The organism is Actinomadura sp. DC4, assembly GCF_030406325.1.
Classification (GTDB): domain Bacteria; phylum Actinomycetota; class Actinomycetes; order Streptosporangiales; family Streptosporangiaceae; genus Actinoallomurus.
Window position 1 is genome coordinate 1 of sequence record NZ_JAUEQY010000029.1, and the last position, 115,343, is coordinate 115,343.

Below are 115,343 nucleotides of genomic sequence, written 5' to 3' on the forward strand. Positions count from 1 at the left end.
GACATCCGCGACTGGATCGCGGCCTGGAACACCGACCCCAGGCCCTACGTATGGACCAAGACCGCTGATGAGATCCTCGAACGCCTCGCCGGATATCTGAACAGAATTCCCAACTCAGGACACTAGCCCTTGCCCGAGAACGCCACGTGGGCGCTGATCGCGAGGAGCGCGCAGCCGGCGGCCGTGTCGAGCAGGCGACGGGAGCGCTGGCCGCGCAGGGCGCGGGAGATCGGGCCGATGGCCAGGGAGAACGTCCGCCACCACAGCACGGCGACGCCGAGGAAGATGAGGGCGAGCGTCGCGGTGGTGCGCAGGCGCGGCTCGTCGTCCGCGACGAACTGCGGCAGCAGCGTGAGGAACAGCAGCGCGATCTTCGGGTTGAGCAGGTTGGTCACCAGCCCCTGGCGGAACGCCGGCCCGTACCCGCGTACCGCGGGCGGGGCCTCCGCGGGCTCCTCGGGCGGCTGGTCGCCGGACATGATGGCCGAGATCAGCAGGCGTACGCCGAGATAGGCGAGGTAGGCCGCGCCGGCGAGCTTCACCGCCGCGTACGCGTCGGCCGAGGCCGCCAGGATCGCGGACAGGCCGAGGACGGCCGCCGTCGCGTGCACCGAGATGCCCGCGCAGCAGCCCAGTCCGGTGAGCCAGGCGCCGCGAACGCCGGCGCTCAGCCCGTTGCGGACGACCAGCAGCATGTCGGGACCAGGGGTGATTGTCAGGACCGCGACCACGCCGAGAAACGGCAGCAGCAGCTCAGGCACGCAGTCATATTAGTCATAAAGCAGGTCAGAGCCGGCCGAAATTACAAAACCAGCCCGGAAAACGGACACGGCCGCCGATATGCGGCGGCCGTGGCCGGAAGCGGAGCAGCGAACGCTGTGTCTAGTGGCGGGCCACCACGACGACCTGGAAGGAGGTCTCCGGCCCGGGGACGCTGAGCCTGCCGACGGACCCGGCGGCCCAGGCGCGCAGCTGCACGGCACCGAGCGGCCGGTGCACGACCATCGGGATGTCGACGCTGACCCGACGGCCGGCGTCCAGCCCGCCCAGCTCGCAGCGGAGGTTCGCGCCGGCATGGGTGCAACCCGGGCCGTCCTTGACGGTCCACCCGTTCGGGATCGATGAGACCAGCCGTACGCGGTCGAGGTGCCCGTCGCCGACGTTGGTGACCGTCCAGCGGACGTTCTCGACCTCGCCGACGGCCGGACGCAGGTGGCTGGCCTGCCCGGAGACGGTGAGGTGGTTGGCGTGGGTCGCGGCCCCGGCACCGGGAGCCAGACTCAGCAGCCCCGCGGCGGCGAGCGTGGTGACGGTGAGTGTGCGCATGACGTTCCCCCTTGGAAAGCAGTGATCGCGTCAGACGCTTTCAGCAGGCGGGCCCGCCCGCCGTGACCACGCGCGGGTTTCAACGACTCATTGCCCGATCGCGGCGAGCGGTTGGGCCTCGGAGGGGGTGTTCGAGCCACGAGATCGCACATCGAGTCAGAAAACGGTCAAGGCGCGGGCGGGAACGATTTTCGCCGTCCCTTTCGGCGGTCTTCGGGCCGCACGCGCGCCGACCGGCCGCCGCCATGGCCGATACAGGTCAACAGAACGCTCAACGGCCTGTGAGGGCTGTCCTCGGGCGGGGTTCCGTGCTCACAATCCGGGATGCGTTCACGAGTTCTCATCACCGCGGCCGCCGCCGCGCTGGCGGCCTGCCTCGGCGGGCCGGTGTCCTCGGCCGGCGCGTCCCCTCACGCCTCCGCCGCGCCGAGGCTGGCCGACCCGCATCCCTGCCCGGACCAACCCGGCTACACCTGCTCGACCCTCACCGTGCCGCTCGACCATCGCGGCCGGGTGCCGGGAACGCTCGACCTTCAGGTGGCCACCGCGGACAACGCGGGCGCGCCCAAGGGAACCCTGCTGTTCCTCACCGGCGGACCGGGCCAGCCGGGCGTGCCGTTCATCGGCCGGATCGCCGGTCAGCGCCTGCCCGACGTGGGCCGGCAGTACCGCTTCGTCACGCTGGACCAGCGCGGCACCGGCGAGTTCGGCGCGCTCGACTGCCCGGGGCTGCAGGCCCAGGTGGGCAGCTCCGACATCGCCGCGCCCACCCCCGCGGCGATCAAGGAGTGCTCCGGCATCCTCGGCGACCGCAAGGGCCTGTACGGCACCGAGCAGACCGTCGCGGACTACGAGACCCTGCGCCAGGCGCTCGGCGTGAACAAGATGGTCGTCGACGGCGTCTCGTACGGGAGCTTCACCGCCGCGCGGTACGCCGCCGCGCACCCGTCCCACGTGCGCAAGGTCGTGCTCGACTCGGTCTTGCCGCACGTCGACCCGCAGGCCGACGACGGCCTCTACCTCGTCGGCCTGCACGCCGAGGCCCGCGTACTGCGCGACGCGTGCACGACGGCGCCGGCCTGCGGGTTCGACCCCGCCGACGACCTCGCGTGGGTGGTCCGGCACCGGAGCGACGCCGACGGCGTACGGATCTTCGACACGATGGTCTCGTACGAGTTCGCGGACCCGACCTACCGCGACGCCGACGCCCTTCCCGGCGGGCAGGGCGACATCGTCGGCGCGCTGCACGCCGCCCGGCACGGCGACCCCGCCCGGCTCGACGCGATCATCGCCCTCTTCAAGCCCGGCGGCGACGACCTGGCGAGCTACAGCTCCGGCCTGCACATCGACGCGTTCTGCTCCGACGGCGCGTTCCCCTGGGGCACGTCCGCCGCCCCGCTCGCGGGCCGCCCGGCCAGGCTGGACCGCGCGCTCCGCCGCATCGACGCCAGCCGGTTCTGGCCCTACACCCGTGCGACCTCTGCGGGCAGCGGCTTCGTCCAGGAGTGCCTGCGCTGGCGTTCCCGGCCCTCCGCCGAGCCGCCGGCCCGGCTGCCGGGCGTCCCGGTGCTGCTCGTCAACGGCGACCACGACCTGTCCACGCCGATGGAGTGGGCCTTTGAGGAGGCGCGGCACGCGCCGGACGCCAAGGTCGTCATCGTCAAGGGCGCCTCGCACTCGATCCAGAACCGCGAGCTCGGGCACGCCGGCCGCGACGCCGTGACCGCCTTCCTGGACGGCTGATCGCCCGTGCGGGCCCGCATCCGGCCGACCGGATGCGGGCCCGCGGGTGATCGTGATCGGGTCTTCTGGCATCCTTGCGGCATCTGTGCACTCCGCGCGCCCCGGATCGGTGGCAACGCGGCCGGAATTTCCCTCGCCGGCCGGGCATCCTTGTCGTGCGGATCATGACAGGGTGGACGCCCCCATCGGCATTCGGAGCGTGGTCGTGTGGCCGTGATGGTCTGGATCAACCCCGCCGCCGCGTGGGAGAGCGCGGTCGACGCGGCGGCCGGCCTCACCTGTGACGAGGTAGTCCTCCTCCTGGTCACCGAGGAGGAGGCCGAGCACGACGCCTTCACCGGCCTGCTCGGCCCGGCCGGCCACGAACCCGGAGAGGCGTTCGCCGGCGTGGAGGAGGAGCAGGCCGCAGCCCTGTTCGACGAGGCCGAGGCCCGGATCGGGCGCCCGGTACGGCGGCTGTGGGAGCGCGGCGTCGCCGAGCACGAGGTCGTCGCGGCGGCGAGCGGCGCCGACCTGCTCGTCTGCGTACGCGACGGCGCGCGCGAGCTGCCCGGCCCCGACAGCCTCGGACCGGTGACGCGGTTCGTCGTCGACCACGCGCCGTGCGGGGTGTTCCTGGTCTGGCCGGGGGACCGGGCCGCGCGCTGACGCTCGTCCGTCACCCGCCGGTCACGCCGGGCAAAAGCGAGCGGCGGGCGCGTGGGCGCCCGCCGCTGGTACCACCGCCTGACGTCAGCGGCTGAGGATGCGCTCGATCAGTGAGCCGTAGCCGCGCAGCGCCACGCGCAGGCGCTCGGTGTCGGCCTCCTCGCCGGCGTGGCCGCCGAGCTGGTCCCGGAGCCGCCCGAGGGCCGCGGTGAGCTCGTCCACGGCTTCGCCGGTCAGGTCACCGGCCTGCCGTACCGCGTCGGCCGGGTCGTCCACGAAGACGGCCTTGACGTCGCGCCAGCGGTCGCGGAGCCGCCCGGCGGCCTCCGCGTCGACGAGCTGCTCGACGTCGAAGTCGTCGCCCGCCGTCGGGCGGGCACCCGTCGAGGCCGCCTCGGTCTCGGTCTCCGTCGCCGTCTCGGTGGCGGACCCGTCCGCGACCGGCAGGATCACCGGCTCCTCCACACCCGTGTCGGCCGCCTCGTCGACGGCCTCCGGCGGGTCGGTGACGGCGACCGGCTCGGCCTCGTCGTCCGCGGCCTCCTCAGCCGTGTCGGAGGTCTCGTCGGCGGTCTCGTCCTCCACGATGATCGGCTCTTCGGTGCCGAAGGGCTCGGAGACGTGGTCCCGCTCGCCCTCGGTGCCGTCGTCCTCGGCGGCGTCCTCGGCGGGCCGGCCGTGCTCGCCGTCCGCCTCGGCCGGGGTGTCGTCGTTCCACACCTCGCCGACGAGGGGCTCGTCTTCGTCGCGGGTCTCGTCGGTCTGCTCGTCGGTACGGTCGTCCACGTGCTCACCGGTCTGCTCGTCGGTGTGCTCGTTCGCCGTGTGGCCGGGCCAGCCGGCCACGGGCCGGTCGTCGTCTTGGTGCGGCTCGTCCACGGGACGGTCGTTGAAGTCGTTCATGCCTCATGCTCCCTTGTCGTCGCTGTCACGCCGTGTGGTCCGCCGGGCCGTCCTGGTCCGGGTGGCAGGCTTGGCCTCGGTACGCTCGGCGGCCGCCTCTTCCGGCGTCTCCTCCGGCGTCCCAGCGGCCGCACCGGTGTCGGCGCGCGCCGCGTCCCGCTCGACCGGCTCATTCACGGGCTCGCTCACCGGCTCGCTCGCGACGGGCTCGGCGGCGACGGGCTCACGCGTGGCGGCGTCGGCCCTGGTCTCCGCGGGCTCGGCGACGGGCTCGGCGGTCTCGGCCTCGACGGCGTCCGTCTCGGTCGCGGTGCCGGCGTCCGTACCGGTACGGACGGGGGAGTGCCCGTTGGTGATCGACTCGCCGTCGGTGTCGAGCAGCTCGGCGAACAGGGTGCGGTAGTGCACCATCGCCTGCCGCAGGTCCTCGGTGGAGGCCTTCTTCGCCTCGGCCTGCGTGCTGATGTCGTGCGCCTGGCGGTACCGGTCGATGGTGCTCGCGTGCTCGACCGACAGGTCGGAGACCTGCTGCTCGTACCCCTCGGTGGGGTAGCCGCGCTCGCCCATCACGAGGACGAGAAGACGGTCGGCCTCGGTGACGGCGCTCTCGGGCTCGTCCACGAAACGCTCCTGGACCTGACGCCATTCGGCGATGTGACGCTCGCGCGTCTCCGGGTCCAGCGGGTGAATCTCCAGCTCGTCATGGCGCTTCTGGCGGGCGAGCAGCTCCTGCTCGGCCTCCTTCGTGCTCTCGTGGCTCTCGACGGTGCGGTCGTACTCGGGGCCGAAGCGCTGCTGCAGGCCGCGTCGCCGCGCCTGTCCCCGCGCGAAATACCCGACTACGCCGATCACGGCGAGCACGACTATGACGATGACGACCACTGCGACGGTCGACATGGTTGCCTCCTGGGTTGCAGTTGCGAGCCTTCTCTGCCCCCGCAAAACGTCCTAAAACAACCGAGTAGAGGTGCTATGCCGGAATGTTTGCACCGCCCTGGAGGGCTCGCGGCGGTGATGCGAAAACGTGATGATGGGACCGTTCCACAACCGTTTCGGCGCTACAGTCCCACCTGTTGTTTCCTGTCCGCTCTGTCCCGGCCGTACCGGCGATCAAAGCCGCCGGCGGTCGCGGACCCGATGAGCGGCGCTCGTCACCGCGGCGAAGCGTCGGCGGCGACCGCCAGGTCCGCCCGCTCCACGGTCACGGCGAGGAGGGCGACGGCCCGGTCGAAGCTGCGGGCCAGCCACTGCCGGCCGCCGATCGTGAGCAGCAGCCGGTCGAGCGCCCCGGCGCGCAGGATGGTCGCGGTCAGCGTGACGAACGAGCCGGCGTCGGCGCGCTCGATCGCCCAGTGCACGTAGGCCACGGTGCGCCGGCCGACCGCCGCCGTACCCCCGAACGCCCATGGCCGGTGGCGTGTCGTGACGCGCGTGCGGGCCGTACGGCGGACGCCCAGCGGCCCGCGCATCGAGATCAGCGCGCTCATCCCATCGGGCGCCACGCCCTCCAGCCGCAGGTCGTCGCCGGTGATCAGCGCGTGGTTGGGCAGCCGTTCGAGGAAGTCGTAGACGGCGTTCGCGGTCGCGCGTACCGGAAGGGCCGATGACACCGTCGCCACGCCATGCGCATCGGGGACCACAGCGGACCGGAGGTCGAACGAAGGCGTGCTGCGAAGGGCCATGTGTTGGACAACGCGCCAGACACGCCAGACGTTCATTTCAACGACCAAACGCGACATTTCTCGGTAAATCAAGTTCTTGGCCTCGTCATGTCGGTGTTCGCGGGAATGATGGCCTGGGCCGGGTTTCGGCACCTGGCCTCGGATGGGAGCTGAGCGATGCGGATGACGGTGCTCGGGAGCTGCGGAGCCTGGCCCACGGCGGGCCGGGCGTGCAGCGGCTATCTGGTCGAGGAGGACGGCTTCCGCCTGCTCATCGACCCCGGGTACGCCACGCTGCCGCGTCTGCTCCGCCACGTGAGCGCCGCCGGCGTCGACGCGGTCCTGGTCAGCCACGGCCACCCGGACCACTGCGCCGACCTGAACCCCCTGCTGCGCGCCCGCGCCCTCGACGCGGACCCGCCGCCGAGGCTGCCGGTCCACGCGCTGCCCGGCGCGCTCGACCGGGTCCTGGCCCTGGACCGGCCGGGCATGCTCGACGACGCGCTGGTGCTGCGCGCCTTCAAGGCGGGCGGCCGGTTCGAGATCGGCCCGTTCACGGTCGACACGTGGGTGCTGCCGCACTGGGTGCCGAACGCGGGCCTGCGCCTGACGGCCGGCGGGCGGGTGCTCGCCTACACCGGCGACTCGGGCCCGTGCCGGGAACTGGCCGAACTCGCCCGCGACGCCGACCTGTTCCTCGCCGAGGCGACCCACCCGGAACAGGTGCCGGCCGGGGACGCCCGCTATCTGTCGAGCGCCCGCCAGGCGGGCGAGCACGCGACCGCCGCGGGCGCCGGTCGCCTGATGCTCACCCACCTGTGGCCCGGCACCCTCCCGGTCCAGGCCCTGGAGGCGGCCCGCCGCACGTACGACGGCGACGTGGACGTCGCCCGCGAGGACGAGACCGTCCGCCTCGGCTGAGGCGGACGCCCTCGCTCAAAGCCCCGGTCGCGTCACTGCTTCGGCGCCTTGCTCGCGAACTCGGTGGTGTAGGTCTTGGACAGGTCGATGCTGTCCTTCTTGCCCTTGACGTTCGGTGAGAACTGGGCGAGGACGTTGAGCACGTTGTTCGCCCCGTCGGCCGGCATCAGGCCGTCTCCGTTGAACATGCCGATGCTGTCCGCGACCGCCTTCTCGTACAGCGTGGGGCTGCCGCCCGCGTAGTCGGCCGGCATCTTGGCGGCGATCTCGGCCGGCTTGTGCGCCTTGATCCAGGCGAGCGTCCTCACCAGCGCGTTCGCCAGCTTCTGCACGACCTGTGCGTGCGACCGGACGTAGTCACAGTTCATGTACAGCGAGCTGGAGGGGTAAAGGCCGCCGAGTGCCGCGCGTGCGCCCGCCTCCGTGCGCATGTCGAGCAGGACCTTGCCCTTGCCGGTGTCGGTGAGCTGGGCGATGGTCGGGTCGGTGGTCATGCCCGCGTCGATGCCGCCGTTGTTCAGCGCGGCGATGAACGTCTGGCCCGCGCCCGCCTTCACCGTCGTGTACTCCGAGGTCTTCACGCCGTTCTTGGTGGCGAGGTACTGCGTGAGGAAGTCGGTGGACGAGCCGGGGCTCGTGACGCCGAGCTTCCTGCCCTTGAACCCGGCCGGCGAGGTGATCCGCCCGGCCTTGGCGGCCGATACGACCTCGGCCTCGCCCGGCACGTCGGCGAGCTGCACGACGCTCTCGATGCATTTGTCCTTGGTCTGCAGGTCGATGGTGTGGTCATAGAAGCCGACCACGCCGTTGACGTCCCCGGAGATCAGGACGTTCTCCGCCTGCGCGCCGGCGGGCTCGGTGAGGAGCTGAACGGTCACGCCCTCGGCCTTGAAGTAGCCGAGCTGCTCGGTGAGCTTGGCCGGAAGGTAGATGACCTTGTCGATGCCGCCGACCATGATCTTGACGGTGTCGCCCTTCCCGCCGCCGGTCGACGCGGACGTACGAGAGTCGCGGCACGCGCTCAGCGACAGGGCGGTGACGGCGGCGAGGGCGGCCGCGGTGACGCGGGTGGCCGTGTGCATGGGAGGACTCCTTAGATCTGTGCTTCGACGCCGGAGGCGGGCGGACGCCAGCGCAGCAGGCGGCGTTCGAGGAGGGTGAGCAGCCACTCGGCCAGCAGCGCGATCACCGTGATGATGATCATTCCGGCGTAGATGCCGGCCGAGTCGAAGGTGCCCTGCGCGTGGTTGATGAGCAGGCCGAGGCCCTTGTCGGCGCCGCTGTACTCGCCGACGACCGCGCCGATGATCGCGAAGCCGAACGCCGAGTGCAGCGAGGCGAGGATCCAGGAGGTCGCGCTGGGCACGACGATCGTGCTCAGCACCTGCATCCGGCCGGCGCCGAGGATCCGGGCGTTGTTCACCAGGTTGCGGTCGACCTCGCGGGCGCCCTGGAAGGCGTTGAAGAAGACCGCGAAGAACACCAGGACGAACGCGGTCGCGACCTTGGAGGACATGCCGAGGCCGAACCAGATGACGAACAGCGAGGCCAGGATGATGCGGGGGATCGCGTTGGCGGCCTTGATGAACGGCGCGCACACGTCGGACAGGAAGCGGCTGCGGCCCAGCACGATGCCGAGCACGACGCCGCCCGCGCTGCCGAGCGCGAAGCCGATCAGGGCCTCCTCCAGCGTGTACGCGATCTGCTGCCAGATCGAGCCCTGGGAGGTGCCGTCCGTGAACCAGTCCACCAGCCGGTGCCAGATCGCGCTCGGCTTGGAGTAGTAGAACGGATCGATCCAGTGGGTCGCGGCCAGCTCCCACGAGCCGAGCACGGCGACGACCAGCAGCACCCGTACGGCGTTGATCACGACCACACGGCTGCGCCGCGCGGCCCGTGCCTGGGCGACCGCCCTCGCCTGGTCGTCGGCCGCGACGTCGTCCCGGACCCGGGTGTCAGGCTGCACGCCTCGCACCCCTCTCGCGGGTGATCTGCACCTCTTCGCGCAGGGAGTCCCACACCTCGCGGTAGATCTCCAGGAACTCCGCGGTGAGCCGGACCTCCTCCGCGTCGCGCGGCCGTTCGAGCGGGACGGCGAAGGAGCCCTTGACGGTGGCGGGCCCGGCGGTCATCACGACCACGCGGTCGCCGAGGACGATCGCCTCCTCCAGGTCGTGGGTGACGAAGACGACGGCGGCGGCGCCGCCCGCGCCGCCCGACCACAGCCGCAGCAGCTCGTCCTGCATCAGGCCGCGCGTCTGCACGTCCAGCGCGGAGAACGGCTCGTCCATCAGCAGGATCGACGGCTCGTTGACGAGCGTCTGGGCGAGCGCGACGCGTTTGCGCATGCCGCCGGAGAGCTGGTGCGGGTAGTAGGACTCGAACCCGCCGAGGCCGACCCGCTCCACCCATTCGCGGGCCTTGTCCCGCGCCGCGCGCCGGCCGGCGCCCCGGTAGCGCGGGCCGGTCGCGACGTTGTCGAGGACCGAACGCCAGGGGAGTACGGCATCGTTTTGGAACATGTAGCCGACACCGTCCGGGATGCCGGTGACGGGCCGGCCGTGCACGAGCGTCTCGCCGGCGGAGGCGGGTTCGAGGCCGGAGATGAGGGAGAGCGTGGTGGACTTGCCGCAGCCGGTGGGACCGACCACGGTGACGAACTCCCCGGAGCTCACGGTGAGATCGAGGTCGCGGATGGCCGTGTGCACGCCACCCGACGAGCGGAAACGCTTGGTGGCGCCGCGGAGTTCGATCGCGGGGCCATCAGGGGCTGCTTGCGTGGGCATGCCGCCAGACGCTACGAGCGTGTGTCCTGCGCGTTAAGCCTTGCCCGCGATGTACTCACAAGCCGTGTTATTGGCCGTTCAGCGGATAAATCGAGGTTTTGCGCGTTCTGCTCGCCGCCCGCGGGACACCCCCGTTCGGTTACGGTTTGCACGTCATGCCCCGGCGTCCACGCGTCCGCTTCGCGCACCAGGTGCTGATTCTGCAGATCGGTGTCGTGGTGCTCGTCGCCGTGACGGGGTACGGTCTCGCCGCCTGGGTCCAGCGCGACGAGCTGCGGCACCAGTTCGCCTGGCGGGCCCTCACCCTCGCCCGCTCCGTCGCGTCCGACCCGGTGATCGGTGACGCGGTGGCGAGCGGCGACCCGCAGGGCGTCGTGGAGGAGCGCGCGGAACGCGTGCGGCACGCCACCGGCGCGCTGTTCGTCGTCGTCACCGACCGGCGCGGCATCCGGCTGGCCCACCCGAACCGCGCCGAGATCGGCCGGCGGGTCAGCACCGACCCGTCCGCCGCGCTGTCCGGGCACGAGGTGACCGTCATCGAACGCGGCACCCTCGGCCTGTCCGCCCGCGGCAAGGTCCCGCTGTACGACCACGTCGGGACGCTGGTCGGCGAGGTCAGCGTCGGCTTCGACGCCGACGCGATCGACCGGCGCGTGCACCGTACGCTCGCGATCGCCGCCGGGCTCGCCTCCGGCACCGTCGCGCTCGGCGTCCTCGCCTCGGTGGCCATCGGCCGGAGGCTGAAGCGCCAGACCCTGGGCCTGGAGCCGCACGAGCTGGCCGAGCTCGTCCAGGAGCGCGAGGCGGTGCTGCACGGCATCAGCGAGGGCGTGCTCGCGTTCGACACGGCCGGCCGCGTGACGATCTGCAACGAGGAGGCGGCCCGGCTGCTCGGCACCACGCCCGCCCGCCGGACCCCCGTCGCCGAGCTGCGCGTGGACGGCCGCCTGCGCGCGGTGCTCGCGGGCGAGTCCGTGCCGGCCAACCTGTTCGTCGTCTCGGGGGACCGGGTGCTCGTCGTCAACCGGCGGGAGGTCAGCCACGACGGCCGCCGTCTCGGCGCGGTGGTCAGCCTGCGCGACCGCACGGACGTGGAGTCGCTCGCCCGGGAACTCGACGCGGTGCGCACGCTGTTCGACGCGCTGCGCGCGCAGCGGCACGAGTACGCCAACCGCCTGCACACCCTGTCGGGGCTGCTCCAGCTCGGCCACTTCGAGGAGGCGGCCGGCTACATCCGTACGCTGGCCGAGGTCCCCTCCGCGAACGGGGAGCCGCCGGGCAGCGTGCCGGACCCCTATCTCGGGGCGTTCCTGTCGGCCAAGGCGGCCGTCGCGGCCGAGAAGGGCGTCGAACTCCGGATCGCCGAGACCACGTGGGTGCCCGGACGGGTCGCCGAGCCGCTCGACGTGACCACCGTGCTCGGCAACCTGGTGGAGAACGCCCTGGAGGCCGCCCGGCTCGGCAGCCGCCGGCCCGCCCGCGTCGAGATCGAGCTGCTCGGCGACGGCGCCGACCTGCACGTCACCGTCACCGACTCCGGAGAGGGCGTCCCGGAGGACCTGCAGGAGGAGATCTTCCTGGACGGCGTCTCCACCCGCGGCGGTGACGGCGGCCGGCCGCGGGGCCTCGGCCTCGCGCTCGCCCGTACGGCGGCGCGCGCCCGCGGTGGCGACGTCACCCTCGCCGAGCCCGTCGAGGAGAACGCCGGAGCCGTCTTCGTGGCCCGGCTGCCGGAGGTGCTGAATTGATCGACGTGCTGGTGGTCGACGACGACTTCCGCGTGGCGCAGGTCCACGCCGGCTTCGTGGATCTCGTGCCCGGTTTCCGCGTGGCGGGCCGGGCCCGTACGGCGGCCGACGCGCGGGCCAAGGCCTCCGCCGCCGACCTCGTGCTGCTCGACGTCTACCTGCCGGACCAGTCGGGCCTGGACCTGCTGCCGCGCCTGGCCACGGACGTGATCATGGCCACCGCCGCGACCGACCCCCAGTCGGTGCGCACCGCGATCTCACGCGGCGCGCTGCACTACCTGATCAAGCCGTTCACCGCCGCGGAGCTGGGCGAGCGCCTGCGCGCGTACGCGAGGTACCGCGAGTGCCTCACGACCGGCGGCCAGCTCGGCCAGGCCGACGTCGACCGCGCCGTCCACGTGCTGCACGACGTGCCGCGGGCCCGGCAGCGTACGGTCAAGGGGCAGTCGCCGGTGACCTCGCGCCTTGTCGCCGACGCGCTCCGGCGGGCCGGCGCGCCGCGCTCGGCGGCCGAGATCTCCGAGGCGGTCGGCATCTCGCGGGCCACCGCCCAGCGCTACCTCGCCTCGCTCGCGCAGGGCGGCCGGGTGCTGGTGACGCTGAGGTACGGCAGCACGGGACGTCCCGAGCACGAGTACCTCTGGCGGCCGGGCTCCTCCGGACCGGTCGCCATGTGATGTCACATCCGGCTCCGGTCCCTCGTCTCCCGGGTTGTAGAGACGAAGGAGATCGAAGCCATGAAGGTTCTCATCGCGGGCGCAACGGGCGCTGTAGGACGTCCCCTGGTGCGGATGCTGGCCGAGGGCGGGCACGAGGTGTTCGCGCTCACCCGGTCCCGGCGGCCGGTGCCCGGAGCGACGGCGGTCGTCGCCGACGCCATGGACCGTACGAACCTGCTCGGAGCGGTGGAGGGACTGCGGCTCGACGCCGTGGTGCACCAGCTGACCGCGCTGAAGAAGGTGCCGACGCGCGAGGGGCTGATGGCCGCGACCAACGCGCTGCGCGCCGAGGGCACCACGAACCTGCTGGCCGTCGCCGGGGCCACCGGCGCGTGCCGGTTCGTCAGCCAGTCCTTCTACGGCGGCTACGGCTTCCGCGACCACGGCGCGGAGCCGCTCACCGAGGACGTGCCCTTCGCCGAGCCGGGCGGCCCGTTCGCGCGTACGGTCGCGGCGATGCGCTCGGCGGAGGAGCAGATCTTCACCGCCGAGGGCGTGGAGGGCGTCTCCCTGCGCTACGGGGGGTTCTACGGCCCGGGTTCGGTGGAGGGGATGCTGGACGCGCTGCGCAAGCGGCGGCTGCCGGTCGCGCGGGGCGGCGTCGCCCCGTGGACCCACGTCGACGACGCGGCCGCCGCGACGGTCGCCGCGCTCGAACACGGCCGGGGCGGCCGGGCGTACAACATCGCCGACGACGAGGCGGCGACCTGGCTCGACCTCATCACCGAGATCGCCCGGGTCTTCGAACTGCCGAAACCGCTGGTCGCGCCCGGCGTGCTGGTACGCCTCATGGCCCCGTACGCCGGTGCGCTCATGACCCGTACGTCGATGCGGCTCTCCACGGCCAGGGCGCGGGACGAGCTGGGCTGGAGGCCGTCGGTGACCGGCTACCGCGACGGCCTCGCCCGTACGCGGAAGGTCCTGGGCGTCTGACGCGCGGAGGGGCCGGGCCGGAGCCCGGCCCCTCGATCACGGGCGGATCAGTGGACGCAGCCCGAAATGGTGTTCGGCGGTGAACAGTTGTCCGGCGTGTTGTTGCGGACGCTCGACACGCTCAGCGTCACGACGCCGGGCGCGACGTTGCGGATCCCCCCGCCGCCGCCGACGTTCACGGCGCGGTTCAGCTCCACCAGCGTGCGGCTCAGCGTCGTCGTCGCGACGTTGTAGATGCCACCCCCTGTGCCCGTGGCGACGTTGCGGTCGATCGTGCTCTGGATGAGATGCGTCGCGCCGCTCACCGTCGCGATGCCGCCGCCGTCGATCCCGGAGGTGTTTCCGGTCAGGCGGCTCCCGGAGACGGTCAGGCTCCCGAGGTTGATGACGCCGCCGCCGGAGCCGGTCGTGGAGTTGGAACTGATGACCGTCCTGGAGATCAGGGCGTTCGCGGTGGCTCCATTGGAGACCGCTCCGCCGTTGGGCCCGGTGTTGCCGCTCAGGGTGTCCTGCCGCAACACCAGCGAGCCGTTGTTGAGAATGCCCCCGCCGCCGGCGCCGTCCGCGATCCCGTTCAGGACGAAGACGCCCTCCAGGTCGAGCCTGCCGCCCGCGTTGACCTGGAGAATGCGCGCGACCGCGATGTTCGGATCACGTCGCAGCGCCGTGGACGGGCCACCGATCATGGTGACGTTGCCGGTGATCGGCGGTAGCGCCGTGCTGCCGATGACCGCCGGCGTCGTGATGTCGTACGTGCAGTCGGCCGAGAGCCGGATCGTGGTCGGCGTCACGTTCGCGGCGGTGATCGCCGCGGCCAGCGCCGGTGCGCTGCAGGGTACGAACACGACCTTCTTCGCCGCGGCCCGGGCCGGCGCCTGCGCCATGGTCAGCGCGGCGCCGGCGAGCACCGCCGCGCCGATCCCACCGGCCGCCCTTAGGGATGAACTCATGTGAATTCCCCTCGAAAGCCATTTTGGGATCAGTTGCGGCAACCCGGAATGGCGTTCAGCGGGAAGCAGTTGTTCGGCGTGTTGAGACGGATGGCCGAGACCCTGACGGTCACGGCACCCGGCGGTTGATTGAAGATTCCGCCGCCGCTGACCGAGGCGGTGTTCCGCTCGACGAGCGTGTGGTCGACCAGCGTCAAGCCGAGGTTGCGGACCGCGCCGCCGCTGCCCGTGGTCGTGTTGTGGTGGAAAGTGCTTTGAATGAGGCGGGAGGTGGCGCCGGCCGAGGTGTTGAGGCCTCCGCCCCCGGCGCCGCCCGCGTTGTTCGCCGAGACCCGGCTGTCCTGGAACGTCACGACCCCGGCGTTGTTGACGCCGCCCCCGACGCCGCCCGTGGACGTGTTGCCGCTGACGATCGAGCGGCTGATCAGCACGTTTCCGGTGGTGTTGTTGTGCACGCCGCCGCCGTCGCTGGCGGCCGTGTTGCCGCTGAGCGTCACGTGCTTCAGGACCACCCGGCCCGAGTTCTCGATGCCGCCGCCCGTCGCGGGGGTGTCGCCGTTGATAAGGAAGATCCCATAGACGTGGAGCGTGCCCGAGATGGCGACATGGAGGAGGCGGACGTTGCCCGCGGAGACGTTGCGCCTGATCGTGGTTGACGGCCCGCCGACCAGGTAGACGGTGCCGGTGATGAGCGGGAGGGCATCGTCGACCGACGCCGCCGTGGTGATGTCGTAGGTGCAGTTCGCGGCGAGCCGGAGCAAGGCCGGCGTCGTGTTGGCCGCGGTGATCGCGGTGGCGAGCGCCGGTGAGCTGCACGGCACGATGACGGTCTTCTTCGCCGCGGCCTGGGCCTGGGCCGGGGCCATCGTCAAGGCGGTGCTCGCGAGCACCGCGGCGCCGATCCCACCGGCCGTTTTCGCGAATGAAGCCATTGAAGCCATTGAAGCCATACGAATCCCCCGAAAGTCATGGTTGTTGCTTATGTGCAGTCGGCTCAGGCGGTGTCGTTCGCAATCGTGTGGTTGCCGGGAAAACGTCGGCCGATCTGGACATCTATCGTGACGGTGATGTAATGCCTGCACGGGTGGCAATCACCTCAGGGAGTGATCGCTCTCCGGGTGCGAATCGTCTATATCCAATTCCTGGGAAAGCATGCGTCGCCATTTCGTACGGGCGTGTCTTTTGCCGACGGAATACGAAGCGACGTGAAGCATTTAGCGCACCGGGCACCTACGGCGGTGTGTCACTTACGCGTGCGGTACAACCGCGTGATGAGTTCCTCGATGCCGGGCTCGCGGAGGGCGATGTCCTCCACCTCGTGGTGCGCGGCGACGGCCGCGACGACGGCGGCGGCGTTCGCGGCGGGCGGGACGGCAAGCCACTGGCGCGGTCCCTCGGTACGGATGACGCGGGCGCCCTCCACCGCGATCGGGGGAGCCGCACGGGCCAGGTCCACGATGAGGGTCCGGTCGGCCGCGATCGTGTCCCGCAGCGCGGCCAGCGACCCGTCGTAGGCCAGCCGTCCGTGGTCGATGACCATCACCCGGCGGCAGAGGCGCTCGATGTCGCCGAGGTCGTGCGTCGTCAGCAGGATCGTCGTTCCCCGCTCGGCGTTGAGCCGGACGAGGAAGTCGCGCACGGTCCCCTTGCTGACCACGTCGAGGCCGATGGTCGGCTCGTCCAGCACGAGCAGCTCCGGGTCGTGCACCAGCGCCGCCGCCAGGTCGCCGCGCATGCGCTGCCCGAGGCTGAGCTGCCGCACCGGGGTGTCGAGGAAGGACTCGAGGTCGAGGAGTCCGGTCAGCTCGGCGAGCCGCGCCCGGTGCGCCGGCCGCTCGACCCGGTACAGGTGCCGGACGAGCGTCAGGCTGTCGCGCAGCGGCAGGTCCCACCACAGGGTGGTCCGCTGGCCGAACACCACACCGAGCCGCCGCGCCAGGGCCGTACGCTGCCGCGACGGGTCCAGGCCCGCCACGCGCACCCGCCCGGAGGACGGCGTGAGGATGCCGGTGAGCATCTTGATCGTGGTCGACTTGCCGGCGCCGTTGGGCCCCAGGTAGCCGACGAACTCACCGGCGGCGACGGTGAAGGAGATCCCGTCGACCGCGGGGACGCGGACGCCGCTCCGGCGCAGCCGCCCGGTGCGCCGCCGTACGGTGAAGGACTTGGCGACCTCGTCGACCTCGATCAAGGTCAGCTCCCCGTGGATCGGTAGTGCCGCAGCCCGGTGCGCCAGGCGAGGGCGGCGAGGACGGACAGCACCGCGGCGACGAGCGGCGCGGCGAACCGGAAGAACACCGGCAGGCCCAGCGGGTCGCGACGCCTGAGGACGTACAGCGCCGGCTCCCAGTTGACGAACGCCAGCGGCAGCACCCAGGTCAGCCCGCGCAGCGCGTCGCGGCCGAACAGGCTCAGCGGGTACTGCGTGAGGAAACCCCCGCCGTAGGTGATCGAGTCGCCCGCGTGCCGCCCGTCCACGACGGCGAACTGCCAGGAGGCGGTGAGCACCCAGAGCGCTGCGAAGATCCACGCGCCGCACACGAGCATCAGGGGGACGGCCGCGACGCGGCCGGGCGTCCAGGCGACCGGCAGGCGTACGAGCGACAACACGAACACGGTCGCGGTCGGGACCAGCTTGCCCATGCGGCGCGGGGAGAAGTCCTCGGTGGCGATCTGCACGAGGGGGCCGACCGGGCGGACCAGCAGCGTGTCGAGGGTGCCCCGGCGGATGTGCTCGCCGAGGCGTTCGGCGGTGCCGAGGGCGATGTCGGCGACGGCGAAGGACACGCCCGCCGTGCCGTACAGGAACATCACCTCGGGCAGCGAGAACCCGCCGAGCCGGGGCGTGTGCGCGAAGATGATGAGGATGGCGACGACGTCGAGGGAGGCCGAGACGGCCGCCGTCGCGACCAGCATGGCCATCGACACCGGATACTGCGCCGCCGAGCGCATCCACGCGCCGGCCAGCAGCAGGTAGACGCGTACCGTCTCAGCCACCGTTGACCACCAGATTGCGGTGCGCTCGCGCCGTGAGCAGCCGCCCGGCCGCGAGCAGGACCGCGGCCCAGGCCGCCTGGAAGGCGTACACACCGAGCACGTCGGTGCGCTTGCCGAGGTAGACGTCGGCCGGGAGCTGGACCAGCGCCGCCCACGGCAGCGCGCGGGAGACCGTGCCGAGCGTGCTCGGGAAGATCGTCAGCGGGACGATCATGCCGGAGAAGAACATCGAGACGATCAGCGAGATCCCGTTGACGCCGCGGTCGTCGTGCAGCCAGAACACCGCCAGCGAGATGAGGTAGCGCAGGGCGAAGCTCACCAGCACGCCGAGCAGGACCGCGCCGGCGAAGGCGGGCCAGGCCGCGGCCGAGGGCCAGTGCAGGGAGAAGAAGAGCGTCCCGCCGAGCATCGGCGGCAGCCCGCGGCTGAGCACCGCGAACCCGGCCCGGCCCAGGTCATCGGCCAGCCACCAGCCCTGCAGGTCGGCGGGGCGGTGCAGGTCGATCGCGATGTCGCCGCTGCGGATCCGCTCGGTGAGGTCCAGGCTGCCGCCGAAGACGCGCACCGGCTCGAGGAGCGCCTGGGTGAGGAAGCTGAACGTCACCGCGTCCGTGACGTCGTACCCGCCGAGGCCGGGCCGGGCGTGCCAGAGCGCGATCAGCACGCTCGCCCGCAGGAAACCGAAGATCGTGTTGGTGAAGGTCGCGGAGAGGGCCGCGACGCGGTAGGTGCCGTAACGGCGGAACGCGTAGGCCGCGATCAAGGCGTACAACCGCATCCCGCCGCTCTCTCCTCACGTGGGCCGGCACCCACCGTACGGACCACGCGCCGCCGCCCGCCACACCTTTTCGGCGTGACGGGCGGCGGTGCGCTCCGGAGGATCAGCCCTTGATGTCGCCCCCCGGCAGGGCGGGCTTGCCGGTGGAGTAGAGCCACGTGTGGAAGAACGGCGTGAGGTTCTGGTGGGTGACCCGGTTCGCCAGCGCGGTGAACTGCTCGGTGCTCCCGTTGGAGTACTTGTGCTGTTCGAACCAGGTGTGCAGGAGCTTGTAGAAGGCGTCGTCGCCGACCTTCTCCCGCAGGAACTCCAGCACCATGCCGCCGCCGCTGTAGACGCGGTCGTGGAACATCGTGTCGCGCTGCGGGTTGGCGATCACGACGTTCCACCAGGTGTCGGTGTCGCCGTGCCGGTTGTAGACGAGACGGGCCTGGTCGTGCACGGTCGTCCCGGCGTGCTTCTCGTTCCAGAGCCACTGCGCGTACGTCGCGAAGCTCTCGTTCAGCCAGATGTCGTCCCAGTCACGGACCGAGACCGCGTCGCCGAACCACTGGTGGGCGAGCTCGTGCGCGATCGTCGCCGTGTTGCGCACGTCGGAGTAGAGCGGCCGGGTCTGGGTCTCCAGGGAGAAGCCGATCGTCTGCCCGTTGTACGTCGCCAGGTCGCCGATGGCCCCGGTGGAGTCGAAGGCGAACTTGCCGAAGGTCTTCGACCACAGGTCGGTCGCCTCGGCGGTGGTGTCCCAGAAGAACGCCATCGGGTCCGGGTGGGCCGGGTCGCGGCCGACCAGCTTCGGGTCCACCGCGACCGTCTCGGGGATCCCGCCGGGGGTCTTGCCGTTCTTGAACTGCCACTGCCCGATGTCGGCGGTGGCCAGGTAGGTCGCCATCGGGTACTTCTCGTCCCAGACCCAGGTTGACTTGTCGCCCTTGGTCCGCTGGGAGACGAGCCGGCCGTTCGCGATCACCGACCGGTCCTTCGGCACCGTCACACGGAAGGTGTAGGAGGCCTTGTCGCTCGGGTGGTCGTTGCTGGGGAACCAGGTGGAGGAGGCGTTCGGCTCGTCGCCCATGAACGCGCCGTCGTCGGTGTGCACGAAGCCGTACGGCGAGCCGAACACGACCGGCGAGCCGATGATCGTCTGGGGCACGCCGCCGTACGTCACCGCGACGACGAAGCGGCTGTTCTTGCGGATCCCGTGCCGCGGGGTGATGGTCAGCTCCTGGCCCGTACGGGTGAACGACGCGTGCCTCCCGTCGACCGTGACCTTGCTGACGTCGAGCTGCTGCAGGTCCAGGTCGAACCGGGACAGGTTCTGCGTCGCCCGCGCGGTCATGGAGGTCGTGCCGTCCAGGCGCTTGCTCGCCGGGTCGTAGGCGAAGGCCACGTCGTAGTGCTGGGCGTCGTAGCCCCCGTTGCCCTCCAGCGGGAAGTACGGGTCTCCGATGCCGGTGGCGCCGGGCGTGTACTGGGAACGCGACTGCGCGACGGCGGCCGGGGTCAGCGCGGCGAGGCACGCGGCCGTCGTGGTGATGGCCAGCAGCCTGCGGCGGGTTCTGCGCATGTGGGTCCCTACTGCTGAAGATCGACAGGGGCGGTAACTCGGTGACGATACTGCCCTACGTGACGGCATATAGGTACAAGAGAAATTGGCCGGAAAGCGCCGTAAACGAGAAGGTCCCCCAAGACGTGCCGGGGGACCTTCTCGCGTACGGACAGATGTCAGTGCGTGGCGGCGAACTGCTCCTCCTCGGTGGAGCCCTTCAGCGCCACGGTCGAGGAGTCCGGCGAGATCGCCGTGCTGACCAGGTCGAAGTAGCCGGTGCCGACCTCGCGCTGGTGCTTGGTCGCGGTGTATCCGGCCGCCTCGTCGGCGAACTCCGCCTCCTGCAGCTCCACATAGGACGTCATGCCGTCCTCGGCGTAGCCCTTGGCGAGGTGGAACATCGAGTGGTTGAGCGAGTGGAAGCCGGCCAGCGTGATGAACTGGAACTTGTACCCCATGTGCCCCAGCTCGCGCTGGAACTTGGCGATCGTGGCGTCGTCGAGGTGTTTCTTCCAGTTGAACGACGGCGAGCAGTTGTAGGCGAGCATCTGGTTCGGGTACTCCGCCTTGATCGCCTCGGCGAACTGCTGGGCGACGTCCAGGTCCGGCGTGCCGGTCTCCATCCAGAGAAGGTCGGAGTACGGCGCGTACGCGAGGCCGCGGGCGATGCACGAGGAGATGCCGTTGCGCACCCGGTAGAAGCCCTCGGCGGTGCGCTCGCCGGTGACGAACTCCCGGTCGCGCTCGTCGACGTCGCTCGTGATCAGGGTCGCGGCCTGTGCGTCGGTCCGCGCGACGATCAGCGATCGCACGCCGGACACGTCCGCTGCGAGGCGGGCCGCGTTCAGCGTCTTGATGTGCTGGCCGGTCGGGATGAGCACCTTTCCGCCGAGGTGGCCGCACTTCTTCTCCGAGGCGAGCTGGTCCTCCCAGTGCACGCCCGCCGCACCCGCGGCGATCATGCCCTTCATCAGCTCGAACGCGTTGAGCACGCCACCGAAGCCGGCCTCGGCGTCGGCGACGATCGGCGCGAGCCAGTGCGGCGCGTCCTCGTCACCCTCCGACCAGGTGATCTGGTCGGCGCGCATGAGCGCGTTGTTGATGCGGCGGACGACGGCCGGCACGGAGTTGGCCGGGTAGAGGCTCTGGTCGGGGTAGGTCTGCGCGCCGAGGTTCGCGTCGGCCGCCACCTGCCAGCCGGACAGGTAGATCGCCTTCAAACCCGCACGAATCTGCTGAACCGCCTGATTTCCCGTCAACGCCCCGAGCGCGTTGATGTAATCATCGTCGTGCAGAAGCTTCCAGAGGCGCTCGGCGCCCAGCCGGGCCAGGGTGTGCTCCTCCTGCACCGACCCGCGGAGCCGCACGACGTCCTCGGCGGTGTACTCCCGTCGGATGTCGGCCCAGCGCTCGTCGGTCTTCCACTGGTGCTGCAGCTCCTCGGCTGCGCCCTTGAGGCGACGGTCACTCATTGCCATTGCCCTCCTATGTCGTCCCCGTGGGTGCGTATGCCCTCAGTCTCCGTTCGTACAGGCCGTTAGTGAACTGTCCAGTAACAAGAAGAACGTACGAAATTCTGGTATTGTGAAGCTGTGACGGGCTTTCAAAAAGAAGAATCGCTGAACTTGACGAATGGTCTAGACCTTGTGACCTTTGGTCAGCGACTGCGCCACCTCCGTCGTGTACGCGGCTACACCCTGTCCGACCTGGGAGAACGCGTCGGAAGGGCACCCTCGCAGCTCTCGCTGCTGGAGAACGGCCGGCGCGAGCCGAAGCTGTCCCTGCTCCAGGGACTCGCCACCGCGCTCGAGGTGCCGATTGAGGAACTTCTTCGCAAACAGCCCCCCAACCGCCGCGCCCAGCTCGAGATCGGGCTCGAGGAGGCCCAGCGCGACCCGCTGTACCAGAGCATGGGACTGCCGCATCTCAAGATCGGCAAGCGGGTGCCCAACGACGTGCTCGAACACCTCCTCGCCCTGTACGAAGAGGTCAAGCGGAGCCGTACGAAGCCGACGGCGAGCCCCGAGGACGCGCGGAAGGCCAACGCGGAGCTGCGCCAGCAGATGCACGACCGCGGCAACTACTTCGGCGAGATCGAGGCGAGCGTCGCCAAGACGCTCGAGTCCGTCGGCTACCGGGCCGGCGCGCTCTCGCAGGGCATGCTGCTCTCGCTCGTCACCTACTTCGGCTTCACTCTCCGCTACGTGCAGGACCTGCCGCGTTCGGTGCGGTCCGTCACCGACCTGCGCAACCGGCGCATCTACCTCGAACGCCAGCAGCTCGGCATGCACACCCCGCGGACGATCCTGCTGCAGACGCTGGGCCACATCGCGCTGGGGCACGCGGTGCCCAAGGACTTCGCCGACTTCCTCCGGCAGCGGGTCGAGGCCAACTACTACGCCGCGGCCGCGCTCCTGCCCGAACGCACCGTCGTGCCCTACCTCCAGGAGGCCAAGGCCGACCGCGAGCTGTCCATCGAGGACCTGTGCGACGTCTTCTCGGTCTCCTACGAGATGGCCGCCCACCGGTTCACCAACCTGGCGACGCACCATCTCGACCTGCCGGTGCACTTCACCAAGAACGACGAGAGCGGCACGATCTACAAGGCGTACGCGAACGACGGGCTGATCTTCCCCTCCGACGAACACGGCGCCATCGAGGGGCAGCGGATGTGCCGCGAGTGGGCCGGCCGGCACGTCTTCTCCGCCGACGACCGCTTCTCGATCTACTACCAGTACACCGACACTCCCACCGGCACGTACTGGTGCCTGTCCCACATCGACCCCAGCCACGAGCGGGAGTTCGCGATCACGCTCGGTGTCCCCTTCGAGCACTCGCGCTGGTTCCGCGGCCGTGAGACGCACCGGCGGGTCAAGTCGGCCTGCCCGGACGGCGACTGCTGCCAGCTTCCCCCGGCCGAGCTCGCCCAGCGCTGGCAGGGCTACGCCTGGCCCTCGGCGCGGGCGCACTCTCACGTGCTCGCGGTGCTGCCCCGCGGCGCGTTCCCTGGGGTGGATGAGGCGGATGTGTACGAATTTCTTGATCAGCACGCGTCGGGATGACGTTCCCTGAGTGTGACGTTGTCGAAACGACGGTGAAACGGCGGCGGGAGTCAATGGGCCGAGTCGTCGCCTAGAGGAGGGGGACCCCGTTGCTGCCCCAGGTCGAGGATTGGTTGCGCCGCCGCATGAGCTCCACAGCGGACTGGCCGGTCGACAAGTTGGTCGCGGCGAAGGGCGAAACGACGGTCAGCGTCGTGCTGCCCGCACGAAACGAAAGTGAGACCGTCGGCGGCATCGTCGCCGAGATCCGCCGTGACCTCGTCGACGGAGCGCCGCTCGTCGACGAGGTGATCGTCATCGACTCCCGTTCCGTCGATGACACCGCCGAGGTCGCCGCCGCCGCGGGCGCCCGGGTGGTCGCCCAGGACGCGGTCCTGCCCGAGCTGCCGCGGATGTCCGGCAAGGGCGAGGCGCTGTGGAAGTCGATGCACGTCGCGCGCGGCGACGTGATCGTCTTCGTGGACGCCGATCTGCGCAACTTCTCGTCGTCGTTCGTCACCGGGCTGCTCGGCCCGCTGCTGACCGACCCGTCCATCTGTTACGTGAAGGCGTGTTACGACCGCCCGTACGTCAACGGCGGCACGACCGTCGCACACGGCGGCGGCCGGGTCACCGAGCTCGTCGCGCGGCCGCTGATCAACATGCACTGGCCGCTGCTGGCGGGCGTCCTGCAGCCGCTGTCGGGGGAGTACGCCGGCCGGCGCGAGGTGCTGGAACGCCTGCCCTTCGTCACCGGGTACGGCGTCGAGCTCGGCATGCTGGTCGACGTGCTGGAGGTCGCCGGCCTCGACGCGATCGCCCAGGTCGACCTCGGCGTCCGCGTGCACAGCCACCAGTCCGCCGAGGCGCTCGGCGGCATGTCCGGGCAGATCATGCAGACCGCGTGGTCCCGGCTGGAGCGGCAGGGCAGGGTCGTACGCCTGGAGCCGCCGTCGACCACGCTGACGCAGTTCCGCCGGGACGGCGACGGCCACGAGATCCGGATCAGCGACGTCGCCGTCGGCGAGCGTCCTCCCGCGATCGAGGTCCCGGACTACCTGGGCTCAACCGTTTGACGGTGGGGACAGCAGCCCGCCGAACGTCGGATCCGGGTTGGTTCCGCCGTTCTTAGGAGCGCTGCTGTTCTGCGCGGGCGGGTTGCTCCCGTACGCGTCCGGCGGCGGCGGCACCACGTCGTAGTGGGTCGTCGCCGTCGTCAGCCCGGAGGCGTCCAGGCTGAGCTTGCTGAGCGGGACGCCGAGGGCGTTGAGCGGCTTGAGCAGCGTCTCGCACTGCTTGGGCGGCGCGCCGAGGGAGTAGGCCAGCGAGCAGAGCCACATCGCGATGTTCTGCGACTGCTGGAGGTTGAGCCGGGCGTGCAGGGAGCCGTCCTGGGCGTCGTACACGCCGAGGGCGTTGGAGGCGGCCACCGGCGCCTTGTCCAGGAACTGCTGCAGCGCGCTCTTCTCCTTGACCAGGACGCCGGTGATCTGGGCGAGGCCCTGGACGTTCGAGGCGATCTCGGCCTTGTTCTGCTTGACGAAGTTGGAGACCTCGCGCAGCGCCACGGACAGGCTCTTCACCGCCGCCCGCAGCTCGGCCCGCTCGGCGCTGAGCGTGCTCGACACCGAGGCGAGGTTCTGGGAGAACGAGCGGATCTGCCGGTCGCTCGCGGCCATCGCCTGGGTGATCTTGGCGAGGTTCTGCACCGTCTGGGTCGCGTTGCCGCGGTTGTCGGACAGGATCCGGCTCACGTCGGACAGGTCCTGCAGGGTCTGCTTGAAGTTCTCGCCCTGGCCGTCGACGGTCTGCGCGCTCGTGGAGAGCAGCTTGGACAGCGAGCCGTTGGCGTTCGCGCCCTTCGGGCCCAGGGCCTTGGTCAGGTCGTTGACGGCCGAGTTGGCGTCGTCGAGCTCGACCGGCACGGCCGTGCTGGACAGGGACAGCGTCGCGCCGTCCTTCAGCGCCGCGCCGCCGCGGTAGACCGGGGTGAACTGGATGTACCGGTCGGCGACCAGGGACGGCACGATGATCACGGCCTGGGCGTTGGCCGGCACCTTGTGCTCGGCGGTCCAGGCCATCCTGACCTCGACCATGTTGCCCTTGGGCGTGACCTTGGTGACCTTGCCGACCTTGACGCCCAGGATGCGGACCTCGGTGCCGGGGTAGACGCCCGTGGCACGCTCGAAGTAGGCGGTGACGTGGGTCTGCGGGCCGCCGGGCCAGAAGATGGTGACGAGTGCGGCGACCAGGACGACGGCGAGGACGAGGGAGCCGTACGTCAGTGCGCGAGGTTTCCGGCTCGCGCGGGCTGTTCGGCTCGCGCGGGGCTTTCGGCTGCGGAGCAGACCCACTCAAGCTCCCATTCTCTGGAGTGACCTGGGCCACGGGGGGCGGAGCGCGAAATAAGTTACCTCTTACGTCACGCTGAGGGTACCGGTTGTTACAGCCTCGTGACTCCTAAGACAGGCATCCCGGCCATCTGTGACTCTTGCCACGTATGTTACCGCCGGTAACGTCACGGGGTCTACGCTTAAGAGACTCGAAGTCCAATAGCCTGCCTGCGCTTTCGCGGGCCGTCGCGAGACGGAGGAACCATGTCGGAAGACTCGCCCTTCTCCCTCGAACTGCCCGAGGAGATCCAGCAGGTCAAGGAGTGGGTGCACGAGTTCGCCAAGGACGTCATCCGCCCCGCGGGCGAGGAGTGGGACGAGCGCGAGGAGACGCCGTGGCCGATCCTCCAGGAGGCCGCCAAGATCGGCCTCTACTCGCTGGACTTCTTCGCCCAGCAGTGGTTCGAGTCGTCCGGCCTGGGCATCCCGGTGGCCTTCGAGGAGATCTTCTGGGGCGATGCGGGCATCGGCCTGTCGCTGGTGGGTTCCGGCCTGGCCGCCGTCTCGGTCGCCGCCACCGGCACGCCCGAGCAGACGGGGGAGTGGGTGCCGCAGATGTTCGGCACCCCCGACGACGTGAAGCTCGGTGCCTTCTGCGCCTCCGAGCCGGATGCCGGCTCGGACGTCTCCGCGATCCGTACGCGCGCGGTGTATGACGAGGCCAAGGACGAGTGGGTCATCAACGGGACCAAGACCTGGGTCACCAACGGCGGCATCGCGAACGTGCACGTCGTCGTCGCGTCGGTGGACCCGGAGCTCGGCTCACGGGGGCAGGCGAGCTTCATCGTGCCGCCCGGCACGCCCGGCCTGTCGCAGGGCCAGAAGTTCAAAAAGCATGGAATCCGCGCGTCCCACACCGCCGAGGTCGTCCTCGACGACGTCCGCGTGCCGGGCGCCTGCCTGGTCGGCGGCAAGGAGAAACTGGACGAGCGCCTGGCCCGGGTGCGCGAGGGCAAACGGGCGGCGGGCCAAGCGGCGATGCGCACGTTCGAGGCGTCCAGGCCGACGGTCGGCGCGATGGCCGTGGGCATCGCCCGCGCGGCGTACGAGTACGCCCTGGACTACGCGCGTGACCGTGAGCAGTTCGGCCGCAAGATCGGCGACTTCCAGGCGGTGGCGTTCAAGCTGGCGGACATGAAGACGTCGGTCGACGCGGCTCGCCTGCTGGTGTGGCGGGCGGCGTGGATGGCGCGAAACGGGAAGGACTTCACCAGCGCGGAGGGCTCGATGGCCAAGCTCTACGCGGGGGAGACGGCGGTGCGGGTGACGGAGGAGGCCATCCAGATCTTGGGCGGCAATGGCTATACGCGCGACTACCCGGTCGAGCGCTGGCACCGCGACAGCAAGATCTTCACCATCTTCGAGGGCACGTCGGAGATCCAGCGCCTGGTCATCGGCCGTACGGTCACGGGACTGCCGGTACGGTAGCGTTTCCGCAGGTCGTGGCCATCGCCCGGTGATCGTCGCCAGGGTTGGAGGCGTGCCGTCCAGCCCTCAGCGAATGCCCGTAGGCCCCGGTCATTTCCCGTTGATTCCCGACGCCGTGCTGACTTGGTGCTGACGGTCTAACCGTTAGCCATTTCTTGCGAGCTGAACAGCGGTGCGGACATTCGAGACGCCTACCGGGTGGTGCTTAGCCACCGTGGGACGACATCGGGGGCTCGCGCTGCTGAGGTCGGACGGCGCTGGCTCGGTGGTCCACTCCTCAGCGACGGGACGCGTAGGTGGCCAGGCGGTGGGCCTGCACGTGTAAGGGAACGGGTGTCGGATCCGCTCGTGTCCGCGGCCGGATGATCCGAGCTGGCGTGGACCGAGATCGGTCTGCGCCGGCTCGGGCGCCGTGTTGCCTGCATAGGTCACCCTCGGGGCGAGGGATGAGCGCCGCCTTCACCTGCCAGGCGAACATCGCCGCCACCAACTTTGCCGCGATCCGTGCGGTGCTTGCCCGGTCCGGGACGACGACGTTCACTCCCGCGCAGGTCGTCACCGAGATGAGCCGGCCCGGTACTGGGTATGCCGAGTCGACGATCCGCACGATGATCATCGCTGACATGTGCCGCAACGCGCCGGACAATGCCAGCACGACCTATGGCGATCTCAAGCGAATTGACCGAGGCGTCTACCGGCTGACGTCGACGGACTGATCAAGCCCCACGGCCCAACCGTCTTGGTCACACCGAATACACCCGGGCCGCATGACGGGACAAGTTTCGTAACGGCACCGGCCCAAAGATCCTAGACGGGGTTTTGCTTGGGGACTGTCGGGGCGCACCTCGACAGGTGCGTGACCTGCAGTTTCTATGTGCTCCGATTTGCGTGGGCGTCGTCACCTGGAGATTCGGAGCTGCGGATTAAAGTCCACAGCCATGGAGGAATTACCTAATTGAATCTGGAGAAGGGCGTGCCGGACGATGACGCTTGATGCCGCTACATGCCAATTGGTCCGTGCCCATTGCTCTATCCCCGCTCAACCACTCTACTGCGGTGTCGCGTGCTACCGGGTTATACCGCGGCGTACGAGCAAACACCGAGCAAACATGCCTCGTTCGTTCGTCGTTCCTCGTCCTGGGCTGTAACGAGGCAGGGGTGGTTGGCTCGACCTACGCACGGGCCGTCGTGGATCCACATCAGGAGCCTTGGGCCGCTCCGCTGTTCCTCGCTCCAGGCGCACAACGCCACTGGCGCGACCATCGATTCCACCGGGATGACCGCCGTGATCGTGATAGCGCCGCGGCGTATGAACCTGCAGGTCACGAGTCGAACCCCTATTTTCGAGTGGTACACCCTGAAGAAGATCAGCGATACAGTTCGTGGCTGGCGGCTTCACAAGCGGATTAACCGCTCCTTCCTGGAGCTCGCCAAGATCGTCAGTCCGATGGTGGCGGGCTGGATGCAGTACTACGGCCGGTTCTACCGGTCAGCGCTGTATCCACTCCTGGGACGCATCAACGCCTGCTTGGTGGGCTGGATCCGTAAGAAGTACAAACGACTGAAGGGATCAAAGAAAGCCCACCGGAAGCTGCACGAGATCACCACACGGTATCCCCGCATGATCGCGCACTGGAGATGGGTCCCATCGCCCCTGGCGATCAGGATGACAAGAGCCGTACGAACCGAGAGGTTCACGGACGGATCTGTGGGAGCCGGGGATGAGAGTTCCCCGGCTATACGACCAGAGAGCTGCATAGACGATCTTGCGATCCACCAGGTCAGCCCACCGCGGCGAGTTTGGAGCTCTACCGGGGGCACTGACAGCCCCGCTCAGAACGCGTGCCCGACACCTGATGTCGTTATCGTTCGCCTGTACCGAGCATCGTTGCGTACAGGAGGATCTGGACGGTGAGCCCGGCGATCGCCAGCGCCTCGATCACGGACAGACCCATCAGCAGTACTCCGCCGCCTCCATGCACCCAGTACGCGACGAGTGTTGCCAGCGGTACGGCGCAGAACGCCCCCCTGATCGACCGCACACTGGATGAGTTTGCGCGAGCGGCGCCGCGCGGCGCTGCGGTGGGCGGTCTCCCACTTGAAGACGACCTCGGCCGTGCCGGAGCTTCCGGCCGCCGCCGCGAGACGCGGTCCCAGCTCGGTTCGCACATAGTCGCCGATCGCTGAGATCTTCTCGTCGTTGACGAGGTAGGTCCATCCCAGGACCACGCAGACTGGCGGCAGCGCGAGCAGCATCCCTGGCTGCTTAGCCTGCGCGGCAGCGACGATGACGGCGGCTACAGCCGCCAGTGTCACGTACAGCAGATTGTCGCGGAAGCCGATACGGGCCTTCTGCTCGTCCTTGATCGTCTGATACTCCGTGAGCAGCAGTTGCCCGACCGTGATCTCCGATTTTCTTCCATCCCCCTGCGTCAGCTGCTCCGACGACATGCTTTCCCCGCCTTCCGCCTTCACCTTGTTCTGCCCCGAGCATCCCAGAGCTGGACAGACCCCATAGGGCTACCGAGGCTGAGCGCGGCTTCCCCAGCGCCTCTTGCACCTTGCTGCGCGGGTCGCCCAGAGCCGTACTCGTTGGGGTTGCGTCCGCGGAGGTGGTGTATGAGTTTCCGCTGGTGACAGGCCGTGCCTTCGGACGGCCATAGGAGCAAGCCAAACGGACCGTCAGCCCGCCCGACCGTGACCGGCTCCACACGCGGGAACGAAAACCGTCGTCTCCGAAGAAACGGCAGCCTGATCTAACAGCAGCCACGCGCTTCCGGCGCCGCGCACAAGCAAAATGATCAGGAGAAGTACGAAGATGAAGAGTCCACCCGATCCACAGACGACAAGATCGAAACAGACGACGGCAAGCGCGTGGTCATCCTCGCGACGATTTCTGGCTCCCGGAGGTCTTCGAGCACATCCAGGCGGGAAGGATCGTCGTCGTCTCCGCCCAGCACAACGAGAAACAGCAACCACACCCCCGACTGAACCTCACAGAGGACCGTGAGACCAAGCACCGAGCCCATTGTCCAAGTCTCGCGGATTAATCAAGAGAGCGGCGTTGTCCACGTACTCGGACTGCCTGTTCAGCGGCGGTGCCATTGTCCAGCTGGATGCGGACCCTACGGGAGGTGTAGGTTCAGCGACTGAGTGAGCAATTCCGCGGATCTTGGAAACTGGCTTGGACAATTTTCCGCGATCTGTGGACAACCCAGGTTTACGTGCTCATCGTCGAGTCGTGAAACCCGGCGAGAAACAGCGTCCCCGAGGCCTCCGCAAGGGAGGTCCCAGATGACGGGTCGGTACACAACCCCCTCAGTTTTACGCGCTCAGTGGCACACTCCGGTACGCGCCACGGCAGCACTGGCCGACGCCCTCAAACCGGTCTCGATCACCAACGTGACGGCCTGTTCTTGATACTCGGGAGAGAGACCTCTATCGACCGAGCCGAGAATCTTCACCCTTTCCGGACACCCCTTCTTGGTAGAGAATTTGTCCGGAACCTCGGTGCAGGTCACGGATTGCTGAAGTCTTGTTCAAGGAACGTCTGGCTGGACTAAACTTCAGTCGCGACAGGTTTGGCGGGCGCGGGGGTGACAGTGACGATGCCCCTCGCCGACTAGGCCGCGATGACGGGGCAGGATGGTCGGGTGATCGAACAGCAGCCGGGCCGGCCCAAGCGGCGGACGTTCACCAAGGCCTACAAGGCACAGATCCTGGCTGTCTTCGACGCCTTGCCCGAGGGCAGCTCCGAGCGGGGCGCTCTGCTACGCAAGGAACAGCTGTACCACTCCCACATCGAGCATTGGAGAAAGCAGGCGCGGAACGGGACGCTGGCTGCCAACACAGGTAAGCCGGAAAAGGACGCCGAGTCGCAGGAGCTGGCCCAGCTGCGGGCTGAGAACAAAAAAGCTCAAGGCCGATGCCGCCAGGCTTGAATCCCGAAACGAAAAGCTTGCCGGCGAGCTGGACAAGACCAAGACCGCATTGGACATCGCGGGAAAAGTATTCGCGCTGCTTCAGGACATCTCAAGCAGCGCGGACTCCGACGAGAACTGAACCGGGTCCTGGAGGAGCATTTCCCCGCCCTGGAAGAATCGATCGGAACGGTTCGGGCCTGCCGGATTCTGAGGAGATCGCGGGCGACGGTGCACCGGCACCGCAACCCCTCGCCGCTTCGGCTGGGGCCACGCCGCCCGTTCCATCACCCGGCCGAGTTGTCGGCCGATGAGCGCGAGCAGGTGATGGCCGTGCTGGACTCACCTCGGTTCGCCGACAAGTCCCCCGGCCAGGTGTGGGCGGCCCTCCTGGACGAGGGCGTCTACCTGTGCTTCCAGGCCACCATGTACCGGCTGTTGCGCGAGCGCGGCCAGACCGGCGAACGCCGCGCCCAGGCCCTACGCCCGCCGACGCGCAAACCCGAACTGGAGGCTGATGGCCCGAACCAGGTGTGGTCCTGGGACATCACCAAATTGAAAGGGCCGGCGCGGGGCGTTTACTACCTGCTGTACGTCATCATCGACATCTTCTCCCGCAAGGTCATGCACTGGGAGATCTGACCCACCGAGAGCAGCACTCTCGCCAAGGAATTCATCAGCGCCATCGTGACCAACGGCGACGTCACGCCGAGATCCATTCATGCCGACCGGGGCACGTCGATGACCTCCAACACCGTCACCGGCCTGCTCGCGCTGCTCGGGATCGACCAGTCCCACTCCCGTCCGCACGTATCCAACGGCAACCCCTATTCGGAGGCTCACTTCAAGACGCTCAAGTACTGCCCGGCATTCCCCGGAAGATTCGGGTCGATCGAGGACGCCAATCTCTTCTGCGCCCAGTTCTTCGCCTATTACAACCGCGAACACCGTCATTCGGGGATCGGGATGCACACGCCCGCAACGGTGCACGACGGCACCGCCGAGGTGATCCAGGCTCACCGGACCGCCACCCTGCACGCGGCCTTCCTGGCCCACCCCGAACGGTTCCGCGGTCGGCGCCCACACCCACCGCAACTACCGACCAAGGTCTGGACCAACCAGCCACCCGCGACCCTTTAGACGGACACCTCACCACAAATCACGCACGTAGCCTGACGTCTCATCGGGTGTGACAGGCTCCCGAGAACGCACTCGCTCGGAGCGCGGCGGTCGTCGGCGGGTCGCTTGAACTCACCGCCAAGCCGGCGTTCTGGGGTTTTCCGCGATGACGCGGCATGCTTTCCGCGCCCAGCAGAGATCATCGGGGCTCATCGAACGGCATCGCTGTGCCGCGCTCGACGAATCGCACGTGCTCCGCGACGCCGCGCCGTTGGCACGCCGCCTCATAGGCACTGAGGGGCGATGCGAAGACGGTGTAGTCGTCGTAGTGCACCGGTACGACGCGCCGGCAGTGCATGAGTTCGGTCCAGTCGGCGCCCTGCCGTCCGTCCATGGTGACGGTCGCCAGGCCGAGCAGCTTCGTCCCTCCGAGATGCACGATCCCGAGGTCGATGTCGGGGTACCGGCGAGGAATCTCCCGGAGTTCGTCGTGCATGAGTGTGTCACCGCTGATGTAGACGCGCAGGTCGGTTTCGCCACCGGTGGTGCCGAACTCCAGCATGGTTCCGATCACCGGGGGGAGCAGGCGGCCCAGGACCCCGAACGCGTGCCGGGCGGGCAACGCGGTGACGCGTACGATGCGTCCGTTCTTGACGATTTCGTGGTGCTGCCACCGGGTGAGCCCTTGAGCGTGTTCGAAGCCCTGGCGGATGAGGTGCCGGGAGGCGTGGGTGGTGGTCACGATCGGCAGATCGCGGTCGAGGTTGTCTTGGGCCACTCGATCCCAGTGGTCACCATGCAGGTGGGAGAGTACGACGCCGTCCAGCGCAGGCAGTTCTCCGATGGTGAGCCCCGGATCGCGAATACGCCGGGAGCTCAGCCCGTAACCCAGATAGGCGCGTTCACCACGGCGTAGGAAGTTCGGATCGGTGAGCAGAGTGAATCCGCCGTACCGGATGATCGTCGTGGCGTTACCGACGAAGTAGAGCCCGTCGATGTCCGTCAGACCTGGCATCATGCCTCCGCGACTTGGCGTCATCGCTGATCAGTAGGGGTGTTCCGTCAGGGGCTTGGACCCCGAACCTGCGGACTGAGAAGCGGATCGAGTTGTTCTGTTGGCACTTCCAGTGCTTGAAGCACGAGCCGCAGCTTCTCGTATTCTTGGTTCGTGATCACTCGCCTACGGGCGTGAAGGGCGCGGATCAGGTCACTGGTGGCTTGCTCCCATCGCCCGGCTGCAGCGGCCAGGCTGATCTGCCTCAAAACCGCAGGCGAGACGTGCTCGGCGAAGTGGTGAGGCAACCGGCCCACCGCTTCCGCCAGTTCACGTTGTTCTTTCCGATGCTTCGGCATGACCAGTTCTTGATGGCCGTCGCTGCCATCCAGGTAATCGACTATGCCGAGGAACTTCAATGCCTCGTTAAGCGTGCATCCCATCGTCGATACCTCACTGCGCTGTCTATGCAAGGTCGGGCTGTGACCTATGGTCCAATTATTGCCCTTTGGTCCGCGATATTGCGAGAGTCCCGCCACTGGCCAGGTAACGCCTGCGGCGAGGAGCCAGTGCTCGTTGAAATTCCCGCACGGCGTAGTCGGTAAACGCCGGGGTGAAACCGGGCATAAGCGTTAAACGTTACGCTGTGAGTGCCTCGACCATCTGCTGATCTAGATGAACGCGGCGCCTGCGCGCGGCATGGCCAAGTACGAACGCCACTACAACGATCATTCACATCGAGGCGGCCTCCGGCCCCCGTGGCGAGGGAAGATTCAGGAGGCCGGCGGCCGGCGAGCTATGTCGCCGATCGGGAGCGGGTCAGGGGAAGTCGGTGTGGCGATTCACGCACAACAACCGTTAGCCGGTGCAAATTGTTTGGTGGCTTATTCTTTGGTGCGTCGATCAAGGAGAAACGTTACAAGTATTACCGGTGGTGTCGCAGTGCTGGTGGGGTCGGGAGTTAATGAAAAGTATGTCCCGATGGGAAATTGTAAACGATTTGCCGATTGCGTTGACATCGGCTGCTTGGGTGAGAGACTTAAAAGGAGATGTGTCGGCGGGCATCGATTTCCGCGGACACGGCGACATGCGACCTCTGGCCGCTTTTCGTGCAATCAAGGGGGATTGAGGTTTCGCTATGAAAGGTGTGGTGTACGAGGGCCCGCGGACGGTAGGGGTCGAGGACGTGCCGGACGCGAGGATCGAACGGCCGACGGATGCGCTGGTGAAGATCACCACGACCAACATCTGTGGCTCGGACCTGCACATGTACGAGGGCCGTACCGACCTGGAGACCGGTCGCGTCCTCGGCCACGAGAACCTGGGTGAGGTGGTGGAGGTCGGTGAGGCGGTGGATCGAGTCAAGGTCGGTGATCTGGTCTGTATGCCCTTCAACGTCAGCTGTGGCTTCTGTGAGAACTGTGAGAGCGGGCTCACCGCCTTCTGCCTCCTCGCGAACCCGGATCCGAATGTGGCGGGAGCCGCGTACGGCTTCGCGGACATGGGGCCCTACAACGGAGGGCAGGCCGAACTGCTCCGCGTTCCCTACGCCGACTTCAACTGCCTCGTCCTGCCGCCGGAGGCGGAGGAACGGCAGACCGACTACGTCATGCTGTCCGACATCTTCCCGACAGGCTGGCACGCCACGCAGCTCGCCTGTGTGCAGCCGGGAGAGACGGTCGCGATCTACGGCGCGGGGCCGGTCGGCCTGATGGCGGCGCTGTCCGCGACGCTCAAGAGCGCGAGCCAGATCTTCGTCGTCGACCGGCACCCGGACCGGCTCCGGCTGGCCGAGGAGATCGGTGCCATTCCCATCGACGACTCGAAGGGTTCGCCCGTCGAGCAGATCCTCGACCGGACCGACGGCGCCGGAGCCGATCGCGGCTGCGAGTGCGTCGGTTACCAGGCCCACGACCCGCAGGGGCACGAGCATCCGAACATGACCTTGAACAACCTGGTCAGGTCCGTACGCTTCACGGGATCCATCGGCGTTGTCGGGGTCTTCGTACCGCAGGACCCGCAGAGCCCCGACCCGCTGTACAAGGAGGGCGAGGTCGCCTTCGACTACGGTCTCTTCTGGTTCAAGGGGCAGAGCATCGGAAACGGCCAGTGCAACGTCAAGGCCTACAACCGCGAGCTGATGCGCCTCATCCGGACAGGCCGGGCCAAGCCGTCGTGGATCGTGTCGCATGAGCTGCCGCTGGATCAGGCTCCGGAGGGTTATGAGCACTTCGACCGTCGCGACGACGGCTGGACGAAGGTCGTCCTCCACCCGAACTCCAGCTGACGCGCAGCGCCGCACGCTGAATGACCAGACCCCGCGGAGCCGAACCGGCTCCGCGGGGTCGCGTGTCGGTAGGCGACGGTCCGAATGGATCATGCCGCGGTGGTCTCCGTCTCCTCCGGCGGGTTCTCGTGCCGGACGACGAGCCGGTCGTTCTCCAGTTCGACCCGGATGACCGCGCCGTCGTGGATCTCGCCGGTGAGCAGCGCACGCCCGATGCGTGTCTCCACCTCACGGGCGATGAAACGGCGCAGCGGCCGGGCACCGTACACCGGATCGAAGCCCTCGCGAGCGATGAACGCCCGCGCTTCCAGGCTGACCTCCAGCGTCATGCGGCGCTCGGCCAGGCGTTCACGCAGGTCATTGAACATCAGGTCCACGACCTGTTCGAGCTTGGCTTGGGTCAGGGGCGTGAACAGCACGACGTCATCGACCCGGTTGAGGAACTCGGGCCGGAAATGCGTCTGCAACGCGCGCAGGACTCCGTCCCGGGTGTCCGGCTCGATCTCGCCCTGGGATGTCACGCCCTCCAGCAGCAGGTCCGAGCCGATGTTCGAGGTCATGATCAGAATCGTGTTGCGGAAGTCGACCGTACGGCCCTGCGCGTCGGTGAGGCGGCCGTCGTCGAGTACCTGCAACAGCGTGTTGAACACGTCGGAGTGCGCCTTCTCGATCTCGTCGAACAGCACCACGGAGTACGGCTTGCGGCGGACCGCCTCCGTGAGCTGTCCACCCTCCTCATAGCCGATGTAGCCCGGCGGCGCGCCGACGAGGCGGCTGACCGTGTGCCGCTCCTGGTACTCGCTCATGTCGAGGCGCACCATGTTGTCCTCGGTGTCGAACAGTGCTTCGGCGAGTGCCTTGGCCAGCTCTGTCTTGCCCACGCCGGTGGGGCCGAGGAACACGAACGAGCCGATCGGCCGGCGCGGGTCCTTGATCCCCGAACGGGCGCGGATGATCGCATCGGTGACGAGCCGTACGGCCTCGTCCTGGCCGATGACCCGCTCATGCAAAATCTGCTCGAGTTGCAGCAGCTTCTCCCGCTCGCCTTCCTTGAGGCGGCTGACGGGGATGCCCGTCCAGCGCGAGACGATCGCGGCGATCTCGTCCTCGGTGACGACCTCACGCAGCAGCCGGTTCTCGCCCTGCTTGCTGAGCAGCCGTTCCTCTTCGACCTTCAGGCGGCGTTCCAGCTCGGGCAGCAGGCCGTGGCGAAGCTCGGCGGCCCGGTTGAGGTCGTACTCGCGTTCGGCCTGGTCGGCGTCGCGGCGGACCTGCTCGATCTCCTGTCGCAGCTCTTGGAGCCGCCGAAGCGTATGCCGTTCGGCCTCCCACTGCGCCCGCATGGCGTCGGCCTGGGAGCGTAGCTCGGACAGCTCCCGGTGCAGTTCCTCCAGCCGTGCCCGGCTCGCCGGATCCTCTTCCTTCTCCAAAGCCGCAGCCTCGATCTCCAGGCGGGTCACCCGGCGGGTGAGTTCGTCGAGCTCGGCGGGCATGGAGTCGATTTCGGTACGGAGTTTGGCGCATGCCTCATCGACCAGGTCGATGGCCTTGTCCGGCAGGAACCGGTCAGAGATGTAGCGGTGGCTGAGGACGACGGCGGCCACGATGGCGGAGTCCTGGATCTTGACGCCGTGGAAGACCTCAAAGCGTTCACGCAGACCACGCAGGATCGAGATGGCGTCCTCGACCGACGGCTCGTCCACCATGACGGGCTGGAAGCGGCGTTCGAGTGCGGCGTCCTTCTCGATGTACTGCCGGTACTCCTGCAGGGTGGTGGCGCCGATCATGTGCAGCTCGCCACGGGCCAGCATGGGTTTGAGCATGTTGCCGGCGTCCATCGAGCCTTCGGTGGCGCCGGCGCCGACGACGTTGTGCAACTCGTCGACGAACAGCAGGATCTGACCGGCGGCGGCCTTGACCTCGGCCAGCACCGCCTGCATGCGTTCCTCGAACTCCCCGCGGTACTTCGCACCGGCGACCAGGGCACCCAGATCGAGGTTGAAGACGGTCCTGCCACGGAGCCCTTCGGGCACGTCGCCGCGTTCGATGCGCTGGGCGAGACCTTCGACGATGGCGGTCTTGCCGACGCCGGGATCACCGACCAGCACCGGGTTGTTCTTCGTCTTACGGGACAGGATCTGGGTGACGCGGCGGATCTCGGTGTCGCGTCCGATGACCGGGTCGAGTTTGCCCTCACGTGCCTCGGCGACGAGGTCCCGTCCGTACTTCTCCAGTGCCTCATAGGCCGCCTCCGGGTTGGAAGAGGTCACCCGCTGGTTCCCCCGTACGGCCGTGACGGCCTCGAGGAACTTCTCCCGTGGCACACCGGTGATGACACCTTCGTCGATCAACGCCATCAGCAGGTGCTCGACGGAGACGTAGTCGTCCTTGAGGCGCTGTGCCTCCTCGAATGCTTTTTCCAGCACCCGTCCGAGCCTCCGCGTGACGTGCACCTGCTCGGGCGTCGCGCCCGGTCCCGCGACCCGGGGTCGTCTGTCGAGCTGGGTCTCCATCTCGGTCCGCAGCAGACTGGGGTCGACATTGGCCCGCTCGAGCAGGCGATGCGCCAGGCCGTCCGACTGGTCGAGCAGCGCCATGGTCAGGTGCTCGGCGTCGACGTCACTGTGCCCCCTCTCCACCGCATCGGTCTGCGCGGAGTTGAGGGCCTGCTGTGATTTCTCGGTCAGCTTGTTGATGTCCATGATCGGTCTCCCGGACGTCTCGGACGATGCCGCAGGGCGGACTCCAGGGCGGCGATGCGGTCGAGCGGGTCGCACACCAGCCCGAGTGAGGCGTAGTCGAGGGGGAGAGTGGAGCGGAGCCGGTCGAGGCGTGGTGGACGCATGAGTGCGCATGTCATCGCCGCTCCCTGGGGTTGTAGGAAGAGGCGGCGGCGAGTTGTTCGAACAGCCGTCGTTCCTGGTCGCTCAGCTTGGGCGGGACCATGATCTGGACTTCGGCGTACAGATCACCGGGCTGTCCGCGAGGGTTGGGCAGGCCGCGTCCACGCAGCCGAAGCCGGCGGCCGGAGGAGGTGCCGGGCGGGACCTTGACCTTGGTCTCGCCGCCGGGTGTCTCCAGCGCGAGGGTGGTGCCGAGCGCGGCCTCCCAGGGAGTGACGGGGAGGCGGGTGAAGATGTTCCGGCCTTCGACGCGGTAGCGGTCGCCGGAGCGGACGGAGACCACCAGGTAGAGGTCTCCGGGTTGCCCGCCGTCGGTGCCGCGGGCGCCCTGGCCGGCCAGGCGGATGCGCTGGCCGTCGGTGACGCCGGCCGGGATGTCGACCTCGACCGTGCGGGTGCCTCTGCGGCCGGAGAGGGCGAGTTTGCGGCGGGTGCCGTGGTAGGCCTCCTCCACTGACAGTTCGACCTGGGCCTCTTGGTCCGCACCGGGCATGGGCCCCCACCCGCCGCCGTGCCGGCCCGCCCCGGGACCGCGCCGGCGTCGGGCGAACACGTCGCCGAACAGGTCTTCGAAGTCGACGCCCCCGAAGCCCTCACCGGTGCCCGCGCCGACGCGGGCCCAGGAGTCGGGATCGACGTCTTCGGGGACACGGCGGAAGTCCGCGCCGAACGCGTCGTAGCGTTTACGCTGCTCGGGATCGGACAGCACCGCGTAGGCCTCGGAAACGTCCTTGAAGCGTTCTTCGGCATCGGGTGCTCTGTTCACGTCGGGGTGGAGTTCGCGGGCGAGTTTGCGATAGGCGCGCTGGATCTCCTCCTGGCTCGCCGTCCGCGAGACTCCCAGGTCGGCGTAGAAGTCACGGGCCGGCGCCATCGCCTGGTCCCTTGGCCACGACTACCTGTGCCGGTCGCAGCTGCCGCTCACCCTCGCCGTAGCCCGGCGACAACACCCGCACGACCGTGCCCTCCGCCGCGTCCGCGTCGGCCACCGTACTGACGGCCTCATGCCGGAACGGGTCGAACACCGCGCCCTCATCGTCTTGACGCGGGAACCCCAGCCGGCCGATCAACTCGCGCGCCTGTTCCAGCACCGAGACCACCCCCTCGATCACCACTCTGGGTTCGGCCTCAGCGTGTTCCAGAGCGCGTTCGAGGTTGTCCAGGACCGGCAGCGACTGCGCCGACGTCCACGCACGTGCGGCACCGCGCTCCTCCTCCAGCGCACGCGCCGCACGTTTACGGCAGTTGTCCAGATCTGCCAACGCCCGCCGCCACCGATCCTCCAACTCCGAAATCCTCGTGGCCGCGTCGGTCTCCGCCGGCCCGGGCCGGTCGCCCTCCTGCGCGGGCCAGGGTCCTTCGCGGGCCTCTCCGGCCTGCGGCCGGGCAGGCTGGCCGCCCAGGTCGTCCGGCCGCGTACGCGGCTCCTGCGGCGCGGGTGCTCCCTTTCCCGGGCGCATGTCACTCATCGGTGGTGAACTCCGCGTCGATCACGTCCTCGCCACCGGGCGGGGACTGCTCCGGTCCACCACCGGATCCACCCGGCCCGCCTGCGCCGGCGGCCGCGGCGGTGAGCCCGTGGTAGATCTGCTGAAGCTCGGCGGTCAGGGACCGGATCCGGTCGATCGGTGCTTCTTCCTTGATCGCCTGGCGGGCGTCGTTGACCAGCAGCTGCGCCCGCGCCCGCTCGTGCTCCGCGACACGGTCACCGAGCTCGTTCAGGCGCTTTTCAACCTGGTAAGCGACCGAGTCCAGCGCGTTACGCGCATCGATCGCCTCCCGTACCCGCGCGTCCTCGTTGCTGTGCTGCTCGGCGTCCCGGATCATCCGCTCGATCTCGCTCTGATCCAGGTTCGTGCTCTCACTGATCGTGATCGCCTGCTCGGCCCCGGTGTCCTTGTCCTTCGCCGAAACATTCAAGATCCCGTTCGCGTCCACGTCGAAGGTCACGTCGATCTGTGGCTCCCCCCGAGGGGCGGGCCGGATGTCCTCCAACCGGAACCGTCCCAGTGTCCGGTTGTCCGCCGCGCGTTCGCGCTCTCCCTGCAGCACCACCACGTCCACCGCCGTCTGGTTGTCATCGGCGGTGGAGAAGGTCTCGCTGCGGCGTGCCGGGATCGTGGTGTTGCGTTCGATGGTCTTGGTCATCACCCCGCCGAGCGTCTCCAGCCCGAGGGAGAGGGGGGTGACGTCGAGCAGGACGACGTCCTCGACCTCGCCCTTGAGCACCCCGGCCTGGATCGCCGCGCCGATCGCGACGACCTCGTCGGGGTTGACGGTCATGTTCGGGTCCTTGCCACCGGTCAGCCGCCGCACCAGTGCCTGGACCGCCGGGATCCGGGTGGAGCCACCGACCAGGATCACCTCGTCGATGTCATCGGCGGTGATCTTCGCGTCCCCCATCGCCTGGCGGAGCGGACCCTCACACCGCTCCAGCAGATCAGAGATCAACTGCTCGAACGTCGACCGCATCAACGTTGTGTTCAGATGCTTGGGCCCCGAAGCGTCGGCGGTGATGAACGGCAGGTTGATCGTGGTCTGGGTCACCGAGGACAGCTCCACCTTCGCCTTCTCGGCCGCCTCGAACAACCGCTGCAACGCCTGGGGGTCCTGGCGCAGGTCGATTCCGGTGTCGCGCTGGAACTCGTCGGCCAGATGGTCCACGATCCGCCGGTCGAAGTCATCCCCGCCCAGATGCCCGTCACCAGAGGTCGCCCGGACCTCCACCACACCATCCCCGACATCCAGGATCGACACGTCGAAGGTGCCACCACCCAGATCGAACACCAGAACCGTCTCGTTGCCCTTCTTGTCCATCCCGTACGCCAGCGCGGCAGCGGTGGGTTCGTTGATGATCCGCAGTACCTCGAGCCCCGCGATCCGCCCCGCGTCCCGCGTGGCATGCCGCTGCGCGTCGTTGAAGTACGCAGGCACCGTGATGACCGCCTCGGTCACCCGTTCACCCAGGAACTTGCCCGCGTCATCGGCCAGCTTCCGCAAGATCAACGCCGAGATCTCCTCCGGCGCGTACAGCTTCTCCTTCACCGAGAACCGCACCGCACCATCCGGGTCCGGCACCACATCGAACGTCACCGCGGTCAACTCACTGGACACCTCATCGAACCGCCGCCCGATGAACCGCTTCGCCGAATAAATCGTCCCCTTCGGATTCAAGATGGCCTGACGCCGCGCCAACTGCCCTACCAGCCGCTCACCCTCAGGAGTGAACGCCACCACCGACGGCGTCGTCCGTGACCCCTCGCTGTTCGGCACCACCGCCGGATGGCCCTCCACCATCGCCGCGATCACCGAGTTCGTCGTCCCCAGATCAATCCCCGCAGCCTTCGGCATGACCCACCTCCATAGCGACCTGCCGGATCCCGGCGCCCGTCGCGGGCGCCGGGATTCCGATCAGTCCGCGATCTCGATGTGACGGTTCTTCTCGGTCGCCGACTTGGGCACGACCACCGTGAGAACGCCGTCGGAGAGCTCCGCTCGTACGCCCTCCGGCTCGATGTCGCCGGGCAGGTAGACGCGGTACTCGAAGCGCCCCCTGCGACGTTCCTTGCGGCGGAGCCGGCCACCCTCACGCTCGGTGATCTCACCGGAGACCACGAGTTCCCGTTCGTTGAGCTGGATGTCCATCTGGTCCTTGCGCGCGCCCGGAATCTCGGCCTCGACGATGTAGGCGTCGTCGGTCTCGTACACGTCCGCCATCGGTGACCACGGGACGGCGGCGCTGACCTCTCCGAAGGCCGCGTTGATCAGCTGCCCCATCTGGTCGTAGATGTCCTCGAACTCCCGCGGCGCGCCCGCAAGTGTGGTGTTGCGCGCCCTTCGCTGGGCGATGGGAAGCGCCATGTTTCACACCCCCTAGGTCACGAATTTCCAGGGAGAGAAACCCCCCTACCGATACGACGCTTGTCGCTGCGGGCGCCCGGCGCATCCTCACATCTGTCAGTTCTGGCCAATCTTTGCCGTCGCCGGCGGCCCCGGATCACAACAGGAGATCGAAGAGAGTTGTCACCCTGACCCACTGGTCCGTCTGGGGATTTCTCCGTTCCGGCTCGATGATCGTGAAGGCCCGCGCGAGCGCGAACGTCAGCCCGCCGACGATCTCCGGCAGCGCCTGCTCGGTCTCCTCCGCGACTGCCAGGTCGAGCGGCGGCCGCTTGGCCAGCTCCTCCAGAATGGGTTTCAGCTCGATCTCCTCGTCGAGCCTGCGGAAAGCGTGAACGGACTCCTGAAGTCCCTTGCTCACCGGCAGATCGGAGGACTGGATGACGTCCCGGGCGTTCGCCCTGGCGTGCGCCTGGCCGATCAGGAGCAGATCGTAGATCTTCCGATCGACGAAGTCGTCGTAGCGCTTGAGGTCGTTCTTGTCGACGTCGATGCCGGCCGCGGCCCGGAAGAGCCGCTGGAACCGGGCCACCGCACTCGGTCGCATGGGACCGCCTCCTCTTACCGAGCCTCACCGGCCGCGTACGCGGCCGGCATCCCGCAACCCGACGCGGCGTCAGCGCGCCAGGTGCTCGTGCACCAGCCGTACCGCCATCGAGCCCTCGCCCACCGCCGAGGCGACGCGTTTGACCGAGCCGCTGCGCACGTCACCGACGGCGAACACACCGGCCAGGTTGGTCTCCAGCGGGAGCGCGTCACCGTGGCCCGTACGGACGTAGCCCTTCTCGTCGAGGTCGACGTTGCCGGCCAGCCAGGCGACGCACGGATCCGCGCCGATGAACACGAACAGGTCGTTGGTCTCGAAGGTGTGCCGCTCGCCGGTACGGCCGTCTTCGACGACGATCCCCTCCAGCGATCGGTCACCGAGCAACTCGCGCACCTGCGTGCGCAGGTACACCTCCACCGCCTTGTTCCGCTCGATCCGGTCGATGAGGTACCGGGACATGCTCTCGGCGAGATCACCGCCGCGGACGAAGAGGCGGACCACGGACGCGTGCCCGGACAGGAAGAGCGCGGCCTGACCGGCGGAGTTACCGCCGCCGACGATCGCCACCGGCCGTTTGTGGCAGGCCATCGCCTCCACTTCGGTCGCGGCGTAGTAGACCCCCTGGCCCTCGAACCGATCCAGGCCCGGTACGGCCAGCCGGCGGTATCGCGCACCGGTCGCGATCACGACGGAACGGGCACGGGCACGGGCACCGTCGGCGCGCCGGACGGCGTACGAGCCGTCCGTGCTCTCCAGCGTGGTCGCCTCGACCGGGATACCGAGCCGGGCGCCGAACTTCCTGCACTGGATGACCGCTCGCTCGGCGAGCTCACCACCGGAGACGCCACCCGGAAAGCCCAGGTAGTTCTCGATGCGAGACGATGTGCCGGCCTGGCCGCCGGTCGCGATCGCGTCGAACAGGACCGTGTCCAGTCCCTCGGACGCACCGTAGACCGCGGCCGCGAGCCCGGCCGGCCCGGCGCCGACCACGATCAGGTCACAGACCTCCTCCGTGGTGGCCTGGTCCGGCGCGGGCAGTCCGGTGACCCGGGCCAGCTCGGCGTTGCTGGGATTGCGCAGTATCCGGTCGCCGAAAAGGATCACCACCGGCGTGTCGTGCGGCGGGATGTTCAGCTGGCACAGCAGCGACTCGGCCTCCCGGTCATCCTCCAGGTCGATCCATCGGTACGGCAGGCGGTTGCGGGCGGCGAAGTCACGCAGACGCCGGGTGTCAGTGGAGAACCGCGAACCGACGATCCGCAGTCCGGCGCCGAGTTCGATCAGCAGCGACCGGCGTACGAGATAGGCGCGCAGGACCATGTCGCCGAACCACGGTTCCGCGACGATCAGCTCACGCAGGCGAGCGATCGGCACCTGTACCACCTCACCGGGATCCTGCGCCACGGCGGTGAAGAACGCGGGCTGGCCGGTGAGCTGGCCGAGTTCGCCGATGAAACGGCCTCTGCCGTGCAGTCGGATGACCTCGCCGCTCTCCAGCACCGCCACGGTGCCGGCGGTGACGACGTAGAAGTCGTAGTCGTGGTCGCCCTCGCTCACGAGGGTCTCGTCGGACCGCGTCGGGCGGCGGGTGCCGTATTCGGCGAGCCGGACGATCTCGTCGGCGTCGAGGCGTGGGTACGCGCCGTGCAGGTCAGGTGTCTCTTGCAAGGGTCTTCTCCACCCACGCGCGCAGCGCGGCGGCGGGCGCCGCCCCGGCCTGTCGGTCGATCATCTTCCCGCCGCGCATCAGCAGCAGCGTCGGCACCGCCTGTACGTCGAAGCGCGCCTGCGTCTTCGGGGCGAGGTCGATGTTGACCTTGACCAGCTTCAACCGGCCGGCAAGGTCGCGCGCGACTTGCTCCAGCCCGGGGGTCACCTGACGGCACGGAGCACACCACTGCGCCCACAGATCCACCAGCACGGGGACCGACGCGTGCTCGGCGACGTCGGCGAACGTGTCGTCGTCGGCCTCGACGATCCAGGGCAGTGGCCGGTGGCAGTTGCCGCATCGCGGCACGCCCTCGGCGGCCACGGGCACGCGGTTCTGCTTTCCGCAGTTCGCGCACCGGATCGTGGCCCCCGGGTGAACCCTCGTCTCCCGCACCATCACGCCCCCCGGTGTTCTGTCACTGGACAACGTCGCGACGGAGTCGCAGGCGATACCGGGACGGCCGCCCGCGGCCAGGTGTATCAAGCTCGATACGGGCTCCTACAACGACACTCGCCGTCCGTTCGGCCCGGCGCATCCTCAATCCTGGTAGCGCTCGTGGCCGGGCATTCTCACGGCGTAGCGCCGAGCGGAACGACGTCGATCAGCTTCTTGTTGACGAACTCCTGGATGCCGAGCCGGGACAGCTCCCGCCCGTAGCCGGACCGCTTGATGCCGCCGAACGGCAGCTCGGGTGCGGTCCAGGTGGGGTGGTTGATGAAGACCATGCCGCTCTCGATGCGGTGGGCTATCTCCTTGCCGTGCTCGATGTCGGAGGTGAAGACCGCGCCGCCGAGCCCGAAGCCGGTGTCGTTGGCGATGGTGATCGCCTCCTCATCGTCCCGGACGCTGAAGAACATCGCCACCGGGCCGAACAGCTCCTGACCGTAGACCGGGTTGTCACGGCTCACGTCGGTGAGGATGGCCGGCTGGACGAACGCTCCGGTCCCCGGCACGGGCGGACCGGCCTCGGTCGCCCGGGCACCGTGCTCGACCGCCTCGGCCACCTGCGCCTTGAGCTGGTCGGCGGCCGACCGGGACGACATCGGCGGCAGCGTGGTCCGCTCGTCCATCGGGTCCCCGGCGACCAGCCCGCTCAGGGCCGCGGTGAACTCCTCGAGGAACTTGCCGGCGATCTGCTCGTGGATGAGGAGCCGCTTGGTGGCCACGCAGCACTGCCCGCAGTTGTTGAGGCGGCCCCACACGGCCCAGTGGACCGTCGGACCGAGATCGGCGTCGGGCAGGACGATCAGCGGGTCACTGCCGCCCAGTTCGAGAGTGGTCTTCTTGATCGCCTGGCTGGCGCGTGCCGCGACGACAGCGCCCGCCTGCTCGCTGCCGGTCAGCGCCACCCCCATCACGCGCGGATCGTCGATCACCTTCCCGACCTGCTCCTTGGTGACGAAGAGGTTGGTGTAGACGCCGTCCGGCGCACCGGCCTCACGGTAGAGATCCTCGAAGGCCAGCGCGGATCGGGGAACGCCCGACGCGTGCTTGACCATGACGACGTTGCCCGCCATCACGTTGGGAACCGCGAACCGCGCCAGCTGGTAGTACGGGAAGTTCCACGGCTGTACCCCGAACAGGACACCCAGCGGGCTGCTGACGACGAACGCCTCGCCCTCACGCGTGTCCATCGGGACCGGCTTGAGGAAGTCCTCGGCGTTGTCGGCGTAGTAGTCGAAGATGTCCGCGCTAAGGAGCACCTCTTCGACGCTTTCGCCGATCAGCTTTCCCATCTCCAGGGTCACCAGACGGGCGAACTCGTCCCGCCGCTCACGCAGGATCCGGGCCGCGCGCCTGGTGACGGCCGCCCGCTCCTCGAAGCTCCGCCGACGCCACTCCTCGTACGCCGACCGGGCACGTGACAGGGCGTCCTCGAGTTCCGCGTCGGTGATCTCCGCGAACGTGGCGACGACCTCGCCACTGTAAGGATTGACCGATTGATAAGGCATGATTCCCCCCGAATATGCCTATATGTGGCCTACTCCCCGCCTTGACGCCGGCCGAAACGGTGCTAGGCGAGCCCCATGGGGCGTCGTCCTCCCGCGTCTCGAGGCGGCCACCACAGGAGTCGCAGACGTCCTCACAGCGGCACCGCCTTACCGCTTTCTGGCACTCCTACCAGGAGATACGTACGCACCGTAAGACCATCACATACTCGTGTGTCACGCGCTAGGAGGGTGACGGCGATCTGTTCGTTTGCGCCGCGAGAACCCAGGGGAGGGCGCGTTATGACGGCCTCCGGGGACCGGGCTCACACCCTGGACGCTGAACGTCGTTCAGACGTTGACTGGAGAAAAGCGCGTCACGCTGGATGAGATGGACGACTGGAGCGAGCATCAGTCGTCCGCTCGACAGGAGAAGGCCGCACAGCGCAAATGCATCGACATCGAGGTCGTGGCCGCCCACCTGCACGGAATGCTCGACGAGCTGATGTGACATTCGAAGAGGTGAAGATATGTCTACCGACAGGCCCGAACCGCAGCGGCCGCACAAAGTCGTACTGGGGTCCTACTCCAGCCACGCGGCTGCCCAGCGCACGGTGGGCGTGCTGGCCGAGCGCGGATTCCCGGTCGAGCACGTCACCATCGTGGGGACGAATCTCAAACTCCAGGAAGTCGTCCTCGGCCGCTGGACACTGGGCCGGGCACTCGTGAGCGGAGCGGTCACCGGCGGATGGATCGGCCTCCTGGTCGGACTGGTGTTCCTGATCGTCAGTCCGTGGAACCCGGCATCGGTGCCCTACGCGGTCGGGCTCGGCATCGTGCTAGGTCTGATCTGGGCGGCGGTCGCGCGAGTGTGGCAGCGACAGTCGTTCGCCGCGGTTCCTGCGGTCGTCGCCGACCGTTACGACGTTCTGGTCGATGCCCAGTTCGCCGACGGGGCGCGGCGGATCCTGGCACTTAGGCCGGTCGCCCCGGCCGAGCGGCGGGACCACCCGCTCTGACCGGCCTTCATCACGCCAGAACCCATCACGTCGTGGTGAACGAGCGGGCGACCTCCGCGAGCTCGTCCAGCATCCGGCACGTCTCCTCGGCCTGCAGCGTGGGCAGATCGAAGAGCACTCGATCGACGCCGGCGTCGGCGAGCCGGGCGACGACCTCATGCTCACCCGGTACGGCATAGACCGACACGGGGATCCGCCCTCGGCCGGTCTCCACGGCGCGTCGCTCCAGCTCGGCGATCCTGCGGGCGATCTCTTCGGGACCCAGCCTGTACGTCGGCATCCAGCCGTCCCCGTACTCCAGCGTGCGGTCAAGCGCCTTCGGCCCGTTGCCGCCCACGACGATCGGCGGATGCGGGCGCTGTACGGGCTTGGGCCAGCAGAAGATCGGGTCGAAGTTCACGAACGTCCCGTGGTACTCGGGCTGGTCCTTGGTCCAGATCTCCTTCATCGCCTGCACACGCTCGCGCAACAGCGCCATCCGGGTCTTCGGGTCGGTGCCGTGGTTCTGCATCTCCTCCCGATCCCAGCCGGCCCCGATCCCGACGACGGCCCGGCCGGCGGAGACGCGGTCGAGGCTCGCGATCTCCTTGGCCGAGGTGATGGGATCCCGTTCAACCAGCAGGAGGATGCCGGTGCCGAGCCGGAGCCGCTCGGTCACCACGGCCGCCGCCGTGAGGGTCACGAACGGGTCGAATGTCCGGTAGTACTTCCGCGGGAGCTCGTCCTCCTCGGGCCATCGCGACTCCCGTTCGACGGGAATGTGGGTGTGCTCGGCGACGAACAGCGACGCGAAACCGCGTTCCTCCAGCGCCTCCCCGAGCCGCGCAGGTGCGATGCCCTCATCGGTCACGAACGTCGCGACCCCGAATTCCATCTGCCCCCCGGTTGTCCTCTAGAGCGATTCATCCCAATTCGGGCTCCTCGGCAAACACGGCCGGACGCCGTGGAACGGACTCCGGCCCGGTTCCGCGCCCCATCACCTCATCCGGGATCGTCACGGTACGCCGACCGCCGACAGGTGCGGAGCCGACGCACGGCGCTGTTCCGGGCTGGTCGTGACCCGCCGACGCGGCTGGTCGCTGTCCAAGCGCGCGGGGCGGACTGTCGCGGCGTCCTTCGGGGATGGCGCTGACTCCCATGGCGCCGCAGGTGGGACAGATGATCTCGTCACCGGTGGGGGCAGAACCGGAACGCCGTCGAGCCGGTAGAAGGCGAACGTCGCGCCGACGTCGTCGCTCACGTACTGCACGTCGTAGTCCGCCGTCCGCGTCTGCCCGCAGCGGCCGCAGACGAACCTGTAGCGTTCCACGGCGGTCTCGACCAGCATCGTCATCGCCGTCACCCCCCGCCTCGGGACTTTCCCCTCATCGTTCCCGCCACCGGCCCCCGCGCCGCGCCGGACCGTTTCTTTACCGTGCCGGCTCCGGGCTCGCTACCCAGATTAGGGATGTCGCGCCTGGCCACGGCGCATAGATTCCCAGGCACGGAAACAGTTGCCGATCATGTGAGCGCCGCTCGCCTGTTCGTCTCCGAGGCGCTCACCCTGGACCCCAGGATGAGGAGCGAGAAGCTGATGGCCGCACAGGCCGAGGTTACGCTCGCCGTCGCGACGGCCCTGGACGGTATCGCCGCGGCGATCCGTGAGGGCAAGGGCCACTAGACGCCGCGGAGGAGAGCCGACCGTACCGTCCCCGCCGTGGGCGGGGACGGTACGGCCGCGGGTTGACGCTTCCACCGGCCGCAGCCATCGCAGTGAAAACGGTCGTGCGGCTCGCGTAGCGTCAGGCCGCACCGGGGACGGCGGGGACCGGGGGCCGCCTCCGAAGGCGACCACCACGCGATGCGGGGCGGTGGCTACGGGGAGTCATAGCCGTATCGGCCGGTCTCGCCGATGCGGGTCGCTCGGCCATCGAGATCCGCGCGCCGTCCCTGACCGATTGTTCGAAAACACGCTCGGGCGCGTGGTCGCGTTGGCCGCACGCCGCCGAGACCGGCCTCTGATCGAGGAGGAGCGGCCGTGGACTACCGTGAGTTCATCCAGGTCACGCAGCGCGAAGGCGGTATCGACGGCGACGTGGCCGAACGTGCCGCGCGGGCGACCCTGATGACGCTGGCCGAGCGCCTGTCTCCCGGGCAGGCTCGCAAACTCCTCGCACAGCTCCCCGCGGAAACGGCGCCCTGGCTCCACACCCAACGCGCCGCCGAAGGGTTCGACCTCGATGAGTTCCTGCGCCGCGTCGCCGAGCGCGAGGGTGTTGACGTCGAGACCGCCGACCGGCACGCGCACGCCGTGTTCTTCGCGCTCGGACGGGCGGTGAGCCGCGACGAGATCGCCGACATGGCCGAGGAGCTGCCTCAGGGCTTCGCGCCGCTGGTCGCCGAGGCTCAGGGGAGGTTCTTCGACGTCATGTCGGCCGAGGAATTCCTGGCCAAGGTCGCCGAACGCGCCGGCCTCGACGCCGACGGGGCGCGCCGCGCCACCGAGGCCGTACTGGAGGCGCTCGCCGAACGCATCGCCGGTGGCGAGGTGGACGACCTGATCCCGCGTCTTCCCCTCGCGCTGCACGGTCCGCTCAGACGCGGCCGAGCCACGAGCGGCGGCGCGGCGCGACGGATGCCGCTGGATCGGTTCGTGGACCGCATCGCCGAGCTGGCGGGCGTCGACCCGTTCAGGGCACGCGAGTACGCCCGCGCGGTCTTCGCCACGTTGCGCGAGGCGGTACGGGACGAAGAGTACTTCGACGTCACCGTTCAGCTGCCGCCGGACTACCATGCGCTGCTGCCGGAGCCATGATGTCCACCCTTCCGCCGTACTGGACCAGGGAGGCTCACGGGGCGGCGACGATGCGCGGTCGTGCGGCCGAATGGAACGCCGCCCTCGATCTGCTGGCAGAGCGCTCCGGAGTCCTGCTCGTCGAAGGCGAGCCCGGCATCGGCAAGAGCCTTCTCCTCCGCGAGGTGACCCGAACGGCCCGCGCGCGGCTTCTCGCCGGTGACGGAACCGGCAACGGACGCCGCCCAACGCACGTCCCGGCGCGGCGACACCGGCCGGCGCGCACTCCCGGCCACGTCAGGGTCCTCACGGTCGAGCCGGCGGCCCACGGCCCGCATAGCCCAGCCCAGGGTGCCGGCCGCGGGACCGGATGGCCGACGACCCCTGGGAGCTCGAATGAAAACGGAAACTCCGCAGCTCGTCATCTCGCGTGTGTTCGACGCACCGCGGGATCTCGTCTACCGAGCCGTCACCGATCCCGACCAGCGTTCACCAAGCTGGACGCCACGCTGATGAATGTCCAGGCTGTCGCAGCTGATCATCGAGAGCATGCGCGCCGACCTTGAGCTTCTCGATGAGCGCCGATTCCGAAACGGCGTCGTACACCTCCGCTACCGCCCCCTCGGCCGGTGAACGGCAGCCCTGTCCGATCGCCGGCGGCGCCCGCACCAGAGTGGCGGACGGACGCGAGCCTCAGTCGCGCAGCGGGATCTTGAGCAGCAGCGACGTGCCCTCGCGCAGAGGGCTCTCGAGCTGGAACGTGCCGCCGAGGGCCTCGGTCCGGTCGATCAGGCCGATGAGCCCTGTTCCGTGGCCGAGCTCGGCGCCGCCGATTCCGTCGTCGTTGACCGAGACACGTACCGCTCCTCTGTCTATGGACAGGTCGACGCGGGCCCTGTTCGCGTGCGCGTGCCTGAGCACGTTGGTCAGTGCTTCGGACACGATGTAGTAGACCGCCACCTCGATGACCTCAGGCAGGCGCCCGTCGATGCTCACGTTGAGCTCGACCGGTATCGCGAACCGGCGCACCAGTGACGTGAGGGCGGGCCGCAGCCCACCGCGCGAGAGCGACGCCGGATGGAGCCCGCGCGAGATCTCGCGCAGGTCCTCCAGCACGTCCGTCAGACCCTGAGCGGTCCGGGCCAGCTGATTCCTGAGCACGTCCTGCCCGGGTTCGAGGCACGTCTCCGCCGTGCGCAGCTGGAGGCCGAGGGAGATGAGCCGCTGCTGCACGCCGTCGTGAAGATTGCGTTCGATGCGGCGGCGGGTCGCGTCGGAGGCCGCGATGACGCGGGCGCGGGAGGCGTGCAGCTGGGCACCGATCTCGGCGTTGTCGATGGCGGCGCCGGCGAACACACCGAGCTGGAGGATGCGTGCCTCCGTGTCCTCGGGCTGCGCTTCGGTGCTGAGAGAGGAGATCATCCCCCAAACCCGTCCCTCGACGATGACGGGGCAGGCGACAACGGACCTGATGCCGCGCTCGCGCGCCCATTCGCCCATCTCGGTCTCGGCGTTGGTGTAGTCGGCGACCCGCCCCGGCTTACCGGTCCGTGCCACGATCTCGGTCACGGAGCCGTTCTGGATCGGCCAGTGTCCGGTCAGCGGCGGCATGACGTCGAGGCTGCCCGGCCGGCTCCAGTGGCCGACCGATGTGGTGCTGTCATCCGGCTCGTAGCGGTTGATGACCACGTAGTCGGCCCCGAGAAGCTCCCCGATCTCGCGGGACACCGCGCGGAAGATCTTCTCCGGCGATACCGCCTGGGCGGCCAGCATCGCCATCCGGCGCTGCGCCGCCTGCTCGTCCGCGAGATTCATGACCTGGACCTGGCAGAGTTCCAGAGCCGCCAGCAGAGACTCGAAGGCGCCTTGGCCGACCTCCTCCGGCGGGTCCTCGGGTTCGTCGGATTCAGGTTCCGGCTCCGCGCTCCTCACGCGCCAGCGGAGGGACTCCCTGATGGCGCGGACGGCTCGCGCGAATCTGTTGTCAGTGGCCTGTGCGCGGGGGCGCCGGACTCTCATCGAGGCGTCGCCTCGACCAGTGGAGACCGGTCATCGATTCGCATAATGCCAGCGTACGACGGCCAGGTGAAGCCGATGTGGCCAGCAGGCGGCAGGACACCGGGCCTGAATCCTCACCGATCACACGATTTCATGGCGCAGCCCGCCACACCCAACGCGCCGACAGCGAAGGCGCCCACGCCGCCGAACTCGCTGCCCGGCATGCGGATGGGCTCCGCGTGGACCGCCACCCCCGGCGGCGCGCACCTGTACCTGGAGGCCGTCGCCGGCGTGCGGTTCGTGGTCGGGCCGGGGGAGCGGATCGCCGCCGACGGCATGTCGGCGGCTTCGGTTCTGTCGCCGTTCGTCTCCAGCAGAGCCTGGACGATCGCGTCGCGCTCCAAGGTCTCCCATGGGGTGAGGACGTGGCGGCTCACCGTGTGGCATGACGTCGGCAGGTCCTCGGGGCGGATCTGCCCGGCTCGCGTCCGGGTCAGCGCGTGCCGTAGCCCCTGCGCGAGTTCGGCGATATTGCCGGGCCAGCGTGACCGCAGGAGGATCCGCATCGCGGCCGGTCCGCACGACACCGATGGGTGAGCATTGAGCCTGCGCAGCAGGTGGGGTACGAGTTCACGCACGTCGTCGATCCGGTGACGCAGGGGCGGCACGGTCAGCGTCACCGGCAGGGCGCGCAGTAGGTCGTCCGGTAGTTCGGCGTCCACGGATGCGGTGGCGACGAGCCAGGGCCGGTCCGGACCGGATTGTGAGTCCAGCCATGCCGTGACCGCCGCCAGCGCGGCGGGGGTGAAGTGCTCCGGGTGGCGCAGTACCACGGTGCGCCTCGCGGAGCCGCTGGAGGAGGCTTGGTCCAGGCGGGCAGCGGTGTCTTCGGTACGGTCGCCGGGCTCGATCATGACGAGCGGTGCCTCGCGGTCGCGGGCGTGGTGCGCGGCTTCGGCGAGCGTCAGCTTGCCTGCGCCGGGTTCGCCCTCCACCAGCGTCCAGGCACCGGCCTGGCATCGTGCCATCAGGTCGGTGCACACCTTACGGAACGTGGTGGAGCCACCCGCGAGGCCCAGCTCGGCGGGACTGATCATTGGCCGGGACATGGGCCGGCGTGCCTCGATGAGGTTGATCTCGACCACCGCCGTTCCGGCGTACGTTCCGACCGGGTGGCAGCGCAATGTGGCCGTCTCGCCGTGAGACAGCGTGACCTGGCCCGACAACGCGCCGGCTCGCAGCAGATCGGCGGCGCGGTCGTGCACGATCGGGTGATCGGCGGGCGCGAGGAGGTCGGCGGCCGGCCGGTTCGCCACGGTCAGGCCGTCGCCGACGGTGATGGCCGGCCGGCCGAACTTCCGGCCGATGGAAAGGAATTCGCACATGATGGCCCGCTCGCGCTCTGATCCCAGCTCCACCAGCCGCTGCTCGACGGCGCTCGCGGCGTTGTGCGCCAGAGCGGGGACCAACGGCCCGGCGTCTTTGTGCCAACAGGTGATGTTCAGCAGCCCGACCAGTCGTCCGGTCAAGGACCCGCCGGTGCAGCACCCGGCCATTGGCATCGGTGACGAAGAGGCCGACGCCGACCTCGGAGAGCGTTTCGGCCAGACGGTCCAGCACCGGCCGCGCCGCCCGCATCAGCGGGCCGTCGGTGTCAAGGTCACCGATGAAGGGTGGATCTAGACCAGCGCTGTCGACGGCATACAGCTGCGAGCGTCGCCATGATTCGACTATCCCGGCCTGCAGCCGGTCGGGAACCTCCTCCGCTTGCAGGAACGCTCCCGGGCCCAGGCCACGCTGTCGGCCTTGATGATGTCGATCATTTATCCGCTCCTTCCGTCCGATCTGCGGCATGGCCCCGTCTGTCGTCGCGGCTCATCGGCGTGGCCGGCCGGGTCGAGCGGCGTGGTCGTTCGATGACGTCCCGTCGAAGGTCGCTCGCGCTCCCGATGCTCGCGATGGGCCCTGCGGATAGCGAGCCCGGAGATGGCGATCTTCGGGATGTACGCCGCGGCAGGGCTGGTCTCGAGCATGGGCCTGATGTCCTTCTCAGCGTAGGTGGACATCAAAATCACGGTCGGCTGCCAGCCGGGTGCCGCCGCCATCAGCAGCTGCGTGAGGTCGAAACCGCTCGTCGTCCCCAGGTTGACGTCCACGAGGACGACGTCGGGCCGATGCAGGCAGGCATGGCGGAGGGCCTCGGCGCTCGTCGAGGCAAGGCCGACCACGGTGATTCCCGCATGGCTGAGCACGTCGTTGATGGCGCGCAGGAAGTGATGGTTGTCATCGACGACGACGCAACGAATGGGCGTGCTCGTCGTGCGATGAGTCACCGGACCGCCCGGTACGAAAGAGGACAGATGCTCGGCGGCCCGCGCCGCTGGAGATGAGGTTCTGGGTCCCATTGATCCAGGCAAGTCCATGATTCTCCTGGCAGGGCGTCTCGTTCTGAGAATCGTGGCCTCGGCTGGCCGAGCCGACCGTCCTGGCGGCCCACCGTCCCGCCTGGGTGGCACACGACGTGATGAAGATGACCGGACCGTCGGTCTGATCGACCCGGTCACAGCCCCTGCTCGCTCGATCTGAGACCGGCGATGCAAGGAGATAGAACGTTCGGTATTGACGTCTCGACGAGGCCATGCCACCGTTAAGCGAGATAGAACGTTCGGTCTCTTCCTGTCCGCTGATTGTTCGAAAGGATCGTCGTGACCACCGTTGCCTCATCCACCGCCCCCGGGATCGCGCCGGCTCTGCGTCGGCTGTACTTCGTCCGGTTCGGGTTCGCCATCGTCTGGGCCCTCCTGCTGTTCGCCACCAAGTCGGACCTCGGCCCTGTCAGCGTCCCCCTGCTCGTTCTGTATCCCCTGTTCGACGCCGCCGCGGCGGTCATGGACACTCGTTCGTCCGGCGCGACCGGGCCCGCGCGCGGACTGCAGGTGAACGTCGCGATCAGCCTGCTCGCCACCGTCGGTCTGGCCGTCGCGTGCGCATCCGGTCTGCCGGCCGTCCTGCGCGTCTGGGGCGCCTGGGCGATCGTCTCCGGACTCGTGCAGCTGGTCGTGGGCGTCGCGCGCCGCAAGATGGGCGGCCAGTGGCCGATGATCCTCAGCGGTGGCATCTCCGTGTTCGCCGGTGCTTCGTTCATCACGTCGGCCTCCGGGGCGAACCCGTCGCTGGCCAACATCGCCGGCTACGCGGTGCTGGGTGGCATCTTCTTCCTCGTCTCGGCGCTACGCCTCGGCCGCGCCGCCAAGGAGCGCTGACATGGCCACCGCGACGTACGACGTCGTCGTCATCGGCGCGGGTCCGGTCGGGGAGAACATTGCCGACCGGGTGGCGCAGGGCGGTCTGAGCGCCGCGATCATCGAGCGGGAACTGGTCGGCGGTGAATGCTCCTACTGGGCCTGCATGCCGACCAAGGCGTTGCTGCGGAGCGCTGCCGCGCTTCGGGCGGCCCGGCAGGTGCCCGGCGCCCGTGAGGCGGTGACGGGTGACCTGGACACGGCGGCCGTGCTCCGCCGTCGCGACTCCTTCGCCTCGAACTGGAAGGACGACGGGCAGGTGTCCTGGCTCGGCCACGCTGGGATCTCGCTGTACCGCGGACAGGGGCGGATCGGCTCCACGCGGGTCGTCGAGGTGATCGGTGAGGACGGCGCGACCACCTCGCTGACCGTACGGCACGCGGTCGTCATCGCGACGGGAAGCGGTGCGCTGGTCCCGGACATCGCCGGTCTGCGCGAGGCGGCACCGTGGACCAGCCGGGAGGCGGCCGCCGCGAGCGCGGTCCCCGGCCGGCTCGCCATCATCGGCGGTGGCGTCGTGGCGTCGGAGATGGCGACCGCGTTCGCCGGTCTCGGGGCTTCGGTGACGATGCTGGCCCGCGACGGTGTGCTGCCGCTCGCGGAGCCGTTCGCCGGCGAGAGGGTCAGCGAATCGTTGCGGGATGCCGGTGTGTCGGTGCGCCTCGGTGCCGAGGCCGCATCCGTCGAGCGCGACGACGGCGGAACCGTGTCCGTCACTCTCACCGACGGTGAGCAGATCGAGGCCGACGAACTCCTCGTCGCGATCGGCCGTACGCCGAACACCCAGAACATCGGCCTGGACGACATCGGTCTGACGCCGGGCGCCTGGCTCACGGTCGATGACACGATGCGCGTCCTCGGGGACGACGGGGCACCGATCGGTGACGGGTGGCTGTATGCCGCCGGCGACGTCAACCGGCGCGTGCTGCTGACGCACCAGGGCAAGTACCAGGCCCGAGCCGCGGGAGACGTCATCGTGGCGCGCGCGAAGGGCGAAGCGGTCGAGGACGGCCGATGGGGTCGGCACGCCGCAACGGCCGACGAAGGTGCGGTGCCGCAGGTGGTCTTCACCGAACCGGAGATCGCATCGGTGGGTCTGACCGCGGCCGCCGCCGCGGCCGCCGGACTGCGGATCCGGGTCGTCGACCACGACCTGGGCGCAGTCGCCGGAACCGCCCTGCACGCCGACGGGTACCGAGGGCACGCCCGCATGGTCGTCGACGAGGACCGGAAGGTGATCGTCGGTTTCACGCTCGCCGGTCCCGACGTCGCAGAACTGCTGCACGCGGCGACGATCGCGGTCGTCGGGGAGGTTCCCCTGGACCGGCTCTGGCACGCGGTCCCCGCCTTCCCCACCCTCAGCGAAATCTGGCTGCGGCTGCTCGAAACCTACGGCCGCTGACCGCTCGGCCGGGTACCCGTCGCGTCGCGGCGGGCCGAGACGACAGCACCGCGTACTCCCGAAAGGTTCGATCTGTCATGGGTTTTCGCTTGTTCCGCGGCGCCGCGATCGTTGGTGTTACCGCACTCGGCCTGCTCACGGCGAGCTTGTCGGCCGTGGCGGCTACTCCCGGCAAGCCGGACAACAGCCTGAAGCCGACCGTCGTACTCGTTCACGGAGCGTGGGCGGACTCCGCCAGGGCCGTCACCGACGCGAGCGTCGCCCGCACCACCGAGGCGGATGCCACCCACGCGGTCATCTCGAACCACAATGCGAACGGGCGAGAGGAACCATGACCGTCGAAGTCGACGCAACCGTACGCGCCGGGACCGTGCCGATGACTCGCGCGCAGATCGGGCAGGCCATGTCCGGCCTGTACATCAGTATCTTCGTGGCGATCCTGTCGTCGACGATCGTCACGAACGCACTGCCGACGATCGTGGCGGACCTGCATGCGGGGCAGAGCGTCTACACCTGGGTGATCACCGCAACGCTTCTCGCCACGACCGTGTCCAGCCCGATCTGGGGCAAGCTGGCCGACCTGCTCAGCAAGAAACTGCTCATCCAGATCAGTTTGATCATCTTTACCGTCGGCTCAGTCCTGTCCGGCCTCGCGTCGGACGCCGGCCTGCTCATCGCGGCGCGGGCGGTCCAGGGCATCGGCGCCGGCGGCCTCCTCGCGCTCATTCAGGTGATCATCGCGACGATGATCTCGCCGCGAGAACGCGGTCGCTACAACGGCTACTTCGGCGCGTTGCTCGCGGTCGCGACCAGCGCCGGTCCGCTGATCGGCGGATTCATCGTGGACACCGAGTGGCTCGGCTGGCGATGGTGCTTCTTCGTCGGCGTCCCGTTCGCCGTCGCCGCCCTGATCGTGTTGCAGAAGACCCTGAATCTGCCGGCCGCCAAGGGCTCCGTGCGGATCGACTGGGCCGGGGCCGCGTCGCTGACGGCCGCCGCATCGCTTCTGCTGGTCTGGGTGACCTTCGCCGGCGACGGATACGCGTGGCTTTCTTGGCAGTCCGCGGCCTTCGTCGGTGGCGCTCTGCTGTTCTCACTCGCGTTCGTCGTCGCCGAACGGCACGCCAAGGACCCCGTCCTGCCGCTCTGGTTGTTCCGCACCCGTACCGTCGTCCTGGCGATCGTGGCGAGTCTCGTCATCGGCGTCGCCATCTATGCCGGATCGACTTATCTGAGTCAGTACTTCCAGCTGTCCGAAGGCAGAACGGCCACCCTGGCAGGCGTTCTCTCCCTGCCGCTCGTCCTCGGTCTCGCGCTCGCCTCCACGGTCGGCGGCCGGATCGTCACCGCCACCGGTCGCTGGAAACCGCTGCTGCTCGCGGGAACCCTGCTGATCGCCGCGGGGCTCGCGCTGCTCGGTCTCACCCGGCACGACACGCCGTACTGGAGGCTCGCACCGGCGATGGGCCTGCTCGGCATCGGGCTCGGCGCGACCCTGCAGAACCTGGTCCTGGCCGTCCAGAACCAGGTGAACCTGCGGGAGCTCGGGGCGGCCAGCTCCGCGGTGTCGTTCTTCCGCACGCTCGGCGGGACGATCGGGGTGTCGGCGCTCGGTGCCATGCTGGCCGGCCGGGTCAGCCGCCTCACCGCCGACGGGTTGGCCGGGGCGGGGGTGCAGGCCGGCGGTGGTGGCTCGTCGATTTCCCGGCCGGCCGAGTTGTCCGCGCCGGTCCGGGCGGTGATCGAGGACGCGTACGGGCACGCGACCGGTGACCTCTTTCTGTACACGGTGCCGCTGGCGCTCGTCGCGATCGCGATCGTCTTCTTCATCCGGGAAGTGCCCCTCCGTACTTCCAATGCCGTGGGCGACGACCCCGAGGACGGGTCGCGATGATCCCCGGCGAGACGATCGCCGAGCACATCGGTGTGGCCACCTCCGTTGTCTCGCGCCGGCTCCGGCTGCTGGAAACGCTCGGTCTCATCGAGCGGCTTCCCGCGCCGGACGACGGCCGGGCGTATCTGGTGGGCCTCACCGACGAGGGCCGCCACCACGTTGCCGAGGTCCAAGACGTCCGCAGCAGGCGGCTCGGCGGGCTCGTCGAGTCATGGCCCGAACGCGATGTCCGCACCCTCGCCGAGCTCCTCGCGAAGTTCAACGGCAGCGCCGCCGGGCCGGCCCGGCACTGCAAGGCAACAGGCGGCGACGTCCGTGAGTGACCGCTCCCCGGCGCGATCGCGGTTGCTCGCCACAGCGATCCGGCTGTTCTACGCCGAGGGGATTCACTCCGTCGGCATCGACCGAATCGTGGCCGAGGCGCAGGTGACTCGAGCGACTCTCTACCGGCATTTCCCGGGCAAGGACCAGCTTGTCGTCGCCTATTTGAGCGAGGTCGACAGGGCTGTTCGCACCCAGCTGGCCGAGGCCGCCGGTCGAGAAGAGTCCTCGGCCGACGTCGTACGAGCCGTCGGTGAGTCGATCGCCGCCGATATCGGGGCTCCCGGATTCCGCGGATGCGCCTTTCTCAACGCCGCGGCCGAATACCCGGATCCCGCACACCGCGTGCGCCGAGCCGTTCTCGTTCACCGAGAGTGGTTCCTGCGCACGATCACCGATCTGCTGGGGCACGCCGGGGTCACGGCACCCGATCCCGCCGCGAGGCACTTCGTCATGTTGCGAGACGGTGCGATGGCGGCAGGTTCCCTCGCCGAGCCGGAGCGGATCGGCCGTACGTTCCTCCGCGGGGTCGAAGGTCTGCTGAAGTACCGGGACGCCCACGTGTTTTCGGAATGAACAGGACCTCGAACTGGCCTGGGCGGCACAGCGTGCCGGGCTCTACTACGTGGGCGTCAAACTCGCACTCGCGGTCATCGAGCGGCACCGGGTGACCCACAGCCAATGGTCCCGACGATGTTCACCCGCCTGCTCAAGCTCCCCGCCGAGACGCGGGCCCGGTACGACCTGTCGAGCCTGCGCCACGCGGTCCACGCTTGCCGGTTTCAAGGTTCCTCGCGACATCCGGTTCACCGGGGAACTGCCCCGTACGCCCACCGGCAAGATGCGCAAACACGAGCTCAAGGAGCCGCTGTTGCGCCCGGAGATCCGGATCTCCGGCGATTGAGGCCGTCGGTCGTTGGCCCTCAGGCGGTCCTCGCCCCGGCCCTGTGAGACGTGGAGCCGGTACGGTGCTGCAGGATTCCGTCGACTCCTTGGAGAAACGTGTCGCAGACCTCCACCGGGTCGGAAAGGCAGCCCTCGGCCATCGCGCCGTCTCGTAGCATGACGAAGTGCCGGCCCGCGAGCTCGGGTGGCGTCTCCCCGACCTGCGCGAGCAAATCGGTGATGGTGCGCAGGAACCACTCGCGGTGAGCGAGAACGGCCTGGTGAACGGGATGCTCGGGATCCGGATACTCCGCGACGGCGTTGAGGAAGGCGCATCCGCGGAAGCCGTTCGACTGGATACCGCCGGCGATCGACTTGGCGATGGCTCGCAAGGTGTCGGCGGCCGGCCGGCCGCTGCCGAGAACCTCGCTGACCTGATCGCGATCGGCCTGGTGGACCGCCTGCAGGTATGCGACGACGAGTTCTTCCTTGCCGGGAAAATGCCGGTACAGCGTCGCGCGGGTCACCTTCGCCTCAGCGACGATCCGATCGATTCCGACGGAGTGGATCCCCTCGGAGTAGAAGAGCCGGGTGGCGGTTTCGAGCAGCCGCGATCGCGCTTCGGAAACCTGACCTTGAGGGTTGTGCGCCATCACGAAAAGTGTAGCAGATAGAACGTTCGGTATGCCGAAGCTGACACGTCACTCCGGCCCGTGTACGCCTACGATTTCGGTGCCCACGACGCGGCTTGCGACCTGGTGCGCGGTCCACCACCTGTTCCCGTCCGAGCGCTGATCGCCGAAGGCAACAGCCGGGCGCACCGTTTACCACGTTCACCCACGTTACAGGGCATGTTTGCGCTGTTGCGGGGTGGTTTCGCGGATGGTTTCCTGAAACACATGGGCGACGGACCTTGGCCCGCCGTGGGTGGGGGCTCTGAACACCTGTCGCGGCCTGGCTACCGCGGCCGGTCCCGGGAGTGGCGCGTTGTCACCGGGTTGCTGCGGGCGGCCGGGGCGGGCCGTGGCGGCGTGCTGCTGGTCGAGGGCCCGTCGGGGATCGGCAAGAGCCGGCTGCTCGCGGAGGCGGTCGAGGCCGTCGAGAAAACTGGCTTCATGATCGCTCGTGGCGGAGCCGACGAGCTGCGGTGGCTGGATCCGCTGGCGCCGCTGATGTCGGCGCTCGGTGAGTCCGCTCGTACGCTGGACCCTCCCAAAGGTGTGGGGTCCTCCGGTGACCTGCGGATATGGCTGGTGGACCAACTGAGGGTGCGGCTGGAGGAACGTCTCGTCCAGGGGCCGATGCTCCTCACGCTGGATGACCTGCAGTGGGCGGACCGGGCGACCCTGCTGGCGCTGCGGTCGCTGGTGTCGGACCTGGCCTCGTACCCGCTGGTGTGGATGCTGGCGCGTACGAGCGGCGAGGAGGTCGCCCTGAATCGCCTGTACGACGTTCTGGAGCGCGGGGGCGCCACGCGGGTGATCCTGGCGCCGCTGGACGATGAGGCGGTCGGTGAGATCGCCGAGGACGTGCTCGGCGGGGCGCCGGAGACCACGGTGCTCGCGCAGGCCGCCGCGGCCGGGGGTAATCCGTTCCTGCTCGTCGAGCTGCTGGCCGGGCTCCGCGACGAGGCGGCCGTCGAAGTGGCCGACGGCCGCGCGCGGCTGGTCACCGAGCCGCTGCTCCGGCTCCCGGAAAGCGTCCAGACGTTCGCGCAGAAACACCTGGACGGGCTGTCACCGCAGGCCCGGCATCTGCTCCAGGCGGCCGCGGTGCTCGGCCACTCCTTCGCGGTCGAGGACGTGGCCGAGCTGCTGGACGAACCCGCCGGCCAACTGCTGTCTGCCGTCGAGGAGGCGTTGGCGACGCAGATCGTGGTGGCCAAGAGTGACACGCTGACATTCCGCCACCATCTGCTGTGGCAGGCGGTGACCGATGGCATTCCCCAGCCCGTACGGCAGTGGCTGCACCTTCGGGCCGGGCAGATGCTGCTGGACCGCGGCGGCTCGGCGATCCCCGCGGCGGCGCACTTCATGGCGCACCCCCGGCCGGGCACCACGCAGGCCCTCGCCGGACTGGACCGCGCGGCCCGCGAGGTGCTGCCGTCCTCACCACAGACCGCCGCCGACCTCGCCACGCGAGCTCTGGACCTCACCGATGCCGCCGACCCAGCCTGGTTCGACCGTACGGTGACCGCGGTCGAGGCGTTGACGGCCACCGGACGACTGTCGCAGGCCGCCGAGCTCGCCCGGGCCGGGCTGGACCACGCATCCGACGGCCAGGCCCCCTACCTGCGCCACCAGTTGGCCCTCACCCTGCTGTTCAACGGCCGGCCGGGGGAGGCGCTGACCGAGCTCGAGGACGTGCTCGCCCGGCCGGACCTGGCCGCCGGCCTGCGCGACGCAACCGAGCTGACGTGGTTCGTGGGCCTGTTCTCCCACCAGGACATCTGGCGCGGCCGTCAGCGGGCGGAGGCCATCGTGACCACCCGCGAGCACCACGGCGACGGCGCCCTGGTCGGAGCGCTCGTCCTGCTCATGCACGTCGCCTGGGCCGAAGGGCGCGTCGCCGACGGGCTCCGCCTCGTCCGCGAGGCGGCGCGGATCGCCGGCCGCGGGTCGATCGGGGCGCACAGCACCGGCCCGCGCCTGAACCTGGCGATCTGCCTGCTGAACGTACGGCTGTTCACCGAGTCCGAAGACGTCCTGCGCGCCACCGACGAGCAGATCGGCCGGTTGGGACACACCCTGCAGTCCGCCGGCGCCGCGTACGTACGCGCCTACCTGCGGCTGGCCACGGGCCACATGGACGACGCCGCCGCCGAGGCCGAGGCCGGGCTGGAGACCGCCGATGACCTCGGCACCCACACCTTCACCCCCATCGGGATCCTCGTGCTCGCCACCGTGTCGCTGCTACGCGGCGACCTGTCCGCGGCCGCCCGCTACATCCGGCAGTACCAGGCCCACTCCGCCCGTGGCCTGACGTTCCCCGCGGGCTGGGCGACCGCGGCGGTCGCCGAGGCCCGCGGCGGTCCGGGGGAGGCGATGCGCGTACTCCGCACCATCTGCCCCGACGTCGCGATGTGGCGCTGGCACCTCGTGGCCGAGTCCAACCTCGCGGCGTGGGGCACACGCGTCGCACTGGCGTCCGGCGACCGCGCCCAGGCCGAGATGATCGTCGCCACGATGGACCGCATCGCCGGCGACAACCCCGACTTCCCCGTCCTCACCCACGCCGCGGCCCACGCCCGCGGAATTCTCCACCGCAACACCGCCGCGCTCCGTCAGGCCGCCGCAGGGTCCCCCGACCCGTGGGCACGCGCATCCGCCGCCGAGGACCTGGGCGTCCTGCTCGGCGGTGCCTCCAGCGAACCCGACCACCAAGCGGCCATCGACGGCCTTGACCAAGCGCTCGAAGGATACGAGCAGATCGGCGCGCCCCGCGACGCGGCGCGCGTCCGCGCGCGACTCCGCCGATTCGGCATCCGGCGACGCCACTGGGCGAGTTCCGAACGTCCCGAGACCGGGTGGGACAGCCTCACCGACACCGAGAACAGCGTCGCCGAACTCGTCGGCGAAGGACTGACGAACAAACAGGTCGCCGCGCAGATGTTCATCTCGCCCCACACCGTCAAGTTCCACCTCCGACAGGTGTTCCGCAAACTCGACATCGGCTCACGCGTCGAACTCGCCCACATCATCACTCGACGGAACGACGCCTCGTGATCGGTTGGGTCTGTCCGGTTAGCCGTACCGTCCCCTGTTTCCTTGGGTGTGATCGGCAGATCATGACCGGCCCGGTGCCAACTCGGCAGGCAGGTGCCTTGATCATTCTGCATGAACGGCGCTGCTCCTCCGTACGGTCCGCCTCGTTTGCCGGCCCGTGAGGGACTGTACGGCTCACCACAACCTGGAGACCCCCTTCGCGAGGTGGAGCAGGGGTTTGTCGCCCTGGCGCGCAAGCTCGACCGCGCGGCGACGGAACTCCGGAGGGTGTGGTGCGGGCATGCGGTCGGTGGCGGACATCTCGTGGCACCAGCGGCATCACACGGATTGCGGCCGGCTGACCTTTGGGCTCAGGCGCTCATGGCCCGTATGCTCGGAGCTGCTTGAGTGGATCACGAGTAGGAGCGCCCCATTTCCCTCTCGCTCAGCTTCGGTGAGTTGTTACGCCGGCATCGGCACGCGGCACGTCTCACCTTGGAGCAGCTCGCCGAGGCATCCGGGGTCAGTGCCCGGACCTTGTCGGACATGGAGCGTGGACGCAGTAAGGGTCCCCAGCATCGGACGGTCACCGCTCTGGCGCAGGCGCTCACGCTGGGGGACTCCGACCGCGAGGAGCTCATCGAGTTGGCGCGGGAGGGTCGGCTGAGGGTTCACTGGACGCCTCCGGCCGATCTGTGTGAGTTGCCGCGGTCCGTTGATGACTTCACCGGCCGTGCCGCCGAGCTGGCCTGGACGAAGGAGTTCGTGCGTGCCGGCGCTTCGCCGGGTGTCGCCGGTGTGGGCGTCATCAGCGGCTCTGCGGGTCTGGGCAAGACCACGTTCGCCGTTCGCGCCGCCCATGTTCTGCGGCCGCGTTTTCCGGACGGGGTGTTCTTTCTTGATCTGTTCGGCATGTCCCAGCGGCCCCTCGCCGCCGCCGACGCCTTGCTGTTGCTGCTTCGTGCGCTCGGTGTCGCGGACCAGCGAATACCCCACGACACTCCCGGGCGTGCCTCCATGTACCGGTCGCTGTTGTGGGACAGGCGTGTTCTGGTGGTGCTGGACAACGCCGCGTCGGAGGAGCAGGTCCGTCCGCTGTTGCCGGGAGGTGGCGAGGGCAGGGCGCTGGTCACCAGCCGGCGGCTGCTGGCCGGTCTGGAGGGCGTGCGCAGGCTGAGGCTCGGTCCGTTGCCTCAGCGGGAGGCCGTCGAGCTGCTGACCGGGATTCTGGGAGATCGCAGTGCCCCGGATGGCGGATCGACGCTCATCGAGCTGACCCGGCCGTGTGGTGGGCTGCCGCTCGCGCTGCGGATCGTCGGAAACCGGCTGGTCAGCCGGCCGGGATGGAGCGCTGCGGACTTCGTGATCCGGTTGGCGGATGAGGAGCGCCGCCTGGACCAGCTCAGAGCCGGCGATCTCGAGGTCGCGGTCGCGTTCGGTCTGTCTTATGAGCAGCTCGCGGACTCCGCGCGGCGGGTCTTCCGCCGGCTGGCCCTGGTACCTGGCTGGGACTTCGACGCCGCTTTGGCCGCAGTACTCGGTGAGAGCTCGATCGGGGACGCCTGGGATGCCTTGGACGAACTCGTCGACCTGGGCTTGCTGCAGGACAGCACGTCGGGTCGTTACCGTTTCCATGACCTGGTCCGGCTTTTTGCCCGCGACAGGCTTCAAGAAGAGGACACCGCGGCCGAGCGTGACGCGATCACGGTGACGATGACGTCGTGGCTGCTGCGGACGGCCACGACCGCCGGGCGCTGGTTCGAGCCGGCGTACGGCCGTCCCGACCGGCCGGAGGCCGATCCGGCCGGTCTGTCCTCCCTGGAAGACGCCGAGCACTGGCTGCGTGTGAACGCGGAGAACTGGCTGGGCGCACTGCGGTACGCGGCGAGCAGCGGCGACGACTCTCTCGTCCTGGATTGCGCCGAGTCGATGCACTGGTTCTCCGACCGGTGGATGCACGGCCCGCATTGGCGCGAGGTCTTCACTCTTGGAGCCGAAGCCGCCGCCGCCCTCGGTGACCTGGCACAGCAGGCCACTCAACTGAACTATCTGGCCTGGGTTCATTCCGTGCCTCCCGACAACCCGGACGCGATACTGCGGTACGCGGCTGAGGCGTTGGACCTGGCCACCCGAAGTGGCGCAAGGACGCAGATCGCCTGGGCGTATGAGTACGCAGGACGTGCGCTGGCACCGCTCCGACGGTTCGACGAAGCCGTTGTGTCGATATCTCGGGCGGCGGAGATGTTCAAGGCCGACGGTGACGCCGACGCGTACTGCCAGTGTCTCCAAAACCTCGCTTGCTGCTTTCGTGACGACGGCCGCATCGAGGAAGCGCTGGAGCGTTTCCGCGAAGCGTGTGACCTGGCGAGCGACGAAGGGTCCGGGATGACACCGAGCATCGCGACGCTTTCCCGGCCGCACACGCTGGTCCGTATCGGCGAGTGCCTGCGGTTGCTCGGTCGCGGGGACGAAGCGATCGCCGCACTCACCGAGGGCATCTCCCTCATGGAGCGACTTCAGCTCTCCCACGCCATGTACGCCGGCGCCCTGGAATCGCTCGCGGCCGTATTCGCCGACCACGATCGGGTCGAGGAGAGTCGTACGGCCTACGCACGCGCGGCCGAGGTGTTCGAGGCGATCGGTGACACCGAGGCGAGCCATCGCTGCCGGGACCTGGCGGCCGCTGCCCGCTGACCAGCCGAAGACCGCCTGATCGCGGAAACTGGTTCGGCCGTTCCACGCGACTTGAATTGAGCGCATCAGACCGGCATGTCCAGGCAGCTCAAGAACGACCATGAGACCTGGCTCGGGCCGTGCGGAAGCGCCACAGGTAGCGCCGTACCTGCCGTGCTCCCCCGGCATAGCCGCCTCCCGGTCCCGGCAGATGACCTGTGGGAGGGGACCTTCAGCGAGCCATGCCGCCAGGGCGTCACCATCACGGCCGTCGATGAGATCGATGGGCCTGCGTGTTTCCAGATCAACCATGACGGTGCCGTACCGGTGTCCCCGGCGGATGGCGAAATCATCGATACCCAGGCTCCGCACCCGCCCGGCCGGCTCATCAGGGATCGCCCTGACCAGACGCAACAGCGTGTCCCGGCCGACACCGATACCCAGCCCGGCCGCCGGCCGGACCCCGGCCCGTCCTGCCAACGCCAACCCGATCGAGGTCAGTACCCGCTGAAGAGGCAGCGTGTGACGGGCATAGGGCCGCGTCAACTCCGTGATCTGCTCGGCGAACGTCGTAGCCGCACAGGCGGCGTTCACATACCGGAACCGGCGGACCACCAAAACGATGACCAGGCATGCCGCCGGCCACCACCCACACGAGCGAACGATCCACCCCCGGGCACTCCGCCAGCCTGTGGAGAGGACTCGGCAGGCCCGCGTTTCAAGTAGACGTTCGTACCCGAGGCCGGACCGTTCGGAAGTCATTAGGGGAAGCGCAGGGAGCACGAACCGCGGGAGCCGGTCCTGTCTGAACCTGCCGATGACCGTCTCATCACGAAACTCTGCGTGTGGTTCTGCGTGGTCTGGCTTCTTCCACGCGATTTGAATGAGCGCATCGACCGGTGTGTCCATGCAGCTCAGGAGCGATCATGACGGCCATCAGGGGCATTGTGTTCGGCGGCGTTTCCGGGTGGGTGCTGATCTGATGGCGCTGGATGTGCCTGAGGGCGTGCGGGGGCTGTTTCTGGTTCTGACCGGTGAGAAGTGGCCGTCCGTTGATGAGGACGCGTTGCGGGCGGCTGGTCACGCCTGGGGTACCGCTGGCGATCGCCTGAAAGATGAGGCGGGCCCGTATCTGCTGAGTGTGGTGCAGGACATTCGGGAGAATTTCACGGGCAAGTCGGCGATCAAGTTCGCCGAGGTGATGGGTCCGTATGTGGCGGATCCGCCGTATTACATTCCGGCGGCGGCGGAGCAGTTCGCGGAGTTGGAGAAGTTCCTGCTGGATGCTTCGACGCAGGTGGAGTACGTCAAGATCATCTCGATCAACGAAGTGGTCTTGCTGATCGCGCAGATCGCGTGGGCGATCGCGATGGCGGTCCGGACGGCGGGGGCCAGCATGATCTGGCTCGCGGCTCGTTTCGCGATCGTGCGGTTCTTGCTGTCGACGTTGTGGGGGCGGCTGATTCTGCAGTTCGCGCTCGCGCAGTTGTTCGGGATCGGGTTCCAGGTGGCGCTGGATGTGCTGGTCCAGGCGGTCCAGTTCGCGAAGGGCACCCGTACCAAGTGGGATGCCAAGTCCACGTTGAGCGCGGTGGAGGTCGGCGCGGTGGGCGGGGCGCTGGCGTTGCCGTTCGCGGCGATCAGCCATGCGCTCGCCCACAAGCTGACCGGGGTGCTGTCGAAGGTCATGGGGCAGAAGGTCAATCTCGCCACGTTGTCGCCGGTGGCGATCCGGGCGGTGAACGAGGCCGCGGAGAACCTGGGGCACACGCCGGTCTCGACCCTGACCAAGACCGCCACCAGGAACGTCGCCAAGGACATCACCGATGGAGTGTTCAGGGCGGCGGACAAGCCGTTGCGGGTCCGGCTGACCGAGATCGGCGTCCCGGCGGTGATCGAGATGGTCGAGGAGGGCCTGCACGAGGTCATCACCGAAGGCATCGTGATGGCCGCCAACGGTCAGGGCTTCAAGTTCAACCCCTACTCCTTCACCTCCGGCATGGCCGGCAATGTAGCCACCAAACTCGGTGACGGCATCGGCACGAGCCTGGCCGGCGCACCCAAGGCACACGGCTACACCCGTCTGCCCGACGAAACGAACACCACGGACGAAGCAGGCGATACGGGCGACTTGGACAGCGAGAAGCAGCCGCTGCTCCTCGGCTCGAGCGGCCCCGGCTCGACATCCTTCTCCGACACCACGAAATTGGTCGACGACCTCAGCGAGAACAAGCCCGGCGATGAGGAGTCGTTCCTTTCCCGGCCGCCGAGCCGAAGCTCCAGCTCCACCTTGTCGGAGGATGAAACCCAGACCGACGGCGGGAGCACGACGTCGACGTCCCCACCCGTTCCGGCCATCCCGGCCATGGGCGGGAGGAGGTCGGCCGCTGAGTCCGCCGCGCCGGTCCCATCGGAGAACGGAACTGGTTCCAACCGGACCGTATCCTCCACCACCGAGCCATCAACCGATCCCTCGACCACCAAGCCCTCCACCACCGTGTCCTCCACCTCGATGCCCTCCTCGAGTGGCAAGTCGAACACGGATCTCCCAACATCGGAACCGACACCGGCTCGGCCGGATGACCGGGGCACCGGCAAGCGGACCGAGCGGGCCGGGTCGGTCACGAGGGCGACTGCGGGGCAGGTGACCGAGGGCACCGGCACCACCCGGCCCGGCGCCTCCGGGAACGGCAATGGCAACGGGAACGGCACATCGGCCACCAGGCCTGCGACCCAGACCCCGGCCACACGGGGTGCCGGGAACCGGACGAGTGGGGAGTCCACCACCTCCGACAGCCCGGTCCGTGAGGGCACCCGGTCCGCCACACCCACCCCAGGTACCACCTCCAACAGCACGAAGCAGACGGAGCCCGAGGTCACCGAACAGGCCGTTTCGGGCGCGAACAACACCGGGAGCCAGACAACCGCGGATCCGGGCGCCCAGACCACCCCGGCCACCAGACCACCCGGCCACAACGCCGCCGAGAACAGACAGGAGGATAAGAGCCCGTTCCGCAACGGGACCGCAGCCGAGATCACGGCCGCCAGAGCGTCCGCAGAGTCCCTCGCGGTCCTGCCGGAGAGCCTGACCAGCACCGCTGCCACCGTTGACGCCCAGAACCTGGCCGAACTGACCATAGACTCGCTGCCCCTCGCCGAGCGGCTCGTCGTGATCGGGCCCGCCGAGGTGGGCCAGGTCAAGGCCGCCGTCGAGCGACTCGGCATCGAGGTGGTCGCGCTGGTCGACCGTAGGCAGATCGGCGCCGGCCAGCCCGGCCGCGTCCAGTGGATGGCTTTCCCGCCCGCGGGCCGCCGGGCGCGTCGCCGGCCCGAGCCGGTGGCCGTGCTCCAGGGCCAGGTCACACCGGTGTCGCTGGCTGGTGATCGGCTGCCGACACGGACGGCGGTGAAGGAGGCCGCTGACAAGGCCGCAGCGGCGGCGAAGAAGGTCGAAGATGCTCGCGGGGAGAGGCCGGGCCCCTGGGCCGGCGAAGAGTGGGGGCAGTACTGCCTGGCCATGGTCGAGGAGTTGGCCGGCCGGTTGTTCCCGGGCGGGATCCGTACCGGGCAGGTACGTGATGATGGTCTTGTCGGTGCCGGTGCGGGAGGCACCCGTCGGTATCTGGGAGTGCCGGCCACGATGTGGGCGGCGGTCAGTGACTGGAACACCCTGGTCGAGGAGGTGACCGCGGCCGAGGTGGGCGCGGCCGCGTTCGTGGTGCTCGGCCGGCCCAGCGAGATCGGCCACGCGGTGGTGTTGACCCGCACCAGCGATCAGGGTGTCGTCTTGGTCGACCCGACCACCCCCGGCGAGCACACCATCAGCCCGGTCACCGCCATCCGCCCACCGCAGGGCACCGGCCACGGGCCCACCATCGGGGAGGCGCTCCAGAAGCACGGTCGCGGTCTGGAGTCGGTGGCCGAGACCCGCGCACTGATCATCACCCCCCACGGCCAGGCCCTCACCCCCACCCCAACCTTCACTCCCTTCGCACGGGCTCTCACCGACCCCACCCACCCCTACACCGGCGCCCCCAGAGAACGGAGGGCGGACACCTGGAAAGCACCCGACCCCCCGACGTCCGACGAGACGCCGACCGAGGACACCTGGATTGCGCCCCAAGCTCCTGCGTCCGGCGGCCGGCGGCCCACCGACGATCGGCTGAGGGAGTTCGCTGCCCGGGCGCACCGAGAGGGCGTGATGAGAGGCGACGTCTTCGGGAGGCGTCTTGCCGATGCCGGTTGGACGGACCTGGGTAACGGGCGCGACAGGGCTTGGGCGGCGTGGAACGCCGTTAAGCCGGACGCCCATCCGTCGACTAATCCCACCGACGATCAACTGAGGGAGTTCGCCGCCGAGGCACGCCAGAATGGTGTCACCAGAGGCGATGTCTTCGGGGAGCGTCTTGCCGATGCCGGTTGGACGCACCTGGGTAAGGGGCGCGGCAGGGCTGGGGCGGCGTGGAAGGCCGTCAAGACGCGGACCGTCCGATCGGAGCTCCCCGCGCGGGTGACCTGGCCCCCCCAGCCCGGCGAAACGTCCGCCGACCACCAGCAGCACGACCTCGGTGTTGAGGATGTCGGGGAAGGCGAGCGGGGCGACGTCATCAGGCCGGATAGGTCACCATCGCCTCCGGGACCGGCAGCGGGACAGCAGGCGATGCCCTCCTCCCCGCAGGAGTTGCTGACGCTGGAGCTGGAACAGCGTGGTCGGCGGATGGTGAGGATGCCCGGGGATGGGGATTGCTTCTTCTCCTCGCTGTTGTTCACGGCGGGACATGTCTTGCCGCAGAACATGACAAACCAGGTAGAGATACGCCGATACCTGGCCGCTCAGCTGCGAGTCAGGACGGACCTGCAGAATATGGTGGCTCCCCTGGTCCGGCGATTCCTCGCTGAAGAACGCGCCGAAACATTCGCCGATCAACACGGGCTCGACCTCGCGCGGCTTAGCCGCGATGAACGCGAAGGCCTGATCATCTCGGCCAACAGGGAGGTCAACCAGGACGATTGGGAGTGGTTCGCCGGGGAGATCGAAACACCGCAATGGTGGCGCAACATCGGCGGTGACATCACCCCGCTCCTGGCGGCCAGGCTGTTCGACCTGCGCATCGACGTTGTCAACGTCGGGAGGGACAACGTCCGAGTGGTCCCGGTCGGGGATGGGCCACACCGAATAACACTGGTCCGCGCCGGCTACCACTGGGACGCCACCGTCGATCCCACCGCCGCCACCCGCCACGAGCCAGAGCGGGCGCCAACGCCGCCGTGGCGGCAACGGAGGCCAGGGCGGGCGCCAACGCCGCCAGGGCGCGTGCCAACGCCGCTAGGGCGGGTGCAACGGCGGTCAGAACGGGCGCCAACGCCATCATGGTGGAAGCAGCCGCGGTCAGAGCGGGTGCCGGCGCGGCAGTGGCCGGTGCCACCGCCGTCGGCGGCGGGAGTCCGGCCCCCAGGTCCTCTTCCCTCCTTCGGCAGCATGTTCGGAGGTGTGCCGGAGCCAGGGCACGCCCGGACCGCCGACTCCTACGGGGTCCAGCTGGTCTCCGGAGAACGCAGCCTGCTCGACGCGGTTCTGGACTCGGCAGCGCTGACGGGGATTGACGTATCGCTGATGCGGGAGACAGCCGAAAACAGACTTGGCCGGCGTCAGGACCTGCTCGATGATCCCGAGCAGGTCGCGTCCGTCTTGCCGCTGAGGATCGTGGTCATCACCCCCGGCGGACAGACCACGATCCATGGCGAGGAAGGACTCTCGCGTGTGGTCATCGCCCGATCCCGCTCAGGGTGGTATCTGCCCACGCGACCCGCAGATGACCGGCCCTTCTCACGAACATCGGGCGATCCCGGCCCGTCAAGGTTCGTGGGCGCGGCGGACATGGTGCCGGGTGAAGAGAACCGGGGCCTGGCGTGGTGGCATCCGGCGGGTGATGTCGGTGAGGTGTTCGCGGAGCGGTATGGCTGGGTGGCGACGGTCAACGAGGGTGACGGGAGCCGGACGCGGACGGCACCGCCGGACAGCGGTTTGCTGTTGAACTGCCTGCTGACCGCGATCGCCACCCACATGGGCGTCGTCGAGCCGGACAAGGAGTTCACCGCGCCCGCCTATTCAGAGAATTTGCCTCGTACGGGTCTGCCGATCAAGGATCTGGTCGCCTACGGTAACGACTCGCGTGGTCCTGTCCCCGATGCCACCCCGCCGCGAGTGTTGAGGCGGGCGGGCGTCGCCGACATCGTCGTGGCGGTCGATGCGGCAGGCCCCGGTGCGCACGGCTTCGTCGTCGTCAACTCTGCGGGCGGTGCCCGGGGGCACGTCTTCAACGTCGTACGTGATGCCGACGGTGTCATCTTCCTCGACGGGCAGACCGGCCGGCCGGCGGTGCTACCCGACAGCGACGCCATGGTGTTGTTCATGCCGGTCGGCGCGGTCGAGATCCCCGAGTCCGGCTCACCGGTCGACGCGGACACCACCGGCCATGTCGGAGGTCCGGTCGAATCGCAGGCCGGCGTGGGCGGCCAGCACAGCGACGAGGGATTCTCGCCGTCCAAGGTGGCGCTCAACACGATCGCGTACAGCATCGGCGGTGGCATGGTCACCCTGCAGGGCGCGACGATCGAACTTTCCGCGATGTCCTTTCTGCCGATCAGCAAGGACATCCGTCTGGAGGTCGTCGAGCCGGAGGCGCCGGTTCCGTCTGCCGACGGCGACGGGAGGACAACGCCCGCCGTCGAACAGAGCGTCGCCTCGACCACGCCGCCCCAGACGGCCCACCGCGAGGACCCGGCGACGCCCCAGGACTCACCGACGGCCACACCGGCCGAAGGCTCGGACTCGCCGTCGAACGCAGACCGACCGTCAAGCACCGGCAGCGTCAAGACCACCGAGATCCCGGAGCCCACCGAGAAGGATGCCGAGGTCCCCGCAGAGCATCGAGACGCGACGCGAATCCGGCGGAGGCGCCGGTCCAGGGCGGCGCGGCGGCTGGCCGAGGGTAGGGGCATCGCCCTCGCCCAGGCCCTCACTCCCGGTCGACGACCGGCGAAACCGGCCGCCCACACCGCGCGTACTGCCCGTACTGCCCGGAAGGATCAGCGCCTGCGCGATGCCCAGAGGGCGCTGCGGCGTGTCGAGAGGCGGGACGAGCTGCAGCGTGGGCTGATCCAGGGGGAGGCCCGGGAGATCGTCGAGCATCTGCTCAACGCCGATCCGCACGTGGCGCCCAACCAGGTACGCCAGGACGAGGTCGGGGACCTGGTGGCGGCGGAGATCGTCCGTGCCGGACATATGGCCGCGGTGAAGCTGGCCAACACGCTCCTCAGCCTGCCCCGCCGGGGTGGGGGAGTGCCGGTGACCGACCGGCCGGTGTCGAACGCAGACACGGCGGTCACCGATGTCGACCGCCTCATATCGGCCGCCCACGCGGCCGTCGTCGACGTCAGACGCGCCCAATTGACCCTTGAGCTGTTGAGCCCCAACCGGTTCACACGGGTCATGCGCAGGACGCAGCAGATCGTCGGCGACCTGACCGGCCGGGTACCCGCCGACCGTTTCCCCAGCGGTGAGCTGTCGCGGGTTGACCGGGTGGGGCTGCTGGTGGCCGCCGAGATCGCGCGGTCAGGGCTGGCATCCGGCAAGGCGCTCGCCCGCGACCTTGCCCCCATTGTCCGTCCGGACACGACTCCGCGCGTCGCCATCGACCATGACCGGGTGGAGACCGCCCTCGGAATGATGCGGAACGTCAAGAGCTTCTCCCCCGAGCAGTACACGCAAATCCTGCTCGAGGCGAGGGTGATCGTCAGCGAGCTGACGGGTCATCTGCCCCCACGCCCCAAAGATGTCGTCGACGGTCTCGGCTGGCAACTGGTGCTGGTGTGGACGATGGTGGCGAGCGAACTCGCGCGGGCTGGGCACCGGTCCGCCGAGAAACTCGGTCGGGACATCATCGGCCTTCCTCGCCTGGAGAGCCGACTGCCCAGCTGGCTGGCGGCGTTCGTCGACGGCTCACGCACCGACCTGGATCGGGCCCGTACGATGCTCGCGCTGTACTCCGACGAGCAGGTCCAGGAGTTCACGGACGAGGCCGCACGGGTCATCGAGGGCCACAGCGAGCTCAGCTCCACAGATGACGGCCACGTCGTCGATTCGGAACGGGCCCTGACACTGGTCGCCGCCGAGATCGCCCGCACGGGACGCGAGGCCGCCGAAGACCTCGCCTGGCAGTTCGCCACCGAGGCGTCCCGCGATCAGGAGCCGGGGCACGTCACACCGGACCCGCCATCTGATCAGGCCGCGCCGATGTCGCTCAGCGAGATGACCGACGACCCACGGACCCTGGTGTCGAGCACGGCCGACGGCCGTGCTGTGGCGATCTGGCTGCCAGGGGCGCCTGAGCATGGGCTGCCCTCCGACGTCACGATGGCCGAGCAGCTGGCCGAGCTGATGCCGGAGGCCGATACCGTATTCGTGCTGGGCGCGGAGCGCGACGGGAAGGTAATGGTCGGCGACCGGCCGGTATCGGCCGACACGCTCTACGCCACCATCGTGTCCGTGGCACCCGGTAGGCGGCCGTTCCTGCTGATCCCTGGCGCGGCGGCGATGGCCGAGCCGCTGGCGGAGCGGTTCAACGGGCCGGTGTACGCGGCTCCGGACAGCATGCGGTTCGAACCGGAGAACACCCGTCTGTTGTTCGCTCGCCTCGGTCGGGACGGGCTTCCGGTGGAGGAGCCGTACCGTCGGTACGTCGCCGGCGATCCGGAGGGCGTGCCGATCGCCGCGTCGCTGACCACCGACCTTCGCCGGCAGCGGGAGATGCTGGAGGCGGATTCGTCATCGAGCGTGGACGGCAGACCATCGTCGCGGCAATTCGGGCCGGGCTCACCGATGTCGCGGCCACCCCGGCCGGACTCACGGACAACACACACCGGTATATCGGTTATGTCGCACATGTCGGCGCTTCGCGGCACCCGTGGTAGTCCGGTCGGTGAGCGGCACGAAACCCCGGATCCCGACGCGCCCGAGACGCGGGCCGTAGTCATCGATCCTTGGGCACGTTCCGTCGGCGTGCCCCGGGCCCGCCTGCCGTACATGCGGGAATTGGTCGGAGCGATCGAAAGGCACGACCTCTTCCGCCGGAAGCGCATAACGTTCTCCGACCGGCAGCGGGCCGATTTTGAGCAGCGGCTGCTCTCCAATTTCCCGTATCTCCTGGACAGCGGCTCGGAACAGAACGCCAGCGGGTTGGTGGTGCCGTTCAGAGGGCGGGAAATCCTGGTGACGTTCAATCCCCAGAAGCCGCGAAGGGTCGTGCGCAACCCGGGCGGCTCGTACATCGCGACGTCGGAACTGCCGGCTCCGGATGGCGAGTTCGGCGCCGTCGACACCATCAATGCCGCGTACGGAACGGGCGCGCACGCACAGACGCAAAGTGGGCAGACCGGTGCGACCCGCGGCAGGATCGCGGGGGCGATCGGAACTAAGAGACCGGGGAGCGTCCTGAGCGCCGTCAACGTCGGCTTGGCGATCTCCGGCACGGCGAACCAGTCGAACCTGAGCTCCACGCATATCGGGGACGCCGAACGCGGAAAGAACGAGGACGGCCGGCTCCCGGCGCCTCTCATCGCGTACTCACAGGTGAACATCTCCTTCAAGGTTCGCGAGCAGAGTGGCCACGAGGTGGATCGCTGGGAGGAGATCGACCCGATTCCTGTCCCGGAGTCGGGCAAAGAGGAATTGGAGTTGTTTCTGGCCGAGCCGTACACCGAGAAGGCCGCGTCGCGTACCGTCACCGCGACCGGCTCGGAGGTGGAAGAGAAGCAGAGCAAGCTGCCGCGGACCTACTACGCGTCGGGTCTGACTGAAATCCCGCGGCTGTTCGATGAGATCCTCGTCGCGCTGGACGGGCAGGGACTCATGCTGAAACCCGAAAGCTCGACCCGCAAGGAACTGCTGCAGAAGGTGTGGAACCTGAACACCTTCCTGGACGACGCGGTCAACGAGAGACAGGGCTATGAGATCACGCTCCACGGCGACCGCGGCCTGGCGATCGCGACGGTGCGGGTCCGCAGCAGGCGGTTGTACAAGAAGGGTGCGCCGCTGGTCGGCGCGATGAGCGACAAGGTGCACCTGGAGGACGTCCGGACGGCGATCGACGGTACCGGCGGCGCCCACACGCTGAACCAATCCACCACCCTGGCTCCCAACCTGGAGCTCGACTTCCTGACCGGAAGCGCTCTGGGAATCAACGTCGGCGTGCCTCTGTCCTACAGTTCCTCGAACAGCGATTCGATCTCCGCCGCCCGTAATGGCCTGTGGGTCATGGTGCCGCGTTACACGGGTCTCACGGCCGCGTACCAGATCACGTTCGAACACCGCGCCGACGTTCGCGTGATCGACGCCGACAAGGGTCAGACAAGGACGACGGCGATCCAAAGCAGCGCGCTGGTACGGATGCCGGTGACGGAGGCGTTCGCGCATGGGTTCGCCGTCGATCGGGAGGCGCTGACGGATAAGGCACTGAACGGCGCGCCGGCGAACCAGGAGCCGGTGAGGATGCGCCCCGGCTCGATCCAGATGCCCTGGGTAAAGAACGCGGTGAAGCACTCCGGGCGCGGGGAGAACGACCCGGAGGACAAGTCAGTGCCGCTGCACGTGGAGCAGGGCAAGGGCATCGGCATGGGCCTGGTCAGGGTGGAGGGCAAAGCCGTCGACACCATCCGTAAGGCGATCGAGGACGAGGTGAGCAGGCACGGTTTCCTGCCCGACTACCCACACGTCCCCCGCGCCGGTCAGCAACGGCCCAGCCACCGCAATCTGCTGGAGAGTCAGGTCGACAACCGGGAACTGCTGACGAAGATGGTCTCCCCTCAGGGACTGGACTCGTTTTACGACCAGATACACCAGGGCGGGATGACCTTCACGCTCAACAAGAGGGAAGGCATTACCGGAGTCGACCTCCTTGTCCACTCGGTGAGGATCACGATCCAGGCGACGAAGTCCGCCAAGCCGAAGTACCTCCGGACCACCAGCGAATACCACACGGTGAACCTGGCGATGGGCATGGACATCGCCAGCCAGTCGACCGGCCACTCCCGCAGCGTGTCCGCCGGTCTTTCATTTAGGGGCGTCCTCAGTTTTCTTGGTGCCACCGTGGGGCTGACCATCCAGAAGACCGTCGGTGCCAGTGACTCGGTCAGCTTCCTCAACAACCGCCCGGAGCTGCTGGAGTTCCCCGGAGACGTCGATGAGTTCGAGCTGACCAGCGACTACCGGATCACATTCGATTATGACCGCTCCGGGTTGATGAGAAAGCTCTTCACCGGTTACGCCTATCGGGAGATCGGCGTGACGGGGCAGACGGCGGTAGTGAATGTTCTGCCGCTCGGCACCGAGGCCCAGCGCGGGCCAACGATGAAGGCAGGACATGCCGCTGTCCGGAACCAGCCCGGTCCGGGACCGGAGACCAAGGCCCGGCCCGCACCAGCGATGGAGGGCCCGGACCTGACGGACCTTCTCGACCAGGGCGTCGTCTTCTTCGTGGACGCGTCGGGACTCCGCGAGGCGGCGAGCGAGGTGCTGACAGACCTTGTCGGGCCGGCGGCGACAGGCGACCAGGACATCAGTACGTTCACCAGTCTCATCGAGGTACGGGCCCATCTACGGGAGATTCTCCGGGGCGAGTACACGACCAACCGGCTGTTCGATACCGGCCTCTGGGTCCACACCTATGGCGGGCTCGACATCTCCGGCGCCCTCCGCGACGTGACGTTCAGTGGTTCGACAGGGGAGAAGTTCGTCAAGGGCGACATCAAGCTGTTGCTCACGGAGAACCGCCTCACCGACAACGACTCGTGGGGGATCACCTGGGGCCAGCTGGACATCTCGGGGGGAGGCGGCGTCGGGCACGCCAACGTGAGCGGCGGAGTCGACATGAGCCGGCGCTGGCAGTGGAACACCTCGAAGTCGAGCGGACGCACCGGCGGTAAGGAGCTGATCCAGCTCGACTTCAACCACGCGTACGCCTTCACCAGCCAGCTGATCTTCAAGGTCCGGGCCAGGCAGGAGAAGCAGGCAAAATTCTTCCCGACCCTGTCGAGAGGGCGCGGTGGCGGGCCCGCCGAGGCGGTCGGGCTTGTTGAGGCGGCCGGGTCCGGTAAGGACGTCGGGCCCGCCGGGGTGGTCAGGCCGGTCGAGGACGGGGAGACCCTGACCCGCACCATGATGTTCCTGCTCTCGGAGCCGGAGGCGCTGAAGCGGTATGCACAGGGCAAGGTGCCGATCTCCTTCGAGCAGCTCGAAGACGCCCTGACCCGGTGGAAGACGGGAGAGCTCCCGCTGAGCAATGACGTCGTCGCCGGTGTCCTGACACGCTGGGCGAACGATCCGGAGCTGGGCGGCCACCCCCGGCTCAGAGACGAGATCTTCGGCGTTCTCGCACCCGCTCTGGTGGCGGCGCACCAGATCGGTGTGGCGCCGGTGGTCAATACCAAAGCCATAGAGGACTTCGACGCGACCTTCCCTGTGCCGCTGGGCGAAGCGCAGGACCCGTTCGCCCACCACCATTTCGACCTGCCTCAGGATCTCCTGAACTACGTCCTGAACAAGGGGGAACCACCTACCAACAAGCGGCTGCGTGATGCCATGGCCGATTGGGAGGGCGGCAGACTCAAACTCGGCGGCGACGTGGTGGCCAAGGTCCTGATCCGCTGGAGGGGCGACGATCCCGACGCGTACGACTATCAACAGCAACTGGCGGATCGCCTGTACGACCTGCATTCCACTGGCGGGCTGCCGATCCGGGAGCTTCATACACGGGAGACGTTCGACGATGAGTTCCCGTCGGTCAAGGGTCCGTTGCCCGAGCCGAAGATCCCGCTCCGGCACATGGAGCTGCCGGAGTACCTGACCCGTGATGATCCCGGTGGCCGGATGCTGGGGCACAGCGGCATCCAGAGCTACACGCACGAGGGCGGCCAGACCACCTACGCCATCGTCCGGGCACAGATCGAGCGGGTGGCGCCCGGCGCGCTGGCCCGCGGAGCGGAGATCTGGAGCGCGCAGGGCCGACTCCTCGGCAAGTCGCACGGCGGCGTCGACGCGCTCCAGGCGATGATGGCCAAGGGGCGCGACCTTGCCCTGTTCGAAGAGCTGCTCTCCACCAACGGCATTTCCTTCTATCTGGTGAATCCGCTCAGCGTGCTGCTGGAGGACGTGGTTGAGATCAACCTGTCCAGCGTCCTCACCTCACAGCCGACGGTCCTAGAGGCCGTCCCGAACACCGGTATCGAAGTCTATTCACACGGTTACCACAGCTCGTCGATCACGAGATCAAGGAGCACCGCGCAGTCGTTCGGCGCCAAGCTCAACGCCGGCAGCCGACCGGCCAAGACCGCCCCGGGCGTCCGACCGGCCAAGACCGGCTCGGGTGGCGGCGCGTTGAGGACCTCGATGGGAAACAGCCGGGGGACCACCCGCGCGGACCAGGGTGTCGTCGAGCAGACCGTCTACGACTGGTCCGGGCACTACCTCGTGAGCTTCGACGAGCAAATGACGGTCAAGGTACGGCGCCTGAAGATGAACAAGAGGCTGCCGAACAACTGGATGCTGGACCTCACCAAATACGTCACCCACCACGGCGACACCGAGACCAGCCGTACGAAGGGGAAGCTGGTGCTGCAGGTGCCGCGTGGCATCGCGGAGGCCGGCGTGTCGCGCGGACCGTCCGAGCGTCCCAACTTCGTGCCCTTGCCGAAGTTGCCGGGCGACTCCTTCATCGCCGGGACCCTGCTCGACGACGCGCTGCCGATCGCCAAGAAGATGCTGGCGGAGGTCTTCAAGACAGAGCTCGACATCATGCTTGACCAGGCCGAGGAATTCCTTCGAGTAGAGGCCATCAAGACCAAGCTCAACCAGGTCATGGTGTTGTTCGGAGTCAACGCCGGCGATCCCGATGGTTCTGATGATTCAGGCACAACCTCGAGCCTGTCGCTTCCGGTCCTGCTGTCGCGTTTGCACCTGACCAACCACCTGCGAGAGGCGACCGGCGGCGACACCTACCCGGTGGCGAGAGGGCTCGTGATGCCGGGTACCTCGGACACGCGGGTCGACCTCGACCTCAAGGGCGATCTGTACGACTTCGAAGTGATCGCCCCTATCAAGGAGGGCACCGGTACCGGCCGCTACAGCAAGCATCAGAGCGGCACGACCGCCTCCGCCAACACCACCCGCGCACGCTTGGAACTCGACTACAACGGGGACGGCCAGGGCCCGGCCTCGGACCGGCCACCGCGCACCTGGGACTTCGGGAATTCGGGGAGCCGTATCACCTCGATGAACCAGGACAGCGCGGGCACCGCGACCTCCCGCCGGGAGCAGCACGCGAAGGAACAGGGCCCGGTCTACATGATCCGGCTTCGGTTCCGCGGCTGGCTGGAGGCCCGCAAGTTCGAGCACAGTCTGTTCGAGGAGCCGAGGCGCGAGGGCACATTCCGCAGCGACCCGATCAGCGGAGACCTGTACGCGGAGTTGTTCCAGGCAGAGATCGAGGAACTGCGCGCGCAACGGGAACAGAAGATGGCCGCCAAGGTCCAGCCGAGCACGGTTCCTTGGTCACCGATAGATACCACGCCGATCGCCCTCGCTCCGCTGTTGGCCACCGCGGCAAGGGATAAATTCGACGTGTTGCGGGCGTACCAGAGCGTGGCGCGGCAGATCCGCACCCAGGGGGGCGGCGAGCGGCCGATCGTGATCGAAGCCGATGAGATGGCCCTCTCCGATATGACATACCGGGCGCTACTGCCATGGACCGTAAAGAATATGGCGGCCGATTTCGCCGCGGCGCAGAATAGCGACCTGAGTGACAAAGAGAAGATGGAGGACCGCAACAGGCTCGGGCAAAGGCTGGCGCACTACCAGCAGGAGCTTAAAACTCAATTGCCTGATGAGGTTCCGGCCGGGCAGGGGGTGGATGGCGTCCCACCCGGGTACTCGCTGGCCGAGGTTCACGAGATGGTCCGTGACGCCCAGCAGATGCACGCTCATCTCGACGAGCGGGTAGGCCCGCTGCCCCTGCCGCCCGAGGCCTCGTTCCTTAGCCTGGACCCGGTGTTGCTCGCCCGCAACGTCGCGCACTCGCTGGCAACGAACGTGCGCGTGGACGTCCGTGCTTCCGACGGCAAACTGACGCAGAGCTGGATCGACAAGCAGGGCCGGATGCCCTTCTTCGATCCGACCCGGACCCGGGTAGCGGAGGACGGACGCCTGTACGTCGTCCCCCGTGGTGCCGCCGAGGAACAAGTCTTCAACGCCGATCTCGCAAGAGAAAAACGGCTGCTGCGGGGATCGCTCTTCCGCGACGCCAAGGCCTTGTTGTCCGATGCGCGTTTGGGCCGCGCGTACCGGACCGCGATGGCCGGCTGGCAGCCGTTCGAGCAGGCATTCGCTCAGGCCGTCGCCGAGGAGATCGCCGCCTGCATGACCCAGGCTCGGGTAGCGGCTGATGGACGACTGTACTTCCGCGCACCCCATAGCAGGAAAGAACGGGCCTTCACCGCGGATCTCGCGATAAATGCCGGGCTGCTGCCGGAGTCACGCCGCACCGACGTCGGCATTTTCTTGGGCGATGTCGGACTGGGCCGTATTCACCAAACCGCGACCGCCCGACGGCAGCCGTTCGAGGAGGCCGTCGCCGAGGAGATCGCCGCTCGCCGCGAGCGGTTGGCAGCACTGGACCAAGATCTTCCCAAATGGATATCCGAGGCATTCGACGTCTTCAACTTCTGGCAAGATGAGGTGACATGGCGCAAAGCACTCAACCGTGAACTGGCTGAAATAGAAAATAGGATCGAAAAGTACACGGGACCGCAGAAGGTCTCACGCGGTCGGCAGGACAGGCCCGCCGAACCGGATAAACTGAGGGCGGAGAGGCTGAGACTCGATTCGGTAAAAAAGAGGCTTGAACGCCTCAGTGAGAGCGATACCGAGACGGAGAGAGATGCCGCGCGCGAACTACTCGAGGGTCTGCAGGAGATCGCGGCCGCGGAGGCCGGACATCCCTCGAAGTGGTCCGCCAAGGACGGACCGGTTACCGCCCAGACGGTCGACTTGCTGTCGTCGGAGAGGTGGCTGAGCACCCGGGCCGTTGATGCGTTCCGAAACTGGCCCGTTACCGAGACTCAGTGGCAGGATCAGGCCAATGCTCAGGGGTTGGCGCGACTTCGCGAGTTGGAGAAGGCTCTGCGGGAAGCCGGTCCTGGCTCGATTTCAATCCTTTCCACTCGCAAACGTAACGCGCGTTACGTAGCGGCGTACCAGCACGGCCAGATCCGATGGGTGGAGTATCCGCTCGAGAGCCGTATCGACCCGCCAGCGCAAAGCCGCGTGCAGGCGTCCTTGGACCTGGCCCCTGGCGGCATAGTGCTCAATCCGCCTCCCGGGCTGGCGGAGCTGAACCTCGACCGGGCCACCATCGAGCGGATCCGCTCCTTCTTCGACGACTACGTGAAGAAGAGCTACGAGCGCGAGGAGGGGCCGCCGCCGTCGGACACCGAAGCCGTGACGGATGCTGAAGCCCTCACGGACGTCGAAGGCCCCACGGAGGACGAAGCCTCCCGGCGTCCCTTCCTCACAGTCCCGTCGCACCAGAAGCCGCGCCGCTCGAGCGGGTCGCTTGCAGGGCGGGAACGAGCGACGGTGCGGCGGGACCTCTCGGTGGCGGCGTCGTCGGTTACATCCAGACGGATACCGACGATCAGAATCGCGCTGCAGGTTCCGGAGGATCTCATGCTCCGCGACGCGCACCTGTTCAGGAATGCGGATAGAGAATACGAATTCCGTCAGAACGCGAGCGAGGTCAGGCGCGGGGATCTAGCGGTGGCGCCCTATGCGGGGTTCCGCTTCCTGCAGCTTCGTCAACAGATCACGGCCCGCGACATCGGGAACGACTACCCGAATGCAGTCAGATTCCTGACTTCCACTGGAGACTTCACCACCCGGGCCGGCGGTGCCATCGTACAGCTGGGCCGCACGCCCTCGACGGCGCGGGATCCGCTGACCGACCTTCAGATAGCGGACACCTGGTTCGTGTTCTCCGACGGTCACGTCACAGGAGCCGCGATCCGCACGGAAGACGGGCGATACCAGACCTACGTCCCCCGCGACATGGACGAACCCGGCGACGATATCGGGACCATGACATTGGGTGAGCTCCGGCAGATCATTCCTGCGGGGTCCTCGATCGTAGGCGCCCCACCGAGCGTCAACCAGACCGTGCCGATATTGGAGCTTGAGCGACGCGATACATCCGACCTGATACCCGAGACGACCCCGTCGGAGTCCGCTGCTCCCCTCGTGTCGACGCCGGAAGTACCGGAGGGACCGCATGAACAGCTGGAGATAACCGGCCCGATACCGAATAATGCGCAGGTCTATCGGCGGGAGGGCATGTTCAAGGTCGATGCCGGGGGCATGGCGCATGGCGGCTGGGAGCGTGTGGCCGCGTTTTCGGAATTCGTGCGCCTCTATTGGGGTGCCCATCGCGCTACCGAAAGGCGGATCACTTCCGACGACGCGGTGCGAAGCGAGAGGGACAGAGCCGAAGCCGCACAATTGTTCGCTCGGCTCCAGACGCCGGGGCAGGTCGTCGAAGGGGTCATGACCTACCTGCGCAGCACCACCGACCGTACTGTCGAGGTGGTGCGCTCCCAGCCGGTGAGGCCGCGGGAGCTTGAGCCGGGCACCTTCATCTGGTTCATTCGCAGCGACCTGAGCAACGACGCCGTAGTCATGATGGAGGGCGTTTACCGCCGTTACCGGCCTTTGGAGGAAGGAAGGATCGCCGAGTCGGACGACCTCGATGCGTTGGACGCTCTGATGAATGGAGCCCGTGTATTCGTGGTCGCACGCCCGGTCCCGGCCGGCCGAACGGCCGAGGCGCGTCTCCCGGGGCAGGAAATGGAGACGACGGCGGCGGACCCGGAGACCTCTGGGGTGCCCGCGCCGCCGGTGGTGCGTGTGCCAGGGAGCCCGGATGTACCGGTGGTCGGTGAAGCGCCAGTGCCGGTCGACCGGGCGGACGGGAGTGTTCGCGGGGATACCGAGCCGCAGCGGGCCACTGGCACCACGGGCGCCGGGTCGGTCGAGCGGGTGGCCCCGCTGCCGATCTCCGGCGAGCACGCGGACAACCGGCGGGAGCTTGAGCAGATCCTCGCGCCCCACAATCTGAGGGCCGTCAATGTCCTCGGGCAGGGCGACTGCTTCTACCTCAGCCTGATCGCTGTCGCCGGTCCGTACCTGGCCCACCACGTTCCTGGGGTCTTCGCACGTCCTCGCACCGGGGAAAGTGACGCTAGCGTAATTGCGCTGCGGAATTGGCTGGCGGACCGTCTTGAGGCCGATATAGCAGTAGGAGAGCTTGAGGAGGAGTTGCCGACGCGGTACGGCGGATCCATCCCCGAAATCGACGAGTACGGCGAACCGGTCGACATCCAAGCATGGATAACGAGCATCCGGACCCTGCGTGACTACAAAAACCAGGCGGGTGAGTTGGTCGCGAACTTGGCTGCGATCGAACTCGGACTGCCCATGACCCTGATCCAGTACGGGCAGGAGAACCTACCTCTGGGGCCGCCTGGCGCCGAGCGGATCTACTTCGTACGTGAGCAGTTCGGGGACTATCAGCACTATCTCGGTATCGGTGCGGCCGCTGATGATGAGGTCCTGCCTTTCGGGTGGAATCGCCTTGCGCCGGCAGAATCCCCGACGGTCGAGGATGCCCGAAGGCGGCTGCGTTCGGAGATCGAGTCCGTGCGCCGGTCCTTGGAAGACGCCGTGGAGGCCTTCAACAACGCACTGGAGCGTTTGCCGGAAGGCACGGCGCGGCGTTTGCCGAGAAGCCAGGAGAATAGGAGCGAGATCGATCCCGGGACCCTGGCGGCTGATGGCAGAGCGGCCCTCCACGTGGTCGAGACTCTCGCTCCCAATAAGGACCTTCCCCGGCGCCTGCGTTTCGAGCAGCGGCTCGATGCCATGTCGCGCGTGGTCGGGACGATCAGAGATCCGGCCCAGCGCCTGAACGGCCTGGCCGCTTTGCTATGGCTCATGAAGGGCCAGCCGGATCAGGCCACGATCAGGGCAGCCCAGCTGGATTCCGGCCTCGCCGAAGCGCTCGCCTCCCTGGCGGACAGCGACGACATGCCTCAGTGGGTGACGACGACCCTGGGGACACAGGTCGGACAGCGTCTCAAGGTCACCCACCAGAGGCCGGAGGGCCTGCCGGCGGGCACCTGGATCTGGTTCTCCGCCGCCAGGTTCAACGGAGCCGCGGTCGTGCGGCCCAACGGGTCTCTCCGCTTCAACGTCCCGGGCCAGGAGCCTGACGCAGGGCCGAGACTGTTCGGGGAAGCCACGAAATTCGTGACCGTCACGCCAGAGCAGCGAGGCGTGCCTTCCGCGGGCATCAGTGAGATGGCCGGCTTCCGCGAAGCCCTGGAGGATCTGCCGGAGGAGCCGGAGGGAGAAGCGCCGGAGGACGCCGAGCGTCTGCCGAAGCAGGAGACGGAGACGGCAGCGCCGCCGATCCCTGGGACCTCCGGGACGAGCCGGCCGGCCGACTCCGAGAGTGCCGCCGCCGACTCTGTCGGGCGCGGAACCGGCCTCGTGTCGTCGGCCGGCCCTTCGCCGGTGGCGACAGTGGTGCCGGCGTCCGGGCCGCAGGTGGTGCGCGTGCCGGGAGTCCCGGCTGACCTGGCGGTCGGCGACGCGCACCTGTATGAGGATGCGCAGGGGCACGGTGTCGGCGGGGTCGGGCCGGTCGGCCAGAGTTGGCGGCATGTGGGTGCGCTGTCGGATTACTCCGGTGTCTTCTGGCTCACGCACGGCAGTTCGGACAGGGGTGTCACGGTGGGGGAGATCGTGGCGGAGCCCGGGCTCGCCGGCGCGGTGGGCTTCCTGACGAACAGTGCCGGCCTGCCGGCCGGTGAACGGGTGGCCGGTGTTCTACGAGAGCAGCCTGGCCGTGTCGTCGAACAGGCCGGTGAACTGCCGGCCGACCTGCCGCAGACCACGTGGATCTGGTTCTCCGGCGAGGACGGCCGGACGGGAGCCTCCGTCGTCCTGGGGGCCGGACGGTATCGCACCTACATGCCCGGCCGAAGAGTCAGCGTGCAGGAACCGGGGGAACTGGGGCAGACGATCGGCCGGCCGCAGACCTTGGTGATCGCTCGTCCGGATGTGCGTCCCGGACCGGTCACCGTGAGCGGCGAGTCCTCTGAAGTCCAGGCCGGCCATGCCGGCTCAAGGACCACGAGCGGGCGTGGACCAACCCGGGACTTCCCGGGCTCACCTGCGGCCGGAACCGAAACGGCGCCATCGCAGGCGGCCGAGGAGGTGCCTGCGGTCGACGAGCAGGTCTCCGTCGGCCGTCACCTGGACGTCGGGGGGAATGGGAGCCGGTTCGCCGGCCCGATCGTGGCGCCTCGCGACGGGTCGCGCGGCAGGGAGGCGATCTCGACGTACATGCCGCTTGGCTGGCTGCTCGACGGCGGCCGGGAACAGCCCCTGAGCGACCGGGACGTCACCGGGCCACACCGCCACCGCGTGGAGACGTTCCTGACGGAGGCGGCGACCGTCCTGGGCGAGCCGGTGGAGGCGGCGGAGATGGCTCGCGCGCTCCTGGAGGCGGCCACCGGCACCGATCGGCGCGTCGAGGTCGCCAGCGGGCTGCCGGGGACGCTGCCGCCCGGCACGTGGATTTACCATGTTGGTCCCGGCGGTAACAGCGGCGCGGCGGTGGTACTGCCGAGCGGGCAGGTCCGCCGGACCGTCCTGGACGGAACACCCACCATCTCGTCCGGCCTCGGCGATCTGCGAGCGATCGCCGACGGACAGCGCAGGTTCGTCATCGCCGCGCCCCGGCAGCGGCAGCGGCCGGCCGGTGATGTGGTCAGGAGGCCGGCCTCCGACACGCCCTACGCCGCCGCCACTGCCCTCGGGCTTAGGCCGGTCAATGTTCCCGGGGACAACAACTGCTTTTATCACAGCCTGATCCTCATGGCCGGCGGGCACCTGGCCCGGCAACCCGGCATGGCCCACCTGAACCTGGACCGGAAAGTGTCCGGCGACCTCCGGGTGCGCAGGGCGAACGTACAGATCGTGCGGAGATGGCTGGCGAACCGGCTGAGCACCGACCTGAAGGCGGCGAGAGAGGGGCTGCCGTCGCGGTACGCCGAGTCCGTTCAACCCGACGACCCTAGGACCATCGTTCGGACCGAGAAGGACGTCGCCCGGCTACACGGCCGGGCGGTATCGGACATCGCGACCATGGACAGCTGGGCCAACAACATGGGCGACGTGGTCGTGGGCCTGGCCGCGAGGGAGCTGGGTCTGCCGATGACCGTGATCCAGGCCGGGTTCGACACGCCCATGGGCCCGGATGGCGATGCCCGGCTCTACGTCATCCTCCAGTCTGAGCACTACCTCGGCACTGAGACGCTCCCCGACCGTCCGCCCGCGCAGATTCCGTGGGAGAGGCTCTCACCGCTGCCGCCCTCGACATCCGAGACCGCCCGTACCGAGATGCGATTGGGGACCAATGCCGCGCGGATGAGGCTCTCCCTCGCCCAAGACGCCTATCTCGCAGCCCAGGGCGACGTGACGGGGAGCGCGTACTGGCGTGCCGTCAGTGCCTTCCGGCGTGCGGAGACCGGCACCGGTTACGGGTACGAGAACTTGCTCAGCCATGTGCTCGCCGGGGAACGGATCGACGGCATGCGGCGGGCGGTCGCTGATATCGAAACGCTGACCGAGGAGCTCCAGAGCACACCGGCCGAACCGACCGCGTTCACGCCGGAGCAGAGAGGTGAGTCTTCGATCGGCGCAGGCGGCCGGGCCGCCTACCGCCAAGACCTGGAGGATCTGGAGGAAGCGGAGGAGGTGGAGGAGTCAGAGGAAGAAGGCCCGGAGGAGCCGACCGCGTTGTCGGAGCAGATGCACTCCAACTCTGACGACCTGGTCACCACGGGCGACGCCAGCTATGAAGCCGACGTCGGCGAAGACTCAGGGACTACGAGCGGGCCAGAATCCGTCGAGGACACCCCGGTCTCGCCAACTGAGACCATAAGGTCGCCATCGTTGCTCACCGGCGCCCCAGAGGAGGCCGGCACGAGGGGGCCGGCCGACCGCTCGAGGGGTGGAAGCCTGGTCGAGGACATCTCCCAGGGCACCTGGGAAGTGACCGGTGTCCCATCCGACCTGACGCCACCGGCCACACCGATCTCCGAGCTTGACCCGGGCGACAGACGCGCGCGGATCGTGGTGGACGACTGGCTGGTGATCGAGGTCAACGACCATCTGCACGGCGAAGAGTTCAGATGGGACCAGGAAGCCGTAGCCGACCGCGCGGATATCGTGGCTGCGCTGGGTGAGCTGCCGCAGGGCGGTGCGTCGGGTAGGCCGGCTATCGCGTACGAGCTGGCCACCAAGATCGCCACCACGACGGTGCCGCGGGTGAAAGGCGGCGCGCTCGGGTTCGAGGCCGAGTTCAACCCCGCATCACCGGTCGGCCCCTCGCTGGCGGTGCCACCGCCGCCTACGCCCCCGGTGGCGCGTACGTCGGAGAGACGACCGGCGCCCACGCCACAGGTGGCGGATACGCCGGCGAAACGGCAGAGAGGTGGCACGAGGGGGCGCGCGGACCGCCTGAGGGGCGGCGCCGGGGAGCCGAGCGAGCTCGGCCCCATCGCCCTGAACATCTACCGGGCGCTGACCAACTCGCAGGGCGTCCTGCCGGACGAGAGCTCCGCCTGGAGGAAGTCCTCCCACAGCACGGGCAAGGACTGCGTGGAGGTGGCCGCTGCCGAGTCCAGCGTCTGGCCGGGATGAGGTGGACCTGTCGGTCCTCAGCGATCACTGAAGTCCGACGAGTCTGCCGGCGAATCGGCGCTGGGATCGGTCGCTGGTCGACTGAACGTGTAGGTGCCTCTCCCGGCCACCGGCGAGGGCATTGATCTGTTTTAAGGGCTCAGCTGCTCCCCGGTTAAACGGGTGCTCACTCGTCGGTGGCTACGGACCTGAGTCTCCCCGAGTGACTGGAGTGACCCGGTGGCTCTCATTAGGGTGAAGCGGTCCCGTCGATATCGGTGAAGCGCTGTGGCGTGCCCGGGTGTGGCCGTCCCTTGCGGACGATGAGGCGCATTCCCTTCGGCCGGGCGCTCAGGTCGGGCATGCCGGTGATCTCGGCGATCCAGAGGCCGTCACGCACCTGGCCGCTCGAGTCCAGCGCCGTCCAGGCCCGCGCCGGGATATCGATGATGGCGGTGCGGATCTGCGCACGTTCAGCAAGAATGGCGGTTCGCTACCGAGCCCGATCGACGAGTTCGAAGACGCACTGGACGCCGTCATCGGGCTGGTCTTCTCACAAGGGCTATGAATAAGCCCTCAGCGCCCGGGTTCCACGAGTCCGGGGACGGTGTTGTAGATCCCATTCGTCATCTGGGCGTGGCGCAGGAAGCGGTCCACGTCCGGGTCGCGGCACAGCATTTCGGCGACCTGCGCTGTTCGCGCCCGGTGGTCTTCGTCGGCCCGGCCGAGCCGCATCATCGGACAGGCCGATGCCTGTAGGCGGACGAAGCCGCCGCCGCGGGGCTGGTACCAGTACGGGTACATGCGGCAGTCCAAGGATTTGTACGGCCGTTCCGTGCGTCCCGGAGCAGAGCAGCACCCGCCACGCCGAGCCTCGACCTTGCGGCCGCCGAGGTAGTCGGCGTCCAATACCTCGTATTGCTCCAACCGGTAGCCGAGCTGGAGTGCGCTTTCCCACTCGCCGGGCATGAAAAGGAAATACGAATTGGAGTATGAGCAGCAATCCCAGTGGCAGTCGCCCTGGTCGACGAGTTCACCGCACAATGGCATCTTGCCTGGGAAGTAGTCCATAATCTGCGAGAGGGTGTCAGGGGAAAGCAAGGAAACCTCCTGTGTGGTCGTGGGCACTTTCAGTTTGTCAGACGCGGCCGGTATCGAGGTGTGTCAGGAGCATGGTCCGAGCAGCGATGCTCCCTTCGTCGACTTACTTCTATGGCGTTCCATCCCGTTCCATGCGCGAGATCGCGAATACGGCGGGCGCTCGATACGGGCATGATAGACCGCCCGGCGGAACGCCATGGAACGCCATGGAACGCCCTTAAGACGACACACTTCACCAGTCTCGGGGGTTTCGACATGGTCAGCGGAAGTACGGCCGCGCCGGTCATCGCGCGCGGCGAACTGGAGCGGCTTTTCCGGCGAGAGCGGGTCTCGGCCCGGGACGAGCGGGCGTTCGTGGCAAAACTCGTGGCCGCCGTCGTGCTGGGCGGCATCGGTGCGTTCATGGCGCTGACGGGCGGGATGTTCACCGCCGCGGGGGTGGTGCTGCTGGCTCTGGTCTTCACCCATGCGGTGGAGCTTCAGCACCAGTGCCTGCATCATTCGGCGTTCCGGGCGGCCAAGCCGCACCGGCTGGTCGGAGTGCCGCTCGGGCTGCCGCTGCTGGTCATCTACTCGCACTACCGGGTGCGGCATCTGCAGCATCACCGCTACTTGGGCACACCGCAGGACTCGGAGTTCTTCGGCTTCGACCCGCGCCGGCCGCTGACCGTCACCATGCTGCTGCGGGGTCTGTTCGACTACCCCCGGCTCGCCGGGGTCGGCCGGGAGATCTACCGCAGCTGGCGCGGCAGCTGGCGCTATGACACAGGGCAGATCAGTGTGCGAGCGCGGCGCGACGTCATGGCCGAATACCGGCTGGCCGGTCTGATGCTCCTGGTGCCGCTCGCCGTCATCGCGACCGGCCACGGTGGGCTCGTGCTGCGTCTGTGGCTGCTGCCGCTGGCGCTCGCCCTGCCGCTGCACTTCCTGGTCGAGCTGCCCGAGCACCTGCTATGCGACACCGAGACCACAGACGTGCTGCGCAACACCCGCAGCATCCGCGGCGGCCGGCTCAGCACCTGGTTCACCAACGGCAACAACCTGCACATCGAGCACCACGCCGCGATGACGGTGCCGATCAACCGGCTGCCCGCACGGCATGTCGAGGTGGCCCGCCATGCCGTCCACGTCGAGCGCGGCTACGCCGACTTCTACCGCAAGCTGTTCCGCGAGCTTCGGAGGGCCCGATGAAAAAGCTCGTTATCATCGGGGTCAACTGCATCACGGCCAAGTACCTGCCCAACGCCCTGCGCGCCGCGGGATACGAACCGGTCTTCATCCTCGACATCGAGGCGTACTCGGGCGAGTCACGCAAGGCGCTGGAAGACTGCGCGCACTACCCGGCCGACATCGAGGAGTCATCGGCCGTCCTGAGTGTTCTCGCCGAGAACCCCGGCATCCTCGCCGGCGCGTACGCGATCACCAGCTTCTACGACGACAAGTTCCCGTTGGTCGCGGCCATCGCCGACGCGCACGGGCTCCGGCACCCCGGGCCCGCCGCCGTCCGGCTGGCGAGCAAGGCCGAGGTCATGCGTCTGGTGCCGGAGTACTCGCCGCACGGCCTCATCTTCCGCTCCGGCGATCTGGCACGGCTCGACGTCTCTGCGTTCGCTCGGCTGACCAGCGGACTCGTGCTCAAGCCGGGCATGGTGTCCGGTGGTGGCGGGGTGACCCGATGGGAGCCCGGCGAGGTCTCACAGTCCGCGCTCCGAGCGGCCATCGCCACGTCAGGGCTGCCGGACGCCGCCGAGCAGACCTGGATCCTGCAAGAACGGATCAAGGGCCGGCTGGTGAGCTTGGAGGGCTTCGCCCAGGATGGCGTGGCCACCTTCCTCTGCTTCTCCCTGCGCGGCCGGATCGGCACCACCGAGGTCAGCGACCTGCTGCCCGCGGACGACCGGCTCACCCGCGAGGTCAGGCAGCGGTGCCGGCAGGCGGTGCGCGCGCTGATCGAGCGGTCCCGTTTCCGCAACGGCTACTTCCATTGCGAGTTCATCATCACCGACGACAGCGCGCACCTCATCGACGCCAACATGGGCCGGATCGGCGGCGCCACGTACGCCGAGCAGATCGCCCTCGCGCACGGGTTCCAGCCCGGTGAGATTCTGCGCCACTCCGTACTCCTGCCGCTCGATCGGGCGGCTGCGGGATCGCCGCCCGTCCTCCGCGCCCCCGGCGAGATCCGGAGCGCGGTCGCCTTCTTCTACGGCCTGGAGAAGGGCGGCACCGTACGTTCGATCGCGCTGCCGGCCGACCTCCGCGGGATCCACACCCAGTTCGCCCGGTTCGGTGTCCCGGTACCCCCGATCGGAACCTCCGACGCCTCGTGGGTGGGCATGCTGACCGGATTCGCCGACGAGGCGGAGCACGACATGCGTGGCATCGGCATCGAGACGGACGACGGGGTCGTCGTGCCCTACTACGTCTCGGAGGAATGAGCCCCGGTGCTCATCTACGTCCTGCGGTTCGTCAGCGCCTCGGTCTGGGACCTCTTCCTCCCCTTCCAGATCGTCTGGCTGGACGGGCTGCCGGGTATGGACGGGGCCACCGTCGGGTTGATCGTGGGCACCAGCATCATCACCAACCGGATCGGCGGCCTTGTCCTCACCGGGCTGATCAGCCGGTACGACAAACGCACCATCGTGCTGGCATCCCAGGCGGCCGCGATCGGCACGGCGGGCGGCATGGCCGTGCTGGCCCTCACCGGGACCCGCTCGGCGGCGGCCTGGCTGGCCGTCTCCGCCGCGTTCGGCCTGGCCAACTCCGCCGCGACACTGGCCCAGATCACCTTCATCGCCCTGCGATTCAGCCCCGAAGAGAGCCGGAAGGCGTTCTCCTACGAGAACGTGGCGCTGAACCTGGCGGCCAGTGTGGGCCCGCTGCTGTCCGGCGTGCTGGTCGTCCACGCGGCACGCTACTACCCGGTGGCCCCGATGGTCATCGCGGTCGCGGCCCTCGCCTTGGCCGTACGGATGCCCGGGGACGGTCCGTCCGGCCACCGGCCGACGCCGGAGGCGGCCGCCGGCGGGGCGGGCAGGGGCATCGGCCTGGTGCTGGCGATGAACTTCCTGACCTTCGTGGCGTACGCCCAGTTCTACGATCTCTTCCCGGCGTACGCGAAGGACGGGCTCGGCGCCGAGCGGGTCGGAGCGCTGTTCATGGCCGGCAGCGTCCTGATCGTGCTGCTGCAGGTGCCGGCGACCCGCCTCAGCACGCGGCTCGGCGAGCGGTCCCAGATCCTGCTGCCGAACCTCGTGATGGCGTCGGGCGTGGCGCTGCTTCCGGCCGCCCGGAACGCCCTGCCCGCGGCGCTTTGCGCGGTCTTCCTGATCACCGCGGCCGAGATGGTGTGGGGGCCGTTCTATCAGGTGCTCGCACTACGAGCGTTCGCCGGCCGGACCACCCTGGCGATGAGCGCCATCACCTTCACCTGGGGCCTGGCGGAGGCAGGGGCCACCGTGCTCGGCCTCATGCTGATCGATGCCGGGGCCGGCCGGCTATCGATCGTGATCGGCGCGACCGCTTGCGTGGCCGCCGCGGCGACCGCACTCGGCGTACGCCGGTACATACCCCGTGAGGACGCGGGGCGGGAGATCCGCCCCCGAGAGGAAAGCGACCGCTAGCGGGACATCACGGGGACGACCGCGTCGAGAGTCTCTGTGAAGAGATCGACCAGGAGGTTGATCTGGGGCTCGGTGATGATGAACGGGGGTGCGAGCAGCACATGGTTGCCCGCCACACCGTCGATGGTGCCGGAGCCCGGATACAGCAGGAGCCCCCGTTCGAGGCCCTCTCGTTTGAGAGCGGCGGCCAGTACCGCCCCGTTTTTCAGCGGCTCCTTGGTGGCGCGGTCGGCCACCAGCTCGACGCCGGTGAACAGACCGCGTCCCCGTACGTCGCCGACGTACGGCCGGGGGCCGAGGCGTTCTGCCAGGCAGCGGCGTAGCTGCTCGCCCCGAGCCCTGACATTGTCCAGCAGGCCCTCGTCCACGATCGTGCGCTGCACCTCGAGGCCGATGGCGCAGGCCAGCGGGTGGTTGACATGAGTCTGGCCGTTCTGGAGCACGCCCTGTCCGCCGGCGAGCGCGGTATGAACGTCGGCGGACACCAGCACCGCGGCGAGCGGCACATAGCCCGCGCCGAGGCCCTTACCGACCGTGACGAGGTCGGGCACGACGCCGTCGTCGAGGTAGGCGAAGTGCCGCCCTGTACGGCCGAGGCCCGCCATGACCTCGTCCAGCAGCAAGAGCACCCCGTACGCCGCACATACCCGCTGGATGTGCCTGAAGTACCCGGGAACAGGGGGGACCGCCCCTGCCGTCGAGCCCACCACGGTCTCGGCGACGAACGCGGCGACCCGCTCCGGCCCGATCCGCAGGATCGTCTCCTCCAGTTCCTCGGCCAGTCTCAGCCCGTACGCCTCGGGCGTCTCGCCGGGCAACAGCCCGCGGTAGGAGTAGCACGGTGAGACGAACTCGGCCGGGCCGAGCAGCGGCTCGAACACCGACCGCCGCTGCCGGTTGCCGGAGATCGCCAGCATGCCCAGCGTGCTGCCGTGATAGCTCTGCCACCGCGAGATGATCAACTGCCGCGACGGCTCGCCGCGCTCGCAGTGATACTGATAGACGATTTTGACGGCCAGCTCCATGACCTCCGAGCCGCCCGACAGGAACTGGACGTGTGGGAGGCCGCCCGACCAGGATGCCAGGAGGTCGGCCAGTTCCTCGGCCGGTTCGGTGGTGAAGGTCCCCGCGTGGGCCCAGGCCAGGCTGCGGGCCTCGCGCTCGACCGCCGCGGCGATCCGGTGGTGCCGGTGACCGAGGCTGGAGACCGCGACCCCGCCGCAGGTGTCCAGGTAGCGAACGCCGTCCCTGTCCTCCAGCCAGATGCCGGTCCCCGAGTCGGCCCAGATCGGCTGTCTGCCGATGTTCTTGTAGATGACGCTGGACATCACAGGTCCCAGGAGGATTCGGCGCGGTGGGCGCGCGGGCCGTATCGTCCGGTCCCGGTAAGCCTTCGCAAGGCCCAGACCGGTAGGTAACGGACGACATACAGGGCGCGGGGCAGCATTGTCATGAAAGGCCTTCCGTCAGTCGAGGGGGATCTGGTCACGCCAGTCAGTGGCTTCCGCGAAGTCCGGCTGGTCCTCCTTGACAAGGACGAACCGGCCCATCACGAGCACGTCCATACCGGTGCGCATGAAGCAGGTGTAGGCCTCCTCCGGGGTGCGGACGATCGGCTCGCCCCGCACGTTGAAGGAGGTGTTGACCAGGACGGAGCACCCGGTCCTGTCGCGGAACGCGCGCAAAAGCTGGGCGAACCTCGGATGGCGCACCGGGTCCACGGTCTGGACCCGCGCCGAGTTGTCGACATGGGTGATGGCGGGCAGCGCGGAACGTACCTCGTTGATGCTGCCGAGTCCCCGATCATCGGCGCCGCTGCTCCTGATCGCCTCGGTCACCTGGGCGCACACCAGCATGTACGGGCTTTCCTGCCCAAGGTCGAAGTACTTCTCCGCGTCCTCGGCCAGTACCGCGGGGGCGAACGGCCGGAATGACTCGCGGAACTTGATCTTCATATTGAGGCTCTTCTGCATGGCCGTCTGCCGCGGGTCGGCCAGAATCGAGCGGGCGCCGAGGGCGCGCGGGCCGTACTCCATCCTGCTCTGGAACCAGCCGACCACGTTGCCCGCCGCAAGGTGGGCCGCCGTCGTCGCGTCCACGTCCGGATCGTCTGTGTACGGCGCGCCGCGCCCATCGAGGAACGCGCGGATCTCGGCATCGGAGTACTCGGGGCCGAGCAGCGCCCCGCTCATCCCATCGGGTGCGACCCCGAGGTGCGGCCGGCCGGAGACCGGCACCGCGGCGGTGAGCGCGGCGCCGAGCGCGCAACCCGCGTCCCCGGCGGCCGGCTGAATCCAGAACTCGTCGAACCAGCCGGTCCGCAGGAGCACACCGTTGGCGACGCAGTTGAGCGCGACCCCGCCGGCCAGGCACAACCGCCGCTCCCGCGTCAGCTCCTGGGCCCGCCGGGCCAGGCCGAGCACGGCCTCCTCGGTCACCTGCTGCACCGAGGCGGCAAGGTCGCACTCGCGCTGGGTCAGCGGCTCGTCGGGTGTCCTGGCGGGTCCGCCGAACAGCCGCGCGAAAGCAGCGCCTGCCATGCGCCTGCCCCGCACGAACTCGAAATGGCGCAGGTCGAGGGTGAACGAGCCGTCTTCTCTGAGCCGGATCAGCCGTTCTTTGATGAGGTCGGCGTACACAGGTGTCCCGTACGGCGCGAGCCCCATGAGCTTGTACTCGCCAGAGTCGACCTTGAAGCCGCAGAACGAGGTGAAGGCCGAGTAGAGCAGGCCCAGCGAGTGCGGATAGGAGATCGAGTTGAGCAACCGCAGGCTGTCGCCCTGACCGTGCCAGACCGTGGTGGTCTGCCACTCGCCGACGCCGTCGATGGTGAGCACCGCGGCGTTGTCGAAGGGAGAGGGGAAGAACGCGGAGGCGGCATGAGAGTGGTGGTGCTGGGAGTTGCGCGGGCGCGGAGGGCGACCCCTGCCGAGCCCGGCCAGCTCCCGCTCGACCCTGTCGAGCACTCGGCGTTTCCAGCCCAGCCACTCGGGATAGATCTCGGCGAACGCCCGCATCCCGCCGGGCCCCGCGCTGCCGAATGACGACCGTACTCGGCCGAACTTCAGCTCCGGATCCTCGTGGTAAACGACCTCATCCAACTCGTCGAGTGTGATGCCCGCATGATCCAAGCAGTACGTCGCGGCGGCTCGGGGAAAGGACCGGTCGTGCCGGACCCGGCTGAACCGCTCCTCATGCGCCGCGGCGAGCACGACACCGTCCCTGACCAGCGCGGCCGCGCTGTCGTGGTAGTAGGCGGACAGCCCTAGGACATGTCTCGGCATGATGAATCCATCCTTATCCGAGGGTGGTGCAGGACGGGGCCGTCGGCGCCGCGGCCCTGCCTGGCCCGCCACCTGGGTTTCTGGGGGGCCAGCGACGCATAGCCGACCCGGACGCGCCGCCAGCGGGCCGCCCGCTCCAGGGGGTCGGCACTGGCGCTCAGGTAGGCGTCGATGGCGTCGGCGGCCCACGCCGAGTGCCCGGTCGAGACGTTGTCGATGGTGTTGTGCAGGTCGACGAACAGCGTGCTGAAGCCGTGCGCGCGCAGGAATCTGCGGGCCGACCGGTAGCCACCGCCGACTCCGGACAGCTCCATCGCCAGATTCAGGCCGAGGATCTCCGGCAGGAACGTACGGGGGAACTTGCCGATGCTCAGCCAGAAAACAGGCAGGCGCAGCGACCCCTCCCTGATCCGCTCGTCGCGGGCGAACGCCAGGCTCGCGGTGGGCGGGAGCCGGACGCCCATGCCCAGCAGGAAGTCCCGGTAGATCCTGGGATGGTTCAGCGCGGCCTCTCCATTGCCGAGCTCGTCCCAGTACGTACGGAACAGTGCGCAACCCACCGCCGAGGAGGCCAGGGCGACGTCCGTGCACCCCAGGAGCCAGGCCCCGTCGATGAGCGTCAACGGCGCGAGCTGCACTGCGGAGTCGATGACCGTCTCCCGATCCGGCAGGTCTTCGGCGCCCTGCGCGGAGAACTCCTGGTCGTGCTCGGAGTGCCGGTCCAGCAGCCACGCGCGCAGCCCGTCGCGTACCCACTCCGACGGCAGGCCCCGGTCGGCGGTCCGCTCCGCGCGCTCGAGCCAGTCCCGCGCATAGTCCAGCGCGTACGCCCTGGTCCGCGGGGCCAGCGCCCGGCCTTGCAGTACGTAGTAGGCCTCGCGCAAGCTCCCCGGAACGATCCCGCTCCCGGCCGGAACCCAGGAACCCGGTGGCGGGGCGGGCGGTTCCGGCGCCGCGGCAACCGAACGCGCGGCCGGATCGGGCAGTTGCGCGATCCAGCGGTGGATCGTGACCAGGTCGTCAGGGCTGAACACGCGGAACATCGGGCCGCCGGGTGCCACCAGCGTGGTGAGCAGCGGACTGCGTTCGGGCGCGCCGGGGCGGACCAGCCTGCTGGAGGCCAGCGCGTTCAGCAGCTCATACGGGTCGTGAGCGGCCTCGCGCAGCCAGCCGGCGAGGTCACGCCCCGCCAGCTCGAAGTCGTGGTGGTAGGCCGATGCCTCACGCGACCTCGTCCGCAGCATCTCGGCCATGGCATGTGCCGGGTCGAGCGTGGCGCGGCAGATGGTGGCGAGCCGGGTCTCCCAGTAGGCCAGAGCACGCTCCAGCCAGCCGATCGCGGCCTCGATTCTGGCCGTCTCCCGCGGGCCGAGTTCCGCGCAGGCCGTGGCGATGGCCATTGACTCCTGTACGGGATCCAGACCAGAACCGCGGGCGAGATCGAGCCTGTCCCACTCGGCCGCGTGCGGGCGGGCCGCCCGCACCGTGGTCCAGCAGGACAGCAGCCCGGCGGTGCGCAGCGCCAAATCGATCCCCGCGAGCTCGACCAGGAAAAGGTCAGCGCGACGGCTGACCGCCAACAGCACGGCGGGCAGGGCGAACATCCCGTCGTCGATCTCCGCGGCGGACGCCAGGCGGGCGGCATCCACCGCGAACCCGGCCAGGCATTCCCTGTGCAGCAACCGCCGGAACGCCGCGGGCCGCGACGCGTCGGGTCCGCCGACCCCGATGTCATCGGCCAGCAGGGCCATGGCCCGCAGCTGAACCTCGTCCTCGAACACGCCGGGCGCGCTGGCGCCCTGGAAGGGGCAGCCGAGCACGGCGGCCATCGGCGCCGACTGCGTCAGGACCGCACGTACCCCGAGGTCGTCCATCGGCAGGCCGCCGGGCTTCGGTGGCGGCTCGCCAACGCACGCATCCATCGCGGCCCGCAGGTACGGACCGTCGAAGAAGGCCTCTGGATCAGCCGCCGCAGCGTACAAATCGCGCCACATGATTCAGAACATCGGATAGATCGAGGAATCGGGCTTGCCCCCGCGCTTCCTGCCGAACAGCCTCCCGAACAGCGACTTGAGCCTGCGCATGAGTCCCCCTTATCCGATCAGGTCGAGTAGTCGGCCGGCCGCGTGGTCATGGCCGTCATCGGTGAAGTGGATGCGATCGGCGAAGAGCCATCGCTCCGGTCCCGCCCGCTCGGCCAGGGCCGCCGCGAAGTCGACGAAGCCGGCACCGAGCTTGCGTGTTCCCGCGGCGAGCAGCGCGGCGTACCGCCCGTGCACCTCGGGGTCGAGAATGTCGCCGTAGGTGTCGGAGAATCGGCCGAGCCGGTCGAGCTCGGCGAACAGCCGCTCCTCCTCCGGGCACCCCTTCGCCCTGACCCAGCCACTGAGCGGCTGCAGGACATACGTGAGCCTGGCCCCCAGGTGGGTGGCGAAGATCTGCCAGGCCGCGAGGTGCCGGAGGGTGAGTTCTGCGGCGTACGCGATCTGCCGGCCCATGGCCGGCACGGGTTCGGCGCTGTGGAGAAATCGACGCTTGGATCTGCCATTGCCCAGCGCCTCGAAGAACTGCGTGCAGTTGAAGAACGCCCCGTGCTCTCCGCGTAGCGCCGCGGGTAGCCTCGCCAGGCCAAGGTTGTTGAAACCGGAGAACAGTACGATTTCCCGGATCTCGGGCAGCAGGTGCAGATTGAGGGTCAGCAGCGACAGCTCCTGGGCGGAGTTGAAGCTCCGGCCGCCGAAGTTCAGCCACGGCTCGTGCCGCGGATCGCGCTCGGTCAGCCGGGACGACAGGGTCCAGGCATCTGAGCTCGCACCGATCCCGAAGACCGTGGAACTGCCCGCGAGGAGCCGGGCCGCAGTGATCCCGCGGAGGTCGGCGACCGAGTATTTGCGGCCGGCCGCCTCGGAATAGCGGAACCCGCTGCGGTCTGTGGAGACCGTTTCCGAGCTGTACGCCGCGGGATGGAAGTACATGAGGTACGGGAGCCACCGGATTTCCCCGTCATCGGTGAACTCGGCCTCATACCGGAGCATCTGCGGGGTCAGCTCCGCACGTACGGACATACGGACCGCCTTTCGGTGATCAGGCGCCGGCCATCTAGGAGACGACGTTCTCTTTCACGATCTCGGCGAAGACCGGGATGAGGGTGAGCATCAGCAGGGACGCCATGCCGACGTTGAATGCGCGCAGGCGCCGCGGACGGGAGACGGCCCCCTTGAGCAGCACGCCGGCCGCGAGCCAGGCGAGGGTGCATGGCGTACCGAAGACCAGGAAGATGAGGCTGATGATCAGGGTCTGGGTGAAGTTGTCGCCGGTCGCGGTGGCGTACGTGCCGATCGCACCAATGATCATCACCCAGGACTTGGGGCTGACCAGCTGGAAGAACGCGCCCTGCAGCAAGGTCAGCGGCCTGCGGTCGGCCACGGACTCGGCCGACACCCTCGTCATGGCGATCCGGTACGCGAGGTAGATGAGGTACGCGGCGCCGATCGGACGCAGGACGTCATAGACGCCGGGCCACTCCCTGAGCACCTCGCCGAGCCCGAGCCCGATCGCGATGGTCATGAGCGGGAAGCCCACATTGATGCCGATGGCGTGGTCCAGGCTGCGCCGCAGGCCGTACGTGGTACCCGAGGACATGATCATGACATTGTTGGGCCCGGGGGCGCCGCATGTCGCCACCACGAAGACGATCAGTGAAAGGTAGTTCACGGCGGCCGGTCCTCAGCAGTAGTCCTCGAGAGTGCCGCGTCGCCGGATGTCGGCCGTGACGCAGTGGACACCGCCGCTGAGCGTGCGCGCATGCCGCATCCGCACCGGGGCGGTGGTGATCCCGTGCCGCCCCAGTTCCTTGATGAGCGGAAGCTGGTCCTCCCCGACGACCGCGGTCTCCGGGTCGAGCATGATGAAGTTCATCCCCATCCAGATGGAGCCGCGCGGGAAGGGACCGTGCCACCCCGAGTCGATCATCGGCGGGCACCAGATGACGTCCCAGTTCTTGAAGATCCTGGGTACCTGGTCCTCGTGCATCCGTTCCGGGCAGATGACCACGAGACCCGGGCGTACCGGCGTGATCGTGGTGTCCAGATGAGTCCCCTCGTAGACGCCGGCGACCGGATGCATCCGGTACTCGTCGCCGAGCACCCGCTCCAGCCACCGCATGCCGTACCGGTTGCCGCTGCACGACACCTGGTACAGGATGTCCCGTCCGACGCGCAGCACGTTGGCCGCATCGAAGATCGGCTCAAGGTCGTTGAGAATGGAGCCTGACTCCGGCCGCACGTTGTAGGTCTCGTCCGGTAGCCGCGGTTTCGGGGCAGAAATCCACTGTGCGCCGCCATCGAAATACTCCAGCAGGAGACGTCGGTACGAGAACGCATCGAAGTACCGCGATCGCAGGACCATCGGTGCCTCGATAATGGTGTTTCCGATGGGCAGCAGCACATCGCGTGGACAATAGTTGTAATATCCGTCCGAGGACCAGTCGGGAGTGCCGAATTCCCTGCTCAGATCGAGGAAATCCGGCCGCCTCACGGTGACACCGTGTGATTTCAGCAGCTCGGCCAGTCCGTCCAGATCCTCTCCGGCCTCCTCGACGACCTGCTCCGGATAGGGTCCGGTCGGGACCTGTGAAGGCTCATCGAGGTCCGCCGCGTAGTCGATGGCGAAAAGCCCTCCGTCGACGGACGGCACCCGTGCCCCGTCAGCGATGCCGACGATGATCTCTTCCAGCGGATCCCACTCGTTATGCACATTGATCACCGACATATCGGCCCCCTAAAAGCACGTGTCGGAAATACCCCTACTGATGGCGAGGTCGACGCCACCAGGCGTCCAGGCCACGGCTGCCACACCCTTGATCAGAAGGCTGTGCCTTCTCACCAGGACTGCTTTATCGGCGGCGTGGTTCCTAACCGAGAGGCGTTCCATCCCGTTCCATCGCGCCTCATCGCGCCGACCGTGTGCCGCTCGAAATCTCGGTTTTGTGCTGTGACCTGTGGTCTCGCTGCGGGATCAATGTCGTGGCTGGGAGCATCGCGAGGAGCTCTGGTCCCTGCTCTACCGGTTGATGAGATGCCTGCTGGTGGTGCTGGTCCGGTCGGATCTGTCCAAGGACGTCGGGTTGCTCGTGCTTCGTCGCGAGAATCAGGTGCTGCGCCGGCAGGCCGGAGGCCGGCCGCGGTGGGATCACGCCGACCGGCTCTGGCTTACGGCGTTGTCCCGGCTGGTGAACCATCGACGCTGGTCGTGCGGATGGCGCGAGAGAACCCGACGTGGGGGCAGAGGAGAATCCAAGGCGAGCCGGCCCGCTTGGGGCATGTGATCGCCGCGTCTACAGCCTGGGAGATCCTGCATGCCGCCGGCATCGATCCCGCGCCTCGCCGGGCGGGTCCGGCGTGGCGGCAGTTCCTGACCGCCCAGGCACACGGGCCGTCCCCTTGCGCATCTCGGCGGCCGAGGTGGGGGTGGTGGCCGTGGCCGTGGTGTTATGCGCTCGCTCAGTCGTCGGCGGCCTGGACTGCGGTGGCGATCGGCTGGAGTCCTGCGGTCAGTTCGTCGAGCTCGTCCGTGCTGAGGACGTCGTACGCCGGTGCGGCCAGTTCGTCGGTGAGGGCCTCGATCCGTTCCTTGGTCTGTCGGCCTGCGTCGGTGAACGCGCCGGCGGCGTCGACGAGGCCGCGGCTGCGCAGCCCGTCGATGACAGTGGCCAGCTGCGGCTTGGGCAGGTGGTGGATCCGGCCGAACTCCTCCGGCCTCATTTGGAGGGAGAGGGCGAGGAGGACATGGGCCTCGGTGCCGCCGATGCCGTGGGCGAGGAGGGCGGCGTTGTGGCCGTCCCCGCGATGCTCTCGTAGCAGTGTCGCCGCGTGCCAGAGCCTGGCCACGGGCTCTGCGGGCACGTCGAGCGCCCGGAGCCCGGCGTACAGGGCTCGGCCCTCGGTCGGCGCGCTGAGTGCCGCTCGGGTGGCGAGGTCGGCGACCCGCGTCAGAGCGGGGGAGTCGGCGAGCTCCCCGATCATCTGCCGCAGCGCGGCGGCGCTGCTCCGCTCGCGCACGGCGATCGCCTCCTGCGGGGTGGTCTTTCCCCAGACCCACGGGATGTGGCGCGCGACCTCGCCGGCGGCGAAGTTGTAGAAGACCGCGTGCACCACCTCGGCCGGTGCCAGGCCCAGCGGCGCGGCCCGGCCGGCGAAGTATCCGTCCCAGTAGTTGCGCATGCCGAGGGCCAGGAACGCCTCGTTCGGCATCTCGGAGAAGGTGACGGTGGCGATCGGCTCGACGAGCTCGAACATGCGGTGGACCTTGGCCTGTGAGTGCGGCATCGGTGGCATCTCCTGTGGTCGTGACCGCCCACTCGCGGGCGGCCTCTCACCCTGGCTACGAACAACACCACCCGGATCCGACAACTCCGCTCGAAAAAGCGGCGCAGAGCCGCGACGTACCGATCACAGGTGGATGAGCCGGCCCGCGCCGGTGCGGCGTGCGATCGTGATGATCCGGTCGATCGCGGCGGCGTCCTGGATGCCGAGACCGACGCTGTTGTAGAAGACGATGTCGTCCGGCGAGTGCCTGGCCGGCGAACGTCCCGTGACCACATCTCCGAGCGACAGGAGGTCCGCCGGCTCCAGGTCGCCTTCGCGTAGCGCGGCGATCACCGGGCCGGCCTGCTCGCGGGCCGTGGCGACATCGTCCACCACGACCGCCGCCGCGCGGGTCAGCAGTGCGGTGTCGACCTCGCGATGCCCGGGGGCGAACGAGCCGACGCTGACGACGGTGCAGCCCTGGTCGATCCAGGTCCCGTGGACGACCGGCTCCTTGCTGGTCGTACAGGTGATGACGATGTCGGAACCCACGACCGCCTCGCGTGCCGTCGCGGCCGCCCGGACCGGCAGGTCGAGCTCGCGGCTCAGCTCCGCCGCGGTGACGGCGCACGCGCTCGGGTCCCGGCTGAAAAGCCGTACCCGGCGTAGCGGCCGTACGGCGGCCACGGCACGCAGGTGGGCCCGTCCCTGGACGCCGGCGCCGATGACCGCCAGCCGGGAGGCGCCGGGCACGGCCAGGTGGTCGATGGCGACCGCGCTCGCCGCCGATGTGCGGAGAGTGGTCACCGACGTGCCCTCCACGATCGCGGCCGGTCGGCCGTCGACGGGATCCAGAGCCACCACCAGAGCCGAGACGCTGGGGAGACCTCGGGCCGCGTTCCCGGGACGAACGCTGCCGAACTTGGCGACCGCCCCCGCCCCGGGCAGGCCGGCGACATAGCAGAAGGCCAGGTCGTCTCCTCGCTCCGGCAACAGCAGACGCGGCGCCAGGAGCGCCTCTCCGCGCCCGAGGGCGGCGAAGGCCGTGCGCTGGGACGCGATGGCCGTGCGCAGGTCGAACACGCTGTGCACGTCCGTGGCGCTCAGGACGAGAACGGCGGACATGGCAGATCACCTTCCGATCGGTGAGCGCGGCGCCGGTGCGGTGCGCTCCGGCGGGACCGATGGCGCGGAGGCGCGAGGACGCTCGCGCCTCCGGATGATTCCGGCGACGGCCTGCGCCGTGCCGATCGCCGCGAGTGAGGCCGCGACCACGAGTGTCCAGCGAGGGCCGACGCGCGTCACGATGACACCGGCGGCGCCGGTCCCCGCGCCGTTCGCGGCCACCCTGATCGCGTTGACCCCGGCGAGTACCCGTCCTTGTGCCGCCTCCGGCGTCCTGTCGCGGGCCAGCGCGCTCAGCATGACCGTCGTGACGGCCATGCTCGCGCCGCCGACGGTCCAGGCGACCCCATTCGCGGCCACGTACGGGACGAGCGCCGGCAGGAGCAGGGCCGCGCAGAGACCGAGGCTCGCGAGGACGAACACTCCTGGCCGGTCCCGGCCGGGACGGATCCGGGCGATCCCGCGGGACCCGGCGAGCATGCCCGTGCCCCAGCAGCCGACCATGACGCCGTACACGGCCGTGCCTTGCCCCATGACCGTGGTGACGAGGAAGATCTCATCGACCAGCGCGATCGTCACGGCGCCGATGAGGAGGACCTGGGAGACGAGCCGGCCGAGGAGCACCGGATCGTGCCGGATGTGCCGCAGCCCGGCGATGCCGATCCGTCCGGCGTGGTCCTCACCCGGCTGACCGCCCGGCCGGCGGTCGAGCCGGCTACGGGCCATCAGCAGGGCCTGCACGAGGAACGTCACCCCGTCGATGACCAGTGCGAACCTGATGCCGAAACCCTGCGCGAGCAGGCCGCCGAGGACCGTGCCGGTCAGCGACCCCGACACGCTCGCCGTACCGACCAGGGAGTAGACACGAACGGCCTGGTCCTGCGGAGCGGCCCGCAGGGCGAGCATCGAGACCGTCGTCGCGGTGACCGTGGCCGTGAGGCTCATCGTCGCGATGAGCAACGCCACGAGCGGCAGTCTGGCCAACGCGGCGGTCATGCCGAAGGCGATCGCCCCCTGGGCCAGGAGCGCGCCGATGAGCTGCGGGCGGTTGGGGAACCGGTCGGACAGCCAGCCGGCGATCGGCCCGCCCAGCACCCCGCCGGCGGTGCCGGCGACGAACAGCAGGGAGACCGCGGTCGGTCCCTGGTGGCGAAAGTGCGCGGCCAGGCCGATCTGGGTGAGCTGCGCGCCGAACGCGGAGACTCCGACACCGACCGATAGCGGTAGCAGGCCGGTTCGCCGGTACGAGGACATCGGGTGCCGGATCGTCAGCGCAGCCGTACGGGGAGCGTCTCGACACCTCGGAGGACCGGGGTGTCCTGCCATCGCAGTGACGCGGGGTCGGTCGCCAGGCCCAGGTTCGGGAAGCGGTCCAGGAGCCGCGCCAGCGCGATTCGCGTCTCCATGCGGGCGAGTTCGGCGCCGAGGCAGTAGCGCATGCCGTGGCCGAACGCCAGATGGTCGCCCTGACGGCGCTCGAAGTCCAGCCGTTCCGCGTCCTCGAAGTGCGCGGGGTCGCGGTTGGCGGAGGCGACCGCGATGTGGACGAGCTCCCCGCCATCGATGGTGACGTCGCCGATCTCGACCGGCTCGGTCGCCACGCGCACCGGAGCGAGATTCACCCCGCCGTCCCGGCGCAGGAGCTCCTCGACCGCCCGGTCGATCAGCTGGGGGGCGGAGGCGAGGACGGCGAGCCGAACGGGGTCGGTCAGGAGAGCCAGCACCGCGTTGCCGATCGTGTTCGCGGTCGTCGCGTAGCCGGACGTGATGAGCAGCCACGCCGTGGCGGTGAGCTCGTCTTCGGTGAGGCCGCCGTCCTCGTGGCCCGTGGCCGCCAGCGCGGACAGCAGGTCCTCGGCCGGCTCGGCGCGCTTGGCCCGCATCAGCCGCCGGAGGACGTCGATGACCACCGTGGCGGACTCCTGCCAGCGTCCCTGGTCGTTGACGAGCAGTACCGCCGCCGCGGCGCGGAAGTCCGACATGTCGTCGGCGGGGATGCCGAGGAGCCGGCAGGTCACCTCCAGGGGCAGCGGTAGCGCGTAGTCCGCGACGATGTCGACGACGGAGCGGTCCGCGAAGCCGTCGAGGAGCGAGCCGACGATCGTCTCGATCTCGGGTCGCATCCGGCTGACGATCCGCGGCCGGTACGACCTGCCGACGAGCCGGCGCAGGCGCGTGTGCTCCGGAGGGTCGGATCGCGACAGGTTGCCGGTGAGCTCCGGCGGCAGCTGGTAACCGCCGTACGTACGGCTCGACCGGGCCGACGCGCGCAGCCGCTGCCGTTCACGAGGACCCAGCGAGTCGGGGTCGCGGGCCAGCCGCGGATCGGTCAGGGCCCGCCGGGCGGCGTCGTAACCGACGACGAGCCAGACCGGGCGGCCGTTGTAGCTCGCCCGGTGCACGGGACCGCGCGCCCGCATCTCCGCGTAGCGGGAATGGGGATCCCGGAGGAACTCCGCGGAGCAGAGATCAACCGGCATCGTCCGCGCTCATCGCCTCGACCAGACTCTGCGGGCGCATATCGGTCCAGTGCTCCTCGATGTAGGCGAGGCAGGCCTCGCGGCCGTCCGAGTCATGGGCGACGGTCCATCCCGCCGGGACGTCGATATGCGCCGGCCACAGCGAATGCTGCCGTTCGTCGTTGACCAATACGAGGTAGACGCCGTCGGCGTCCTCAAAAGGGTTCGTCATCGAAACTCGCAAACCTTGAGAAATGGTGGGTCGGCCGGGACGACTGTAGCCGCAGGCCAATGTGGTGTCCACGGATGAATGTCATGTGCCAGGTGCGGTAAGCGGCGGGTAACCAAGCTGTAAGCGACTTGTGCCGGCCATGCACGAGTGTGGTCGGAGCGGGAGACGTCGATACGGCTAAGGGGCTGGGTAAGTGCGGGATGGGCTATCGGGCGATCGTTCGGCGGGGCGTTTTGCCATTGACTCTCTGCACGCGTCGGTCAACGATCCGGCGTTGACGTCGATGAACTTCCTCAACGAAGTCGCCAATTGGTACCCGGACGCCGTTTCGTTCGCCGCCGGTCTTCCCTACGAGGAACTCTTCGACGTCGATGCGATCGATCGCTACATCCGGGTCTACCGGAGGCACCTGGCCGCCGAGCGCCGGATGTCCGGCCCGGACATCCGCAAGGAGCTGTTCCAGTACGGACGGACCAAGGGGACCATCCACCGGCTCGTGGCACGGCACCTCGAGGTGGATGAGCACATCTCCGTCGACCCAGAGACGATCATCGTCACGGTCGGCTGCCACGAGGCGATGTTCCTCGTTCTGCGTGCGCTGCGCTCCGACCGCCACGACGTGGTCTTCTCCGTGACCCCGACGTACACCGGGTTCTCGGGCGTCGCGCGCCTGGTCGACCTGCCCGTCCGCCCGGTGGCCGGCGGCACGGACGGCGTCGACCTCGACCACCTGCGCGCCCAGGTGGCGGCCGCCCGAGCCGAGGGCCTGCGGCCGCGTGCGTGTTACGTCATGCCCGACTTCGCCAATCCCGCCGGATCGAGAATGTCGGTCGAGACGCGCCGGCGGCTGCTCGCCGTCAGCGCCGAGGAGGGCCTGCTGCTCCTGGAGGACAACCCGTACGGGCTGTTCCACGACGGCGAGCATCGGCCGGCGCTGAAGGCGCTGGACGACGAGCGGATGGTCGTCTACCTCGGCTCCTTCGCCAAGAGCGGCCTGCCGGGCGCACGCGTCGGCTACGTGGTCGCCGACCAGCCCGTCGCCGGGGCCGGCTCCTTCGCGGACGAGCTCGCCAAGATCAAGGGAACGGTCACCGTCAACACGTCCCCGATCGCCCAGGCGGTGATCGGAGGCAAGCTGCTGGAGCACGACTGCAGCCTCGTCGCCGCGAACGCGGCCGAGACCGAGATCTACCGGCGCAATCGCCGCCTCCTGCTGGACGGCCTCTCCGCACGGTTCGGATCGGTGCCCGGAATCACCTGGAATTCGCCGTCCGGCGGGTTTTTCGTCGTCGTCACTCTCCCCTTTGCGGTGGATGACGAACTTCTGCGGATTTCGGCACGTGAGCACGGCGTCATCTGGACGCCGATGAGTTATTTCTACGAAAACGGTGGAACCGGGAACCAGATACGGCTGGCCTGCAGTCTGTTGACACCCGATCTCATCGAGTCAGGTTTGGAACGTCTCGCCAAAATGATCGAAGAACGCCTCACGGAGACGACTCCGAATGATGTCGTGGATGCCCGATGACCGATAACGGATTTGCGGCCGGCGGGTCCCTGGTCACGGAGTTCGAGGAGCGGGTGGCGGCCGATCCGGACCTGTGCGCGGTGGTATGTGGTGAGGAGTCGCTGTCTTTCGGCGAGCTGAACGTGCGGGCGAGCCGGCTGGCGGGTCTGTTGCGTGGGCGGGGGGTGGGCGCGGAGTCCGTGGTGGCGGTGGCGTTGCCGCGGTCGGTGGATCTGGTCGTGGCGGTGCTGGGGGTGTTGAAGGCCGGCGCGGTGTACGTGCCGGTGGACGTGGACTATCCGGCCGAGCGGATCGCCGTCCTGCTGGATGACGCGTGCCCGGCGGTGGTGGTGACGGCGTCGTCGGTGGTGCTGCCGGAGGGCGTCGCGCGGGTGGTCCTGGACGCCGCTGACACGGCGGCGGAGCCGGCACGACCGGCCCGGGTGCGGGCGGGCCAGCTGGCGTATGTGATCTACACGTCGGGGTCGTCGGGACGGCCCAAGGGCGTGGGTGTCGAGCACGGTTCACTCGTGAACCTGCTCGGGAGTCATCGGCGTCGGCTGTTCGGGCCGGCCCGGGAACGCGTGGGCGGCCGGCGGCTGCGGGTGGCGCATGCCGCCTCGGTGTCCTTCGACGGCTCGTGGAACCCTCTGTTGTGGATGGTCGACGGGCACGAGCTGCACCTGATCGACGAGCCCACCCGCCGCGACCCGGACGCGCTGGTCGCCCGGCTCACCGAGGCGCGGGTGGACGTGCTGCACGGTACGCCGGCGTTCGTCCAGCGCCTCGTCGCCGCCGGCCTGTTCGCCCAGGACCGCCACCGGCTCACGGCGCTGTGCCTCGCCGGTGAGGCGATCGGCGACGCGTTGTGGCAGGAGCTGCGGGCCCGGCCCGGCTGTCTGTCGGTGAACTTCTACGGGCCGACGGAGTTCACGGTGGACGCCACGATGGCCCTGCCGTCGGAGCATGCCTCGGAGGTCATCGGCGGGCCGCTGGACAACACGGCGGCGTACGTCCTGGACGAGAACCTGCGGCCGGTGGCCGAGGGCGTCGCGGGGGAGCTGTACCTGTCCGGCGCCGGGTTGGCACGCGGTTATGTCGGGCGTGCGGGGCTGACGGCCGAGCGGTTCGTGGCCGACCCGTTCCTCCCGGGCCGGCGGATGTACCGTACGGGCGACCTGGCGCACTGGACCGCGCGCGGCGGGCTGGAGTTCCTCGGCCGCGGTGACGACCAGGTGAAGCTGCGGGGCTTCCGCGTCGAGCTCGGCGAGATCCAGACGACCCTGGAGGCCCACCCGGGCGTGGCCCGGTCGGCCGTCGTGCTCCGGGAGGATGTTCCGGGCAACCCTCGCATCGTCGGCTATGTCGTACGCACCGCGGACGACGCGTCACCGGAACGCGTCCAGGCGGCCGAGGCGCGGCACGTGGACCGATGGCGCGCGATCTACGACGCGCGCGACGACGCGACGCCGGCCGATGTGCCCTGGGACGACTTCTCCCGCTGGATCAGCAGCTTCGACGGACGGCCGATCCCCAGGCAGGAGATGCGCCACTGGCAGACGACGACGGCCGACCGGATCCTCGCGCTGAGGCCGCGGCGTGTGCTCGAGATCGGCGTCGGCAACGGCCTCATCATGTCGCAGGTGGCGCCGAGGTGTGCGGAGTACTGGGGTACCGACGTCTCCGCCGCCCTGATCACCGAGCTACGCGAGCACGTCGCCCGGGACGCCGAGATCGGCCCCCGCGTACGGCTCCTGGCGCAACCGGCGCACGTCACCGACGGCCTGCCCGGTGAGCGCTTCGACACGATCGTCATCAACTCGGTCATCCAGTACTTCCCCAGCGCCGACTACCTGGTGGACGTCCTGAGGAAGTCGCTGGGCCTGCTGGCCGACGGTGGATCGATCTTCGTCGGCGACATCCGCAACCTGCGTCTGCTGCGCGGCTTCCACACCGCTCTGCAGCGCCACCGGCTCGGCGGCGCCGCCGATCTCCCGGCCCTGCGCGCGGCCGTCCGGCGCGGAGTGCTCCTGGAGAAGGAACTGCTGCTGGACCCGGACTTCTTCCCCGCGCTCCGGGCGGAGCTGGAGGGCATCGGCGGGATCGACGTGCACGTCAAGCGCGGGCGGCACGACAACGAGGTGACGCGCTACCGCTACGACGTCGTGCTCCGCAAGGGAGAGGCGCCGCGGGAGGCGGAGCCTGCCGCGTGGGTCTGGGGCAAGGAGGTCGCGGACCTCGACGCGCTGCGGACCGAGCTCGTACGGCGCCGGCCGGCACGCCTCCGCGTGGCACGGATCCCGAACGCCCGGCTGGCGAGGGATCGCGCGCTGCTCGCCGCGCTCGACGGTGACCTTCCAGAGCGGGACGACACGGCGGCCCCGCATCCGGAGGAGTTCCACGAGCTGGGCGCCGGCACCGGGTACCGAGCCGAGGTGACGTGGTCCGGCGACCGGGACGGCGGCGCCCTCGACGTCGTCCTCACCGGCCCGGCCGCGGCCCCCGGTACCGACCTCTATCGGCCGGCCGGCCCCGTCACGGGCCGGCCGGAGACGTACGCGAACAACCCGGCGGACTCCCTCGACACCGAACTGCTGGGCACCGAGTTGCAGGCGTACGTGGCCGGGCGGCTGCCCGCCCACATGGTCCCCGACGCCGTCATGGTGGTCGACCGGATGCCGCTGACGGCCAACGGCAAGATCGACCGCGCGGCCCTGCCGGCGCCGTTCTCCCGGCAGGCGGCCACGGGCCGTCCGCCACGGTCGCCGCGGGAGGAGATCCTGTGCGATCTGTTCGCCGAGACGCTCGGGCTTGCCTCGGTGGGCGCGGACGACGACTTCTTCGAGCTGGGCGGCCATTCGCTCATGGCGATGCGGCTGGTCGACCGGGTCAGGTCCGTGCTGCACGCCGACCTCACGGTCCGGGACGTGCTCGAGGCGCCCACCGTCGCGCGGCTGGCCGAAGTCGCGCGGGACGCCGGTCACGCCGAGGCGCGTCCTCGTTTCCAGCCGGTTCGCCGGCCGTCGACCGTGCCTCTGTCCTTCGCCCAGAGCAGGCTGTGGTTCCTCCACCGCGCCGAGGGGCCCAGCCCGACGTACAACGTCCCGCTGGTGTTCCGGATGGTCGGTGACCTGGACCGCGACGCGCTCCGGGACGCTCTCGCCGACGTCGTCGACCGGCACGAAGTGCTCCGAACCGTCTTCGCCGAGCACGACGGCGTGCCCGGCCAGGTGGTGCTTCCGGCCGCCGGCGCCGCGCCCGGCCTCGACGTGAGGGCCGTCGGCGCGGAGGCCGTGGACGACGCGCTGGCGGTCGCCGCCCGCCGTGTCTTCGACCTCGCCACGGAACCTCCCGTACGAGCCACGCTGTTCGCCACCGGGCCGCGCGAGCACGTGCTGCTGCTCGTCCTGCATCACATCGCCGGCGACGGATGGTCCAGAGCACCACTGGCCCGCGACCTGGCCACGGCGTACGCGGCGCGCCGGGCCGGCCGCGCGCCCGGGTGGGCGCCCCTTCGCGTGCAGTACGCCGACTACGCCATCTGCCACCAGGAGTTCCTCGGCGACGCCCGCGACCCGGAAAGCCCGATCGCACGCCAGATCGCGTACTGGCGGACGGCGCTGGCGGGCCTGCCCGGCCGGATCGCCCTGCCCGCCGACCGGCCCGCGTCCGCGGCGACCACCCACCGGGGCGACGTGTTCGACTTCACGCTGGAGCCCGGTCTGCACGAGGCGGTGAAGCGGCTGGCCCGGCAGAACCAGGCCACCGTGTTCATGGTCCTGCAGGCGGCTCTGGCCACGCTGCTGACGCGTCTCGGTGCCGGCACCGACATTCCGCTGGGCAGCCCGATCGCCGGACGTACCGACGAGGCGCTGGACGAGCTGGTCGGCTTCTTCGTCAACACGCTCGTCCTGCGGACCGACACGTCGGGAGATCCGACCGTGCGCGAGCTGCTGGCGCGCGTGCGTACGGCCGACCTCGCCGCCTACGCCCACTCCGACGTACCGTTCGAGCAGGTCGTCGAGGCCGTCAACCCCGAGCGGTCACTCTCCGGGCAACCGCTGTTCCAGGTGATGCTCGCGCTCCAGAACACGCCGCGGCAGGGAGCCGACCTCCCGGGGCTCGAGGTCACCACCGAGATGATCGGTGCCGCCGCCACCCGGTTCGACCTCACCTTCAGCGTGAGCGAGCCGGGCGCCCTCGGTACGGCGGACGGCCTGACCGGGCGGGCCGAGTACAGCAGCGACCTGTTCGACCGACGGACCGTGGAGACCATCGTCGAGCGGTGGGCCCGGACCCTGCGCGCCATGGTCGAGGATCCAGGACGGCGGATCGGCGCCATCGAGGTGCTCTCGGCGGAGGAGCGCCACACGCTCCTGGCCACCGGGGACCAGGAACGGCGCGGCCCGGGGGCGTGCCTGCCGGAGCTGTTCGAGGCGCAGGTGGCGCGGACTCCGGACGCGGTCGCGGTGCGCTCGCCGGGTGCGGAGCTGAGCTACGCCGACCTCGACGCACGGGCGAACCGGCTGGCCCGGCTCCTCATCGGCCGCGGCGTGGGACCCGATGACATCGTCGCGCTGGTCCTGCCGCGGTCCGTGGAACTGGCCGTGGCCGTCCTCGGGGTGCTGAAGGCGGGCGCGGCGTACCTGCCGGTCGATCCCGGACAGCCCGCTGAACGCATCCGGTTCCTCTTGTCCGACGCCGCTCCGGCACTGACCGTCGACGACCCGGCCGTGATCCGCGAGTCGGCGGCGTACGAGGATCGGCGCGTCTCCGACGCCGACCGGATCCGCCCGCTGAGACCGGAGAACACCGCCTATGTCATCTACACGTCCGGCTCCGGCGGCCGGCCGAAGGCGGTCCTGGTCTCCCACGCGGGCCTGAGCGATCTCGCCGAGGCCCACGCCGCGGGCCCGGGCGCGCGGGTGCTCCAGGTGGCCGCGCCGACGTTCGACGTCGCGGTCGGGGATCTGTGCATGGCCCTGCTCTCCGGGGCGACCCTGGTGCTTCCGCCGGATCGGCCCCTCTACGGAGACGCGCTGGCCGAGGCACTCCGGGCGTACGCCGTGACCCATGTACAGCTGACCGCGCCCGTGCTGGCCACGCTGCCACGAAAGCCGTTCCCGGCGCTGGAGGTCGTGTTCGTCGGCGGCGACGTCTGCCCTCCGGACGTCGCCGGGTACTGGTCACGGGATCGGGTGCTGCGCAACGTCTACGGGCCGACCGAGGCGACCGTGTGCGCCACGATGAGCGCGCCCCTGTCCGGCGAGACGGTACCCCCGATGGGGCGGCCGCTGCCCGGGACGCGAGCGTACGTGCTCGACGCCGGGCTGCGGCCCGTCCCCGCCGGCACCGTCGGCGAGCTGTACCTCGGTGGAGCGGGACTGGCCCGCGGCTACCTGGGCCGGCCCGGGCCGACCGCCGAACGCTTCGTCGCCGACCCGTTCGGCGCCGCCGGCGACCGGCTGTACCGCACCGGCGACCTCGTACGGTGGACGGCCGGCGGCCGGCTGGTGTTCGCGGGGCGGGCCGACGACCAGGTCAAGATTCGCGGGGTCCGGGTGGAGCCGGGCGAGATCGAGGCCGCTCTCGTACGCCATCCGGCCGTCACGGGCGCGGCGGTCGTCGCCCGCGGGGAGGGGATCGAGGACCGGCGGCTCGCCGCCTACGTCACGCGCGACGGCCAGGACGCGCCCGAGACGCTGGTCGCGGACCTGCGGCACCATCTCACCGAGCGGCTGCCCGCCTACCTGCGACCGGCCTTCATCGTCGTGCTCGACGCGCTCCCGCTGACGCGCAACGGGAAGCTGGACCGCGCCGCGCTGCCGGACCCGGTGGTCGAGACGGCGGGCCCGGCACGCGCGCCCCGCTCGCCGGTCGAACACACGCTGTGCCGGATATTCGCGGACCTCCTCGGCGTCGCCGAGATCGGCCGAGACGATGACTTCTTCGCGCTGGGCGGCCACTCGCTGCTGGCCACGCGCCTGGTCAGCCGCCTCCGTACGGAGCTCGGCGACGAGGTACCGATCCGCGCGGTCTTCGAACGGCCGACCGCGGCCGGACTCGCGGAGATCTGCACCGGCGGGCGGAGCACCCGGCCGGCGCTGCGCCGCGCCGAGCGGCCCGCCACCCTGCCGCTCTCCTTCGGGCAACGGCGCCTGTGGTTCCTGCACCGGCTCGACGGGGCCGGCGCGACCGACAACTCACCGCTGGCCCTTCGCCTCACCGGCCCCCTGGACCGCGGCGCCCTGCGGCGGGCCCTCGCCGACCTGGTCGCCCGGCACGAGACGCTGCGCACCGTCTTCCTCGACGACGAGGGCGTGCCACGGCAGGTGCTCCTCGACATCGGCGTGGCGGCACCCGGCCTGGACGTCACCGAGTGCTCCCGCGACGGCCTGGACGAAGCGCTCAGGACCGGGGCCCGCCACCACTTCGACCTGGCCGCCGCGCCGCCGCTGCGGGCACGGCTGTTCGCCCTCGGCCCCGAGGAGCACGTCCTCCTGCTCGTCGTCCATCACATCGCCGCCGACGGTTACTCCATCCCATCCCTCGTCGGCGACCTCGCGCTCGCCTACGCCGCCCGCCGGGACGGGGCGGCACCCGATTGGCCGCCGCTGCCCCTCACCTACGCGGACTACACGCTCTGGCAGCGGACGCTGCTGGGCACCGAGACCGATCCCGGCAGCCCGATCGCCCGGCAGCTCGCGTTCTGGCGTGACACGCTCGCCGGGCTGCCCGAAGAGCTGGCGTTGCCCGCCGACCGGTCCCGGCCGTCCGTCGCCGGCCACCGTGGCGGCGCGGTCCCCCTGCGCGTCGACGCCGGGCTGCACGAGCGGCTGGCCGCCCTCGGCCTCGACGCCCGGGCCACCGTCTTCATGGTGGTGCAGGCCGGGCTGGCGGCACTGCTCACCCGGCTCGGCGCCGGCGACGACATCCCCATCGGCTACCCGGTCGCCGGCCGTACCGACGAGGCCCTCGACGACCTGGTCGGCTTCTTCGTCAACACCCTGGTGCTGCGCGCCGACACCTCGGGCGACCCGAGCTTCCGCGAACT

The 115,343-nt window shown here is 69.0% G+C and carries 79 protein-coding genes and 3 pseudogenes (1 of these 82 running past the window's edge); 34 read left to right on the forward strand and 48 right to left on the reverse strand.

Translation table 11 applies throughout. The features are described 5' to 3' along the window. A pseudogene (locus QWU11_RS36255) lies at positions 1 to 126 on the forward strand (IS630 family transposase); the annotation flags it as partial. Here QWU11_RS36255 and QWU11_RS36260 read toward each other — a convergent pair. Continuing rightward, positions 123 to 761 carry a LysE family translocator gene (locus QWU11_RS36260; protein ID WP_290119037.1) on the reverse strand — a complete coding sequence of 213 codons (639 nt, stop codon included), beginning with the start codon at positions 759 to 761 and terminating at the stop codon, positions 123 to 125. The pseudogene QWU11_RS36255 and the gene QWU11_RS36260 overlap by 4 nt on opposite strands. 121 nt (positions 762 to 882) lie before the next feature. Then, positions 883 to 1,326, reverse strand: coding sequence for a hypothetical protein (locus QWU11_RS36265; RefSeq protein WP_290119038.1), 444 nt, complete (start codon positions 1,324 to 1,326; stop codon positions 883 to 885). A gap of 324 nt (positions 1,327 to 1,650) precedes the next feature. Between QWU11_RS36265 and QWU11_RS36270 the strand changes: the two genes are divergently transcribed. Both QWU11_RS36270 and QWU11_RS36275 read left to right on the forward strand, forming a co-directional pair. Beyond that, positions 1,651 to 3,069, forward strand: coding sequence for an alpha/beta fold hydrolase (locus QWU11_RS36270; protein ID WP_290119039.1), 1,419 nt, complete (start codon positions 1,651 to 1,653; stop codon positions 3,067 to 3,069). 216 nt (positions 3,070 to 3,285) lie between these two features. Beyond that, positions 3,286 to 3,717, forward strand: coding sequence for a universal stress protein (locus QWU11_RS36275; protein WP_290119128.1), 432 nt, complete (start codon positions 3,286 to 3,288; stop codon positions 3,715 to 3,717). A gap of 84 nt (positions 3,718 to 3,801) precedes the next feature. Here the strand turns inward: QWU11_RS36275 and QWU11_RS36280 are convergent, their stop codons facing one another. The 3 genes from QWU11_RS36280 to QWU11_RS36290 all read right to left on the reverse strand — a co-directional run bounded on the left by QWU11_RS36280 (position 3,802) and on the right by QWU11_RS36290 (position 6,230). Further along, on the reverse strand, positions 3,802 to 4,620 hold the full coding sequence (locus QWU11_RS36280) for a hypothetical protein (protein ID WP_290119040.1): 819 nt from the start codon (positions 4,618 to 4,620) through the stop codon (positions 3,802 to 3,804). A gap of 3 nt (positions 4,621 to 4,623) precedes the next feature. Continuing rightward, positions 4,624 to 5,517, reverse strand: a complete 894-nt coding sequence (locus tag QWU11_RS36285) for a hypothetical protein (RefSeq protein ID WP_290119041.1) — start codon at positions 5,515 to 5,517, stop codon at positions 4,624 to 4,626. Between the two features lie 254 nt (positions 5,518 to 5,771). Continuing rightward, positions 5,772 to 6,230: a hypothetical protein gene (locus QWU11_RS36290; RefSeq protein WP_290119042.1), complete on the reverse strand. Its 459-nt coding sequence runs from the start codon at positions 6,228 to 6,230 to the stop codon at positions 5,772 to 5,774. A gap of 228 nt (positions 6,231 to 6,458) precedes the next feature. Between QWU11_RS36290 and QWU11_RS36295 the strand changes: the two genes are divergently transcribed. Continuing rightward, the gene (locus QWU11_RS36295; protein WP_290119043.1) at positions 6,459 to 7,202 is read left to right on the forward strand and encodes an MBL fold metallo-hydrolase; all 744 of its coding nucleotides are present in this window, start codon (positions 6,459 to 6,461) and stop codon (positions 7,200 to 7,202) included. A gap of 32 nt (positions 7,203 to 7,234) precedes the next feature. Here QWU11_RS36295 and QWU11_RS36300 read toward each other — a convergent pair whose 3' ends face one another. Genes QWU11_RS36300 through QWU11_RS36310 form a run of 3 tightly spaced genes read right to left on the reverse strand, consistent with a single transcriptional unit; the run spans position 7,235 to position 9,988 of the window. Beyond that, the gene (locus tag QWU11_RS36300; protein ID WP_290119044.1) at positions 7,235 to 8,284 is read right to left on the reverse strand and encodes an ABC transporter substrate-binding protein; all 1,050 of its coding nucleotides are present in this window, start codon (positions 8,282 to 8,284) and stop codon (positions 7,235 to 7,237) included. Between the two features lie 11 nt (positions 8,285 to 8,295). After that, a complete protein-coding gene (locus QWU11_RS36305) occupies positions 8,296 to 9,168 on the reverse strand; it encodes an ABC transporter permease (protein WP_290119045.1) in 873 nt (290 codons plus the stop codon). Continuing rightward, positions 9,158 to 9,988, reverse strand: a complete 831-nt coding sequence (locus tag QWU11_RS36310) for an ABC transporter ATP-binding protein (RefSeq protein ID WP_290119046.1) — start codon at positions 9,986 to 9,988, stop codon at positions 9,158 to 9,160. Before QWU11_RS36310 ends, QWU11_RS36305 begins: the two co-directional genes overlap by 11 nt. A 155-nt stretch (positions 9,989 to 10,143) precedes the next feature. Between QWU11_RS36310 and QWU11_RS36315 the strand changes: the two genes are divergently transcribed. Genes QWU11_RS36315 through QWU11_RS36325 form a run of 3 tightly spaced genes read left to right on the forward strand, consistent with a single transcriptional unit; the run spans position 10,144 to position 13,388 of the window. Next, positions 10,144 to 11,736 carry a sensor histidine kinase gene (locus QWU11_RS36315; protein ID WP_290119047.1) on the forward strand — a complete coding sequence of 531 codons (1,593 nt, stop codon included), beginning with the start codon at positions 10,144 to 10,146 and terminating at the stop codon, positions 11,734 to 11,736. Positions 11,737 to 11,741: 5 nt separating this feature from the next. Next, positions 11,742 to 12,413 carry a response regulator gene (locus QWU11_RS36320; protein ID WP_290119129.1) on the forward strand — a complete coding sequence of 224 codons (672 nt, stop codon included), beginning with the start codon at positions 11,742 to 11,744 and terminating at the stop codon, positions 12,411 to 12,413. Positions 12,414 to 12,473: 60 nt separating this feature from the next. Next, positions 12,474 to 13,388 carry an NAD(P)-dependent oxidoreductase gene (locus QWU11_RS36325; RefSeq protein WP_290119048.1) on the forward strand — a complete coding sequence of 305 codons (915 nt, stop codon included), beginning with the start codon at positions 12,474 to 12,476 and terminating at the stop codon, positions 13,386 to 13,388. A 47-nt stretch (positions 13,389 to 13,435) separates the two neighbouring features. On the opposite strand, the gene QWU11_RS36330 is transcribed toward QWU11_RS36325, so the two are convergent. The 7 genes from QWU11_RS36330 to aceA form a co-directional block, all read right to left on the reverse strand. Then, on the reverse strand, positions 13,436 to 14,338 hold the full coding sequence (locus tag QWU11_RS36330; RefSeq protein WP_290119049.1) for a hypothetical protein: 903 nt from the start codon (positions 14,336 to 14,338) through the stop codon (positions 13,436 to 13,438). Between the two features lie 29 nt (positions 14,339 to 14,367). Continuing rightward, positions 14,368 to 15,270, reverse strand: coding sequence for a hypothetical protein (locus QWU11_RS36335; protein WP_290119050.1), 903 nt, complete (start codon positions 15,268 to 15,270; stop codon positions 14,368 to 14,370). Positions 15,271 to 15,581: 311 nt separating this feature from the next. Then, positions 15,582 to 16,529, reverse strand: a complete 948-nt coding sequence (locus tag QWU11_RS36340; protein ID WP_290119051.1) for an ATP-binding cassette domain-containing protein — start codon at positions 16,527 to 16,529, stop codon at positions 15,582 to 15,584. A gap of 2 nt (positions 16,530 to 16,531) precedes the next feature. Continuing rightward, the gene (locus QWU11_RS36345) at positions 16,532 to 17,335 is read right to left on the reverse strand and encodes an ABC-2 family transporter protein (protein WP_290119052.1); all 804 of its coding nucleotides are present in this window, start codon (positions 17,333 to 17,335) and stop codon (positions 16,532 to 16,534) included. After that, positions 17,328 to 18,113 carry an ABC-2 family transporter protein gene (locus QWU11_RS36350; RefSeq protein ID WP_290119053.1) on the reverse strand — a complete coding sequence of 262 codons (786 nt, stop codon included), beginning with the start codon at positions 18,111 to 18,113 and terminating at the stop codon, positions 17,328 to 17,330. Before QWU11_RS36350 ends, QWU11_RS36345 begins: the two co-directional genes overlap by 8 nt. A gap of 103 nt (positions 18,114 to 18,216) precedes the next feature. Next, a complete protein-coding gene (locus tag QWU11_RS36355; RefSeq protein WP_290119054.1) occupies positions 18,217 to 19,677 on the reverse strand; it encodes a M1 family metallopeptidase in 1,461 nt (486 codons plus the stop codon). Between the two features lie 158 nt (positions 19,678 to 19,835). Further along, positions 19,836 to 21,137, reverse strand: a complete 1,302-nt coding sequence (gene aceA / locus QWU11_RS36360) for an isocitrate lyase (RefSeq protein ID WP_290119055.1) — start codon at positions 21,135 to 21,137, stop codon at positions 19,836 to 19,838. Between the two features lie 147 nt (positions 21,138 to 21,284). Between aceA and QWU11_RS36365 the strand changes: the two genes are divergently transcribed. Next, positions 21,285 to 22,721 (forward strand): helix-turn-helix transcriptional regulator, encoded by a 1,437-nt coding sequence (locus QWU11_RS36365; protein ID WP_290119056.1) that lies wholly within the window; start codon positions 21,285 to 21,287, stop codon positions 22,719 to 22,721. Between the two features lie 89 nt (positions 22,722 to 22,810). Next, a complete protein-coding gene (locus QWU11_RS36370) occupies positions 22,811 to 23,776 on the forward strand; it encodes a glucosyl-3-phosphoglycerate synthase (protein WP_290119057.1) in 966 nt (321 codons plus the stop codon). On the opposite strand, the gene QWU11_RS36375 is transcribed toward QWU11_RS36370, so the two are convergent. Beyond that, entirely contained in the window at positions 23,765 to 25,054 is a 1,290-nt protein-coding gene (locus QWU11_RS36375; RefSeq protein WP_290119058.1) for an MCE family protein, read from the reverse strand. The genes QWU11_RS36370 and QWU11_RS36375 overlap by 12 nt on opposite strands. Positions 25,055 to 25,297: 243 nt before the next feature. Between QWU11_RS36375 and QWU11_RS36380 the strand changes: the two genes are divergently transcribed. The 3 genes from QWU11_RS36380 to QWU11_RS47515 all read left to right on the forward strand — a co-directional run bounded on the left by QWU11_RS36380 (position 25,298) and on the right by QWU11_RS47515 (position 28,436). Further along, on the forward strand, positions 25,298 to 26,521 hold the full coding sequence (locus QWU11_RS36380) for an acyl-CoA dehydrogenase family protein (protein ID WP_290119059.1): 1,224 nt from the start codon (positions 25,298 to 25,300) through the stop codon (positions 26,519 to 26,521). Positions 26,522 to 26,967: 446 nt separating this feature from the next. After that, positions 26,968 to 27,237, forward strand: coding sequence for a hypothetical protein (locus QWU11_RS36385; protein WP_290119060.1), 270 nt, complete (start codon positions 26,968 to 26,970; stop codon positions 27,235 to 27,237). Positions 27,238 to 27,830: 593 nt separating this feature from the next. Next, positions 27,831 to 28,436, forward strand: a complete 606-nt coding sequence (locus tag QWU11_RS47515) for a group II intron maturase-specific domain-containing protein (protein ID WP_354670930.1) — start codon at positions 27,831 to 27,833, stop codon at positions 28,434 to 28,436. On the opposite strand, the gene QWU11_RS36390 is transcribed toward QWU11_RS47515, so the two are convergent. Next, positions 28,355 to 28,972 carry a hypothetical protein gene (locus tag QWU11_RS36390; protein WP_290119061.1) on the reverse strand — a complete coding sequence of 206 codons (618 nt, stop codon included), beginning with the start codon at positions 28,970 to 28,972 and terminating at the stop codon, positions 28,355 to 28,357. The two genes, QWU11_RS47515 and QWU11_RS36390, sit on opposite strands and share 82 nt — an antisense overlap. Before the next feature lie 1,202 nt (positions 28,973 to 30,174). On the opposite strand from QWU11_RS36390, the gene QWU11_RS36395 reads away from it, so the two are divergent. The 3 genes from QWU11_RS36395 (at position 30,175) to QWU11_RS36405 (ending at position 31,581) form a co-directional block, all read left to right on the forward strand. Continuing rightward, on the forward strand, positions 30,175 to 30,462 hold the full coding sequence (locus tag QWU11_RS36395) for a hypothetical protein (protein WP_290119062.1): 288 nt from the start codon (positions 30,175 to 30,177) through the stop codon (positions 30,460 to 30,462). A gap of 279 nt (positions 30,463 to 30,741) precedes the next feature. Next, on the forward strand, positions 30,742 to 31,083 hold the full coding sequence (locus QWU11_RS36400) for a hypothetical protein (RefSeq protein ID WP_290119063.1): 342 nt from the start codon (positions 30,742 to 30,744) through the stop codon (positions 31,081 to 31,083). A 45-nt stretch (positions 31,084 to 31,128) separates the two neighbouring features. Next, complete coding sequence (locus QWU11_RS36405) at positions 31,129 to 31,581, forward strand: integrase core domain-containing protein (RefSeq protein WP_290119064.1); 453 nt, start codon at positions 31,129 to 31,131, stop codon at positions 31,579 to 31,581. A 178-nt stretch (positions 31,582 to 31,759) separates the two neighbouring features. On the opposite strand, the gene QWU11_RS36410 is transcribed toward QWU11_RS36405, so the two are convergent. After that, entirely contained in the window at positions 31,760 to 32,575 is an 816-nt protein-coding gene (locus QWU11_RS36410) for an MBL fold metallo-hydrolase (RefSeq protein ID WP_290119065.1), read from the reverse strand. Between the two features lie 47 nt (positions 32,576 to 32,622). After that, positions 32,623 to 32,997: a hypothetical protein gene (locus QWU11_RS36415; protein ID WP_290119066.1), complete on the reverse strand. Its 375-nt coding sequence runs from the start codon at positions 32,995 to 32,997 to the stop codon at positions 32,623 to 32,625. A gap of 695 nt (positions 32,998 to 33,692) precedes the next feature. On the opposite strand from QWU11_RS36415, the gene QWU11_RS36420 reads away from it, so the two are divergent. Beyond that, complete coding sequence (locus QWU11_RS36420; protein ID WP_290119067.1) at positions 33,693 to 34,841, forward strand: glutathione-independent formaldehyde dehydrogenase; 1,149 nt, start codon at positions 33,693 to 33,695, stop codon at positions 34,839 to 34,841. Between the two features lie 89 nt (positions 34,842 to 34,930). On the opposite strand, the gene clpB is transcribed toward QWU11_RS36420, so the two are convergent. The 9 genes from clpB to QWU11_RS36465 all read right to left on the reverse strand — a co-directional run bounded on the left by clpB (position 34,931) and on the right by QWU11_RS36465 (position 45,854). After that, on the reverse strand, positions 34,931 to 37,543 hold the full coding sequence (gene clpB, locus QWU11_RS36425) for an ATP-dependent chaperone ClpB (protein WP_290119068.1): 2,613 nt from the start codon (positions 37,541 to 37,543) through the stop codon (positions 34,931 to 34,933). 154 nt (positions 37,544 to 37,697) lie between these two features. Next, complete coding sequence (locus QWU11_RS36430) at positions 37,698 to 38,618, reverse strand: DnaJ C-terminal domain-containing protein (RefSeq protein ID WP_290119069.1); 921 nt, start codon at positions 38,616 to 38,618, stop codon at positions 37,698 to 37,700. Next, on the reverse strand, positions 38,602 to 39,213 hold the full coding sequence (locus QWU11_RS36435; RefSeq protein WP_290119070.1) for a nucleotide exchange factor GrpE: 612 nt from the start codon (positions 39,211 to 39,213) through the stop codon (positions 38,602 to 38,604). The genes QWU11_RS36430 and QWU11_RS36435 overlap by 17 nt, the downstream gene beginning before the upstream one ends. Beyond that, the gene (gene dnaK, locus QWU11_RS36440; RefSeq protein WP_290119071.1) at positions 39,206 to 41,095 is read right to left on the reverse strand and encodes a molecular chaperone DnaK; all 1,890 of its coding nucleotides are present in this window, start codon (positions 41,093 to 41,095) and stop codon (positions 39,206 to 39,208) included. The genes QWU11_RS36435 and dnaK overlap by 8 nt, the downstream gene beginning before the upstream one ends. Positions 41,096 to 41,155: 60 nt before the next feature. Next, complete coding sequence (locus QWU11_RS36445; RefSeq protein WP_290119072.1) at positions 41,156 to 41,605, reverse strand: Hsp20/alpha crystallin family protein; 450 nt, start codon at positions 41,603 to 41,605, stop codon at positions 41,156 to 41,158. 136 nt (positions 41,606 to 41,741) lie between these two features. After that, positions 41,742 to 42,191: a DUF1931 family protein gene (locus tag QWU11_RS36450; protein WP_290119073.1), complete on the reverse strand. Its 450-nt coding sequence runs from the start codon at positions 42,189 to 42,191 to the stop codon at positions 41,742 to 41,744. Between the two features lie 69 nt (positions 42,192 to 42,260). Continuing rightward, positions 42,261 to 43,859, reverse strand: coding sequence for a cyclic nucleotide-binding domain-containing thioredoxin-disulfide reductase (locus QWU11_RS36455; protein ID WP_290119074.1), 1,599 nt, complete (start codon positions 43,857 to 43,859; stop codon positions 42,261 to 42,263). Next, positions 43,843 to 44,229, reverse strand: coding sequence for a thioredoxin domain-containing protein (locus tag QWU11_RS36460; RefSeq protein WP_290119075.1), 387 nt, complete (start codon positions 44,227 to 44,229; stop codon positions 43,843 to 43,845). Before QWU11_RS36460 ends, QWU11_RS36455 begins: the two co-directional genes overlap by 17 nt. Positions 44,230 to 44,471: 242 nt before the next feature. Further along, entirely contained in the window at positions 44,472 to 45,854 is a 1,383-nt protein-coding gene (locus tag QWU11_RS36465; protein ID WP_290119076.1) for an NAD-dependent succinate-semialdehyde dehydrogenase, read from the reverse strand. Positions 45,855 to 46,360: 506 nt separating this feature from the next. On the opposite strand from QWU11_RS36465, the gene QWU11_RS36470 reads away from it, so the two are divergent. Beyond that, a complete protein-coding gene (locus tag QWU11_RS36470; protein WP_290119077.1) occupies positions 46,361 to 46,849 on the forward strand; it encodes a general stress protein in 489 nt (162 codons plus the stop codon). Between the two features lie 25 nt (positions 46,850 to 46,874). Here QWU11_RS36470 and QWU11_RS36475 read toward each other — a convergent pair whose 3' ends face one another. Continuing rightward, a complete protein-coding gene (locus QWU11_RS36475; RefSeq protein WP_290119078.1) occupies positions 46,875 to 47,723 on the reverse strand; it encodes an LLM class F420-dependent oxidoreductase in 849 nt (282 codons plus the stop codon). A 120-nt stretch (positions 47,724 to 47,843) separates the two neighbouring features. Continuing rightward, on the reverse strand, positions 47,844 to 48,182 hold the full coding sequence (locus QWU11_RS36480) for a hypothetical protein (protein WP_290119079.1): 339 nt from the start codon (positions 48,180 to 48,182) through the stop codon (positions 47,844 to 47,846). Between the two features lie 171 nt (positions 48,183 to 48,353). Between QWU11_RS36480 and QWU11_RS36485 the strand changes: the two genes are divergently transcribed. Beyond that, positions 48,354 to 48,509 (forward strand): hypothetical protein, encoded by a 156-nt coding sequence (locus QWU11_RS36485; RefSeq protein ID WP_290119080.1) that lies wholly within the window; start codon positions 48,354 to 48,356, stop codon positions 48,507 to 48,509. A gap of 357 nt (positions 48,510 to 48,866) precedes the next feature. Beyond that, positions 48,867 to 49,643: a DUF2267 domain-containing protein gene (locus QWU11_RS36490; protein WP_290119081.1), complete on the forward strand. Its 777-nt coding sequence runs from the start codon at positions 48,867 to 48,869 to the stop codon at positions 49,641 to 49,643. Between the two features lie 672 nt (positions 49,644 to 50,315). Here QWU11_RS36490 and QWU11_RS36495 read toward each other — a convergent pair. Then, a complete protein-coding gene (locus tag QWU11_RS36495) occupies positions 50,316 to 51,554 on the reverse strand; it encodes a GAF domain-containing sensor histidine kinase (RefSeq protein ID WP_290119082.1) in 1,239 nt (412 codons plus the stop codon). Positions 51,555 to 51,754: 200 nt separating this feature from the next. After that, a complete protein-coding gene (locus QWU11_RS36500; RefSeq protein ID WP_290119083.1) occupies positions 51,755 to 53,149 on the reverse strand; it encodes a hypothetical protein in 1,395 nt (464 codons plus the stop codon). A 10-nt stretch (positions 53,150 to 53,159) separates the two neighbouring features. Here QWU11_RS36500 and QWU11_RS36505 point away from each other — a divergent pair, with 10 nt between their 5' ends. Beyond that, positions 53,160 to 53,303: a hypothetical protein gene (locus QWU11_RS36505; protein ID WP_290119084.1), complete on the forward strand. Its 144-nt coding sequence runs from the start codon at positions 53,160 to 53,162 to the stop codon at positions 53,301 to 53,303. A 140-nt stretch (positions 53,304 to 53,443) separates the two neighbouring features. Here QWU11_RS36505 and QWU11_RS36510 read toward each other — a convergent pair whose 3' ends face one another. Further along, positions 53,444 to 53,953, reverse strand: coding sequence for a response regulator (locus QWU11_RS36510; protein WP_290119085.1), 510 nt, complete (start codon positions 53,951 to 53,953; stop codon positions 53,444 to 53,446). Positions 53,954 to 54,325: 372 nt separating this feature from the next. Between QWU11_RS36510 and QWU11_RS36515 the strand changes: the two genes are divergently transcribed. The 6 genes from QWU11_RS36515 (at position 54,326) to QWU11_RS36540 (ending at position 59,115) form a co-directional block, all read left to right on the forward strand. Beyond that, the gene (locus QWU11_RS36515) at positions 54,326 to 54,883 is read left to right on the forward strand and encodes a hypothetical protein (protein WP_290119086.1); all 558 of its coding nucleotides are present in this window, start codon (positions 54,326 to 54,328) and stop codon (positions 54,881 to 54,883) included. A 1-nt stretch (position 54,884) separates the two neighbouring features. After that, positions 54,885 to 56,324, forward strand: coding sequence for an NAD(P)/FAD-dependent oxidoreductase (locus tag QWU11_RS36520; RefSeq protein WP_290119087.1), 1,440 nt, complete (start codon positions 54,885 to 54,887; stop codon positions 56,322 to 56,324). A gap of 77 nt (positions 56,325 to 56,401) precedes the next feature. Continuing rightward, positions 56,402 to 56,659 (forward strand): hypothetical protein, encoded by a 258-nt coding sequence (locus QWU11_RS36525; protein WP_290119088.1) that lies wholly within the window; start codon positions 56,402 to 56,404, stop codon positions 56,657 to 56,659. Next, entirely contained in the window at positions 56,656 to 58,218 is a 1,563-nt protein-coding gene (locus tag QWU11_RS36530; RefSeq protein ID WP_290119089.1) for an MDR family MFS transporter, read from the forward strand. The genes QWU11_RS36525 and QWU11_RS36530 overlap by 4 nt, the downstream gene beginning before the upstream one ends. Continuing rightward, complete coding sequence (locus QWU11_RS36535; RefSeq protein ID WP_290119090.1) at positions 58,215 to 58,541, forward strand: MarR family transcriptional regulator; 327 nt, start codon at positions 58,215 to 58,217, stop codon at positions 58,539 to 58,541. The genes QWU11_RS36530 and QWU11_RS36535 overlap by 4 nt, the downstream gene beginning before the upstream one ends. Next, a complete protein-coding gene (locus QWU11_RS36540; RefSeq protein WP_290119091.1) occupies positions 58,534 to 59,115 on the forward strand; it encodes a TetR/AcrR family transcriptional regulator in 582 nt (193 codons plus the stop codon). The genes QWU11_RS36535 and QWU11_RS36540 overlap by 8 nt, the downstream gene beginning before the upstream one ends. A gap of 347 nt (positions 59,116 to 59,462) precedes the next feature. On the opposite strand, the gene QWU11_RS36545 is transcribed toward QWU11_RS36540, so the two are convergent. Next, positions 59,463 to 60,077 (reverse strand): TetR/AcrR family transcriptional regulator, encoded by a 615-nt coding sequence (locus QWU11_RS36545; protein ID WP_290119092.1) that lies wholly within the window; start codon positions 60,075 to 60,077, stop codon positions 59,463 to 59,465. 246 nt (positions 60,078 to 60,323) lie between these two features. Here QWU11_RS36545 and QWU11_RS36550 point away from each other — a divergent pair, with 246 nt between their 5' ends. Together QWU11_RS36550 and QWU11_RS36555 are read left to right on the forward strand one after the other, a co-directional pair. Continuing rightward, positions 60,324 to 63,149, forward strand: coding sequence for a LuxR family transcriptional regulator (locus QWU11_RS36550; protein ID WP_290119093.1), 2,826 nt, complete (start codon positions 60,324 to 60,326; stop codon positions 63,147 to 63,149). A 438-nt stretch (positions 63,150 to 63,587) separates the two neighbouring features. Next, positions 63,588 to 65,822 carry a tetratricopeptide repeat protein gene (locus tag QWU11_RS36555; RefSeq protein ID WP_290119094.1) on the forward strand — a complete coding sequence of 745 codons (2,235 nt, stop codon included), beginning with the start codon at positions 63,588 to 63,590 and terminating at the stop codon, positions 65,820 to 65,822. Between the two features lie 222 nt (positions 65,823 to 66,044). Here the strand turns inward: QWU11_RS36555 and QWU11_RS47520 are convergent. Continuing rightward, a pseudogene (locus QWU11_RS47520) lies at positions 66,045 to 66,710 on the reverse strand (hypothetical protein); the annotation flags it as partial. Between QWU11_RS47520 and QWU11_RS36560 the strand changes: the two are divergent. After that, positions 66,685 to 88,674, forward strand: coding sequence for a toxin glutamine deamidase domain-containing protein (locus QWU11_RS36560; RefSeq protein WP_290119095.1), 21,990 nt, complete (start codon positions 66,685 to 66,687; stop codon positions 88,672 to 88,674). The pseudogene QWU11_RS47520 and the gene QWU11_RS36560 overlap by 26 nt on opposite strands. 244 nt (positions 88,675 to 88,918) lie before the next feature. Here QWU11_RS36560 and QWU11_RS36565 read toward each other — a convergent pair. Both QWU11_RS36565 and QWU11_RS36570 read right to left on the reverse strand, forming a co-directional pair. Beyond that, positions 88,919 to 89,104: pseudogene (locus tag QWU11_RS36565) on the reverse strand (IS1380 family transposase); the annotation flags it as partial. A gap of 125 nt (positions 89,105 to 89,229) precedes the next feature. Beyond that, positions 89,230 to 89,754 (reverse strand): hypothetical protein, encoded by a 525-nt coding sequence (locus QWU11_RS36570; protein WP_290119096.1) that lies wholly within the window; start codon positions 89,752 to 89,754, stop codon positions 89,230 to 89,232. 255 nt (positions 89,755 to 90,009) lie between these two features. Here QWU11_RS36570 and QWU11_RS36575 point away from each other — a divergent pair, with 255 nt between their 5' ends. The 3 genes from QWU11_RS36575 to QWU11_RS36585 are packed head-to-tail and all read left to right on the forward strand — an operon-like array spanning position 90,010 to position 93,377. Then, on the forward strand, positions 90,010 to 90,945 hold the full coding sequence (locus tag QWU11_RS36575) for a fatty acid desaturase (RefSeq protein ID WP_290119097.1): 936 nt from the start codon (positions 90,010 to 90,012) through the stop codon (positions 90,943 to 90,945). After that, on the forward strand, positions 90,942 to 92,192 hold the full coding sequence (locus QWU11_RS36580) for an ATP-grasp domain-containing protein (protein WP_290119098.1): 1,251 nt from the start codon (positions 90,942 to 90,944) through the stop codon (positions 92,190 to 92,192). Before QWU11_RS36575 ends, QWU11_RS36580 begins: the two co-directional genes overlap by 4 nt. A gap of 6 nt (positions 92,193 to 92,198) precedes the next feature. Beyond that, positions 92,199 to 93,377, forward strand: coding sequence for an MFS transporter (locus tag QWU11_RS36585; RefSeq protein WP_290119099.1), 1,179 nt, complete (start codon positions 92,199 to 92,201; stop codon positions 93,375 to 93,377). Here the strand turns inward: QWU11_RS36585 and QWU11_RS36590 are convergent. From QWU11_RS36590 to QWU11_RS36640, 11 genes are all read right to left on the reverse strand, one after another. Beyond that, the gene (locus tag QWU11_RS36590; RefSeq protein ID WP_290119100.1) at positions 93,374 to 94,705 is read right to left on the reverse strand and encodes an aspartate aminotransferase family protein; all 1,332 of its coding nucleotides are present in this window, start codon (positions 94,703 to 94,705) and stop codon (positions 93,374 to 93,376) included. The two genes, QWU11_RS36585 and QWU11_RS36590, sit on opposite strands and share 4 nt — an antisense overlap. A gap of 138 nt (positions 94,706 to 94,843) precedes the next feature. After that, positions 94,844 to 96,661, reverse strand: a complete 1,818-nt coding sequence (locus QWU11_RS36595) for a carbamoyltransferase (RefSeq protein WP_290119101.1) — start codon at positions 96,659 to 96,661, stop codon at positions 94,844 to 94,846. Then, a complete protein-coding gene (locus tag QWU11_RS36600) occupies positions 96,643 to 98,655 on the reverse strand; it encodes an iron-containing redox enzyme family protein (protein ID WP_290119102.1) in 2,013 nt (670 codons plus the stop codon). Before QWU11_RS36600 ends, QWU11_RS36595 begins: the two co-directional genes overlap by 19 nt. A 99-nt stretch (positions 98,656 to 98,754) precedes the next feature. Then, positions 98,755 to 99,726: an SGNH/GDSL hydrolase family protein gene (locus tag QWU11_RS36605; protein ID WP_290119103.1), complete on the reverse strand. Its 972-nt coding sequence runs from the start codon at positions 99,724 to 99,726 to the stop codon at positions 98,755 to 98,757. 34 nt (positions 99,727 to 99,760) lie between these two features. Beyond that, positions 99,761 to 100,375: a LysE family translocator gene (locus QWU11_RS36610; protein ID WP_290119104.1), complete on the reverse strand. Its 615-nt coding sequence runs from the start codon at positions 100,373 to 100,375 to the stop codon at positions 99,761 to 99,763. A gap of 12 nt (positions 100,376 to 100,387) precedes the next feature. Further along, on the reverse strand, positions 100,388 to 101,431 hold the full coding sequence (locus QWU11_RS36615; RefSeq protein WP_290119105.1) for a hypothetical protein: 1,044 nt from the start codon (positions 101,429 to 101,431) through the stop codon (positions 100,388 to 100,390). A gap of 731 nt (positions 101,432 to 102,162) precedes the next feature. Next, positions 102,163 to 102,987, reverse strand: coding sequence for a hypothetical protein (locus tag QWU11_RS36620; protein WP_290119106.1), 825 nt, complete (start codon positions 102,985 to 102,987; stop codon positions 102,163 to 102,165). 123 nt (positions 102,988 to 103,110) lie between these two features. Next, positions 103,111 to 104,091: an ornithine cyclodeaminase family protein gene (locus QWU11_RS36625; RefSeq protein WP_290119107.1), complete on the reverse strand. Its 981-nt coding sequence runs from the start codon at positions 104,089 to 104,091 to the stop codon at positions 103,111 to 103,113. A gap of 6 nt (positions 104,092 to 104,097) precedes the next feature. Next, positions 104,098 to 105,345 carry an MFS transporter gene (locus QWU11_RS36630; RefSeq protein ID WP_290119108.1) on the reverse strand — a complete coding sequence of 416 codons (1,248 nt, stop codon included), beginning with the start codon at positions 105,343 to 105,345 and terminating at the stop codon, positions 104,098 to 104,100. A gap of 14 nt (positions 105,346 to 105,359) precedes the next feature. After that, entirely contained in the window at positions 105,360 to 106,571 is a 1,212-nt protein-coding gene (locus QWU11_RS36635) for a cytochrome P450 (RefSeq protein WP_290119109.1), read from the reverse strand. Next, positions 106,561 to 106,782, reverse strand: a complete 222-nt coding sequence (locus QWU11_RS36640; RefSeq protein ID WP_290119110.1) for an MbtH family protein — start codon at positions 106,780 to 106,782, stop codon at positions 106,561 to 106,563. The genes QWU11_RS36635 and QWU11_RS36640 overlap by 11 nt, the downstream gene beginning before the upstream one ends. Before the next feature lie 283 nt (positions 106,783 to 107,065). Here QWU11_RS36640 and QWU11_RS36645 point away from each other — a divergent pair, with 283 nt between their 5' ends. Further along, positions 107,066 to 108,310, forward strand: a complete 1,245-nt coding sequence (locus QWU11_RS36645; RefSeq protein ID WP_290119130.1) for a PLP-dependent aminotransferase family protein — start codon at positions 107,066 to 107,068, stop codon at positions 108,308 to 108,310. Beyond that, positions 108,307 to 115,343, forward strand: the start of a protein-coding gene (locus QWU11_RS36650) for a non-ribosomal peptide synthetase (RefSeq protein WP_290119111.1). 9,901 nt of this gene lie beyond the right edge of the window; the window shows 7,037 of its 16,938 coding nt (coding positions 1–7,037); the start codon lies at positions 108,307 to 108,309; the stop codon falls past the right edge of the window. Before QWU11_RS36645 ends, QWU11_RS36650 begins: the two co-directional genes overlap by 4 nt.

What these genes read in the sequence shown, in the direction of transcription:
- QWU11_RS36295 (WP_290119043.1), top strand. Translation starts at nt 6,459, where the DNA reads ATGCGGATGACGGTGCTCGGGAGCTGCGGAGCCTGGCCCACGGCGGGC.
- QWU11_RS36415 (WP_290119066.1), bottom strand. Translation starts at nt 32,997, where the DNA reads ATGGGATGCACGCTTAACGAGGCATTGAAGTTCCTCGGCATAGTCGAT.
- QWU11_RS36445 (WP_290119072.1), bottom strand. Translation starts at nt 41,605, where the DNA reads ATGGCGCTTCCCATCGCCCAGCGAAGGGCGCGCAACACCACACTTGCG.
- QWU11_RS36560 (WP_290119095.1), top strand. Translation starts at nt 66,685, where the DNA reads ATGAGCGCATCGACCGGTGTGTCCATGCAGCTCAGGAGCGATCATGAC.
- QWU11_RS36420 (WP_290119067.1), top strand. Translation starts at nt 33,693, where the DNA reads ATGAAAGGTGTGGTGTACGAGGGCCCGCGGACGGTAGGGGTCGAGGAC.
- QWU11_RS36465 (WP_290119076.1), bottom strand. Translation starts at nt 45,854, where the DNA reads ATGCCTTATCAATCGGTCAATCCTTACAGTGGCGAGGTCGTCGCCACG.
- QWU11_RS36300 (WP_290119044.1), bottom strand. Translation starts at nt 8,284, where the DNA reads ATGCACACGGCCACCCGCGTCACCGCGGCCGCCCTCGCCGCCGTCACC.
- QWU11_RS36310 (WP_290119046.1), bottom strand. Translation starts at nt 9,988, where the DNA reads ATGCCCACGCAAGCAGCCCCTGATGGCCCCGCGATCGAACTCCGCGGC.
- QWU11_RS36605 (WP_290119103.1), bottom strand. Translation starts at nt 99,726, where the DNA reads ATGTCCGTACGTGCGGAGCTGACCCCGCAGATGCTCCGGTATGAGGCC.
- QWU11_RS47515 (WP_354670930.1), top strand. Translation starts at nt 27,831, where the DNA reads ATGAACCTGCAGGTCACGAGTCGAACCCCTATTTTCGAGTGGTACACC.
- QWU11_RS36635 (WP_290119109.1), bottom strand. Translation starts at nt 106,571, where the DNA reads ATGCCGGTTGATCTCTGCTCCGCGGAGTTCCTCCGGGATCCCCATTCC.
- QWU11_RS36285 (WP_290119041.1), bottom strand. Translation starts at nt 5,517, where the DNA reads ATGTCGACCGTCGCAGTGGTCGTCATCGTCATAGTCGTGCTCGCCGTG.
- QWU11_RS36525 (WP_290119088.1), top strand. Translation starts at nt 56,402, where the DNA reads ATGGGTTTTCGCTTGTTCCGCGGCGCCGCGATCGTTGGTGTTACCGCA.
- QWU11_RS36435 (WP_290119070.1), bottom strand. Translation starts at nt 39,213, where the DNA reads ATGAGTGACATGCGCCCGGGAAAGGGAGCACCCGCGCCGCAGGAGCCG.
- QWU11_RS36640 (WP_290119110.1), bottom strand. Translation starts at nt 106,782, where the DNA reads ATGACGAACCCTTTTGAGGACGCCGACGGCGTCTACCTCGTATTGGTC.
- QWU11_RS36385 (WP_290119060.1), top strand. Translation starts at nt 26,968, where the DNA reads ATGAGCGCCGCCTTCACCTGCCAGGCGAACATCGCCGCCACCAACTTT.
- QWU11_RS36575 (WP_290119097.1), top strand. Translation starts at nt 90,010, where the DNA reads ATGGTCAGCGGAAGTACGGCCGCGCCGGTCATCGCGCGCGGCGAACTG.
- QWU11_RS36275 (WP_290119128.1), top strand. Translation starts at nt 3,286, where the DNA reads ATGGTCTGGATCAACCCCGCCGCCGCGTGGGAGAGCGCGGTCGACGCG.
- QWU11_RS36600 (WP_290119102.1), bottom strand. Translation starts at nt 98,655, where the DNA reads ATGTGGCGCGATTTGTACGCTGCGGCGGCTGATCCAGAGGCCTTCTTC.
- QWU11_RS36630 (WP_290119108.1), bottom strand. Translation starts at nt 105,345, where the DNA reads ATGTCCTCGTACCGGCGAACCGGCCTGCTACCGCTATCGGTCGGTGTC.
- QWU11_RS36430 (WP_290119069.1), bottom strand. Translation starts at nt 38,618, where the DNA reads ATGGCGCCGGCCCGTGACTTCTACGCCGACCTGGGAGTCTCGCGGACG.
- QWU11_RS36480 (WP_290119079.1), bottom strand. Translation starts at nt 48,182, where the DNA reads ATGACGATGCTGGTCGAGACCGCCGTGGAACGCTACAGGTTCGTCTGC.
- QWU11_RS36335 (WP_290119050.1), bottom strand. Translation starts at nt 15,270, where the DNA reads ATGGCTTCATTCGCGAAAACGGCCGGTGGGATCGGCGCCGCGGTGCTC.
- QWU11_RS36390 (WP_290119061.1), bottom strand. Translation starts at nt 28,972, where the DNA reads ATGTCGTCGGAGCAGCTGACGCAGGGGGATGGAAGAAAATCGGAGATC.
- QWU11_RS36590 (WP_290119100.1), bottom strand. Translation starts at nt 94,705, where the DNA reads ATGTCCAGCGTCATCTACAAGAACATCGGCAGACAGCCGATCTGGGCC.
- dnaK (WP_290119071.1), bottom strand. Translation starts at nt 41,095, where the DNA reads ATGCCGAAGGCTGCGGGGATTGATCTGGGGACGACGAACTCGGTGATC.
- QWU11_RS36380 (WP_290119059.1), top strand. Translation starts at nt 25,298, where the DNA reads ATGTCGGAAGACTCGCCCTTCTCCCTCGAACTGCCCGAGGAGATCCAG.
- QWU11_RS36595 (WP_290119101.1), bottom strand. Translation starts at nt 96,661, where the DNA reads ATGCCGAGACATGTCCTAGGGCTGTCCGCCTACTACCACGACAGCGCG.
- QWU11_RS36645 (WP_290119130.1), top strand. Translation starts at nt 107,066, where the DNA reads ATGAACTTCCTCAACGAAGTCGCCAATTGGTACCCGGACGCCGTTTCG.
- QWU11_RS36450 (WP_290119073.1), bottom strand. Translation starts at nt 42,191, where the DNA reads ATGCGACCGAGTGCGGTGGCCCGGTTCCAGCGGCTCTTCCGGGCCGCG.
- clpB (WP_290119068.1), bottom strand. Translation starts at nt 37,543, where the DNA reads ATGGACATCAACAAGCTGACCGAGAAATCACAGCAGGCCCTCAACTCC.
- QWU11_RS36330 (WP_290119049.1), bottom strand. Translation starts at nt 14,338, where the DNA reads ATGAGTTCATCCCTAAGGGCGGCCGGTGGGATCGGCGCGGCGGTGCTC.
- QWU11_RS36530 (WP_290119089.1), top strand. Translation starts at nt 56,656, where the DNA reads ATGACCGTCGAAGTCGACGCAACCGTACGCGCCGGGACCGTGCCGATG.
- QWU11_RS36280 (WP_290119040.1), bottom strand. Translation starts at nt 4,620, where the DNA reads ATGAACGACTTCAACGACCGTCCCGTGGACGAGCCGCACCAAGACGAC.
- QWU11_RS36620 (WP_290119106.1), bottom strand. Translation starts at nt 102,987, where the DNA reads ATGCCGCACTCACAGGCCAAGGTCCACCGCATGTTCGAGCTCGTCGAG.
- QWU11_RS36325 (WP_290119048.1), top strand. Translation starts at nt 12,474, where the DNA reads ATGAAGGTTCTCATCGCGGGCGCAACGGGCGCTGTAGGACGTCCCCTG.
- QWU11_RS36270 (WP_290119039.1), top strand. Translation starts at nt 1,651, where the DNA reads ATGCGTTCACGAGTTCTCATCACCGCGGCCGCCGCCGCGCTGGCGGCC.
- QWU11_RS36470 (WP_290119077.1), top strand. Translation starts at nt 46,361, where the DNA reads ATGTCTACCGACAGGCCCGAACCGCAGCGGCCGCACAAAGTCGTACTG.
- QWU11_RS36265 (WP_290119038.1), bottom strand. Translation starts at nt 1,326, where the DNA reads ATGCGCACACTCACCGTCACCACGCTCGCCGCCGCGGGGCTGCTGAGT.
- QWU11_RS36545 (WP_290119092.1), bottom strand. Translation starts at nt 60,077, where the DNA reads ATGGCGCACAACCCTCAAGGTCAGGTTTCCGAAGCGCGATCGCGGCTG.
- QWU11_RS36625 (WP_290119107.1), bottom strand. Translation starts at nt 104,091, where the DNA reads ATGTCCGCCGTTCTCGTCCTGAGCGCCACGGACGTGCACAGCGTGTTC.
- QWU11_RS36520 (WP_290119087.1), top strand. Translation starts at nt 54,885, where the DNA reads ATGGCCACCGCGACGTACGACGTCGTCGTCATCGGCGCGGGTCCGGTC.
- aceA (WP_290119055.1), bottom strand. Translation starts at nt 21,137, where the DNA reads ATGGCAATGAGTGACCGTCGCCTCAAGGGCGCAGCCGAGGAGCTGCAG.
- QWU11_RS36350 (WP_290119053.1), bottom strand. Translation starts at nt 18,113, where the DNA reads ATGCGGTTGTACGCCTTGATCGCGGCCTACGCGTTCCGCCGTTACGGC.
- QWU11_RS36580 (WP_290119098.1), top strand. Translation starts at nt 90,942, where the DNA reads ATGAAAAAGCTCGTTATCATCGGGGTCAACTGCATCACGGCCAAGTAC.
- QWU11_RS36615 (WP_290119105.1), bottom strand. Translation starts at nt 101,431, where the DNA reads ATGTCGGTGATCAATGTGCATAACGAGTGGGATCCGCTGGAAGAGATC.
- QWU11_RS36475 (WP_290119078.1), bottom strand. Translation starts at nt 47,723, where the DNA reads ATGGAATTCGGGGTCGCGACGTTCGTGACCGATGAGGGCATCGCACCT.
- QWU11_RS36535 (WP_290119090.1), top strand. Translation starts at nt 58,215, where the DNA reads ATGATCCCCGGCGAGACGATCGCCGAGCACATCGGTGTGGCCACCTCC.
- QWU11_RS36315 (WP_290119047.1), top strand. Translation starts at nt 10,144, where the DNA reads ATGCCCCGGCGTCCACGCGTCCGCTTCGCGCACCAGGTGCTGATTCTG.
- QWU11_RS36355 (WP_290119054.1), bottom strand. Translation starts at nt 19,677, where the DNA reads ATGCGCAGAACCCGCCGCAGGCTGCTGGCCATCACCACGACGGCCGCG.
- QWU11_RS36410 (WP_290119065.1), bottom strand. Translation starts at nt 32,575, where the DNA reads ATGCCAGGTCTGACGGACATCGACGGGCTCTACTTCGTCGGTAACGCC.
- QWU11_RS36550 (WP_290119093.1), top strand. Translation starts at nt 60,324, where the DNA reads ATGGGCGACGGACCTTGGCCCGCCGTGGGTGGGGGCTCTGAACACCTG.